The sequence below is a fragment of the uncultured Sulfitobacter sp. genome (assembly GCF_964021855.1).
Taxonomy (GTDB): Bacteria; Pseudomonadota; Alphaproteobacteria; order Rhodobacterales; family Rhodobacteraceae; genus Sulfitobacter.
Window position 1 is genome coordinate 1 of sequence record NZ_CAXHZD010000003.1, and the last position, 115,343, is coordinate 115,343.

General features: G+C 58.1%; 110 protein-coding genes and 4 tRNA genes (1 of these 114 running past the window's edge). 49 read left to right on the forward strand and 65 right to left on the reverse strand.

The features are described 5' to 3' along the window. Positions 1-253 precede the first annotated feature (253 nt). The 9 genes from AADJ11_RS10555 to AADJ11_RS10595 form a co-directional block, all read right to left on the reverse strand. A tRNA-Asp gene (locus AADJ11_RS10555) sits at positions 254-330 on the reverse strand. A 164-nt stretch (positions 331-494) separates the two neighbouring features. After that, entirely contained in the window at positions 495-857 is a 363-nt protein-coding gene (locus AADJ11_RS10560) for a Na+/H+ antiporter subunit G (RefSeq protein ID WP_341234493.1), read from the reverse strand. Continuing rightward, positions 850-1,119 (reverse strand): K+/H+ antiporter subunit F, encoded by a 270-nt coding sequence (locus AADJ11_RS10565; protein WP_219580533.1) that lies wholly within the window; start codon positions 1,117-1,119, stop codon positions 850-852. The genes AADJ11_RS10560 and AADJ11_RS10565 overlap by 8 nt, the downstream gene beginning before the upstream one ends. Next, on the reverse strand, positions 1,116-1,607 hold the full coding sequence (locus tag AADJ11_RS10570; protein WP_341234494.1) for a Na+/H+ antiporter subunit E: 492 nt from the start codon (positions 1,605-1,607) through the stop codon (positions 1,116-1,118). The genes AADJ11_RS10565 and AADJ11_RS10570 overlap by 4 nt, the downstream gene beginning before the upstream one ends. A 1-nt stretch (position 1,608) precedes the next feature. Continuing rightward, the gene (locus tag AADJ11_RS10575) at positions 1,609-3,252 is read right to left on the reverse strand and encodes a monovalent cation/H+ antiporter subunit D (protein ID WP_341234495.1); all 1,644 of its coding nucleotides are present in this window, start codon (positions 3,250-3,252) and stop codon (positions 1,609-1,611) included. Continuing rightward, positions 3,249-3,605 (reverse strand): Na+/H+ antiporter subunit C, encoded by a 357-nt coding sequence (locus AADJ11_RS10580; RefSeq protein ID WP_341234496.1) that lies wholly within the window; start codon positions 3,603-3,605, stop codon positions 3,249-3,251. Before AADJ11_RS10580 ends, AADJ11_RS10575 begins: the two co-directional genes overlap by 4 nt. A 1-nt stretch (position 3,606) precedes the next feature. Beyond that, entirely contained in the window at positions 3,607-6,468 is a 2,862-nt protein-coding gene (locus AADJ11_RS10585; protein ID WP_341234497.1) for a monovalent cation/H+ antiporter subunit A, read from the reverse strand. A 237-nt stretch (positions 6,469-6,705) separates the two neighbouring features. Beyond that, entirely contained in the window at positions 6,706-7,530 is an 825-nt protein-coding gene (locus tag AADJ11_RS10590; protein ID WP_341234498.1) for an RlmE family RNA methyltransferase, read from the reverse strand. After that, complete coding sequence (locus AADJ11_RS10595) at positions 7,530-8,645, reverse strand: Ppx/GppA phosphatase family protein (protein ID WP_341234499.1); 1,116 nt, start codon at positions 8,643-8,645, stop codon at positions 7,530-7,532. Before AADJ11_RS10595 ends, AADJ11_RS10590 begins: the two co-directional genes overlap by 1 nt. A 263-nt stretch (positions 8,646-8,908) precedes the next feature. On the opposite strand from AADJ11_RS10595, the gene AADJ11_RS10600 reads away from it, so the two are divergent. The 4 genes from AADJ11_RS10600 (at position 8,909) to AADJ11_RS10615 (ending at position 13,915) form a co-directional block, all read left to right on the forward strand. Continuing rightward, on the forward strand, positions 8,909-9,205 hold the full coding sequence (locus tag AADJ11_RS10600; protein ID WP_341234500.1) for a virulence factor: 297 nt from the start codon (positions 8,909-8,911) through the stop codon (positions 9,203-9,205). Between the two features lie 43 nt (positions 9,206-9,248). Next, complete coding sequence (locus tag AADJ11_RS10605; protein WP_341234501.1) at positions 9,249-10,178, forward strand: methylenetetrahydrofolate reductase; 930 nt, start codon at positions 9,249-9,251, stop codon at positions 10,176-10,178. A gap of 24 nt (positions 10,179-10,202) precedes the next feature. Beyond that, complete coding sequence (locus AADJ11_RS10610) at positions 10,203-11,282, forward strand: dihydropteroate synthase (protein ID WP_341234502.1); 1,080 nt, start codon at positions 10,203-10,205, stop codon at positions 11,280-11,282. 368 nt (positions 11,283-11,650) lie between these two features. Continuing rightward, positions 11,651-13,915 carry a response regulator gene (locus AADJ11_RS10615; RefSeq protein WP_341235007.1) on the forward strand — a complete coding sequence of 755 codons (2,265 nt, stop codon included), beginning with the start codon at positions 11,651-11,653 and terminating at the stop codon, positions 13,913-13,915. 11 nt (positions 13,916-13,926) lie between these two features. On the opposite strand, the gene AADJ11_RS10620 is transcribed toward AADJ11_RS10615, so the two are convergent. From AADJ11_RS10620 to AADJ11_RS10670, 11 genes are all read right to left on the reverse strand, one after another. Continuing rightward, positions 13,927-14,003 (reverse strand) — tRNA-Arg (locus tag AADJ11_RS10620). A gap of 88 nt (positions 14,004-14,091) precedes the next feature. Further along, the gene (locus AADJ11_RS10625; RefSeq protein WP_341234503.1) at positions 14,092-15,312 is read right to left on the reverse strand and encodes a cysteine desulfurase; all 1,221 of its coding nucleotides are present in this window, start codon (positions 15,310-15,312) and stop codon (positions 14,092-14,094) included. Positions 15,313-15,325: 13 nt separating this feature from the next. Beyond that, complete coding sequence (locus AADJ11_RS10630; RefSeq protein ID WP_341234504.1) at positions 15,326-15,904, reverse strand: Yip1 family protein; 579 nt, start codon at positions 15,902-15,904, stop codon at positions 15,326-15,328. Continuing rightward, entirely contained in the window at positions 15,901-16,386 is a 486-nt protein-coding gene (locus AADJ11_RS10635; RefSeq protein ID WP_341234505.1) for a YIP1 family protein, read from the reverse strand. The genes AADJ11_RS10630 and AADJ11_RS10635 overlap by 4 nt, the downstream gene beginning before the upstream one ends. After that, the gene (locus AADJ11_RS10640) at positions 16,386-17,669 is read right to left on the reverse strand and encodes a SufD family Fe-S cluster assembly protein (RefSeq protein ID WP_341234506.1); all 1,284 of its coding nucleotides are present in this window, start codon (positions 17,667-17,669) and stop codon (positions 16,386-16,388) included. The genes AADJ11_RS10635 and AADJ11_RS10640 overlap by 1 nt, the downstream gene beginning before the upstream one ends. Next, positions 17,669-18,424 (reverse strand): Fe-S cluster assembly ATPase SufC, encoded by a 756-nt coding sequence (gene sufC / locus AADJ11_RS10645; protein WP_341234507.1) that lies wholly within the window; start codon positions 18,422-18,424, stop codon positions 17,669-17,671. The genes AADJ11_RS10640 and sufC overlap by 1 nt, the downstream gene beginning before the upstream one ends. 91 nt (positions 18,425-18,515) lie before the next feature. Beyond that, positions 18,516-19,403, reverse strand: a complete 888-nt coding sequence (locus AADJ11_RS10650) for a polysaccharide pyruvyl transferase family protein (protein WP_341234508.1) — start codon at positions 19,401-19,403, stop codon at positions 18,516-18,518. Continuing rightward, positions 19,393-19,584, reverse strand: a complete 192-nt coding sequence (locus AADJ11_RS10655) for a hypothetical protein (protein WP_341234509.1) — start codon at positions 19,582-19,584, stop codon at positions 19,393-19,395. The genes AADJ11_RS10650 and AADJ11_RS10655 overlap by 11 nt, the downstream gene beginning before the upstream one ends. 5 nt (positions 19,585-19,589) lie before the next feature. Beyond that, a complete protein-coding gene (gene sufB, locus AADJ11_RS10660) occupies positions 19,590-21,110 on the reverse strand; it encodes a Fe-S cluster assembly protein SufB (protein WP_341234510.1) in 1,521 nt (506 codons plus the stop codon). A 19-nt stretch (positions 21,111-21,129) separates the two neighbouring features. Further along, a complete protein-coding gene (locus tag AADJ11_RS10665; protein ID WP_341234511.1) occupies positions 21,130-22,197 on the reverse strand; it encodes an aminotransferase class V-fold PLP-dependent enzyme in 1,068 nt (355 codons plus the stop codon). 96 nt (positions 22,198-22,293) lie between these two features. Then, positions 22,294-22,755, reverse strand: coding sequence for an Rrf2 family transcriptional regulator (locus AADJ11_RS10670; protein ID WP_341234512.1), 462 nt, complete (start codon positions 22,753-22,755; stop codon positions 22,294-22,296). Positions 22,756-22,932: 177 nt separating this feature from the next. On the opposite strand from AADJ11_RS10670, the gene AADJ11_RS10675 reads away from it, so the two are divergent. The 7 genes from AADJ11_RS10675 (at position 22,933) to typA (ending at position 28,870) form a co-directional block, all read left to right on the forward strand. Further along, complete coding sequence (locus tag AADJ11_RS10675) at positions 22,933-23,586, forward strand: alpha/beta hydrolase (protein WP_341234513.1); 654 nt, start codon at positions 22,933-22,935, stop codon at positions 23,584-23,586. Next, complete coding sequence (locus AADJ11_RS10680; protein ID WP_341234514.1) at positions 23,586-23,825, forward strand: hypothetical protein; 240 nt, start codon at positions 23,586-23,588, stop codon at positions 23,823-23,825. The genes AADJ11_RS10675 and AADJ11_RS10680 overlap by 1 nt, the downstream gene beginning before the upstream one ends. Then, positions 23,822-24,403 carry an HD domain-containing protein gene (locus AADJ11_RS10685; protein WP_341234515.1) on the forward strand — a complete coding sequence of 194 codons (582 nt, stop codon included), beginning with the start codon at positions 23,822-23,824 and terminating at the stop codon, positions 24,401-24,403. The genes AADJ11_RS10680 and AADJ11_RS10685 overlap by 4 nt, the downstream gene beginning before the upstream one ends. A gap of 91 nt (positions 24,404-24,494) precedes the next feature. Further along, positions 24,495-25,709 (forward strand): NADP-dependent isocitrate dehydrogenase, encoded by a 1,215-nt coding sequence (locus AADJ11_RS10690; RefSeq protein ID WP_341234516.1) that lies wholly within the window; start codon positions 24,495-24,497, stop codon positions 25,707-25,709. Between the two features lie 137 nt (positions 25,710-25,846). Then, complete coding sequence (locus AADJ11_RS10695) at positions 25,847-26,455, forward strand: YitT family protein (protein ID WP_341234517.1); 609 nt, start codon at positions 25,847-25,849, stop codon at positions 26,453-26,455. A 136-nt stretch (positions 26,456-26,591) separates the two neighbouring features. Further along, a complete protein-coding gene (locus AADJ11_RS10700) occupies positions 26,592-26,921 on the forward strand; it encodes an SMR family transporter (RefSeq protein WP_341234518.1) in 330 nt (109 codons plus the stop codon). A gap of 128 nt (positions 26,922-27,049) precedes the next feature. Then, the gene (typA, locus tag AADJ11_RS10705; protein WP_341234519.1) at positions 27,050-28,870 is read left to right on the forward strand and encodes a translational GTPase TypA; all 1,821 of its coding nucleotides are present in this window, start codon (positions 27,050-27,052) and stop codon (positions 28,868-28,870) included. A 194-nt stretch (positions 28,871-29,064) separates the two neighbouring features. On the opposite strand, the gene AADJ11_RS10710 is transcribed toward typA, so the two are convergent. From AADJ11_RS10710 to recA, 3 genes are all read right to left on the reverse strand, one after another. After that, on the reverse strand, positions 29,065-29,352 hold the full coding sequence (locus tag AADJ11_RS10710; RefSeq protein WP_341234520.1) for a DUF1330 domain-containing protein: 288 nt from the start codon (positions 29,350-29,352) through the stop codon (positions 29,065-29,067). A gap of 4 nt (positions 29,353-29,356) precedes the next feature. Next, positions 29,357-32,014: an alanine--tRNA ligase gene (gene alaS / locus AADJ11_RS10715; RefSeq protein WP_341234521.1), complete on the reverse strand. Its 2,658-nt coding sequence runs from the start codon at positions 32,012-32,014 to the stop codon at positions 29,357-29,359. A gap of 130 nt (positions 32,015-32,144) precedes the next feature. Further along, positions 32,145-33,215, reverse strand: coding sequence for a recombinase RecA (gene recA, locus AADJ11_RS10720; protein WP_341234522.1), 1,071 nt, complete (start codon positions 33,213-33,215; stop codon positions 32,145-32,147). 206 nt (positions 33,216-33,421) lie between these two features. On the opposite strand from recA, the gene AADJ11_RS10725 reads away from it, so the two are divergent. Next, positions 33,422-34,015, forward strand: coding sequence for a gamma-glutamyl kinase (locus AADJ11_RS10725; RefSeq protein WP_341234523.1), 594 nt, complete (start codon positions 33,422-33,424; stop codon positions 34,013-34,015). Here AADJ11_RS10725 and AADJ11_RS10730 read toward each other — a convergent pair whose 3' ends face one another. The 3 genes from AADJ11_RS10730 to AADJ11_RS10740 all read right to left on the reverse strand — a co-directional run bounded on the left by AADJ11_RS10730 (position 34,016) and on the right by AADJ11_RS10740 (position 38,363). Beyond that, a complete protein-coding gene (locus AADJ11_RS10730; RefSeq protein WP_341234524.1) occupies positions 34,016-36,256 on the reverse strand; it encodes an ATP-binding protein in 2,241 nt (746 codons plus the stop codon). It lies immediately after the preceding gene. A 157-nt stretch (positions 36,257-36,413) separates the two neighbouring features. Continuing rightward, a complete protein-coding gene (locus tag AADJ11_RS10735; protein ID WP_341234525.1) occupies positions 36,414-37,571 on the reverse strand; it encodes an RsmB/NOP family class I SAM-dependent RNA methyltransferase in 1,158 nt (385 codons plus the stop codon). A 387-nt stretch (positions 37,572-37,958) separates the two neighbouring features. Continuing rightward, positions 37,959-38,363 (reverse strand): nuclear transport factor 2 family protein, encoded by a 405-nt coding sequence (locus tag AADJ11_RS10740; protein WP_341234526.1) that lies wholly within the window; start codon positions 38,361-38,363, stop codon positions 37,959-37,961. A gap of 97 nt (positions 38,364-38,460) precedes the next feature. Between AADJ11_RS10740 and ftrA the strand changes: the two genes are divergently transcribed. Continuing rightward, a complete protein-coding gene (gene ftrA, locus AADJ11_RS10745) occupies positions 38,461-39,447 on the forward strand; it encodes a transcriptional regulator FtrA (protein ID WP_341234527.1) in 987 nt (328 codons plus the stop codon). Positions 39,448-39,528: 81 nt separating this feature from the next. Here the strand turns inward: ftrA and guaB are convergent, their stop codons facing one another. Continuing rightward, on the reverse strand, positions 39,529-40,977 hold the full coding sequence (guaB, locus tag AADJ11_RS10750; RefSeq protein WP_341234528.1) for an IMP dehydrogenase: 1,449 nt from the start codon (positions 40,975-40,977) through the stop codon (positions 39,529-39,531). Positions 40,978-41,126: 149 nt separating this feature from the next. Here guaB and speB point away from each other — a divergent pair, with 149 nt between their 5' ends. From speB to AADJ11_RS10765, 3 genes are all read left to right on the forward strand, one after another. Further along, the gene (gene speB / locus AADJ11_RS10755) at positions 41,127-42,083 is read left to right on the forward strand and encodes an agmatinase (protein ID WP_341234529.1); all 957 of its coding nucleotides are present in this window, start codon (positions 41,127-41,129) and stop codon (positions 42,081-42,083) included. 214 nt (positions 42,084-42,297) lie between these two features. Next, positions 42,298-44,337, forward strand: a complete 2,040-nt coding sequence (locus tag AADJ11_RS10760; RefSeq protein ID WP_341234530.1) for an ASKHA domain-containing protein — start codon at positions 42,298-42,300, stop codon at positions 44,335-44,337. A gap of 152 nt (positions 44,338-44,489) precedes the next feature. Further along, positions 44,490-44,563: transfer RNA gene (locus tag AADJ11_RS10765), tRNA-Gly, on the forward strand. Between the two features lie 121 nt (positions 44,564-44,684). Here the strand turns inward: AADJ11_RS10765 and AADJ11_RS10770 are convergent. The 9 genes from AADJ11_RS10770 to AADJ11_RS10810 form a co-directional block, all read right to left on the reverse strand. Beyond that, entirely contained in the window at positions 44,685-45,356 is a 672-nt protein-coding gene (locus AADJ11_RS10770) for a hypothetical protein (protein WP_341234531.1), read from the reverse strand. A 138-nt stretch (positions 45,357-45,494) separates the two neighbouring features. Continuing rightward, positions 45,495-45,626: a hypothetical protein gene (locus tag AADJ11_RS10775; RefSeq protein ID WP_341234532.1), complete on the reverse strand. Its 132-nt coding sequence runs from the start codon at positions 45,624-45,626 to the stop codon at positions 45,495-45,497. Between the two features lies 1 nt (position 45,627). Beyond that, positions 45,628-46,842 (reverse strand): formate dehydrogenase subunit gamma, encoded by a 1,215-nt coding sequence (locus AADJ11_RS10780; protein ID WP_341234533.1) that lies wholly within the window; start codon positions 46,840-46,842, stop codon positions 45,628-45,630. Between the two features lie 80 nt (positions 46,843-46,922). Further along, entirely contained in the window at positions 46,923-47,516 is a 594-nt protein-coding gene (fdh3B, locus tag AADJ11_RS10785; protein WP_093914846.1) for a formate dehydrogenase FDH3 subunit beta, read from the reverse strand. 12 nt (positions 47,517-47,528) lie between these two features. Next, a complete protein-coding gene (locus AADJ11_RS10790; RefSeq protein ID WP_341234534.1) occupies positions 47,529-50,531 on the reverse strand; it encodes a formate dehydrogenase subunit alpha in 3,003 nt (1,000 codons plus the stop codon). 99 nt (positions 50,532-50,630) lie between these two features. Then, complete coding sequence (locus AADJ11_RS10795) at positions 50,631-50,822, reverse strand: twin-arginine translocation pathway signal protein (protein WP_341234535.1); 192 nt, start codon at positions 50,820-50,822, stop codon at positions 50,631-50,633. 54 nt (positions 50,823-50,876) lie between these two features. After that, complete coding sequence (locus AADJ11_RS10800; protein WP_341234536.1) at positions 50,877-51,491, reverse strand: molecular chaperone TorD family protein; 615 nt, start codon at positions 51,489-51,491, stop codon at positions 50,877-50,879. Further along, the gene (locus AADJ11_RS10805) at positions 51,488-52,096 is read right to left on the reverse strand and encodes a DUF3306 domain-containing protein (RefSeq protein WP_341234537.1); all 609 of its coding nucleotides are present in this window, start codon (positions 52,094-52,096) and stop codon (positions 51,488-51,490) included. The genes AADJ11_RS10800 and AADJ11_RS10805 overlap by 4 nt, the downstream gene beginning before the upstream one ends. Then, entirely contained in the window at positions 52,093-52,659 is a 567-nt protein-coding gene (locus tag AADJ11_RS10810; RefSeq protein ID WP_341234538.1) for a DUF3305 domain-containing protein, read from the reverse strand. The genes AADJ11_RS10805 and AADJ11_RS10810 overlap by 4 nt, the downstream gene beginning before the upstream one ends. A gap of 287 nt (positions 52,660-52,946) precedes the next feature. Here AADJ11_RS10810 and AADJ11_RS10815 point away from each other — a divergent pair, with 287 nt between their 5' ends. The 5 genes from AADJ11_RS10815 to AADJ11_RS10835 all read left to right on the forward strand — a co-directional run bounded on the left by AADJ11_RS10815 (position 52,947) and on the right by AADJ11_RS10835 (position 57,520). Beyond that, positions 52,947-54,896 carry a 4Fe-4S binding protein gene (locus AADJ11_RS10815; protein ID WP_341234539.1) on the forward strand — a complete coding sequence of 650 codons (1,950 nt, stop codon included), beginning with the start codon at positions 52,947-52,949 and terminating at the stop codon, positions 54,894-54,896. 120 nt (positions 54,897-55,016) lie between these two features. Then, positions 55,017-55,211 (forward strand): DUF6494 family protein, encoded by a 195-nt coding sequence (locus AADJ11_RS10820; RefSeq protein WP_093914840.1) that lies wholly within the window; start codon positions 55,017-55,019, stop codon positions 55,209-55,211. A 1-nt stretch (position 55,212) separates the two neighbouring features. Then, positions 55,213-56,280 carry an Mrp/NBP35 family ATP-binding protein gene (locus AADJ11_RS10825; RefSeq protein WP_341234540.1) on the forward strand — a complete coding sequence of 356 codons (1,068 nt, stop codon included), beginning with the start codon at positions 55,213-55,215 and terminating at the stop codon, positions 56,278-56,280. Further along, on the forward strand, positions 56,277-56,981 hold the full coding sequence (locus AADJ11_RS10830; RefSeq protein ID WP_341234541.1) for a biotin/lipoate--protein ligase family protein: 705 nt from the start codon (positions 56,277-56,279) through the stop codon (positions 56,979-56,981). The genes AADJ11_RS10825 and AADJ11_RS10830 overlap by 4 nt, the downstream gene beginning before the upstream one ends. After that, complete coding sequence (locus tag AADJ11_RS10835) at positions 56,978-57,520, forward strand: DUF6505 family protein (protein ID WP_341234542.1); 543 nt, start codon at positions 56,978-56,980, stop codon at positions 57,518-57,520. The genes AADJ11_RS10830 and AADJ11_RS10835 overlap by 4 nt, the downstream gene beginning before the upstream one ends. Here AADJ11_RS10835 and AADJ11_RS10840 read toward each other — a convergent pair. From AADJ11_RS10840 to AADJ11_RS10850, 3 genes are read right to left on the reverse strand one after another with little or no spacing between them, the layout of a single operon-like run. After that, positions 57,517-58,317, reverse strand: coding sequence for a substrate-binding domain-containing protein (locus tag AADJ11_RS10840; protein ID WP_341234543.1), 801 nt, complete (start codon positions 58,315-58,317; stop codon positions 57,517-57,519). The genes AADJ11_RS10835 and AADJ11_RS10840 overlap by 4 nt on opposite strands. Continuing rightward, the gene (locus tag AADJ11_RS10845) at positions 58,314-59,021 is read right to left on the reverse strand and encodes an ATP-binding cassette domain-containing protein (protein ID WP_341234544.1); all 708 of its coding nucleotides are present in this window, start codon (positions 59,019-59,021) and stop codon (positions 58,314-58,316) included. The genes AADJ11_RS10840 and AADJ11_RS10845 overlap by 4 nt, the downstream gene beginning before the upstream one ends. After that, on the reverse strand, positions 59,015-59,719 hold the full coding sequence (locus AADJ11_RS10850) for an ABC transporter permease (RefSeq protein ID WP_341234545.1): 705 nt from the start codon (positions 59,717-59,719) through the stop codon (positions 59,015-59,017). Before AADJ11_RS10850 ends, AADJ11_RS10845 begins: the two co-directional genes overlap by 7 nt. 271 nt (positions 59,720-59,990) lie before the next feature. On the opposite strand from AADJ11_RS10850, the gene AADJ11_RS10855 reads away from it, so the two are divergent. After that, positions 59,991-60,066: transfer RNA gene (locus tag AADJ11_RS10855), tRNA-Val, on the forward strand. Between the two features lie 95 nt (positions 60,067-60,161). Here the strand turns inward: AADJ11_RS10855 and AADJ11_RS10860 are convergent. The 4 genes from AADJ11_RS10860 to tgt all read right to left on the reverse strand — a co-directional run bounded on the left by AADJ11_RS10860 (position 60,162) and on the right by tgt (position 65,773). Continuing rightward, positions 60,162-60,590: an HU family DNA-binding protein gene (locus AADJ11_RS10860; RefSeq protein ID WP_341234546.1), complete on the reverse strand. Its 429-nt coding sequence runs from the start codon at positions 60,588-60,590 to the stop codon at positions 60,162-60,164. A gap of 165 nt (positions 60,591-60,755) precedes the next feature. Continuing rightward, complete coding sequence (gene lon, locus AADJ11_RS10865; protein ID WP_341234547.1) at positions 60,756-63,164, reverse strand: endopeptidase La; 2,409 nt, start codon at positions 63,162-63,164, stop codon at positions 60,756-60,758. A 276-nt stretch (positions 63,165-63,440) separates the two neighbouring features. Next, a complete protein-coding gene (locus tag AADJ11_RS10870; RefSeq protein ID WP_341234548.1) occupies positions 63,441-64,538 on the reverse strand; it encodes an alkene reductase in 1,098 nt (365 codons plus the stop codon). Between the two features lie 107 nt (positions 64,539-64,645). After that, complete coding sequence (gene tgt, locus AADJ11_RS10875) at positions 64,646-65,773, reverse strand: tRNA guanosine(34) transglycosylase Tgt (RefSeq protein ID WP_341234549.1); 1,128 nt, start codon at positions 65,771-65,773, stop codon at positions 64,646-64,648. Positions 65,774-65,881: 108 nt separating this feature from the next. Between tgt and AADJ11_RS10880 the strand changes: the two genes are divergently transcribed. The 7 genes from AADJ11_RS10880 (at position 65,882) to tpiA (ending at position 71,666) form a co-directional block, all read left to right on the forward strand. Next, positions 65,882-66,775 (forward strand): SPFH domain-containing protein, encoded by an 894-nt coding sequence (locus AADJ11_RS10880; RefSeq protein WP_341234550.1) that lies wholly within the window; start codon positions 65,882-65,884, stop codon positions 66,773-66,775. After that, a complete protein-coding gene (locus AADJ11_RS10885; protein WP_341234551.1) occupies positions 66,775-67,053 on the forward strand; it encodes a hypothetical protein in 279 nt (92 codons plus the stop codon). Before AADJ11_RS10880 ends, AADJ11_RS10885 begins: the two co-directional genes overlap by 1 nt. A 139-nt stretch (positions 67,054-67,192) precedes the next feature. Further along, complete coding sequence (rimK, locus tag AADJ11_RS10890) at positions 67,193-68,575, forward strand: 30S ribosomal protein S6--L-glutamate ligase (RefSeq protein WP_341234552.1); 1,383 nt, start codon at positions 67,193-67,195, stop codon at positions 68,573-68,575. Between the two features lie 88 nt (positions 68,576-68,663). Further along, positions 68,664-69,026, forward strand: coding sequence for an SUF system Fe-S cluster assembly protein (locus tag AADJ11_RS10895; protein ID WP_341234553.1), 363 nt, complete (start codon positions 68,664-68,666; stop codon positions 69,024-69,026). A 99-nt stretch (positions 69,027-69,125) separates the two neighbouring features. Continuing rightward, complete coding sequence (locus tag AADJ11_RS10900) at positions 69,126-70,337, forward strand: glycerophosphodiester phosphodiesterase family protein (protein WP_341234554.1); 1,212 nt, start codon at positions 69,126-69,128, stop codon at positions 70,335-70,337. A 127-nt stretch (positions 70,338-70,464) separates the two neighbouring features. Beyond that, entirely contained in the window at positions 70,465-70,809 is a 345-nt protein-coding gene (locus AADJ11_RS10905) for an iron-sulfur cluster assembly accessory protein (protein ID WP_341235008.1), read from the forward strand. Positions 70,810-70,916: 107 nt separating this feature from the next. After that, on the forward strand, positions 70,917-71,666 hold the full coding sequence (gene tpiA, locus AADJ11_RS10910) for a triose-phosphate isomerase (RefSeq protein ID WP_341234555.1): 750 nt from the start codon (positions 70,917-70,919) through the stop codon (positions 71,664-71,666). 96 nt (positions 71,667-71,762) lie between these two features. On the opposite strand, the gene AADJ11_RS10915 is transcribed toward tpiA, so the two are convergent. From AADJ11_RS10915 to AADJ11_RS10935, 5 genes are all read right to left on the reverse strand, one after another. Continuing rightward, entirely contained in the window at positions 71,763-73,139 is a 1,377-nt protein-coding gene (locus AADJ11_RS10915; RefSeq protein ID WP_093914826.1) for a TRAP transporter large permease, read from the reverse strand. A gap of 4 nt (positions 73,140-73,143) precedes the next feature. Further along, positions 73,144-73,824, reverse strand: coding sequence for a TRAP transporter small permease (locus AADJ11_RS10920; RefSeq protein WP_341234556.1), 681 nt, complete (start codon positions 73,822-73,824; stop codon positions 73,144-73,146). Positions 73,825-73,936: 112 nt separating this feature from the next. Next, positions 73,937-74,938: a DctP family TRAP transporter solute-binding subunit gene (locus AADJ11_RS10925; protein WP_341234557.1), complete on the reverse strand. Its 1,002-nt coding sequence runs from the start codon at positions 74,936-74,938 to the stop codon at positions 73,937-73,939. 247 nt (positions 74,939-75,185) lie between these two features. Further along, entirely contained in the window at positions 75,186-76,415 is a 1,230-nt protein-coding gene (locus AADJ11_RS10930; RefSeq protein ID WP_341234558.1) for a sigma-54 dependent transcriptional regulator, read from the reverse strand. Beyond that, positions 76,412-78,172: an ATP-binding protein gene (locus AADJ11_RS10935; RefSeq protein ID WP_341234559.1), complete on the reverse strand. Its 1,761-nt coding sequence runs from the start codon at positions 78,170-78,172 to the stop codon at positions 76,412-76,414. The genes AADJ11_RS10930 and AADJ11_RS10935 overlap by 4 nt, the downstream gene beginning before the upstream one ends. A 60-nt stretch (positions 78,173-78,232) precedes the next feature. On the opposite strand from AADJ11_RS10935, the gene AADJ11_RS10940 reads away from it, so the two are divergent. Next, on the forward strand, positions 78,233-79,414 hold the full coding sequence (locus AADJ11_RS10940; RefSeq protein ID WP_341234560.1) for a cytochrome P450: 1,182 nt from the start codon (positions 78,233-78,235) through the stop codon (positions 79,412-79,414). 7 nt (positions 79,415-79,421) lie between these two features. On the opposite strand, the gene AADJ11_RS10945 is transcribed toward AADJ11_RS10940, so the two are convergent. Beyond that, on the reverse strand, positions 79,422-79,883 hold the full coding sequence (locus tag AADJ11_RS10945) for an Lrp/AsnC family transcriptional regulator (RefSeq protein ID WP_341234561.1): 462 nt from the start codon (positions 79,881-79,883) through the stop codon (positions 79,422-79,424). A gap of 139 nt (positions 79,884-80,022) precedes the next feature. On the opposite strand from AADJ11_RS10945, the gene cysG reads away from it, so the two are divergent. From cysG to AADJ11_RS10975, 6 genes are all read left to right on the forward strand, one after another. After that, positions 80,023-81,417: a siroheme synthase CysG gene (gene cysG, locus AADJ11_RS10950; RefSeq protein ID WP_341234562.1), complete on the forward strand. Its 1,395-nt coding sequence runs from the start codon at positions 80,023-80,025 to the stop codon at positions 81,415-81,417. Then, positions 81,417-81,710: a DUF2849 domain-containing protein gene (locus AADJ11_RS10955; protein ID WP_341234563.1), complete on the forward strand. Its 294-nt coding sequence runs from the start codon at positions 81,417-81,419 to the stop codon at positions 81,708-81,710. The genes cysG and AADJ11_RS10955 overlap by 1 nt, the downstream gene beginning before the upstream one ends. Next, positions 81,710-83,374 (forward strand): nitrite/sulfite reductase, encoded by a 1,665-nt coding sequence (locus tag AADJ11_RS10960; protein ID WP_341234564.1) that lies wholly within the window; start codon positions 81,710-81,712, stop codon positions 83,372-83,374. The genes AADJ11_RS10955 and AADJ11_RS10960 overlap by 1 nt, the downstream gene beginning before the upstream one ends. Then, positions 83,364-84,149 (forward strand): phosphoadenylyl-sulfate reductase, encoded by a 786-nt coding sequence (locus AADJ11_RS10965; protein ID WP_341234565.1) that lies wholly within the window; start codon positions 83,364-83,366, stop codon positions 84,147-84,149. The genes AADJ11_RS10960 and AADJ11_RS10965 overlap by 11 nt, the downstream gene beginning before the upstream one ends. After that, the gene (locus AADJ11_RS10970; protein ID WP_093914817.1) at positions 84,146-84,547 is read left to right on the forward strand and encodes a DUF934 domain-containing protein; all 402 of its coding nucleotides are present in this window, start codon (positions 84,146-84,148) and stop codon (positions 84,545-84,547) included. Before AADJ11_RS10965 ends, AADJ11_RS10970 begins: the two co-directional genes overlap by 4 nt. A 72-nt stretch (positions 84,548-84,619) precedes the next feature. Beyond that, entirely contained in the window at positions 84,620-85,468 is an 849-nt protein-coding gene (locus tag AADJ11_RS10975) for a ferredoxin--NADP reductase (RefSeq protein WP_341234566.1), read from the forward strand. Between the two features lie 81 nt (positions 85,469-85,549). Here the strand turns inward: AADJ11_RS10975 and AADJ11_RS10980 are convergent, their stop codons facing one another. Beyond that, positions 85,550-86,305 (reverse strand): hypothetical protein, encoded by a 756-nt coding sequence (locus AADJ11_RS10980; protein ID WP_341234567.1) that lies wholly within the window; start codon positions 86,303-86,305, stop codon positions 85,550-85,552. 292 nt (positions 86,306-86,597) lie between these two features. Here AADJ11_RS10980 and infC point away from each other — a divergent pair, with 292 nt between their 5' ends. Then, entirely contained in the window at positions 86,598-87,059 is a 462-nt protein-coding gene (gene infC / locus AADJ11_RS10985) for a translation initiation factor IF-3 (protein ID WP_341235009.1), read from the forward strand. A 91-nt stretch (positions 87,060-87,150) separates the two neighbouring features. Here the strand turns inward: infC and AADJ11_RS10990 are convergent, their stop codons facing one another. The 6 genes from AADJ11_RS10990 to AADJ11_RS11015 form a co-directional block, all read right to left on the reverse strand. After that, positions 87,151-88,932: an OmpA family protein gene (locus AADJ11_RS10990; RefSeq protein ID WP_341234568.1), complete on the reverse strand. Its 1,782-nt coding sequence runs from the start codon at positions 88,930-88,932 to the stop codon at positions 87,151-87,153. 156 nt (positions 88,933-89,088) lie between these two features. Then, complete coding sequence (locus AADJ11_RS10995; RefSeq protein WP_341234569.1) at positions 89,089-89,880, reverse strand: xanthine dehydrogenase family protein subunit M; 792 nt, start codon at positions 89,878-89,880, stop codon at positions 89,089-89,091. A gap of 104 nt (positions 89,881-89,984) precedes the next feature. Next, positions 89,985-92,348 carry a xanthine dehydrogenase family protein molybdopterin-binding subunit gene (locus tag AADJ11_RS11000; RefSeq protein ID WP_341234570.1) on the reverse strand — a complete coding sequence of 788 codons (2,364 nt, stop codon included), beginning with the start codon at positions 92,346-92,348 and terminating at the stop codon, positions 89,985-89,987. A 163-nt stretch (positions 92,349-92,511) separates the two neighbouring features. Then, entirely contained in the window at positions 92,512-92,997 is a 486-nt protein-coding gene (locus AADJ11_RS11005) for a (2Fe-2S)-binding protein (RefSeq protein WP_341234571.1), read from the reverse strand. A gap of 124 nt (positions 92,998-93,121) precedes the next feature. Beyond that, positions 93,122-94,105: a molybdopterin-binding protein gene (locus tag AADJ11_RS11010; RefSeq protein WP_341234572.1), complete on the reverse strand. Its 984-nt coding sequence runs from the start codon at positions 94,103-94,105 to the stop codon at positions 93,122-93,124. Then, positions 94,102-95,070, reverse strand: coding sequence for an XdhC family protein (locus AADJ11_RS11015; RefSeq protein ID WP_341234573.1), 969 nt, complete (start codon positions 95,068-95,070; stop codon positions 94,102-94,104). The genes AADJ11_RS11010 and AADJ11_RS11015 overlap by 4 nt, the downstream gene beginning before the upstream one ends. A 138-nt stretch (positions 95,071-95,208) precedes the next feature. Here AADJ11_RS11015 and AADJ11_RS11020 point away from each other — a divergent pair, with 138 nt between their 5' ends. The 4 genes from AADJ11_RS11020 (at position 95,209) to AADJ11_RS11035 (ending at position 97,189) form a co-directional block, all read left to right on the forward strand. After that, complete coding sequence (locus AADJ11_RS11020; protein ID WP_341234574.1) at positions 95,209-95,445, forward strand: BolA/IbaG family iron-sulfur metabolism protein; 237 nt, start codon at positions 95,209-95,211, stop codon at positions 95,443-95,445. 18 nt (positions 95,446-95,463) lie between these two features. After that, on the forward strand, positions 95,464-95,709 hold the full coding sequence (locus AADJ11_RS11025; protein ID WP_341234575.1) for a hypothetical protein: 246 nt from the start codon (positions 95,464-95,466) through the stop codon (positions 95,707-95,709). Then, entirely contained in the window at positions 95,706-96,068 is a 363-nt protein-coding gene (grxD, locus tag AADJ11_RS11030; protein ID WP_341234576.1) for a Grx4 family monothiol glutaredoxin, read from the forward strand. Before AADJ11_RS11025 ends, grxD begins: the two co-directional genes overlap by 4 nt. A 200-nt stretch (positions 96,069-96,268) precedes the next feature. Further along, positions 96,269-97,189 (forward strand): calcium/sodium antiporter, encoded by a 921-nt coding sequence (locus AADJ11_RS11035; protein ID WP_341234577.1) that lies wholly within the window; start codon positions 96,269-96,271, stop codon positions 97,187-97,189. Positions 97,190-97,228: 39 nt separating this feature from the next. Here the strand turns inward: AADJ11_RS11035 and AADJ11_RS11040 are convergent, their stop codons facing one another. Next, a complete protein-coding gene (locus AADJ11_RS11040; RefSeq protein WP_341234578.1) occupies positions 97,229-97,621 on the reverse strand; it encodes a cell division protein ZapA in 393 nt (130 codons plus the stop codon). Next, positions 97,621-98,142 (reverse strand): hypothetical protein, encoded by a 522-nt coding sequence (locus AADJ11_RS11045; protein ID WP_341234579.1) that lies wholly within the window; start codon positions 98,140-98,142, stop codon positions 97,621-97,623. Before AADJ11_RS11045 ends, AADJ11_RS11040 begins: the two co-directional genes overlap by 1 nt. A 234-nt stretch (positions 98,143-98,376) precedes the next feature. On the opposite strand from AADJ11_RS11045, the gene tkt reads away from it, so the two are divergent. After that, complete coding sequence (tkt, locus tag AADJ11_RS11050; RefSeq protein ID WP_341234580.1) at positions 98,377-100,392, forward strand: transketolase; 2,016 nt, start codon at positions 98,377-98,379, stop codon at positions 100,390-100,392. A gap of 72 nt (positions 100,393-100,464) precedes the next feature. On the opposite strand, the gene AADJ11_RS11055 is transcribed toward tkt, so the two are convergent. Continuing rightward, on the reverse strand, positions 100,465-101,457 hold the full coding sequence (locus AADJ11_RS11055) for a DUF808 domain-containing protein (RefSeq protein WP_341234581.1): 993 nt from the start codon (positions 101,455-101,457) through the stop codon (positions 100,465-100,467). 208 nt (positions 101,458-101,665) lie between these two features. On the opposite strand from AADJ11_RS11055, the gene gap (AADJ11_RS11060) reads away from it, so the two are divergent. The 3 genes from gap (AADJ11_RS11060) (at position 101,666) to gap (AADJ11_RS11070) (ending at position 104,033) form a co-directional block, all read left to right on the forward strand. Further along, entirely contained in the window at positions 101,666-102,667 is a 1,002-nt protein-coding gene (gap, locus tag AADJ11_RS11060; RefSeq protein WP_341234582.1) for a type I glyceraldehyde-3-phosphate dehydrogenase, read from the forward strand. A 96-nt stretch (positions 102,668-102,763) separates the two neighbouring features. Next, on the forward strand, positions 102,764-102,907 hold the full coding sequence (locus AADJ11_RS11065; protein WP_341234583.1) for a hypothetical protein: 144 nt from the start codon (positions 102,764-102,766) through the stop codon (positions 102,905-102,907). 124 nt (positions 102,908-103,031) lie between these two features. Continuing rightward, entirely contained in the window at positions 103,032-104,033 is a 1,002-nt protein-coding gene (gene gap / locus AADJ11_RS11070) for a type I glyceraldehyde-3-phosphate dehydrogenase (RefSeq protein WP_341234584.1), read from the forward strand. 3 nt (positions 104,034-104,036) lie between these two features. On the opposite strand, the gene coaD is transcribed toward gap (AADJ11_RS11070), so the two are convergent. The 3 genes from coaD to AADJ11_RS11085 form a co-directional block, all read right to left on the reverse strand. Continuing rightward, positions 104,037-104,534, reverse strand: coding sequence for a pantetheine-phosphate adenylyltransferase (gene coaD / locus AADJ11_RS11075; RefSeq protein WP_093914799.1), 498 nt, complete (start codon positions 104,532-104,534; stop codon positions 104,037-104,039). Between the two features lie 101 nt (positions 104,535-104,635). Beyond that, on the reverse strand, positions 104,636-105,070 hold the full coding sequence (locus AADJ11_RS11080) for a CBS domain-containing protein (RefSeq protein WP_341234585.1): 435 nt from the start codon (positions 105,068-105,070) through the stop codon (positions 104,636-104,638). A gap of 61 nt (positions 105,071-105,131) precedes the next feature. Beyond that, on the reverse strand, positions 105,132-106,028 hold the full coding sequence (locus tag AADJ11_RS11085) for a LysR family transcriptional regulator (protein ID WP_341234586.1): 897 nt from the start codon (positions 106,026-106,028) through the stop codon (positions 105,132-105,134). A 187-nt stretch (positions 106,029-106,215) separates the two neighbouring features. Between AADJ11_RS11085 and AADJ11_RS11090 the strand changes: the two genes are divergently transcribed. The 4 genes from AADJ11_RS11090 (at position 106,216) to mmsB (ending at position 110,880) form a co-directional block, all read left to right on the forward strand. Then, positions 106,216-107,715: a CoA-acylating methylmalonate-semialdehyde dehydrogenase gene (locus AADJ11_RS11090; RefSeq protein WP_341234587.1), complete on the forward strand. Its 1,500-nt coding sequence runs from the start codon at positions 106,216-106,218 to the stop codon at positions 107,713-107,715. Between the two features lie 107 nt (positions 107,716-107,822). Continuing rightward, a complete protein-coding gene (locus tag AADJ11_RS11095; RefSeq protein WP_341234588.1) occupies positions 107,823-108,965 on the forward strand; it encodes an acyl-CoA dehydrogenase family protein in 1,143 nt (380 codons plus the stop codon). Beyond that, positions 108,962-110,005 carry an enoyl-CoA hydratase/isomerase family protein gene (locus AADJ11_RS11100; RefSeq protein WP_341234589.1) on the forward strand — a complete coding sequence of 348 codons (1,044 nt, stop codon included), beginning with the start codon at positions 108,962-108,964 and terminating at the stop codon, positions 110,003-110,005. Before AADJ11_RS11095 ends, AADJ11_RS11100 begins: the two co-directional genes overlap by 4 nt. Before the next feature lie 2 nt (positions 110,006-110,007). Further along, positions 110,008-110,880, forward strand: coding sequence for a 3-hydroxyisobutyrate dehydrogenase (gene mmsB, locus AADJ11_RS11105; protein WP_341235010.1), 873 nt, complete (start codon positions 110,008-110,010; stop codon positions 110,878-110,880). 78 nt (positions 110,881-110,958) lie between these two features. On the opposite strand, the gene uvrA is transcribed toward mmsB, so the two are convergent. The 3 genes from uvrA to AADJ11_RS11120 all read right to left on the reverse strand — a co-directional run. Next, a complete protein-coding gene (uvrA, locus tag AADJ11_RS11110) occupies positions 110,959-113,841 on the reverse strand; it encodes an excinuclease ABC subunit UvrA (protein ID WP_341234590.1) in 2,883 nt (960 codons plus the stop codon). Between the two features lie 70 nt (positions 113,842-113,911). Then, positions 113,912-115,075, reverse strand: coding sequence for an MFS transporter (locus AADJ11_RS11115; RefSeq protein ID WP_341234591.1), 1,164 nt, complete (start codon positions 115,073-115,075; stop codon positions 113,912-113,914). A gap of 21 nt (positions 115,076-115,096) precedes the next feature. Continuing rightward, positions 115,097-115,343, reverse strand: partial view of a methyltransferase domain-containing protein gene (locus AADJ11_RS11120; protein WP_341234592.1) — the 3' end only. The gene runs 317 nt beyond the window's last position; the window shows 247 of its 564 coding nt (coding positions 318-564); its start codon lies beyond the right edge, outside the window; it ends in the stop codon at positions 115,097-115,099.

The window sequence follows — 115,343 nt, forward strand, 5'->3', positions numbered from 1 at the left end:
GGTTGACGGGGCTCGAACCCGCGACCCCCGGCGTGACAGGCCGGTACTCTAACCAGCTGAGCTACAACCGCGCGATGGGGGCGGAATAGGCCAAGGGCGCGCAGGGGTCAAGTGATTAACGCGTCGATATGTCAGGAATATATTTATGCCGCCGCGCGGGCCATTGCGGCGGACGGCAAAAGCATAAAACGCACGCGGTCAGCACCCCCGGTTGGGGATGAACTGACTGCGCATGTTTTGAAAAATGCAGCGGTGGCGCGGTTGACGGGACTCGAACCCGCGACCCCCGGCGTGACAGGCCGGTACTCTAACCAACTGAGCTACAACCGCCCACTGCACGCTTTGTCGTAAACTTCAAAGCGTTGGGTGGTCATAGGGTCTGGCCCTGCCCCCGTCAAGCGGGGTTTTAACCAGATATCGGGTTTTGGTGAAAATAATTTCATTGCCCCCGACAGCGCAGAAAAAAGCCCGCAGATTTCGCTGCGGGCCGTGGATTATTTTTCGGAGTATGTGCCCCAGACATGGTCTTTGGGCGGTGGCGGTAGCGCCTCTTTGTTGCTGCGCAGGCGGTGCATGTTCACCTTGGCGATAAAGTTGCCCGAAATGGGCGCTGTGGCGAACAGGAACGCCATCACCAGGATTTCATGTACCGACCCGTCGGAGGACTGAAAGGAATAGACCACCGAGGCCATCAGCAGCGCCCCTACCCCCAAGGTCGATGCCTTGGTCGGGCCGTGCAGCCGCGACATGCAATTGTCGAGCTTGATCAGCCCGATGGACCCCACCAGCGTAAAGAACGCGCCAATCACCAGCAATGCGGCGACGATTACTTCGGTTATTATGCCAAGATCATTCAATGATATCACCCCGCAAGACAAAGCGCGCGATGGCGACGGTGGACACAAAGCCCAACATCGCAATGATCATCGCGCTTTCAAAATATACCTGTGTGCCAAGGCGCATGCCCAGCAGGATGATCATCGCGATTGCGTTGATCACCATCGTATCCAGCGCCAGAATGCGGTCCCCGGTCGAGGGGCCTTTGACAAGGCGCAGCATCGCCAAAAGCTGTGACAGGGCCACCGCGACAAATGCAAAGTTCAAAGCCATCAGGATCATTCGAAAATCTCCTTTAGTCGGCGCTCGTAGCGCTGTTTGATGTCATCGCGCACCGCGTCCGGGTCTTCGGCATCCAACGCATGAACCAGCAGCGCTTTGCCATCTTCGGACAGGTCGGCGCTGACGGTGCCCGGTGTCAGCGTGATGGTGCCTGCCAGCATTGTAATCGCTTCGGGGGTGCGCAGGTCAAGCGGGATGACCACCCAGTGAGGACGCATGTTTTTGTTGCTTTTGAACAGCACGATCATCGCCACGACAACATTGGCGACAAGGATATCCCACATCACCAGCACCAGATAGGACAGCAGTTTGATGGGCCGCCCGACCGGCGGGCGGTCGGGCCAATAGGCGGCGGTGACAATGGGGATCAGCAGGCCAAGGATGATGCCGAACACCACGGTGCCCAGTTTGACCTCGTTGACCAAGACGCACCAGACGATGGCCAGCAATACGGTCAACAGGGGATGCGGAAACAGACGTGCGCGCATATCAGTTATCCTTTTTCGTGGCTGCGGGGGCTACGGTGTCAGACCCATGTGACCCGTCATCGCCATGGCTGTCGGCACCGTGATCTTCTTCACCGTGGTAGTCCTTGATCACTTTGCCCGGCGTGGTCAGCACCACCGCGATATAGCTTTCGGGATTGAACAGCTGCTCTGACGTGTCCGACAGCACGCGGGTGACCGGCCCTGCCCCGACCGTGATGGCCACCAGCAACGCCAACAATCCGCCGATGGATACCATGGGCAGTACCGATGTTGTCTGCGGCTCGGGCTCTGCCGTTTCTTCGGGTGGCGTATCGACGGGCTGATGCGCCTTCCAGAACACGATGCTGCCCGCGCGGGAAAATCCGACGATGGCGACCAGCGACCCGATCAGGATGGTGCCCCAAATCCACCACATCAGGTCAGAGGACCGCGCCGCATCCAAGATCAGCAGCTTGCCAACAAAACCCGACAGCGGTGGTAGGCCGGTCATGCCGATTGCAGCGACAAAGAACATGCCAGCCACCAACGCACCGCCCACAATCGGCGGGGCCACGTCAAAGCTGCTGCCAGCGTCGCCGCGGCGCGACCGGATCACATCAACCAACAAGAACAGCGCAGCGGCCGCAAAGGTGGAATGGATCGCGTAATACAGCGCCGCCGTCACACCCGTTGGCGTGAACACCGCAACGCCGGACAGCAACATCCCCATGGACCCGATAACGGAAAAGGCGACCAAACGGCCAACGCCCTTGGCCCCCAGTACACCCACCATACCCAATGCCACCGTCAGCAACGCCGCCGGGATCAACCACTGATCAAACAGGCCTTGGGTAATCTCAAGATCAGGGGGGAAGACCAGCGTGAACACACGGATGATGCAATAGGCACCGACCTTTGTCATGATCGCGAACAGCGCGGCAACAGGCGCCGGTGCCTCGGAATAGCTGGCAGGCAGCCAGAAATGCAGCGGCAGGATCGCCGCCTTGACCGCAAAGACCATCAGCAACAACACGGCAGCCACGCGGATACCGGCGCTATTGGCCGCATCCAGCGTTTCCACACGCACGGCCAGATCGGCCATATTCAGCGTGCCTGTCTCGGCGTACAGCAAGCCAAGCGCAAACAGGAACAGGGTCGACCCCAGCAGGTTGTAAAGCACATATTGCGTCCCTGCCCGCAGCCGCCGTGACCCGCCGCCGTGGATCATCAACCCGTAGGATGCGATCAACAGAACCTCGAAAAACACGAAAAGGTTAAACATATCGCCGGTCAGAAAAGCCCCGATGATACCCATAAGCTGAAACTGGAACAGCGGGTGAAAATGCTGCCCGCGTTGGTCCCAGCCCGACCCGATGGCATATAGCAACACCGGCAAGGCCAGCACACAGGTCAGCAGCACCATCAAGGTCGACAGACGGTCCGCGACCAACACGATGCCAAACGGTGCCGACCAATTGCCTAGCAAATACAAACTTACGGTGCCATCTGATGCCTGCCAGAACAGCCCAAGCGCCAGGGCGAGCAACACCAGTGATCCGGCAACCGAGAAGACCCGTTGGATCGTCAGGTGATACCGCGCCACCAGAACCAGCAGCGCCGCCAACATGGCTGGCACCAAGATAGGAAGAATCAGCCAATGGGTCATGCCGCGTCCTCCTTGGCTTGATCCGCGTGGGCATCGGGGTCGTTCACCATATCATCGTCCGAGCTTAGGTAAGACCCGACCGCGATCATCACGATCACCGCCGTCATGCCGAACGAAATCACAATCGCCGTCAGCACAAGCGCTTGGGGCAGCGGATCGGTATAGACCTCGACCCCGTCGCGCAAAACGGGCGGCGCGTTCAACGCCAACCGGCCCGAGGCGAACAGAAACACGTTCACCGCATAGCTTAGCAACGATGTGCCGATGATCACCGGGAAGGTACGCAAACGCAGGATCATATAGATACCCGCAGCGGTCAAAGCGCCGATGGCTGTGGCAACAAGAAGCTCCATATCAGCTCTCCCCTCCCGTTACTGTTTCGGTACGGGACGGGTCGATATCCATGGCATAATCGCTTTCTTCGATTCCGGCGCGACGTCCCAGCCGCGAGAAGCTTTCCAGCGACAGCATCACCGCACCGACAACGGCCAGGAACACCCCGAGGTCAAAGCCCATGGCGGTGGCCAGCTCGAACTCCTCCATCGGAGGGATGCGGAAGTAGCCAAAGGCCGAGGACAGGAATGGTGCGCCTGCGAACCATGCGCCGATGCCAGTCAGGCCTGCACATAGCACCCCTGCCCCGATGATCCCGTGATAGGGATAGCGCTGGCGGCGGTCCGCCCAGCTGAACCCGCTGGCCATGTACTGCATCAGCACCGCAATCGCGACGACCAGACCGGCGATAAAGCCGCCACCGGGTTCGTTATGACCGCGCAAAAAGATAAAGACGCCAACCATCAAAACCAGCGGCATCAACACGCGGGTCAGCACAACCATCATCAGCGGGTGTGCATCGCCCGCGCGGGCTTCTTCGTATCCACGGTTCAGCAGGCGCGCGCGCACAGGCCCCGCCAGCAAGGTTTCGGTCAGCGCATAGATCACCAGCGCGGCGATCCCCAGCACGATGATTTCACCAAAAGTATCAAAGCCACGGAAATCAACGAGGATCACGTTCACCACATTGGTACCGCCGCCGCCCTTATAGGAATTGGCCAAGTGGTATTCAGAGATCGACGTGATCGGGAAATCGGACATCAGCATCGCATAGGTCAGCCCCATGGCCGCGACGCCCCCCGCCAGCGCCAGTATGATATCGCGGGTGCGCTGCCCCGCAGTCGATTCCACCGGCGTCACGTTGGGCAAAAAGTTCAGCGCCAGCAGCAGCAACACAATCGTCACCACCTCGACCGAGATTTGCGTAAGCGCCAGATCGGGCGCCGAGAAATAGTTAAACCCGACCGACACCATCAACCCGATCACGCCCATCAAGATCAGCGTGGCCAGACGGTTATGGTGGACAGTGACCAAGAACGCTGTCGCAAGGATCAGCATCAACCAGCCCGCAAAGCCAACCGGCGTGATCGCCAGCATGTCACGCGTCGGGGCCGCATTCACCCCCGTGAACCACGCATGTGCGCCGATGGCAATCACCGTCGCAGTGAAAATCGCGGCATAGCGGGTAAAGGAATTGTTGTGCAAACGCTCCGCAACCACATAGGCAAGCGATACAGCTGCCGCGATGATCCGGTCAAAGATATCCTTGGCCTCGGGGCGCGGTGTGGCGGCCCAAAGTTTTGCCAACGGTGCAAATGCCGCCAGCAGGATCAGGCCACCGACGACGGCGATTACCGACATCCACAGCGCAGGCACCAACCCGTGCCAGATTTTGAAATGCGCATCAGGGACGACGGCGGCGTTTCCGATCACCGCTTGGGTCACGATTTTTACGAAAGGTTCGGCCAGAAACGGCGCGACACCGATCAGGATCACCGGAATGATCAGTAACGCAGGTGGCAGCAGCAGACCGACCTGCGGATCATGGGGCGTGTAAGGATAATCATCGCGCACCGGGCCCAAAAACGTATGGGCGACAAAGCGAAAACTATACCCCGCCGAGAACAACGCGCCCAACGTCGCCACCGCAGCCACCAGATAGGGCGAACCGAACAGCGTTGTGTGATACGCCTCTTCCAGCATCATTTCCTTGGATAGGAAGCCGTTGAGCAGCGGAATCCCCGCCATCGACAGTGCCGCAATCGTCGCTACGGCAAAAGTCAGCGGCATCAGGCGGCGCAAGCCCCCCAGCCGTTTCATGTCGCGGGTGTGCACCGCGTGATCGACAATGCCTGCCGTCATAAACAAGGCCGCCTTGAAGCTCGCGTGGTTCAGGATGTGGAACACCGCTGCCATCGCGCCAAAGGCGGTTCCCGTCCCCAAAAGGAACGTGATTAGCCCCAGATGTGACACGGTCGAAAACGCCAGCAGCGCCTTCAGGTCATCCTTGAACAAAGCAATCACCGCGCCCAACACCATTGTGATCAGACCGGCAGAGCAGACCAAAATCACCCAAAGATCCGTACCAGACAGAACCGGCCACAGCCGCGCCATCAGGAACAGGCCAGCCTTAACCATGGTGGCCGAATGCAGATAGGCCGACACTGGCGTCGGGGCCGCCATCGCGTGAGGCAACCAAAAGTGGAACGGGAACTGCGCGGATTTTGTGAAACACCCGACCAAGATCAGGATCAGCGCGGGCACATACAGAGGCGAGGCTTGGATCAGCTCGCGGTTTTCCAGAATAGTGGTCAGATCATAACTGCCCGCGATCTGCCCCAGCAAAAGCATGCCGCCGATCAACGCCAGACCACCCATGCCCGTGACAGTCAGCGCCATCCGCGCGCCTTGGCGCCCATCAGCCGTATGTTTCCAAAACCCGATCAACAGAAAGGACGACAGCGAGGTGAGCTCCCAGAAAACCAACAACATCAGTATATTGTCAGACAGAACGATGCCGACCATCGCGCCCTGGAACAGCAGCAGGTAGGTATAGAATTCGCCCATATTATCATCACGCGACAGATAGAACCGCGCGTAGGTGATGATCAGCAGACCAATCCCCAGGATCAGCCCCGCAAACATCAGCCCCAAGGGATCAAGGAACAGATTGACGTTCAGACCCAGCGACGGCAGCCAGTTCAGCTGCGCGGTCACCACCTCGCCGGCCAGAACGGCGGGGGCGTGGGTCGCAAGCCCGATCAAGGCCGAGGCCGTCACCAGAAATGTCATGATAAAGCAGCTTTGGCGACCAGCCTGAATCATCAGACCGGGCAGCAATGCGCCAAGAAACGGGAGGGCAATGATCAAAAATAAAGACATGGCCGCAATTATCAGCGAGGGGGGGCAAAACAACCAGCCCTAATTGACAGTTTTCCGACCAAATCGTCGTTTTTTCGACGATTTTTATGTAGCTTATACGCGACGTCCATCGTGCATCAAACAGCCGATAATCCGAGATAGGGTAACGGCTTGCGAATTAAAGGGGCAATGGGACTGCTTGGTGCAAAAATCAGGCGGCGGCGTGGATTTTACCACCCCACCGCGACCTTGGGCGCATCACCGTTGAGCATCGTCCTCATCCTCGGGCAACTGCCCCTTAAAGCCCGTGGCGACCACGAATTTCTCGGAACTGTCCTGACGGCTTGCGGGCGGCTTGATGTTCAGCACTTTGGTAAAGCGGCGTTTGAGCAACTTTTGCAGATCACCTTCGGCCCCACCGGCCAGAACCTTGGCCACAAAGGTGCCGCCCTCTTCCAGCACATCGAATGCGAAATAAGCCGCGGCCTCGCATAGGGCAATGATGCGGTTGTGGTCGGTTTGTTTATGCCCCGAACTGGACGCCGCCATGTCGGACATCACCACATCGGCCTTACCGCCCAACCAATCCTTAACGATTTGGTCGGCGTCGTCTTCCATGAAATCAAGGACGTGGAGTTCGCAGCCCGCAATCGGTTCCATCTCTTGCAGGTCGATGCCCAGAATGGTGCCGACGTTTTTGCCCTTTTTCTCGCCCAGCACATTGCAGCGTTTTACCGCGACCTGACACCAGCCACCGGGGGCAGCCCCCAAATCCACGATGCGCGCACCGGGCACCAGAAACCGGAATCTATCATCCAGCTCCATAATCTTATAGGCGGCGCGGCCACGATACCCTTCGGCATTGGCACGTTTCACGTATGGGTCATTCAACTGACGCTGCAACCACCGGGTCGAGCTCAGCTTGCGCCCGCGCGCCGACTTTACCTTGACCTTCAGGTCGCGCTGTCCGCGCCCTGATGTGTTCTTGCCGGTTGGGGTTTTGCCGCCCGAGGTATTGCCCGTTGGCGTTTTACCGGTTGGCGTCTTGCCTGTCGGGGTCTTGCCCGTTGGTGTTTTAACCATCAGCTTGGTCCTTCTTCCAAAACGCCATCCGCGCTCATCTGGGCGTATAGCAGCCCCTCGCGCAGACCACGGTCTGCAACACTTAATCTATTTGTCGGCCAGCACCGCATCAAGGCCTGCAAGATCGCAGCCCCTGACATGATTAACGCCTGTCGGTCTTGGCCAATACGCGGGTCGGCACGTCGCCCCCCCGGCCCCATCGCCAGATAGGAATGGATCACCTTGTCGATCTGGGCACTGCTCATCCGCAACCCGTCAACCTTGGTCCGGTCATAGCGCTTTAGCCCCAAATGGCTGGCAGCGACAGTGGTGACCGTGCCTGATGTGCCGACAATCTGAAAATGGTCTTGCGATTGCGTGGATTGATAGGGGGTAAAGTCGGTCAGGTTTTCCTCAAAGAACCAGCTCATCAGCGCGAAACGCGCGGCGTCGTCTTCGACGTCAGAAAACTGGTCACGCAAGGTGGCCACGCCCAAGGGGACACTGATCCAATCGACCACGCGGGCCTCGGGGACATTGGTCTTGGCCTGATGAAACCCGCCGTGCAACCGCATGATCGACCGCGCGCGATCGGCTTTGGGCACTTTCGAGATGTCAATCCAGACGAGTTCGGTCGACCCGCCGCCGATATCGACCACCAGCAGGTTATGGGTTTTCCGGTTCACCAAAGGCGCGCAAGAGATCACGGCCAATTGGGCTTCTTCCTCGGGTTTGATGATATCAAGCTTGAGGCCGGTTTCACGCTGGATACGCGCCATGAATTCCGCGCCGTTGCTGGCACGACGGCACGCCTCGGTCGCGACCAGACGCATCCGGCGCACCTTGTTACGGCGTAGTTTCTGCTGACAGATACGCAATGCCTGAATGGTGCGCGTCATCGATCCGCGCGACAATCGCCCGGTCTTCTCAAGCCCCGCCCCAAGCTGGACGGACTTCGAGAAACTGTCGACGACATGGAAACCGCTCCCCTTGGGTTGAGCGATCAACATGCGACAACTATTTGTGCCCAGATCAAGGGCCGCATAGAGTTCGGTCGATCTGGGCGGAACTGGCGCGGGGCTCAGAGCCGGCGGTGTATCGAGCGCGCCCGCACCTTTGGGACGCTGTGGCGCCATGGTTTGCGCCTTTCATTACGAGTTGCCCTGAAGGTAGTGTTTCTTGGGGCTAGGGGCAAGCGGGAAACGCCGACGTGAACGCCGCTTTATGCAATCTACCTCACAACCATCTTGAGAATTATGAGGGCGCACGCCCCTCGCCCCTTGGGGCTGCCCTGTGTACTGTAATGACGTCGCAGACGCCGTTTTGAGTGTCGAAAAACGGCGACGTGGACAGATCAACAACCGCTAGAAAAACGCTAGTGCAGTCAAAGGAATCGACCATGCCAGAAGTAACCATCGTCTATTGGCGTGATATTCCTGCCCAAGTGATTGTTGGCAAGGGCCGTCGCGGATCGAAACGGGCATTGCCCGAACGGTTTGAACAAGCGATTGACCGTGCCGCAATGAAGATCGGTGCCGACGGGTCAGATGACTATCTGGCCGAATGGCGCAAGGCAGCCCCCTATACTGTCGAGGGCGATCCCGATGCCGTCGCTGACGCCGAAGCCGCCCGCATTGACGCCGAATACGACCGCGACCGCATCAAGGCGCTGATTGCCAAAGACGGATGGGCCTAGCCCCGATGTCCCCCCGTTGATCCCTTTCATGAAAGACACGCTCATGGCCCTTCTCAACTTTCGACGCAAAGAAGCCCCTGCCCCCGACATGCCCAACCCGGCGGTCGAGGCGTTCTTGCAGGATTATTCCATCGAGGTGATGCCCCGCACCGCCGAGAAGGTAGAGAATTTCCGCGATCTGCTGCCCGCAGGCACCCGTGTCTATATCGCCCATATCGAAGGCACCCCCATAGAAGACATGGTCGCCACCGCTGCGCGCCTGAACGCTGATGGCTTCAAGGTCATGCCGCACATGCCCGCGCGGATCATCAAGGACAAGGCGACGCTGGAAAACTGGATCTCCATGTATCAAGGCGAGGCTGACGTGAAACAGGCGTTGCTGCTGGCCGGTGGCGTCACCACACCCCACGGTGATTTCAGCGATTCAATGCAGTTGATGGACACGGGCCTGTTTGACAAACACGGGTTTGAACGGCTGCATGTCGCAGGCCACCCCGAAGGTAACCGTGACATCGACACAGACGGCACCCGTCTGCGCGTCGATGATGCGCTGCGCTGGAAACAGGGGTTCTCTGAACGGACCGACGCAAAAATGGCCATCGCCACGCAATTCGCGTTCGAGGCCCAGCCGATCATCGAATGGGCGGACAGCCTGAAAGAGGCAGGTATCGATCTGCCGATCCATATCGGCATCGCAGGTCCGGCCAAGCTGCAAACCCTGATCAAATTCGCCATCGCCTGCGGTGTTGGCCCGTCCCTGAAAGTGCTGCAAAAGCGCGCGATGGACGTGACCAAACTGCTGCTTCCTTACGAGCCGACGGACGTGATCACCGAACTGGCCGCTCACAAGGCCGCCAACCCCGACTTTAACATCACCAATGTGCATTTCTTTCCGCTGGGCGGGATCAAGACGAATGCGAATTGGGCCATTGAAAACGGCGGGGCTTCTGCCCGACCTGCCAGCGCCGTCTGAACGCGTTTAACTGAAAGAAGAACCATGACCAGAACCGTCGTCGAATCCAAAACCAAAACAGCGATCATCGGCTTTGACGAGCCCTTCTGCGTTATTGGAGAGCGCATTAACCCCACCGGCCGCAAGATCCTGGCCGAAGAGCTGGAGCGCGACGATTTCAGCCGTGTCGAGGCGGACGCGATTGCGCAGGCCGCTGCCGGTGCGAATATCCTCGATGTGAACTCGGGCGCTGTGTTCTCGAATAAGATGGCCGAAGACCCCCGCTATGCGGATAACAACTTTGTCGAACCCACGTTGATGCGCCAGCTGATCGAAGTGGTGCAGCGCGTGGTCGACATTCCGCTGTGCATCGACAGCTCGGTTCCCGGTGCGCTGGAAAACGGTCTGGCCGCTGCCGAAGGGCGCCCGCTGTTGAACTCCGTCACCGGCGAGGAAGAGCGCCTTGAGCTGGTGCTGCCGCTGGTCAAGAAATACAACGTGCCGGTCGTCGCGATCTCGAACGATGACACCGGCATTTCCGAAGACCCCGATGTGCGGTTCAACGTCGCCAAAAAGATCGTGGAGCGCGCTGCTGATTTCGGCATTCCCGCCCATGACATCGTGGTTGACCCGCTGGTCATGCCCATCGGTGCCATGGCGACCGCAGGCCATCAAGTGTTCACCCTTGTGCGCCGCCTGCGCGAGGAACTGGGCGTCAACACCACCTGCGGCGCGTCCAACATCAGCTTTGGCCTGCCCAACCGTCACGGCATCAACAACGCGTTCCTGCCAATGGCCATGGGCGCGGGCATGACATCGGCGATCATGAACCCGATCGCCCTGCCCGTGAACCAGACCAAAATCGCGGAGCACAAAGCGTTGATCATGGCCGCTGGCATCATCCTGCCCGAAGATATCGACGACGAAACATTCGTGACGCTGTTCGGTCTGGGGTCCACCAAGGCGACCCCCGGCAAGGAAATGGAGGCCATCCGCGCCGCCAACTTCCTTTATGACCGCGATCCGAATGGCACCGCATGGATCAAGTTCAACAAAGTCGCCCCCAAAGCCGGCCAAGAAGGCCGCGGCCGCGCAGGTCGTGTCGGCGGGCGCCGTCGGGGGTAAGGTTCCGCTCGATGATTTGATTTAGAAAGCCCCTGATGGACGATAGTCTTTCAGGGGTTTTTCATTGAGGGTACCCGCATATTATGTCGGGCCGCGATGCGCGAATAATCCGTGGTTTAAAACACTTGAGCCAAAAGAAGCTTAACGAAAACTTAACCGTTACGGCATATCTCAAAAGCCAAATACCCTTGAAACACACCCTAAATCATCAAATGCTCTACCTATAGCTGATCGCACATAACTTGTGATAGAGTTGGTGGCCTAGTCAAACGATAGGAAGCAATTTGATTTTCCCATTTGCAATACACGTGTGCTTATTCTCTGGGTTTGCGTTGGTAATAACGTTCTTACCCAAGCCATATCGCGCAGTGTTCTTCTACGCCTATCTATCGATCATCTTGGTCATTGGTGGGTTTTTGGGGAACTTGTATTCCTTGCCTATCGCCGACGGAATTGTCGTCAGCGGCGGGAACCTCGCATATGGCGCCCTCATGATGACCTCGGTTTTATTCGTGCTGGTAGAGCGCGACATATTCGTATTGCGACGGATCGTTTTCCTCGTCGTTGCGGTGAATGTATTCAACATACTACTAATGTTTGTGGTCGCAGATACCCTGTCCTCTCCGGACACGCTCAACCCGCATGGTACATCTGCCGCGTTGTTTGCAACATCAATACCGTTCATCATTTTAGGTGGCACTTTGATCGTTCTGGCATTGGGCATCATGCTTTATGTCTTTGAGCTGATAAAGCGGGCCACACAGTCGCCAATTCTGGGATTGATCGCCTATCTCATCGTATTCATTGCAATTCTTTGCCTAGATGGCATTGCGTTTCCTCTTATCGCTTTCGGCACCTCGAAAGAGGTCATTGCAATGGTCGCGGGCGGCCTGACAGGCAAGCTGTTGACCGCGACCGCGTATAGTATGGCAATTTTGACCTTCTACGTGATCTCTCCAACGCGGTTTTCAGAATACTTGAAACAAAACGTTTTCAATTGGGGCACGCTGCTTAGGTCAAGCAGCGACATCATAAAAAGCATCGCACAAAAAGATGAACAGCTCAGCCGGACGAACTCGCAGATCGCCCATTCGGCTGAGCTTGCCGGGCTTGGCTACGGTGTTTCCAATAGAAAAACAGGTAAGATTGTGGACTGCGATGAAGCCTATGCAAAAATGCACGGGCTGAAGGTCGACGACCTTTTGTCGCTTGATATTGATGACGATATGATCGGAAAGATCGTTCACCCAGACGACCGCCAGAAAGCCATTGCAGATCGGGACACCGTTTACGGAATGCAATCTGCCATCAGCGAGCTGCGGTATGTGATGCCCGACGGGGAAATTCGCACCCTCCGAAAAATCTTCTCACCGATCAACGCATCAGATGAAGAGTGCGACCTTTACGAGGTCGTTGGCCAAGACATCACTGACACAAAACGCCTCCAAGAGCAGCTTTTCAAAAGTCAAAAAATGGACGCCATTGGAAATCTAACCGGCGGTGTTGCGCATGATTTTAACAATCTTCTCGCCGTGACCTTGGGAAATCTTGAGCTGCTTCAAGATGAGATTACCGATGCGGATCAAAAGGAGCTTTTGAACAACAGCATCACCTCGACGTTGCGGGGCGCTGAATTGACGCGAAACATGCTGAGCTTTGCAAGGAAGGCCCAGCTGGAACCCACAACGGTCGATCTCAATAGCCTTATCCGAAACATGAAAAACTGGATCGGGCGGACTATACCTTCAAACATTGACGTCAAAACCTCCCTTCTGGACGGGCTTTGGGAAACCGAGATCGATGCAAGCTCTGCTGAAGCTGGTATTCTGAACCTTGTTTTGAATGCCCGTGACGCGATGCCAGACGGCGGAAACCTGACGATTGAGACGACGAATGTCATCATTGATGATGACTATGTGGAATTGCGCGATGAAGAGGTCGAGCCCGGTCAATATGTGCTTGTCGCCATCAGTGATACTGGCGAAGGCATCTCAACCGAAAACCTGAAACACGTCTTCGAGCCCTTTTTCACAACCAAGCCTGTTGGTTCAGGATCTGGATTGGGGCTCTCGATGATTGAAGGGTTCATGACGCAATCCAAAGGCATGGTTCGCGTCTACTCTGAATTGGAGGTTGGAACCACGTTCAAGCTGTATTTCAGGGCCTCCGAGGTTGCAAAAGCCAACGTTTCGGCACCTCAAGACCCAGTCGTTCATATCGATGCAGAAAGCGGCCCGACCATCTTGTTGGTTGAGGATAATTCAGACGTCTTGACGGCCCTTCAGACGACACTGACGAAACTTGGCTATCGCGTTGTTCAAGCGACCTCGGGTGACGCTGCATTCAAGATTTTCACGTCTGAGCCAAAGATCGATTTGCTGCTGACAGATATCGTCATGCCCGGGGAGTTACAGGGAACAACTCTTGCAAAAGCACTGCGAAAATTACGTCCCGACCTCCCCGTCGTGTTCATGTCAGGCTACGCGAGCGAGGCGACAGTCCACGGCAATGGCCTCAGACCTGAAGATATCCGGCTTATGAAACCTGTTCGGCGAGACGACTTGGTGCGCGCGGTCAATAAGGGGCTGTCGATGCTTAGCAAACAAGGGCCCGAAAAGGCAGATCGCGCATAATATCGGGAAAATGGTGAACCCAGCTGGATTCGAACCAGCGACCTCTGCCTTCGGAGGGCAGCGCTCTATCCAGCTGAGCTATGGGTCCGTCTAGGGGCGGTATAGCTAGGCACGCCGCCCCCTGCAATTACAAAATCAAGCCGATTCAAACCCGTTGACCTGAAACCCTTGCGTCATCACGCGAACAAGTCGTGCGCCAGTTCTAGCGCCTCGATCAGCGTGTCGACCTCGGCTTCGGTATTATACATGCCAAAGGACGCGCGGCAGGTGGCGGTTTGGCCCAGATGTTGCATCAGCGGACCACAGCAATGCTGGCCAGCGCGCACGGCAACGCCCTTTTTATCCAGAATGGTCGATATGTCGTGGGCATGCCCTGCCCCGTCCAGCGTAAAGCTGAAAATCGCGGCCTTGTCGGGCGTTGTGCCCTGCACCTGAACCCAGTTCAAACCTGCCAGACGTTTCACCGTATAGTCGCGCAGGCTGGCCTCGTGGGCGGCAATGTTCTCCATCCCGACGCCCATCATGTAATCAAGCGCAACGCCAAGGCCGATGGTCTGGACGATGCCGGGGGTGCCCGCCTCGAACTTCATCGGAGCGTCGTTATAGATCACATCTTCTTTGGTGACTTCGCGGATCATATCGCCGCCGCCCATAAACGGGCGCATCTGCGCCATGCGGGATTTCTTGATATAGATAGCACCGGACCCGGACGGGCCATAAAGCTTGTGACCGGTGATCGCATAGAAATCACAGTCAAGATCCTGCACATCCACCGGCATATGCACGGCAGCTTGGGACCCGTCGACCAGAACCGGCACGCCCTTGGCATGGGCGCCCGCGGTGATGGCTTTGATGTCCACGACCGTGCCCAGCACGTTTGACACATGGGTCACTGCAATCAGCCTGGTCTTGGGTGTGATCGCGTCCAGCACGGCCTGCGGGTCCAGCGCGCCTGTGGCATCCACATCGACCCATTTGATCACCACGCCCTGACGTTCACGCAGGAAATGCCATGGCACGATATTGGCGTGATGTTCCATGACGCTTAGGATAATCTCATCACCCGGTTGGAAATTGGGCATGGCCCAGCCATACGCCACCAGATTGATGCCTTCGGTCGTGCCCGAATTGAACACGATTTCGTCCTCATCTGCCGCGTTCAGAAACTTGGCGATGGTGCCGCGCACGGATTCGTAATTGTCAGTCGCTAGATTAGAAAGATAGTGCAAGCCACGGTGAACATTGGAATATTCGTGGCTATAGGCATGGCTGATCGCGTCAATCACCACCTGCGGCTTTTGCGCGGATGCACCGTTGTCCAGATACACCAGCGGTTTGTCATTCACCGTGCGTGACAGGATCGGAAAGTCGCTGCGGATTTTGTTGACGTCATACATTTGGCGCTACTCCTTAGGCGAAGATGCCGATTATGGACAAAAGAAAGCTAAGCCCCAGCACGATCACGGCCATGGAAATCAGCAAGGTTCCCACTGCGCGGGCCAAACTATCAAACCTGTGGGCGGCGGCGATGAAATTTGCCAAAATCCAGATCCCCAGAATGCCTGTCACCACCGACAACAGGAACGACAGGCTTGGGGCCACAAACATCACCACGAAGATTATGATTTGCGCAAGTATTCTAAGAAATTGCAAAAACAGGATGACCGACAGAACGTCGCTTAGTCCGCCCGTGCCGCCAATGGCGCGCCCGGTCCAGTACAGCCCGTGAACGGTGATGACCAAGACACCTGCCAGCAACAGAAAAATCGCCAGGGGGCTGGCGAAAAACATCGGCATCGCTGCGGAGGGTTGCAGCAAAACACTCAGCGAAAAGACCAAGGTGTTGACCGCGGCCGCCAATGCGAGGCCCGTCCACAATATGTCGCGGCTCAGGTGCCAGCCCATAATCTGTTCTGCCGCCTTGCGCGGTTCGCGCACCGATAGAACAATCAGTTCGGCCAGATAAAAGCGCAGATCAGATAGATTCATTTTGATTGTCCATATGCGACCCGCAAACCACTGATCCAAAACCACAAAAATACGCAAAGCCAGATCAGGCCGACGAGCTGCAATTCTATGCCGGGTCCGATGAACCCCGCCGTCAGCCCATGCAGCAAGACCAAAGGGCTGGAGGCCAACAGCGCCCAAAACAACGCCAGTCGGGTGGAATAGCCGGTTGGATTGCCGCGCAGTAGCTTTAGCACCAGATAGGTCACCGCCGCCAAGCCATATAGCAAAAGCGGCGCGATAAAGAGCCACGCCATCAGCGCGGCCCCCAGCAGCATGTTCAGCTCTGTGCCGTCAATAAACGCCTCGCGGGCAAGGCGCGGTGTTTGCGCGACGAAAAAGATCAGGCAGGCCACCATCAGATAGATCAGGTTACGATCTTCTCGGGTGCCCTGCCCCAGCAGCCGCGAAATCACGGCCACTGGGTTGCGATAACTGACAACGATGTCGCGCGTTGCCGTCATCAGGCTGCGTGCCGCTCAAGCCACGATGCAAGGCGACCTGTGACCTCTTCACGCAGGGCTTCATCTTCGACTTCCAACACCGCTTCGGCCAGGAATGCCAAGGTCAGCAGATCGGTCGCCGTGCTATGCGGTACCCCACGCGAACGCAGGTAAAACAACGCGTCCTCGTCAATCGCACCCGAGGTCGAGCCGTGCGAACACGCCACATCATCGGCGTAAATCTCAAGCTCGGGCTTGGCGAGGAACTGGCTGTCTTCATCCAACAGCAACGACTGGCTGATCTGATAGCCATCGGTCTTTTGCGCACCAGCTTTGACCAAAATCTTGCCTTGGAACACGCCCGTGGCCCCGTTGCGCAGCACCTTTTTGAACACCTGACGGCTTTCGCAATTCACGGCGTCATGGGTGATAAAGATCGTGTCGTCATGGTGGAAATCACCGCCATCGCCGACGCAGGCACCGGCCACATGGGCCGCCGCATCATCGCCGGTCAGTTCAATCACGCAGTCATTGCGGGTCATCACGCCATTGGCGGTCAGGGTAAAGGACTTGAAAGTCGATTCCGTACCAAGACGCGCGAAGATATGCGTGGCGGCACGTTGTTCATGATCGCGACCTTGAGCGCGCACGTGGTGGAATGCGGCTTTGTCAGCGACTTCAACCTCAAGCACACCGTTGAAGCGCGCGGCGACCGGACCATTTTCCAGTAAGGTCATCTCGGCCCCGGCGTCCAGCTTGATGCAGTGGTGCAGCATCGCGTCGGCTGTGGTCGATGTGCGACGATAGATGATGTTCACCGGCTTGGACGGCTTGCCCGTCACATGGATCAACACACCATCAGCGGCAAAGGCCGTGTTCAGCGCGGCCAAGGGGCGCGGTACAGGGTTCTGACCGTTGTTTTCCAGCACGCCATAGAGGTCACGCGCCCAATGCAGATCAGATGTCGCTTCGGCAAGGCGTTCGATCGTGATCCCTTCGAGCGCCAGATCATCGGATGCTTCGGCGTCAAAAACACCATCCACGAACACGACTTTCAACCGATCCACATCACCAAACAACACTGTGTCGTCGCTGTCGCGCAGCGCAGCAGGAACCGCCTGCGCCTGAACAAGCGTATCTGGCCGCGTGTATTTCCAATATTCGTCGCGCCGCCCGGGCAGGCCCATGGCCTGTACCCGCGCCAGCGCATCACGACGTGCAGCGTCCGACCACCCGCCTTGGGGCATGTCGAGCGTCGCAATCATCGCGTCGGTCGGGGTTTGTTTTACAGCTGCTTCGGCCATTACGCCACCTCGGCAAGGATATCCGCATATCCGTTGTTTTCGACTTCCAGCGCCAGTTCAGGACCACCGGTTTTGATGATCCGGCCATCTGCCATGATGTGTACGACATCCGGTTTGATGTGGTCCAGTAGACGTTGGTAGTGGGTGATGACCAAGAAACCGCGCCCTTCGGTGCGCAGCGCGTTCACGCCTTCGGCGACCAGTTTCATCGCGTCGACGTCCAGACCGGAATCGGTTTCATCCAAGATGCACATCTTTGGCTCAAGCATGGCCATCTGCAGGATTTCATTGCGCTTTTTCTCGCCGCCCGAGAAGCCGACATTGACCGGACGTTTCAGCATATCTGCGTCGATCTTCAGTTCTTTCGCACGGGCACGCACGACTTTGAGGAACTCAGCCGCCGACATTTCTTCTTCGCCACGCGCCTTGCGCTGTGCGTTCACAGCGGTGCGCAAAAAGGTCATGTTGCCCACACCGGGGATTTCAACGGGGTATTGGAATGCCAAGAACAGGCCGGCAGCGGCGCGTTCTTCGGGGTCCATTTCCAGCAAATCAACACCTTCAAGGCTGGCAGAACCGCCTGTCACTTCGTAGCCGTCTTTGCCGGACAGCACATAGGACAGCGTCGATTTACCAGAGCCGTTAGGACCCATAATCGCGTGTACCTTACCGGCTTCGATCTCCAGATCGACACCTTTAAGGATTTGCTTGTCTTCGTCTTCGAGTTTGACCTTCAGGCCTTTGATGCTCAGCATGGGAGGCTCCTTTTCTTGCGCTTTTGCGCTGCAATGACAGTGAATAGGGTGAATGAAAAGCCCGCGATGGCGGTGCTTTCGTTTGGGTGGCTCATGCATCACCTCCGGCGCGTAACACCTTGGGAAAACTTGCATAAACGTCAAATTTGCAGGCATCAATGCCCGCTTGATAAGACAGTGCTGCATCCGGTTTTGGCAGATCAATCATCGGAATGTCTTTGATCATCACGGGGGCCGGCATGGCGCGCCCGACGGCGGCAGCATAATCTAGGTATTTCAGGCGCGACTGGCCCACAGGGGCAAGCCACGTGTTTGGGACGCCATAGGCATCGGCCACGATCAGCCCATGCAAAGACGACGCAAAGATATGATTGCAAGCCGCGATGGCAGCGCAGACGTCTTGCGCGTCGCCCCGCGGGTCGATCAGCTGGTATTTCGGATCACTGTCCAGCAACGCGGCCAACGCCGGATCATCGATCAGCGAATGATGCGGCACGATCCCGATCTTGCCATTGGGCGCGCGGTCGCGTGGCCAAACATCGCTGATCACCAGCCCCGGATCGCCAAAGCGTGACATTTCAATATTCAGCAAAGCGGCGGTGATCGGGCCGCGCAGCAGCGCGATATCTACATGTTTGGTAAACTCGGTGCCATTCACCGCATGCAAAAGGCCCGTGCCCCATACCACCGGGCGCGTGTCCTTTTTGGCGGTATAGGCCCGCTTGACCACCTGCAAAAGTGACCCAATGCCCCACAGTTCGGCCTTGTGGACACCTGCATGCACCACCTTGCGGCCCGACACATGGGCCACAACCACAGGGCTGATCGCGTCCCCGAAATTCGGGACCGCCTTCCACCACTGCAGGGACAAAGGGTTGGTATCGACCACAGCGTTCATCAGACCAGCCGCACCGCCGTGCCTAAGACCGTCATCATGCGCCCTTGGATGGTTTGCGTAGCAATCAGGATCATTCGTCATTCCCCTTGCGCCAAACCACCAAAGCGACACGGATCGCGGCATAGATCATCGCAAAGATCAGCACCGAAGGAAGCGTCGATTTAAACGCCTCGATCGAAATGCCACCCGCTCTGAACAACGTGATCAACACCCAAAACACCACAGCGGCGATTGCCACGTCCCATGTCAGTTTACGCATCATCTGGCTTACCCAACCGAACCTTCGAGGGAGATCGCCACAAGCGCTTGGGCTTCCATCGCGAATTCCATCGGCAGGGCTTGCAACACGTCCTTACAGAACCCGTTTACCACCAGCGCCACGGCTTCTTCCTCGTCCATCCCGCGCGAGCGGCAATAGAACAGCTGATCGTCGTCCACCTTGGATGTGGTCGCCTCGTGCTCGACCCGGCTGCTGTTATTCTTGACCTCGATATAAGGCACAGTGTGCGCCCCGCAATCGGACCCGATCAGCAAGCTGTCACATTGGGTATAGTTGCGCGATTCCTTGGCCTTAGGGTGCATGGATACCAGCCCGCGATAGGTGTTCTGTGCTTTACCGGCAGAAATCCCCTTGGACACAATGCGCGACTTGGTGCGCTTGCCCAGATGGATCATCTTGGTGCCGGTATCGGCCTGTTGCATGTTGTTGGCGATGGCGATTGAGTAAAACTCGCCCTGGCTATCGTCACCACGCAGGATGCACGACGGGTATTTCCACGTCACCGCAGACCCGGTTTCGACCTGCGTCCACATCACCTTGGCCCGATCACCACGGCAATCGGCGCGCTTGGTGACAAAGTTATAGATCCCGCCCTTGCCGTTTTCATCACCGGGATACCAGTTCTGAACGGTCGAATATTTCACTTCGGCATCTTCTTCGATGATGATCTCGACCACGGCAGCGTGCAGCTGGCTCTCGTCGCGTTGCGGCGCGGTGCAGCCCTCAAGATAGGACACATAAGACCCCTTGTCGGCGATGATCAGCGTGCGTTCAAACTGCCCGGTGTTTTCCGCGTTGATGCGGAAATAGGTGGACAGTTCCATCGGGCAGCGCACACCCGGTGGGACATAAACAAACGACCCGTCGGAAAACACGGCCGAGTTCAACGTTGCATAAAAGTTGTCATTCACCGGCACGACCGAGCCAAGGTATTTCTTCACCAGCTCAGGGTGATCGCGGATCGCCTCGGAAATCGAACAAAAGATAACGCCAGCGGCCTTCAGCTCTTTTTGAAAGGTCGTGCCAACGGAAACGGAATCAAACACCGCATCCACAGCCACTTTGCGCGGCGCATCTGTCAGCTCTTCCGCGCCTTCAACACCCGCCAAAAGCGCTTGCTCTTTCAACGGGATACCCAGCTTTTTATAGGTGGCCAGCAGCTTGGGGTCGACATCATCCAATGACTTCGGCTTAACCGCCATCGATTTGGGCCGCGCATAGTAATACTGGTTCTGGAAATCGATCTTGGGATAATCAACCATCGCCCAGTCAGGCTCTTCCTTGGTCAGCCAGACAGCGTAGGCGTCCAGACGCCACTGCGTCATCCATTCGGGCTCTTCGTTCTTCTCCGAGATCAGCTTGACGATATCGGTGTTCAAGCCCAGAGGCGCATAATCCATCTCGATATCAGTGGACCAGCCGTGCTTATAGGCACCGCCAACTTCGCGTACCGCATCAACTGTCTCTTGATCGACGCCTTCTTTTACAATTGTCGTGTCCAAGCTCATATTCCTCTCGCTTCGGGCATCACGCCGCCCGCATCTGATGTTTCTCGAATTTCATTGCCCAGGCTTCTGCAAAGCGCTGCACATCTTCTTGTGTTGTCTCCAGGCCCAATGACACACGGATCGCACTTGCGGCGTCGGTGTCATTATATCCCATGGCTTGCAAGACCTTGCTGGCTTTTACCTTACCGCTCGAACAGGCTGATCCTGCCGAAACTGCAAACCCCGCCAAATCCATCTGCATCACCTGCGTTTCGCCCTTCCAACCGGGGGTCAACATGCAGGTCGTGTTCGGCAAGCGCGGCAGGTCCTTGCCTACAAAAATAGTCTGCTCCGACGCCGCCGCAATAGCCTGCTCCAGATTATTTCTAAGGGCCGCGACCGCGTCCCAACGTCCAGTATCAACATCCCGGCCCGCAGCCTCTGCCGCCGCCCCGAAACCCGCGATCCCGATGATATTTTCTGTCCCCGACCGGCGGTTCATTTCTTGACCACCGCCCCGCAAAATCGGCTCGGGGTCATTGGCGGTAAAGTTGATCAAGGCACCGACACCCTTTGGCCCGCCCATCTTATGGGCCGATAAAATCGCATAGGATGGCGTCTCGTCCTGATAGCGCACAGGCATTTTGCCCGCCAATTGCGTAATGTCACACAGGGTCGAATACTGCGGCGTGCTGCCAATCACCCGGCCCGCATCGCCCAATATCCCCGTCTCGCTATTCGCCGCTGAAATCGCGACCAAACCGGCCCCCGCAACATCGCCAGACGCCAGATCAATGCCAACCTCGCTCCAGACGCCCAAACAATCATGCTCGGTCGCCAACGCGCCGAAAACACCGCCATGCCGCCCCTTCTGAGCAACCGCCAAAGCCGCCGCCTCGGTCGCACTGCTGGTAAAGATCACCTGCGTGGTTTTACAGCCAACCAATTGCGCCACCTGCGCGCGCGCGCGTTCCACCAGCATCTTGGCCGCGCGGCCTTCGGAATGCACACTGGACGGATTGCCGACGACATCCATCGCGGCAATCATCGCAGCCCGCGCTTCGGCCCGCAAAGGCGTGGTCGCGTTATGATCCAGATACACTCTCACAGCAGCTTCCAAATGGTCCTAAATCCCAGGGAGTTTGAGGGACAGCGTCCCTCATCTTCTATCAAAAAAGGAATCGCGCTTGCGCGGCCTTTAATTTCATTCCTCGTCCACGACGGCAAACAGGTTCGGCACCGCGGGGCATGGGGCCAGCTCGTTGGCCACCACGTCGGACAAACGTGTTTGGTGCAAGAAAACATAGACTTGCGCGCTTAGCCCCTCCCACAAACGGTTGGTCAGCGATTGCGCGCGGCTGCCCGACGATCCACCCGACGCGCCCGCGCCCACATGCATGGCGTCGACCTTTTCATCGACGGCTACCAGAATATCGGCCACCCGAATGTCGGATGCCGGCCGGCCAAGGCGGTATCCGCCCCCCGGACCCCGCACAGATGACACCAGCCCGGCCCGGCGCAGCTTTACAAAAAGCTGCTCAAGATAGGGCAGAGAGATCGACTGCCGCTCGGCGATATCGCCCAAGGACACCAATGCCCCACCGGGTTGCAACGCTATATCGGTCAGTGCCACCATGGCATACCGTCCTTTGGTTGACAGCTTCATCGCAATGATCCCTTTGTCAAAATCGCCTGTTTGATTGACGGCGACGCCTGAAATGCCTAAGTGCAATGCCTGACACCCAGAAACGCTGGGATCAAACAAGTTAGAACCGTTCTAAGGTAGCTTAGCGAATTCGTCAACTATACCGCTGCACCTTTAGGACCCAAAGCAGGGATGCCCATGCCCGAGGTTATTTTTCCCGGACCCGAAGGCCGCCTCGAAGGCCGCTACCACCCACAAAAAGAGCGCGACGCGCCGATTGCCATTCTATTGCACCCGCACCCACAGTTCGGCGGCAACATGAACCACAAGGTCGTGTATAATCTGCACTACGCATTTTATAACATGGGCTTTACCGTTCTTCGGTTCAATTTCCGCGGCGTTGGCCGCAGCCAGGGCGAATATGACCAGGGGATCGGCGAATTGTCCGATGCCGCGTCTGCGCTGGATTACCTGCAATCGATGAACAACAACTCCAAGCATTGCTGGGTTGCGGGTTTCTCGTTCGGCGCTTGGATTGGCATGCAGCTTTTGATGCGCCGCCCCGAAATCACCGGCTTCATCTCGGTCGCACCGCCTGCCAATATGTATGACTTCAGCTTTCTTGCACCCTGCCCGGCGTCGGGCTTGGTGATCAATGGCACGGCTGACCGCGTCGCACCGCCTGCGGATACGGTTAATCTGGTCAACAAGCTGCACGAGCAAAAAGGCATCACCATCACCCACCAAGAGATCGAGGGTGCCGGCCACTTCTTTGAAGAGCCGCATATGGATACGCTGATCACGTCGACGACAGATTACGTCAAGCGCCGTCTGACCGAGACAACACGATAATGGCAGAGCAGAACGTCACAGACATGGCCAATCAACTGGCCGAAGATTGTCTGTCCGTTCAGCGCGAGATCGGAAACGAGCGCCTGTTTATGGAGGTCGCTTCCGTTCTCGGGGCGTCCTCCCAGACCATGGAAGAGGCGTTTTTGACAGCCATTCGCACCCACATGGCGACAGAACAGGGCCGTGCCTTTCTGCAAAAGACACTGGCCGCCCACCAAGCAAGGACCCCCCGACCATGACAGAACGACTTGAGCAGCAAATCGCCTTTCTAAACGAGGCGGACAAGCTCAAGTCGGTCATGCGCGGAACATTGCTCTGTGATGCGTCACGATCTGAAAATTCCGCCGAACACAGCTGGCATTTGACGCTCTACGCCTTGGTGCTGGCCGATCAGGCCGGACCGGACGTGGACATCACCCGTGTGATCAAGATGCTGATCCTGCATGATCTTGTGGAGATCGACGCGGGCGACAACCCGATCTTTGGCTCCCACGACATCTCGAATATGGAAGCGCAGGAGCAAGCCGCGGCGGATCGTATATTCGGCCTTCTTCCCAACGACTTGGGCACCGATCTGCGCGCAACTTGGGAGGAGTTTGAAGCCAACCAAACCCCGACCGCGCGGTTTGCCAAATCCCTTGACCGCTTTCAGCCCCCCATTCAGAACCTAGCCGCTGGTGGCGGCAGCTGGATTGAATACAACGTGACCGAGGACCAGTTCATCGAAAAAGTCGGCACCAAGATCAAAGCAGGCGCGCCGGGGCTGTGGCGCTTTGTCCGTACCCGCGTTTCTGCGTGGTTTGCCGCACATACATAAATCTGATTTACTTTACTTTTACCCTGATGCTGCACACACCAATGTTGATAGACCAGCCATCGATAGCCAACCCCAAAGGAACCGAACACCCATGACCAAGATCAAGGTGGACAACCCGATTGTCGAACTCGACGGCGATGAAATGACCCGCATCATCTGGGATTTCATCAAGAAAAAGCTGATCCTGCCCTATCTCGACATCGATCTGAAATATTACGATCTGGGGATGGAGGTCCGCGACGAGACCAACGACCAGATCACCATTGATGCCGCCCATGCGATCAAGGAATATGGCGTCGGCGTCAAATGCGCGACCATCACTCCGGACGAGGCGCGCGTCGAAGAATTTGGCCTGAAAGAGATGTGGCGCTCCCCCAACGGGACAATCCGCAACATTCTGGGCGGCGTGATTTTCCGCCAGCCGATCATTTGCAAAAACGTGCCCCGCCTTGTGCCCGGTTGGACCAAGCCGATTGTCGTGGGCCGTCATGCCTTTGGCGATCAGTACAAAGCCACCGATTTCAAATTCCCCGGCAAAGGCAAGCTGACGTTGAAATTCGTCGGTGAAGACGGCACCGAGATCGAGCGTGAAGTATTTGACGCACCGGATTCGGGCGTCGTGATGGCGATGTATAACCTTGATAAGTCCATCATCGATTTCGCGCGCGCATCGATGAACTATGGCCTGAACCTGGGCTGGCCGGTGTACCTGAGCACGAAAAACACCATTCTCAAGCAGTATGACGGTCGTTTTCTTGAGCTGTTCCAGCACATCTACGAGACTGAATTCGCTGATAAATTCAAGGCGGCTGGCATCACATATGAACATCGTTTGATCGACGACATGGTGGCTTGCGCCATGAAATGGAACGGCGGCTATGTCTGGGCCTGCAAAAACTACGATGGCGATGTGCAGTCCGATACTGTCGCCCAAGGTTTCGGCTCGCTTGGCTTGATGACATCCGTTCTGATGACCCCAGATGGCAACACGGTAGAGGCCGAGGCCGCCCACGGCACCGTCACCCGCCACTATCGCCAGCACCAAAAGGGCGAGGAAACGTCGACCAACTCCATCGCGTCGATCTATGCGTGGACAGGCGGGCTCAAGCATCGCGGCAAGCTGGACGATAACGCGGCGCTTATCCGCTTTGCCGAGACGTTGGAAAAGACGGTCGTTGATACGGTCGAATCGGGCTTCATGACCAAGGATCTGGCATTGCTGGTCGGCCCCGATCAAGGCTGGCTGACCACAATGGGCTTCCTTGAAAAGGTAGACGAGAACCTGAATAACGCCCTCAAAGGCTGATCCAGTAAGGGCTGCACCAGCCGGTGTGGCCCTTTTTTTGTGCAGTTCTGCAGATTTACGCGACGTATCGCTGCAACGCGGCATAATCTTGGTGCGCGCCTCTAGACAGGTCAACATACCTGTCCTACTTCAAGAGGATGAAAAAGCCGCTAAGCCCCGACCATAATCTGACCGACGATATCCAAGGCCTTAGCCTTGGGGTGTTTCTATGTGGGCTGGGCATGCATGTTCTGACCTCGGTCGGGTTGATCACCGGACAGACCGCCGGTTTGGCCGTGATCATCGCCTATCTCAGCGGTTATTCCTTTGGTTTGGTGTTTTTTGCGATCAACCTGCCGTTCTACTTTATCGCCTACAAACGGCTTGGGCTGGAATTCACCATTAAATCCCTGATCTCCGTCACGCTTTTATCCGTCGTAACCACATTGTTGCCCTTGGGCTTTACGATAGAAAGACTTGATCCTGCCTTGGGCGCTGTGATTTTCGGATCGCTGGTCGGCCTCGGCCTGTTGGCAATGTTCCGGCACAACGGGTCCTTGGGCGGGCTGGGCGTCATCGCGCTGCTGGTACAGGACACCACGGGTTTTAAGGCGGGCTGGGTGCAACTGATCACCGATGCTGTGATCTTTGCCGTGGCCCTGTTCCTGTTCCCCGCCTCGGTCGTGATCTATTCGCTACTGGGGGCCGTGGTGCTGAACCTGATCATCACATTCAACCACCGCAGGGACCGCTATATCGCGGCCTAGATGCCCCTAAAATTGCGCGACCAAAGGGCTGGTCTTTCTCGTTAAAATTCTTCAGGACTAGGGACAAGACCCCGCGAACCTTCGGCAATTTCCGAACGCCGCCCGGCACCCCCTAAGCTAAAAGGATTTGAACACAATGCATTACCTTTGGTTGTTGATCGCGATTGTATCCGAGACAATGGGCACCACGGCGCTTCAGGCCTCGCAACAGTTCACGCGGCTGTGGCCGTCGGTCGGGGTGGTGATATTTTATCTGATCTCGTTCTACTTCATGGCGCTCGCGCTCAAGGTGATGCCGGTGGGCATTGTCTATGCGATCTGGTCGGGCCTTGGGATCGTATGCATCGCGGGAATCGGCTATGTCATCTTCGGGCAAAAACTGGATTTCCCTGCGGTGATCGGACTGCTCATGATCGTCGCGGGTATTTTGGTAATCCACCTGTTTTCGAACACCACAACGCACTAAATCCCGCCGAACCGACCGTTTGGATTGGTATTAGGGCTGGCTTTCTGGCGCGCACCACGGTATGCGCGGCGCAAATGCTGCGGTGCAACAGTGCGCGCGGCCCTCTTTCCTATCAAAGGCATACCCCAATGGACATGCGCAACATCGCAATTATCGCTCACGTTGACCACGGCAAAACGACGCTGGTAGACGAACTTTTGAAACAATCCGGCACCTACCGTGAAAACCAGGCGACCACTGAACGCGCCATGGACAGCAACGATCTGGAGCGCGAGCGCGGCATCACAATTTTCGCCAAACCGACATCGGTCGAGTGGAAAGGCCTGCGTATCAACATCGTTGACACCCCCGGCCACGCGGATTTCGGTGGCGAAGTTGAACGTATCCTGTCGATGGTTGACGGTGTTGTCTTGCTGGTTGACGCGGCCGAAGGCCCCATGCCCCAAACAAAATTTGTGACGTCCAAAGCACTGGCACTGGGCCTGAACCCCATCGTTGTCCTGAACAAGGTCGACAAGGGCGATGCCGAACCCGACCGCGCGCTGGACGAATGTTTCGACCTTTTTGCCAGCCTTGGTGCCAATGACGAACAGCTGGATTTCCCGCACATGTACGCGTCGGGCCGCAATGGCTGGGCCGATATGGAACTGGACGGCCCGCGCAAAGATCTGACGGCCCTGTTCGACCTAATCGTCAAGCACGTCCCTGCCCCCAAGCAGCTGAAAGACATCGACAAGCCGTTCACCATGCTGGCCACCACCTTGGGCGCTGACGCGTTCATCGGCCGGATGCTGACAGGCCGCGTTGAAACCGGCCAATTGAAAACAGGCGAGCAAGTCAAGGCGCTGTCGCGTGATGGCAAGCTGATCGAAAACTTCCGCGTGACCAAGATCATGGCGTTCCGTGGCCTGATGCAGCAACCCATCGACGTTGCCGAAGCCGGTGATATCGTATCGATCGCAGGCATGGCCAAAGCGACCGTGGCCGATTCCATCGTGGCCACCTCCGTCGACACCGCCCTGCCCGCGCAGCCGATTGATCCACCCACAATCACCATCACATTCGGCATCAACGACAGCCCGCTGGCAGGTCGTGACGGCAAGAAAGTTCAATCTCGCGTCATTCGTGACCGGTTGATGAAAGAAGCCGAATCCAACGTTGCGATCAAAGTCACTGACACCCCCGGTGGTGAAGCATTCGAGGTCGCCGGTCGTGGCGAACTTCAGATGGGTGTTCTGATCGAAAACATGCGCCGTGAAGGGTTCGAACTGTCGGTATCGCGCCCTCAGGTTCTGTTCCGCGAAGGCGAGAATGGCGAGCGTCTTGAGCCCATCGAAGAAGTCACCATCGACGTGGATGATGAGTATTCCGGTGCCGTGATCGAAAAACTGACCGGTCCCCGCAAGGGCGAGCTGTCCGAGATGAAACCTGCCGGTGCCGGTAAAACCCGCATCATCGCATTGGTGCCATCGCGTGGCCTGATCGGCTATCACGGTGAATTCCTGACCGACACGCGCGGTACAGGCGTTTTGAACCGCGTATTCCACGACTGGGCCCCGCACAAAGGTGCCATCCCCGGCCGTCGCGCTGGTGTTCTGATCTCGATGGAGAATGGCACGTCGGTATCTTACGCGCTGTGGAAACTGGAAGACCGTGGCAAATTCTTTATCGGTGCTCAGGAAGCCGTTTATCAGGGCATGATCATCGGTGAACACAGCCGTGAAAACGACCTGGAAGTGAACCCGTTGAAGGGTAAGCAGCTGACCAACGTACGTGCATCCGGTACGGATGAAGCCGTGCGTTTGACCACGCCAGTCACACTGACGCTGGAACAGGCGATTGCCTATATTGATGACGATGAGCTGGTGGAAGTGACGCCGAACGCCATTCGTCTGCGCAAACGCTATCTTGACCCGCATGAGCGTAAGCGGATGTCGAAGTCTGCATGATTTAAATGCCGGACCGGGGGCCAGCCCCCGGACCCCCGGAATTTTAGACCATTTGGAAAGGGGGCTTTGCGGCCCTCTTTTTTTGTTTGTGCTTTATCATGGCGATATGCGGTCGAGCGCGGGGGCTTAAAACGCCAAAAAGCCCGCCGAGGCGGGCCTATGTTGAATTTTAGGACTGGTGGTGGGGCGTTAGATCAGTCTTCGATCTCAACGACCATCAATTCGCGCTCGGACGCGTCTTTGGCGTGGCTTAGGGCCTCTTGATAGGCGGGCGAATTGTAGCAAGCGACCGCTTCTTCTAGCGAGGGGAAACGGGCGACGACATTGCGCGGGCGTTCTTTGCCTTCAAGCTGCACAAAACGGGCACCACGGGCCAGAAACTTGCCACCGTGATCGGCAATCGCGGGGCCGGCGAGTTTGGCGTATTGGCCGTAAGCGTCTTCGTCGGTGACGGTGACATGGGCGATCCAGAGAGCTGGCATGGGATTATCCTTTCAAGATGGCTTCGGCAGCCGCGATGGCCGCGTCAGCATTTGCAACGTCTTTTGCGCCGCCTTGGGCCATGTCAGGACGGCCACCGCCGCCCTTGCCGCCCAGTTCGGCGACCACGGCCTTGACGATATCAACGGCAGAAGCTTGCGCTGTCAGGTCAGAGGTAACACCGGCGGCAACAGCGGCTTTGCCATCAGCATCCGCGATCAGCAGCACGACGCCGCTGCCGAGCTTGGACTTATATTCATCCACCAGCGCCGGCAGATCCTTGCCCGTCACGCCAGACAGCACCTGCGAGATGAACTGAACGCCGCCGATATCGCGCGCCTCGGGGGCTGTGGCCCCGCCCCCGGACATGGCGAGTTCACGGCGCAATTGCGCGACCTCATTGGCCAGCTGTTTGCGTTCATCCATCAAGGCACGCACACGGTCGGGCACATCGGCGGTCGATGTTTTCAATTCCGATGCCACACGGGACAAGGTGCTTTCCTGAGCGCGCAACCAGCCGAGTGCCTCGTCGCCTGTCAAGGCTTCGATCCGGCGGATGCCAGAGCTGCTGGAGCTGTCGCCAAGGATCACAAACGCGCCGATGTCGCCGGTCTGGCGCACATGGGTGCCGCCGCAAAGTTCGAGCGAATAGGTTTCTTTATCCGCGCCCTTGCCCGATCCGACCTCGCGGCCCATCGATACGACGCGTACCTCGTCGCCGTATTTTTCGCTGAACAGCGCCTGCGCGCCCAAAGCGCGGGCGTCATCGGGCGTCATGATCCGGGTATCGACGGGCGCATTCTGGCGGATATAGGCGTTAACTTCCTGTTCGACCTGCGAAATTTCATCCGGCGTCATCGCGTGATTATGGCTGTAGTCAAAGCGCAACCGATCCGCCGCATTCAACGACCCACGCTGCGCCACCTTATCGCCAAGCGCGTTGCGCAGGGCCTCGTGCAGCAGATGGGTGGCGGAGTGGTTGGCACGAATGGCCGTGCGGCGGCTGTGATCCACATCAAGGACGGCGGCCTGACCGGGGGTCACTGTCCCCTCGACCACGTCGCCAAAATGGATGAAGACGCCAGCCGTTTTGCGCGTATCGGTGACCGAGACGCTGCCGGTATCGGTCTTGATGATCCCGGTATCGCCCACCTGCCCGCCGCTTTCGGCGTAAAACGGGGTTTGGTTCAGGGCAATCTGCACCTTGTCGCCAGCCTTGGCCGTCTGAACTTGGGAGCCGTCTTGGACCAATGCCACGATCTGGCCTTCGGCGGTCTCTGTGTCATAGCCCAGGAAATCAGTGGTGCCGCCAGCCTCAGCCACGTCGAACCAGACGGTCGCATCTGCCGCCTCGCCAGAGCCTGACCACGCTGCGCGCGCCTGTGCTTTTTGCTTGTCCATGGCTTCGTTAAAGCCGTCCAGATCAACGCCGCGGTCTTTTTCACGCAGGGCGTCTTGGGTCAGGTCGACGGGGAAACCATAGGTGTCATAAAGCTTGAACGCCGCCGCACCCGACAGGTTTTCACCGGCAGGCAGATCACGCAATTCGTCGTCCAGCAGCTTGAGGCCGCGGTCGAGGGTTTTCTTGAAACGGGTTTCTTCAAGCAAAAGCGTCTCGGTGATCAGCGACTGCGCCTGACCCAATTCAGGATAGGCCCCGCCCATTTGGCGCACCAGTTCTGGCACCAAGCGGTGCATCAGCGGGTCCTGGATACCTAGCAGATGCGCGTGACGCATGGCTCGACGCATGATCCGGCGCAAGACATAACCGCGCCCGTCATTTGCAGGCATCACACCATCGGCGATCAAGAACGAGGTCGACCGCAGGTGATCGGCGATCACGCGGTGATGGGTTTTGCCCGGCCCGTCGGGGTCGGTGTTTGACGCGTTGGCACTGGCAACAATCAGGTTGCGCATCAGGTCCGTGGCATAGTTGTCGTTGGTGCCCTGCAACAAGGCCGCGACACGTTCGATGCCCATGCCGGTGTCAATCGACTGGTTCGGCAACGGCTTGCGGGTGCCATCCTCGAACTGCTCGTATTGCATGAAAACGAGGTTCCAGATCTCAACAAACCGGTCGCCGTCTTCTTCAGGGGAGCCGGGAGGACCGCCCCAGATGTGATCGCCGTGGTCATAGAAAATCTCGGAGCATGGACCGCAAGGACCGGTCGGCCCCATCATCCAAAAGTTATCGTCAGTCGCGATGCGAATGATGCGGTCATCGGGCAGGCCTGCGACCTTTTTCCAAATGTCCGCAGCCTCGTCATCGGTATGGTAAACGGTGACATACAGCCGCTTCGGATCGATCCCCAATTCTTTGGTGATCAGCTCCCATGAAAATGCAATCGCCTCGGCCTTGAAATAATCGCCGAAGCTGAAATTACCCAACATTTCAAAGAACGTATGGTGACGCGCCGTATAGCCGACATTGTCCAGATCGTTATGCTTGCCGCCTGCCCGCACGCATTTTTGTGCCGTGGTAGCGCGTTTATAATCGCGAGTTTCCACGCCGGTGAACAGGTTTTTGAACTGCACCATGCCCGAGTTGGCAAACATCAATGTGGGGTCGTTGCGCGGCACCAGCGGGCTGGAGGGCTGAACGGAGTGCCCGTTCTTTTCAAAGTAGCCCAGAAAGGTGGATCGGATATCGTTTAGCGTCTTCATATGCGGGGCCTTTCGAGGGGCAAAAAAGTGTTGCCCTCAAATAGCCTTGCGGCGGGGCACTGTCCACCGTTCCGCCAAACGAAAAAGGGCGCGCCCGCTGGCACGCCCCTAAATTACTATTCAAACCGGCTCACGCCTCGAGAATATCGATATCGTCTTTTTCGGATCCGTCGAAATCAAGCCCGTGGGCAGCGCGGATTTTGTCTTCGATCTCCATCGCCATAGCTTCGTTTTCTTTCAGGAAGGTTTTGGCATTCTCACGCCCCTGCCCGATCCGTTCGTCACCATAGCTGAACCATGATCCCGATTTATCAACCACGCCGGCCTTGACGCCAAGGTCCAACAGCTCGCCCATTTTCGAGATGCCTTCGCCATACATGATGTCGAATTCAACCTGTTTGAACGGCGCTGCGACCTTGTTTTTCACGACCTTGACCCGTGTGGCGTTCCCGACCACCTCGTCACGATCCTTCAGCGCACCGATACGGCGAATATCAAGCCGCACGGAGGAGTAAAATTTCAGCGCGTTGCCGCCCGACGTCGTTTCGGGGGAGCCGAACATCACGCCAATCTTCATCCGGATTTGGTTAATAAAGATCACCATGCAGTTCGACCGAGAGATCGAGCCGGTCAGTTTCCGCATCGCTTGCGACATCAACCGCGCCTGAACCCCGACGGAGCTGTCGCCCATGTCGCCTTCAAGCTCGGATTTCGGCGTCAACGCCGCAACCGAATCGACAACAACCATGTTAACAGCGCCTGAACGCACTAAAGTATCAACGATTTCAAGCGCTTGCTCGCCGGTGTCGGGCTGAGAGATCAGCAATTCGTCAATGTCGACGCCCAGCTTTTTCGCGTATTGCGGATCAAGCGCGTGTTCCGCATCGACGAACGCACAGACGCCGCCCTGCTTTTGCTGCTCGGCAACGCAATGCAGCGTCAATGTGGTCTTGCCCGAGCTTTCAGGGCCATAAACCTCGATGATCCGGCCCATCGGCAGGCCGCCAATGCCAAGCGCGATATCAAGGCCAAGAGAGCCGGTCGAGCTGGATTTAATGTCCTGAATGGCACCTTCGGCACCCAGTTTCATGATCGACCCCTTGCCGAACTGGCGTTCAATTTGTGCCAGCGCGCTATCAAGGGCTTTTTGCTTTTCAGCTTGTTTCTTGTTGTCCATTGTCAAAAGATCTGCCGTTGCCATTTGAGGGTATCCCTTTACTGTCACAGTGGTGTCGAAGCCGCAATCGCTGCATGCGCCAATCGGGTTTTGTTCTTTATATGTTCCATATGAGACCAAAAGCAGAACATTTCAATCTATTTGTTTCATATTCCATCTTTTATCCGAAGTGATTAACATCAGATTTACAATGTTCGGGCCGTGGGAACTAAACGTGGGATATCGTCTATATGCTTGTTTTCTTTAAAGAACGGCTTGCTTTTTTATCGGTCCCCAAGACGGGGTCCACCGCTTATGAGACCGCTTTGGCCCCGCGGGCGGATATGGTTATTTCAGAGCCACCCATGCTGAAACATGCGCCCGTCTATCGGTACAACCGATTCATTCGGCCGATGTTTTTAAAGGTATGCGACGCCGAGATGGAACTAATGGCCGTCATGCGCGAGCCGATCAGCTGGCTGGGCAGTTGGTATCGCTACCGCCAGCGGCCTTTTATGCAGGGCAAACCAAACGCCACTTTCGACATCAGCTTTGACGAGTTTATTTTGGCCTATATGAAGGGCAAAAAACCCGGCTTCGCAGATGTGGGCAGCCAGCTAAATTTTATGGCAGCACAGCCCAACGGCACGCACATTACCCATTATTTCAGATATGAAGATCAAGCCAGGTTGCAGGCATTTCTATCTGACCGGTTGGGTGTCACCCTTGATCTAAAACGTGAAAATGTGTCGCCGCAGATGGAATTAACCTTGTCACCCGACGTGGAGCAACGGTTTCGCCGCAAATTTCACGAGGAGTTTGCGCTATACGATTCCATTCCCTGATCAGCGCATTTGGCTGTGGACGGTATTCGTCAGATCAGTCAGCGAGAACGGCTTTGGCAGGAAAACAGAATTTGGAATGGCGGTTTGTTCCGCGCCAAAACTATCCTCCGCATAGCCTGAAACGAACACGACAGGCACGCCTGGCCGGTCTTTCAGCGCCTCGCGCACCCAGCTCGGCCCGTCCATCCCCGGCATGATCACATCCGTGACGAACACATCGACGTTCAATGTCTCATCCTCAAGGGTTTTCAGCGCCATTTCCGCAGATTCGGCCTCGAGCACGGTATAGCCCCGCATCCGCAAGGCGCGGCTGGCAAAGGCTCGAACCGGCGCTTCGTCCTCGACCAGTAAAATAATACCATCGTCAAAATTCGTGGCCGTCGCTGCTGGGGCGACCGTTTTATCCGGGGTCTGTATCATGGTTCTTGTTAACACAGGAAAATAAAGCGTAAAGACCGTTCCGACGCCGACGGTGCTATCGATAAAGATAAAACCGCCTGATTGTTTGATGATCCCATAGGCCGTGGACAGCCCCAGCCCCGTCCCCTCGCCCGTGCGTTTCGTCGTGTAAAACGGCTCGAACACCTTTTGTAGTTTATCCTCGGGTATACCCACGCCTTCGTCGGCCACTTGCAAGGTTACATATTGGCCCGGCGGCACAGTCACGCGGTCGCGGGAAAGCGGCGCGTTCAGGTCCAAACATTCGGTCGTGATCTTGATCTCTCCGCCGTCTTGCATCGCGTCGCGGGCATTGACGACAAGGTTCATAAGAACCTGTTCCAGCTGCCTTTTATCGGCGCGTATGGGCTTTAGTACCGGATCGTGACTTAGGCTCAGGGTCACCTTTTCCCCCACAAGCCTGTTCAACAGATGCGTCAAATCGGCCAACGTATCGCGCAGATCCAGCGTTTCCGGCCGCAGCGTCTGCTTGCGGGAAAAGGCCAGCAATTGCCCCACCAACGCGGCCGCGCGGTTGGTATTTTGGTTAATTTGGATCAGATCGCTGTAATCCGGGTCGCCTTGGTCATGACGCAACAGCAAAAGGTCACAGTGACCAGAAATTGCGGTCAGAAGATTGTTGAAATCATGCGCAACGCCACCGGCCAATTGCCCGATTGCTTGCATTTTCTGGCTTTGCACGAACTGCGCCTCGAGCGTTTTTAACTGCGTGGCATCATTCAAAACGGCAATTAATGCAGGCACCCCCTGATCTGTCACAAGGCTTAACGTGACCTGAACGAATGCCTCTCGATCATCGCGTTTAAGGCGCAGAAATTCGGATTTTTGCAGCAATTTCCCGTCGAGCGTTTCGGTCAACCAGTCATTGATGGACCGCCCCAGCCCTTCCATCAGCGTCGCCAAAAGCGCGTCAGGCTGCAACCCCGGCCCAACCAGATTTGCGGCCATCTGGTTATACGACAACACCGCACCATTTGGCGCGATCTTGATCAAGGGGATGGGCAATTCGTGAAAGCCGCGCCATTCTGCATCCTGCGACCGCGGCGCATGGGCAGGCAATAAATACAAGGCCTTACGGCCCGCGCCTGCCTCAAGCTCGCCGATCAACATGGTCATTTCGCCATCTGCGGTCATGACCTCCGCCAGATCGCCATGGGCCACCGGCAATGTTTTGAACACACGGTCCAGCGTTTTGACCCGGCTGCCAATAAGCCCGCGAGACGCTTCATTCATGAACAAGACGGCACCGGACCGGCCGACCATCATCATCGGCAAGGATTGTTCATAATCACGCGACCGCGCGGGGCCTTTTTCCTGAATGGTTTCCACCCGCCACAAAAACCCATCCGCAACCCGGTGCAAAGAAAGACGCACATGACCGGACCGCGTCACGATATCCTCGCGCGCCGCACCGTTTTTCGCAGCGCGATCTTGCAGACGGAAAACAATGGCCGACGGGTTCGCGAATTGGCTAGACAGAAATGACGTCACGGTTTTGGCCGGTTTAACCTTGCAAAGCGCCGCAGCGGCCAAATTTTGCGCCGTGACCACCCCGTCGTCGGTGGCAAATACACTTGGGCTGGCGTCATTGGCGATAAAATCAACGATCGCCCGCTGATCCTTGCCGCGCCGGTTAACCGACACGACATCGGCAACAAAGCCAATGGCAGCGACACTTAAAAAAGCACCAGCCGCCGCCATAAAAACAACGCTCAGGGAATGGTTTTGCGACACCTGCGCCGCAATAGCCGCAGCAATCGCAGCGAAAACAACGATAAGCAACCGCTTGCGCCTAACTTGTGCCACGCTGTTCGGCTTTGACAAAAACGGCCCTCCCGCCACATAGAACTTGCAATCGATCTACGTGCAGTAAGGTTAAGGTAGTGTGAATGTGCTCATGACAACCCGAAAAACACGCATAGGTTGATAATACACAGTTCTAGTTTCGCCTCAAGTGCGCCGTAAAGAATCCGTCGCCATCGTCATTTACATCAAACCGTCTTTGAAATCCGACGGACCAATCGGGATGACGCTGTAAGAACGCGTTAATCCGATCTTCATTTTCACAGGTTAGCACCGAACATGTCGCATAAACCAAACATCCGTTCGGGGCGGTCAACGCCGTCGCATCGTCCAAAACACTGTCCTGTATGGCGTTCAGCTCTTGAAGCCGCGTGGCAGAGAGGGTCCATTTCCCCTCGGGCGAGCGCCGCCATGCCCCGCTGCCGGAACATGGCGCATCACATAGAACCACATCGAAAGGCGTTTCATTTTTCAAATCATCCGTTTCAATCTGGCGAATGGTACGGCCAGCGCGCTCAGCACGGGCTGGCAGATCCTGCATGCGCCGGGGGTCAATGTCATGGGCGGTGACTTCCGTTGCCGGATCAACAGCTAGCGCCAGTGATTTTCCACCACCCCCCGCGCAGTAATCCAGTACCCGGCCTCCATTCGGCATGGCAGCGACAACGGCTTGGCTAGATGCGTCCTGCAGCTCAACCGCCCCGCCTAAATAGCTGTCAGAGTTACGAATTTTACGCTCACCCGCCGTCACCGTCAGTGCGGTTTCAGCCAGCGGGTTGGCCCGCGTCTCTACCCCTTGATCCGCCAATGCTGCCGCTGCCGCGCTTGGCGTGGTTTTGGCCGTATTGACCCGCAGCGTGATCGGTGCGCGCGCCTGAAGCGCCAGGGCCACGGTCTTGGCGCGGTCCTCAAGCGACGCTTTGAACTGCGGAATGATCCAGTCTGGCAAGTTCCACAGCGTTGCCTCATCAGCCTCGGCCGAGGGTTCATGCTCTGCGTCGGTTAGCGGTTGAGGCGCATGCCCCACCCCGTTGAAAAGACTATCAAGATCAGCATCTTGCGCGCGCAAGATACCAATCATAATGGCGCGTCCCGTTTGCCCCCCGCCCAGATGGGCAGCGGTCCTGCGTTGACGCAGCACATCAAACACGTGATCGCGAATTGCCGCGCGGTCCTTGGACCCGGCAAAGCGATTGCCACGCCCCCAACGGGTCAGCGCCTGCTCGGCCGGAAGACCGTCAAACATCGTGTTCAAAATTTCAATCGCTGCTGCGACGCGTGCGCCGGGGGTCATGTAAGTGCCACGTTTAATTGCCTTTCAAAGCAGTACCTTATCAGGCAATGCTATTTTGTAACTTCGGCCGCTGCTGCGAGATCGGCGCGACCATCACGGTGATACCATGTGGTCGTTGCTATCCAATTTCACCGACCATAGTTGCGGCGCGCATCAGCTGACTTTGCAGGTCTGCGTACACATAGGGCTGTACCGACCGCCGCCATTCGTCGTCAAGGTCTTTTACCGCTTCCGGCATCCGCAATGGTTTCTGCGCGTACGGTGACAAAGCCGACCTGCCGTGGTGAGGCAAAAGGAGCATCAACGTAGATATCGAACCATCCGACTGCGTTCATTTTGCCATCTCATAGTCCTTTATGTTTATATTCAGTCTGTTACAGGATCAGTTTAGGCAGCCGTATCTTGCGTCACCTCATTTGGTTCAATGGTGCTTTCCAGATGCCAAATCTTGGACACGATCTGCCATCCGTCCGCGCCAAGAACAAAGCCAAGGTGATCGACAAAGACGCTTTGATGGGCGCGTATCCGGATTTTAACGGTGGCGCTGAGCGGCGACAAAAAGTCGATCAACAGAACCTCTGCCTCGCGCGCCTGCCCCTTACTTGCGGGCGATACACGCCCGGCAACGTCGCGGCTGAAACTGTCGATGGGTTCAACAAAAACGGTGCCGTTATCAGCGTCGAACAAGCTGGATTGAGGGTGAAATACCGCATTCAATTTGGCGGTGTCGCAGTCATGGATCGCGTCGAAGTAGGTTTCGATTGCGGCCAGAAGGTCTGTTTGGATGGTCATTGTCAGTCTCCGTTGCAATGTGATGAACAAGACTTGCCAGTTGCTGATAAATCCCGATACTGGCATTATTGACAATATACGGTCGGATTCCGCCAACATGACAAAATTTGCCACGTTTCCCGAAAAACACCCCTTGGTCTGCGCCGTTGCCTATGACGGGTTGTGCACCTTTGAATTCGGCATCGCGGTTGAACTCTTCGCCCTGCCCCGCCCTGAATTTGACAATTGGTACAGGTTTGCGACCGTCAAAGCCGAACCCGGCCCCATTCGCGCGGTCGGCGGCATTACAATAGACGCCCAAGACGATCTGAGCCTTTTGCAAGACGCCAGCCTGATTATCGTGCCCGGATGGCGCGGCGCAGACACCCCTGTGCCGGAGGAGCTGTGTTCAGCGTTGCGCGATGCCTACGCCCGCGGAGCACGTGTGGCGTCGATCTGTTCGGGGGTCTTTGTCTTGGCCGCGGCGGGCCTGCTGGACGGGAAAACGGCGACAACCCATTGGCGCTATACGGAAAAGCTGGCCGAGACATACCCCAACATCAGCGTCGATCCGGATGTTTTATTTGTCGAAGGTGAGCGTGTGTTTACCTCTGCCGGATCAGCGGCGGGGCTGGATCTGGGGCTGCATATTATCCGGCAGGATTTTGGCGCGCAGGTGGCCGCCTCTGTCGCGCGGCGGCTGGTTTTGCCTGCGCAACGGGATGGCGGTCAGCGGCAATTCGTCCCCCGTCCGGAACCAAAGGCCCGCGTTGGATCAGGTCTGTCGGCACTGCAAGATCGCATTCGCGCATCAATTAACGAAGAATGGCCGATTGAACGTATGGCCAGCGTCGCCGCCACCAGCGGGCGCACATTGGCGCGGCGCTTTCATGAAGAGGCTGGAACAACCCCGCTAAACTGGCTCAAGCTTGAACGTGTGACCCGCGCGGCAGAGTTGCTTGAGAACGGCTCTATTCCACTGTCCGATGTCTGGGAAAGCTGCGGGTTCGGCTCTGCCGAAACCTTCCGCCGTGAATTCCGCAAAACAATGGGCGTCCCCCCTATCCGATATAGAGAGCGTCTTGGAACGCCACTGGCGGGTTAGGCCGAATGGGGCCTGTCGCGCGCAAAAAACGAGCCGGGCGATTTCGCGCCACGGCCCTTTAGAACAACAAACAATAAGATGTTACCCGACGCGGTAGTTCGGAGACTCCCGCGTAATCTGTACGTCATGCACGTGGCTTTCTTTCAGACCTGCGCCAGTAATCTTAACGAACGAGCAGTTCTTGCGCATTTCGTCGACCGTGGCACATCCGGTATAGCCCATTGCCGCGCGCAAGCCGCCGACCATTTGATGGACCACAGCCGCGGCGGAGCCTTTATAGGCCACCTGGCCCTCGATCCCTTCGGGCACCAGTTTGTCGCTGGCGGCATCTTTCTGGAAATACCGATCGGCAGAGCCGCTGGCCATCGCGCCAAGCGAGCCCATGCCACGATAGCTTTTGAAGCTACGCCCTTGATAAAGAATGACATCGCCGGGGGATTCGTCGGTGCCCGCGATCATCGATCCGACCATGGCACAAGACGCGCCCGCCGCGATGGCCTTGGCAAAATCGCCCGAGAATTTGATGCCGCCATCGGCGATCACCGGAATATCACCCGCCGCTTTTGCGCAATCCATGATCGCAGTCAGCTGTGGTACACCGACGCCCGCCACCATCCGCGTGGTGCAGATCGACCCCGGGCCAATGCCCACCTTAACCGCATCCGCACCCGCACCGATCAAGGCACGTGTCGCTTCGCCAGTCGCCACGTTACCGGCCACAACCTGAACTTCGTTGCTGAGCTTTTTGGCGCGCTCGACCGCGATGGCCACCCCTTCGGAATGCCCATGCGCCGTGTCGATAACGATCATGTCCACGCCCGCATCGACAAGCGCTTGGGACCGTTCAAACCCGGCATCGCCCGTGGTGGTCGCGGCGGCGACGCGCAGGCGGCCCAGCTCATCCTTGCACGCGGTGGGGTTCAGAACGGCCTGTTCGGTGTCTTTGAGGGTCAGCAGACCCGTCAGCTTGCCTTGATCATCCGTCACCAGCAGTTTTTCGATCCGGCGGGCCTTCATCAGGCTGATCGCTTCTTCCCGGTCGGCGGGTTCGTGCAAAATGGCCAGATTGTCCACGGTCATCATCAGATGCACTGGCGTATCGTCGGCCCGGGCAAAGCGCATATCGCGGTTGGTCACGATACCCACGACCCGGCCCATTTCATCCACCACCGGAAAACCGGTGACGTTATAGCGTTGCTGTAATGCCTTGGCATCCGCGAGGGTTTGATTGGCGCGCAGGGTGATCGGGTTATAGACGATCCCGCTTTCAAAGCGTTTGACGCGGCGGACCTCTTCGGCCTGTTCGGCGATGGTCAGGTTGCGGTGAACCACCCCCATGCCGCCCGCTTGGGCCATAGCAATCGCCATGCGCCCTTCGGTCACCGTGTCCATCGCCGAGCTGAGCAGCGGGATGTTCAAAGCGATGGATTTGGTCACATGGGTGCGTGTGTCAGCCGTCGAAGGCAACACGCTTGATGCCGCTGGCACCAGTAGTACATCATCAAAGGTCAGAGCCTCACGAATCTCCATTTTGCACCTCGGCTTGCATGGGTTCATTTGGCGGTTTCCTATTTCATGGATTGCACCAATTGGAAAGGGCCATTTGCCACGCAGGGCCATTGCAAAAACGCAAAGCTCGGTCAAAGCTGTGCTGAGCGGGTATTTTGGGGAGCATTACGATGGCCAATCACGGATATGAGGGTGGCAGGCTGGACCTGCCCTTTGTGGGCATTTCGACCTTTGGCAAACGGCCCTATCAGCCCGATTGGGCAGCATTGGATGCCGATGTCGCCATTCTGGGGGCACCGTATGATGCGGGCACGCAATGGCGCGCAGGGGCGCGGTTTGGCCCGCGCGGCGTGCGCGAGGCATCGACCCTGTTCAGCTTTGGCCACGCGGGGGCCTATGACCACGAAGACGACGCGGTGTACCTGCCCGGCGATGTGAACATCGTCGATATTGGTGACGCCGACATCGTCCATACCGACACCGAACAAAGCCACGCCAATATTGAGACCGGCGTGCGGGCGATTTTGGATGCCGGTGCCCTGCCCGTCGTGATTGGCGGCGATCATTCGATCAATATCCCATGCATCCGCGCGTTTGATGGTCAGGGCGACATTCATATCTTGCAGATCGATGCGCATCTGGATTTCGTTGATGAACGCCACGGTGTCCGTCATGGCCACGGCAACCCCATGCGCCGCGCCGCTGAGCAGGAATATGTCACCGGGTTGACGCAGGTGGGCATCCGCAATGTCAGCTCGACCGCGCGCGAGGGCTATGATGATGCCCGCGCGATGGGGTCTGATATTATATCGGTCCGGCAGGCGCGCAAGATGGGGACAATGGGCGTGTTGGCCCATGTACCCGAAGGCGCGCGGCTGTATGTCACGATCGATATTGATGCGTTTTGCCCGTCGATTGCACCGGGCACCGGCACGCCGTCCCATGGTGGTTTTTTGTATTACGAGGTGTTGGAGCTGCTACAGGCCGCCGCCAAGCGCCACGAGATTGTGGGGATCGATTTGGTTGAGGTCGCGCCGGATTATGACCCCACGGGATCGACATCCATTCTGGCCGCGCAGCTGTTGTTGAATTTTCTGGGCTTCATCTTTCATGCGCGTGGGGCTTGAGATTTATGCGTTTCTATTTGGCTTTGCGTGGAACGGGGCTTTGCCCGTCGCGCCAAAGGCGCGCCACGAATATGGGGCGACCCTTTGGGTCGAACCCCAGGATATTTGAAAGCCAGAGAAGCGAGGGCGCGGATGCGGCATTTTGCGACGTATCTTGGCTTTCGTCTCGCGCTGCCTTCGCTATGTTGCGGCAAAGGTTTTGAGGACTGATTTGATGAGCAACGATCCACTGGTGGTATTCACGCCTTCGGGCAAGCGCGGGCATTTTCCGAAAGGCACCCCCATTCTGACGGCAGCGCGTCAATTGGGCGTTGATCTGGATTCGGTCTGTGGCGGGCGCGGCATTTGTTCGAAATGTCAGGTGACGCCAGGATTTGGCAAGTTTTCCAAGCATGGTGTGACCGTGCAAGATGACGCGCTGAGTGAATGGAACAGCGTCGAGCAACGCTATAAGGACAAGCGCGGCCTGATCGACGGGCGCCGCCTTGGCTGTCAGGCGCAGGTGATGGGCGATGTCGTCATTGACGTGCCCGCCGAAAGCCAGGTGCACAAGCAAGTGGTCCGCAAACGGGCCGAGGCGCGCGACATCGTGCTGAACCCGTCAACCAAACTGTTTTACGTCGAGGTGCAGGAACCCGACATGCACGACCCGTCAGGCGATCTGGAGCGGCTTTGCGCCGCGCTAAAGGACCAATGGGAGCTGGAGAACGTAAAGGCGGATTTGCAGATCCTGCAGGTGATGCAAAAGATTTTGCGCAAGGGCGATTGGAAAGTCACCGTGGCCGTGCATTTGGGCGATGATGAAAACCCGCCCCGTATCATGCATCTGTGGCCGGGGTTCTACGAGGGCACGGTTTATGGGCTTGCCGTCGATTTGGGCTCCACCACCATCGCCGCGCATCTGTGCGACTTGCAGACCGGCGAGGTAGTCGCGTCATCAGGTGTGATGAACCCGCAAATCCGCTTTGGTGAGGATTTGATGAGCCGGGTCAGCTATTCCATGATGAACGAAGGCGGCGCGGATGAAATGACCCGCGCGGTGCGCGCCGGCATGAACACCCTGTTTGACGAGATTTGCGCCGAGGGTGGCGTGGATAAGGGCCTGATCGTGGATGCGGTGTTCGTCTGCAACCCCGTCATGCACCACCTGTTCTTAGGCATTGATCCGTTCGAGCTGGGGCAAGCCCCCTTCGCCTTGGCCACATCCAACGCGCTGCGCATGCGCGCGGTTGAGCTGGACCTGACCATTCACCCCTCGGCACGGATATATTTCCTGCCCTGTATTGCGGGCCATGTGGGGGCCGATGCCGCCGCCGTCGCCCTGTCAGAGGCACCGGATAAATCCGACGATCTGGTGTTGGTCGTCGATGTGGGCACCAACGCTGAAATCCTACTGGGCAACCGCGAGAAAGTGCTCGCCTGTTCCTCGCCCACCGGCCCCGCGTTCGAGGGCGCGCAGATCAGCAGCGGGCAGCGTGCCGCCCCCGGCGCGATTGAGCGGGTCGAAATTGACCCCGTGACCAAGATCGCGCGCTTCAAGGTGATCGGCAGCGATCTGTGGTCCGATGATCCGGCGTTCGAGGCCGAGATCGGCGCAAGCGGTGTGACCGGCATCTGCGGGTCCGGCATTATCGAGATGGTCGCCGAGATGCGCATTCACGGTATCGTCGACGCGCCCGGCCTGATCGGCACAGCCGAGCAAACCGGATCGCCCATGGTTTTTGCCGACGGGCGCACCAATTCCTATCTGGTCTATGACGGCACGGCCCATGGTGGCCCCAAGATTACCGTAACCAACCGCGATATCCGCGAAATCCAGATGGCCAAGGCCGCACTGTATTCAGGCGCGCGTCTGCTGATGGATAAATTCGGCGTCGATAAGGTCGACCGTATCGTGCTGGCCGGGGCCTTTGGCGCGCATATCAGCACCAAGCACGCGATGGTGTTGGGCATGATCCCCGACGCCCCGCTGGACAAGGTCACATCGGCCGGGAACGCCGCAGGCACCGGCGCGCGGATTGCCCTGCTGAACAGCGCCAGCCGTGCCGAGATCGAAGAAACCGTGCGCAATATCCACAAGATTGAGACCGCGATCGAACCCCGCTTTCAGGAGCATTTCGTCAATGCCTCGGCCATCCCCAATGCCGTTGAACCCTTCCCGATCCTGAACAGCATCGTCACCCTGCCCACTGCGACATTTAACACAGGTGGCGGCGATGGTGCGGGCGGCGGGCGTCGCCGTCGGCGCGGTTAACCCGCGCACAGGAGCCCCACATTCTGGCCGTCATGACCGATGCCTTCGCGCAATTTGACGGCCACGCCATCCCCGCAGAGATTAACTTTTCACCGCCCGCAAGTCCTGACTTGACGCTCTGCGCGCCACGACCTAAATCAGGTCCACGGCGCGCGGGTATGGTGAAAAGGTATCACGGCAGCTTCCCAAGCTTTAGTTACGAGTTCGATTCTCGTTACCCGCTCCAAGCCGAAATCTAGTTTACAACGATTTCGTCACAGGCTTGAAAGATCGCATTTACGGTGCTCATTTATGAAGGAATGGGCACGCGGGTTGATGATCTCTAAATTAGATGTCGGTTCCAACTTCTAACCGTAGTTGCCAACCCAATCAGGCCTCGGACCTTCGGGAAACGTCCATTCGTAGCCCGTTTTTCTCTCTAAGCGACGGAGTATTTTCATAAGGCTTTCATGCATATGCGCATCAATGAACGTTATGAGTTCCTCCCACTCGTTTCGACCACCGAAAAAGAACCCAAGTCTCATCTGCATGCTTACCTTGAACCCATCATCATCAAAATGTAACTCAATACCACTATTTATCGTTTTATGAGTACCATTGTGAGCATATCTTTGGTGGCGAAGGTCCATAATGTCTTGGTGAACGGGTCTTAAATGCTCCGGAATATCTGTCTTGGACAGCTTAACCGCTCCATTTCCGCTTGCGAATAGACGCGCATAGGTCACAATAAATGCAGTTGTGAGAACTTCCTGCTCCATTAGTGCCTCTGCCGTCACTTCAATTTCGGCCGTTCTTAGACGGTGGTAGATATAACTAAGACTTGATGTTGTTGGTATTGCTTTCGCAAGCCTAATTAGACCTTTGATGTCGTTATCGGCGATCCGTAGGACCTTCTTACCTTGCTGCTTGCGTGCCTCAGCGGCCTCGCGATACTCCTTCGGTAGAAGATTGAAAAATTCTTCTGGTACATATACGAACTCTTCATCTTCCCGAAGATTGTATAGGTCTGATCGCGTCATATTGAGCACTCCTCAGGGACGTTAAAATCAGCTTTCTGGGCCTAGCAGATGAGTCGAACCGATATCTCTGAAATCAGATCGCTTTGCTGGTCAGAGTGACCACAGTCGGCATGTAGCTCCTTATACCGCAAATTCCCCCTACTCAGACCGACGCACGTTCTCGGACGACGTGCCCGCTTTGGCCGTGGACACGTTGATGACCTCTAAAATCTGATAGGCCCCCGCAGCGATGACAACCATGGCGACGACGGCGGTTAGAAACGCTTTCATGTTACGGCTCCTTGCGTGCTGCGGGTTTTGGTCCGGCGACTTCTTCGGCCCAGATGCTGTGATGTTCGCGGGCCCATTGCTCTTCGACTTCGCCCTTGCCCATGGCATCAAACGCGCCTTCCATGCCGATGGAGCCCAGATAGATATGCGCGAAAATAATCGCGGTCAGGATCAGGCTGATCAGCGCGTGCCACAGTTGGGCGTATTGCATTTCCTCTTGCGGAGCGAGCGGGTATGGCAAATCGGCAAATCCGAACCATCCCGGCGCGCCCAAGCCGTTCAGCCACGAAAACGTATGACCGAAGAGATTGAATTCAAACGGGAAAAGTAGGGATAGACCGGACAGAGAGATCGACCCGCCCAGCAGGATCACCGCCCAGAAAATTAGCTTTTGGCCAGCGTTGAACTTTTTCGCAGGCGGGTGCCCGCCCCCGATCAGCCCGCCACCTTTTGCCAGCCAGCGCAGGTCGGTGCGGTCGGGGATGTTGTGGACGACCCAAATGATGAACACGAATATCAGCGCGATCATAAAGGCCCATGACACGTTATTATGCACCCATTTGCAGACAATCGCGACGGATGAAAACGCCTCGTGACCGAAGGCGGGGATCAGCACGGTGCGGCCAAACAACGAGATCAGCCCTGTCACCCCAAGCAGAACAAAGGACGACGCCAGCATCCAGTGGCCAAAGCGTTCAAAGGCTTGAAACCGCAGCAGCGTCCGCCCGGTTTTTTCGCCCTCGATACGGATACGGCCCCGGATCAGATAGAACAGTGCCAGCGCCAGCAAGGTGCCGCCCAGCAGGTAAATCGCAATCTTTTGCAGGGGGCCACGACGAAAATCGAGCCACCACATACCGCCGTCCTGGATCAGGGTCGTGGCCGCAGGCACACGCGCTTGGGTGGTGATGTCAGCCTTGCCAAAGCGGAAGGCGCGCCACAGATCGGCGTCAGACGCCCCGCCAAGGGTGCCCAGCTGATCGGTGGTGGACATTGCGGCGTCAGGATCGCCAAGCTCGTTCGCGCGGATCACATCGTCTGCGGTTTTCAGCCCCTCTTGCCGCCGCAAGATGTCATCCAGCTTGGACACGGCCGGGTTGCTATCCACCGTGCTGGTCTGAGGCGGCACATTGGTTTGCGCATAACCCGCCGAAGGCACGGCGACCCCCATCAAAACAGGCAGGCAAATCAAGAAGGCGGCAATCAAACGCTGCATCGTTATATCCCTTTTGGCTGACCAAATAGGGGCGGTCCCGTAACAGGCCGCCCCTATGATTGTCATATCATAACGGGCAGTTAGCCGCCCTTTTGTTCGTACGCCGTGCCCCAGCCCCACGCGCCAGAGCCAAAGCCCCGTGCCACGACCCGTTCGCGGTAGATGCCCGAGACGACATCGCCGTCACCGGCAAGCAACGCCTTGGTTGAACACATCTCGGCGCAGATCGGCAGTTTGCCTTCTGCGATGCGGTTGCGGCCGTATTTCTGGAATTCGGCGGTGGAGTTGTTTTCTTCGGGGCCACCGGCACAGAAGGTACATTTGTCCATTTTCCCGCGAGAGCCGAAGTTGCCCGCTTGGGGGTACTGCGGCGCGCCAAAGGGGCATGCGTAAAAGCAGTAGCCGCAGCCGATGCACAGGTCTTTGGAGTGCAGCACCACACCGTCGTCTGTTTGATAGAAACAGTCGGTGGGACAAACGGCCATACAAGGCGCGTCCGAGCAGTGCATACAGGCGACCGAAATCGACCGTTCACCCGGTTTGCCGTCATTGATCGTGACAACCTTGCGGCGGTTGATGCCCCACGGCACTTCGTGTTCGTTTTTACAGGCGGTGACGCAGGCGTTGCATTCGATGCAGCGTTCAGCGTCGCAGAGGAATTTTGCTCTAGCCATCTTATCTCTCCCTTACGCTGTCCAGATTTTGCAAAGAGTAGCCTTGGTCTCTTGCATCTGGGTTACACTGTCATAGCCATAGGTTTGCGCGGTGTTGGCGCTTTCACCCAAGACATACGGATCGGCCCCTTCGGGATATTTATCCCTCAGATCAACACCTTCCAGATGCCCACCAAAGTGGAAAGGCATGAACGCCACGCCTTCGCCGACCCGCTCAGTCACCATGGCCATCACTTTGACCTTGCCGCCTTCGGGGCCTTCGACCCAGACCTGTTGCCCGTCACGGACGCCCAGATTGTTGGCATCGCGTGTGTTAATCTCGACGAACATGTCTTGCTGGAGTTCGGCCAGCCACGGGTTTGAACGTGTCTCGTCGCCCCCACCCTCGTATTCAACCAAGCGGCCCGAGGTCAGGATAATCGGATAATCCTCCGAGAAATCCTTTTCCTGGATCGAGGCATACATGGTGGGCACCCGCCAGAATTTCTTATCCTCGTAGGTTGGGTAATCGGCCACCAGATCGCGGCGGTTCGAATACAGCGGCTCGCGGTGGATTGGCACCGGATCAGGGAAGGTCCAGACCACGGCACGGGCTTTGGCATTCCCAAAGGGCGCGCACCCATGGGCGATTGCAACCCGCTGGATACCGCCAGAAAGGTCAGTCTTCCAGTTCACGCCACCGGTCTTTTGAACGTAATCCGATGGAATTTCACCGGTTTGCGAGGTTTCACCAACTTCTTCGTTGGCGGCACCACCATCATCGGACGCGTTGCCCATATTCGGATCACCGTCAGGGAAGCCCGCGACAAAGTTAATCGATGCGCGTTCTTCGTCGGTCAGGTCGCTATCCCAGCCAAGATCACGCAGCATTTGCATGGTGAACTCGGGATACCCGTCCTCGATCTCGGACCCGGCCGAGAATACGCCCTCGGCCAGCAGGTTCTCGCCGTTGCGCTCCACACCGAAACGGGCGCGGAAGGTCAGCCCCCCTTCGGCGACCGGCAGCGACATATCATATAGGTTCGCCGTGCCGGGGTGGTTCATCTCGGCGGTGCCCCAAGACGGCCATGGCATCCCGTAAAAATCGCCATCGGCCGGCCCGCCATTCGCCCGCAAGGTTGTGCGGTCGAACGTGTGTTGGTTGGCCATGTGCATCTTCATCCGCTCGGGGCTTTGGCCCGTATAGCCGATGGTCCACATACCCCGGTTAAACTCACGGGTGATGTCCTCGACGTTTGGCTCGCCACCTTCTTCAATGGCAATGTTGCGGAAGATTTTGTCGTGGAAACCGAATTTTTCGGCAAACATTGCAATGATCGTGTGATCGGGCAGCGATTCAAACAGCGGATCGACCACTTTGTCGCGCCATTGCAGCGACCGGTTGGACGCCGTGACAGAGCCGCGCGTTTCAAACTGCGTACAGGCCGGCAGCAGATACACCCCGTCGCTTCGGTCTTGCAGCACGGCGGACACTGTCGGATAGGGATCGACCACAACAAGCAGGTCGAGCTTTTCCATCGCCGTCTTCATTTCCTTTTGACGGGTTTGCGAGTTCGGCGCATGCCCCCACAAGACCATGGCCCGTGTGCTGTCGGGCTGGTCAAGGTCTTCGGCATCTTCCAAAACACCATCAATCCAACGACTTACGGGAATACCGGTCAGGTTCATCATCGGCGTATCGCCAACAGTTTCGCTGCTGAACCGGCCCTTGAGGTAATCAAGGTCTTCTTCCCATACCCTTGCCCAGTGCGCCCAAGCGCCTGCGGAAAGGCCGTAATACCCCGGCAGCGTATCTGCCAGAACACCAAGGTCCGTCGCACCCTGAACGTTGTCGTGGCCGCGGAAAATATTGGTGCCGCCGCCTGCAGTGCCCATGTTGCCAAGGGCCAGCTGCAAGATGCAGTAAGCGCGCGTGTTGTTGTTACCATTGGTGTGCTGGGTGCCGCCCATACACCAGATCACGGTGCCGGGACGGTTGTTGGCAAGGGTCCGCGCCACACGCTCAAGCTGGGTACCGGGGGTGCCGGTTACACGCTCGACCTCGTCCGGCGTCCATTTGGCCACTTCGGTCCTGATCTCGTCCATGCCCCAGACACGGGTGCGGATGAATTCTTTGTCTTCCCATCCGTTTTCAAAGATGTGCCACAGGATACCCCAGACCAAGGCCACATCCGATCCCGGCCGGAAGCGTACATATTCATCTGCGTGGGCCGCCGTGCGGGTAAAGCGCGGGTCGCATACGATCAGCGGCGCGTTATTTTGTTCTTTGGCTTTCAGCAGGTGCAGCAGCGACACGGGATGTGCCTCGGCCGGGTTGCCCCCGATGATAAAGATCGCCTTGCTGTTGTGGATGTCATTATAGCTGTTGGTCATGGCGCCGTAGCCCCATGTGTTTGCCACACCCGCAACCGTGGTCGAATGGCAAATACGCGCCTGATGGTCGACGTTGTTGGTGCCCCAATAGGCCGCGAATTTGCGGAACAGGTAGGCTTGTTCGTTGTTATGCTTGGCAGAACCCAGCCAATAAACCGAATCCGGCCCGCTTTCCTCGCGGATTTTCATCATGCCGTCGCCGATCTCGTTGATCGCCTGTTCCCAGCTAAGGCGAACCCACTGACCGCCTTCTTTTTTCATCGGATATTTCAGGCGACGTTCGCCATGGGCATGTTCGCGGACCGATGCCCCTTTGGCGCAATGTGCCCCCAGATTGAACGGACTGTCCCAGCCGGGCTCTTGCCCCGTCCAGACGCCATTATCGACCTCGGCGATGACGGTACAGCCGACGGAACAGTGGGTGCATACTGATTTAACCGTTTCAACCGCGCGGGTCGCGGCGGTTTGGGCAGTCGCTTTGGTGACCGAACCGCCTGTCGCGGCAATGGCCGTCAGCCCGCCAATAGCAAGGCCCGATCCGCGCAAAAATCCACGTCGGTCGATGGTGCTATTGCCATTGTTCACCACGATCGGCGCGCGGCCTGATCTGCGTGTATACCCGTTGGTCTTTTTCCTCAGCATGGTATTTCTCCCTTTTTCCAGCATCAGCCGGAGAATTCTACGTCGCTCACCGTGTTGGCATGTCAGGCCGTTTGCCGGTGTTCAGTTGGCTATTAGAAACTAGAAACGTGTGCTTTCCAGATAGGCGCGGGTGTGCGCGGTATCCTGCATGGTCTCGGATGACAGGTCTGCCGGTTGCGCTTCGGCCCCCGTTGCCCCACCCGCTGCAATCGCGGCGGCGGCCACGGGTGCCGCTGTGCCTGCAAATTTCAGAAAGTCGCGGCGGCTTGCGCCTTTTGTCTTGTCCGTCATTTGGTACCTTCCCTTCGAGTTATCCGGCGGGCGTCCCCACCGGAGTGTGACGCATTACCGTTCAGCTTTGGTCATGCGGAATGCTTCGCGTTCGATATCCATAAAGGCCGCGCCAACGGCCCCCACAGACGCGTATAAAACTGATGATTTGGCAGCTTGCAGATCGGCAAAATAATGCGCCGCCCAACTGCCGATATGAGCGTTAAAGAACTGTTGTTGTTCGCTGATTGTGGCCACGCGGCCAAACCGCCCCACGATCATGCCCGCCATCATCTCCATCAAGGATGCGATGTTGTCTTCGGGCTCGAACACATCCTGGGCGCGGGTCATACCAAGGCTGGCCATGGTTTTGCGCAAATTCGCCAACGGCTTTTCGTTCAAAAAGCCGGTCAGATAATAGCTGGCATAGGGCAACAATTCACCGCGCCCCAAGCCGATGAACAAGGCGTTGAATTCCGTGCGCACCGATTTTGGGCGCGATACCTTTGCCACGCGCGCCAGCCCTTGGATCGCTTGGCCCAATGGGGTCTCGTCGCCCTCCAGGTTTGCGGTTTGATCCAGCAACATCTGATCGGGCGGCCCGGACAGCATCACCCCAAGATAGTTGTACAGATCCGCGCGCAGGCGGTCCTCTTGGATCACTTCGGGCAATGTTGCGGCCACGTTCATGCGTTTTGCCCTTCGATATGAAATTGCATGCGACGGCGGGTCGGCGCGGTTTGTTCGATTTCTTCGGCCTCTTCGACGCGGGCGTACTCAACCGGTGCGTCGTCCGTGGCGGCGCTCACCTCGTCCACCACCACCAGCACATCTTCGTCGTCTTCGGCGTCGTCATCAACCACCACCAACGCGGCCTCAGCGGGTGCCGCCGCTTGGCGTTCCATCTCTAGCAGATGTGCCAACATGCCTTTGCCGACCTGATAGCCGGTCTTGATCGGCCCCTGCCCCGTGCTGCCGGTCAGGTAATCGTCGTCATAATCGTTCAAGCCATCGACACAGGCCAATACAGGATTGCTGCGCCACAGGGATCGCAACGCGCGTTTGCGTAGATGTTGCGGGACGGTCTTAACCATGAACGCCTTAACGTTATCGCCCAGAACCAGCGCATCAGGATCGGGCAGGCCCAATTCCTCTAAAATCTCGGCGTCGGTCTTTTCGGCCAGCTCCGCCTGCTGCTCTGCAACAATCGCGTCATCGGCTTCGCGTTTCAGCGCGGCCTCTTCTGCGGCGACGGCGGCACGTCTGCGTGACCATGATGAAAGTGCGGCGGTCAATTGATCACCTCGCGGCGGCGCGGGGCGCGGTACACATCGGTGGTCTGGCGAATACGGGAATCGCCCACGCCATCATCCGTCTGATCCACCCGCGCGTTCTTGCGCCGGCGTTTCACAAACGCTTCTTCCTCGTAGTGTTTTTCGACAAATTCGATAACCAAGGCCCGCAAACCATGGGGCATTGGCAGCTTTTCAACCAGTTCTTCGGCTGAATCGCAGTAATCCTGCGCCTCGTAGGGCGATGCCGTCACAAGGGCCACTGACCACGGCACGCCGCCGCTTTCAGCATTGGGGCGTAGCACCGTGTAGATCGACGGGCTTCGGGCCTGCAATTCATGTGCATAGGCCTCGGCATCCGGAACATATAAGGTAAGTGGCAGGGTGGCCGCGTGGTATTCGGTAACGTCGCCCTCGGTCCGCAGAACCTTCCAGTCGGCTTGCGCTGCACCGGGCAAAATATCCGTGACCGTCCAGGCATATTTAGCCCAGCGTGTAGCCCCCGGTGTGCGTCTGACAACGACACCAACAGGGATGGTCACTGAATTTGGGTGGCTACGCGGCAATTAAATCCCCTCGTGTGGCTGCCCGTATGGTGACGCAAAACTTTGAAAACGACAAAGGTTTTTTTGATATTTCCCTTCACGCGGTTGTTATGCTGCGATGCAGCATCCACAGACACCAATGATTACTGGTTAATGCGGTTAAGTGATTGCACATAAATATTATTCAGCCAGGGTGATGCTGCACCTGCATTCGGTCCAGACCAGCACAGAAACCAGATTTGCGGTTTACTGTGCGCCCATTTCCTGACTACCTGAAGCACGATCCACAATCGGCACAAGGGGATATCATGACGAAAACGTTGTTGGTTTGTGATTGTCTCGGCTCACAGCAGGTCGATTTCAAAGCCTTGGGCGACGCAACCGGAATGGGTTGTTCGGGATGCCACACAAGCCTGTGCACCACGCAGATCGAAACCGCCGCCAAGGCAATCTCGGCCGGTGATGTGGTCATTGCCTGCGCCCAAGAAGCCCCCCGTTTCGCCGCATTGGCCGAAGAACTGAACGCCGATGAACCCCTATGCGTCGATATTCGCGACCGCGCTGGCTGGACCGCCGATGGCGATGATACCACACCCAAAATGGCCGCGCTGATTGCCGACGCAATGCTGGCCCCGCCGCCGCCCAAATCAATCGATATCATCAGCGAAGGCACCTGCCTGATCCTTGGGGATGAAGACGCAGCCGTTGCGGCGGCTGAAAAACTGTCTGATGCGCTGGCGGTGACGGTATTGCTGGCACCGGGCAGTGCATTTCTGCCCACCCCCGCTTATGACATCGTGATCGGCACCCTGCGCGGCGCCAGCGGCACCTTGGGCCAGTTCGACATTCGCATTGATCATTTCCAACAAAGCCTTGCCGGGGGCCGTGGCACCCCTGCCCTGACCGATCCGCAAGACGGGGCCGTATCGCAATGCGACCTGATCCTTGATCTGACCGGGGGTCAGCCGCTGTTCCCCGCGCCCGAAAAACGCGACGGCTATCTGCGTGCAGACCCGGGCAGCCAGCCCGCCGTCGCAGATGCAATCCTGTCCGCCAGCCAAATGGTCGGCACCTTTGAAAAGCCGCTGTATATCAGCATGGAACCGACGCTTTGCGCCCATTCGCGTGCCGAACAGCCCGCCTGCTCAAACTGCCTGAACGTCTGTCCCACGGGGGCGATCCTGTCTGCGGGCGAAACCGTGAGCATTGATCCGATGATCTGCGCCGGTTGCGGGGCGTGCGCCGCCGTCTGCCCGTCCGGGGCCATCACCTATGACGTGCCAGGGCCGGATCACATGTTCCGCCGGATCAGCACGCTGGCGCGCAACTATCGCATGTCCGGTGGTGAGGATGCGGCACTTTTGGTCCATGATGATCACGGCGCTGAAATGATCCAGCTGGCCGCCCGTTTTGGTCGCGGCCTGCCCGCCCATGTGATCCCGATGGAGGTCAGCGCGCTGTCAGGCTTTGGCCATGCCGAGATGCTGGCCGCCCTTGCCAGCGGGTTCAGCCATGTTGATATCCTGTTGGGGCCAAAAACCGAACGCGACGCCCTTGATCCGCAGCTGGCGCTGGCCGATGCGATTGCGCCCGGTCAATCTGCATTGCTGGATTTCGCAGACCCCGACGCGCTGTCGGACCACCTGTTTGGCCGCGCGCCGATGGCCCCCACGGCCGACCCGATCCTGCCCATTGGCAGCCGTCGGCAGGTCGCGCGTCTGGCCGCCAAGGCGCTCAACCCCGATCAACAGGTTCTGACGCTGCCGCTTGATGCCCCTTATGGCGCGGTTTTGGTCGATACAGATGCCTGCACCCTGTGCCTGTCTTGCGTGTCTTTGTGCCCTTCCGGTGCGCTTGGTGATAATCCCGACCTGCCGCAATTGCGCTTTCAGGAAGACGCCTGCCTGCAATGCGGGCTCTGTGCCAATATCTGCCCCGAAAACGCGATCACGCTAGAGCCGCAGTTCAACCTGACCGAAACCGCCCTGCAACAGGTGATCTTGAACGAAGAAGAACCCTTTGCCTGTGTGGAATGCGGGACGCTGTTTGGGGTTAAATCCACCGTTGAAAAGATCGTCGAGAAACTGGCCGGAAAGCATTCGATGTTCGCCAATTCCGACACCGCGCGGATGATCCAGATGTGTGACGGCTGCCGTATCAACGCGCAGTATCACGCCCAGAACAACCCGTTTTCAGGTGCCGAACGCCCCCGTCCGCGCACCACCGATGATTATCTGTCAAAGCGCAAGGATCACTGATTTTGCAAGCCAGCGCCCCGATCCGCCAGTTACAAAAACAAATACCCCTTTCCCATTGCCGCAACCGCACCAACCCACAAGGTTGACCGCACAGCGGCCCCAGATATCGGAGACCCGAAAATGAGCGAAGATTTCAACATGTCGATGCGCAAGTTCCTGAAACAGGTTGGCGTGACATCCCAACAAGCCATCGAAGAGGCCCTGCGCAACGCCGGTGACACCACAGGCAAAAGCTTTGACGCCAAGATGGTGTTGACCATCGACGGGCTGGACATGGAACATGTCGTTACCGGCAAAATCGAGGGGCAATCCTAAGGTGACCGTCACCAGAGAATCCGTTCTTGCCATTCTGGCAGACCTGAAAGACCCGATTAGCGGCACATCGATCGTCGAGGCGGGTATCGTCAAGGCGCTGACCGTCGACGATGGCGTGGTGCGTTTCGTGATGGAGGTCAGCGGCGATCACGCGGCCGCCTATACCGCGCTCAAGGATACCGGCGAGGCGCAGATCAAGGCGCTGGACGGCATCACATCAGTCTCCATCGTGTTGACGGCCCATAGCGCGCCCAAACCGCCGCCCGACCTTAAGGGATCGCGCAGTTCGGCCCCCACTGGCCCGCAAAAAGTACCGGGTATTGACCGGATTATCGCCGTGGCATCCGGCAAGGGTGGCGTGGGTAAATCAACCGTCGCCGCCAATCTGGCCTGTGCGCTGGCCGCCGAAGGCCGCCGCGTCGGGCTGCTGGATGCGGATGTCTACGGGCCCTCGCAACCGCGGATGCTGGGCGTATCGGGGCGGCCCGCGTCGCCTGATGGCAAAACAATCCTGCCCATGCGCAACTATGGCGTGACCATGATGTCGCTGGGCCTGATGACGAACGAGGATCAAGCCGTTGTATGGCGTGGCCCGATGCTGATGGGCGCGTTGCAGCAGATGTTGTCGCAGGTGCAATGGGGCGCGCTGGATGTGCTGATCGTCGATCTGCCCCCCGGCACCGGCGATGTGCAGATGACCCTTGCGCAAAAGGCCGAACTTAACGGCGCGATCATTGTATCAACCCCGCAGGACATCGCCCTGCTGGATGCCCGCAAAGGGATCGACATGTTCAACCAACTGGGCACGCCCCTGATCGGCATGATCGAAAACATGTCCACGCATATCTGTTCGGCCTGCGGTCACGAGGAACATCTGTTCGGCCATGGCGGCGTCGCTGCGGAAGCCGAGAAGCTGAACGTGCCTTTGCTGGCTGAAATCCCGCTGCATATCGACATTCGTTTGGCCGCTGACGGCGGCGCACCGATTGTGGTGTCCAAGCCCGAAAGCACCCAAGCCTTGGTCTTCCGCAAGGTGGCAAAAGACCTGATATCCCAAGGGCATGCATGACGGCGCCTGAGTTTCCACCGCTATTTTCCGGCCAAGACGCCAAGGGGCAAGACCCCTTTGCGCTCGCCTGTGACGCGGCGGATAAGGGGTGTGATGCGGGATTGGTGTTTTACGATCTTGGGGCCAGCAGCTTGCGGGCGGCAATTGTCTTTGCCCCCGATGTGCCGCTTGCCGACGCGGCGGCAATGCTGCCGGTGTGCGGCGTTGGCTTTCAGAATGCGCTTGGCGCTTTGGCCCCGCCCGAGGTCGGCGTGCATCTGGGCTGGGACGGCGGCATTTACCTGAACGGCGGGCGTGCCGGGCAATTGGCCATGGCGGCATCGGGCACCGACCCTGAGGCTGAGCCCGATTGGTTGGTCGTCGCCCTGACCCTATCGCTGTGGCCCGACAGCGATGACACCGGCCTAACCCCCGATCAAACAGCGCTTTATGCCGAAGGCTGCGCCGACGTGGCCCCGCATCACCTGCTTGAGGCATGGGTGCGCCACACCCTTGTCGGTATCAACAGCTGGGCCGACGGCGGCATGGCCAAACTGCACGCCGAATGGTCCGGCCTTGCCCATGGGCTTGAGGGGCAGATCACGGTCGCAGGGCAGACCGGCAGCTATGTCGGGCTTGATGAAAACCTGGGGCTGCTGTTGAAGATCGACCAAGAAACCGTTTTGATACCGCTGACCGCAACCCTCACGAGGCCCGTATGAAACTAGCCCGCGCCATCCATTTTGACGAAAGCGACACCCGCGTTTTCCACAACCCCGCCCGCACCGGTGAATGGTGTATTTCCGGCGGGTTCGAGTTTTCAAACTGGAGCGAGGGTGATCTGGTCGGCAAGGCGCGGCAGGCCTTTGCCAATGGCTGGATGGGGATCGAGACCTTTGGCCGCGTCAGTTTTGTCGCGGTGACGCAGATTGAGCCCCATGAACATGACGTGTTCGCCAACCTGCTGGCCCAGCATTTCGTCGAGATTTACGGTGCACCAAACCTCGAGGCCGCGATGACCGTCGCCAAAGAGGAAATCGCCCAAATGGCAGAGCTATGCGAGGACCACGCGCCGAACACCTTGATCACAGTGTCGCGCGAATTGACCCCCGCGGGCGTCAGGGAAACCTACCGCGTGATCGAGGCGCAGGATGCCGACATCATGCAATTCGCCGTCCATGGATCACTGGACGAGGATGAGCCGCATGACCATGGACATGATCATGGGCACGATCACGGGCATCATCATCACGACCCTTAAGGCGTTGCGTTAAACACAAACAACGCTTCGCCATTGATCTTGTAACCATTGATCAGCTCGGCCGCCCGCGCACTGGTCAACCAACCCTCAAGTTTCATCGCCAAGTCATTGCGAATGTTAGCGTTTTTATCAGGGTTCACCGGCAGCAGCGCATATTGATTGAACAAGGCCGGATCGCCGGAATAGAGCAGCGCCAGATCGCCCTTGTTGCCAAAGTTCAACCAGCTTGCACGGTCTGCCACGATATAGGCGTTCATGCCAGCGGCAGTGTTCAGCGCGGCCCCCATCCCTGCCCCGACCGGACGATACCAATCGCCGAACCCGGCGCTGTCTAGACCCGCACTGGCCCAGATCTTTTTCTCGGCCTTATGGGTACCGCTGTCGTCGCCACGGCTGACAAAGGGGGCTTTGACACCCTCGATCCGCTGCATCGCATTCGCCGCGCTGGCTGCATCAGCAATCGCCGCTGGGTCAGCGTTGGGGCCAACAAAAACAAAATCATTATACATGATCTCGCGGCGGTGCGTCCCATGCCCCTCGGCCACGAATTTCTCTTCTGCCGCTTTGGAATGGACCAATACGGCATCGACATCCCCCGCCTCGCCCAGGCGCAACGCCTGCCCGGTGCCCACCACCAACAGCCTTACATCCAGATCAAGATCGGACTTGATCGCGGGCAGCAGCACATCGGCAAGCCCGGAATTATCGAACGATGTGGTCACAGCCATGCGCATCTCTTCTGCGCTGGCGGTTTGTGCCCACAACAGCATGGTTACTGCGGTTAAAATTCGTTTCATGTTACAATGTCTCCTCTTAAAAATGCGGCAAGCGCTTCGGTTTGTGGGGCTGCAAATTTGGTCGTTGCAGGCCCGGTTTCGTGAATTCTCCCATCCAGCATAAACACCAGATCATGGGCCAGCCGCCGCGCCTGCCCCATGTCGTGGGTTGCCATCACCAGATGCGTGCCAGCCGCTGCAATCTCTTGCAGCAGGGCTTCGATCTCTCGGGTGGCGTGGCCGTCTAGATTTGCGCAAGGTTCATCCAGAAACAGCACATCCGGCTTGCGGACCAAGGCGCGGGCAATGGCCAGTTTCTGCCGCTCGCCCCCTGACAAACGGGTGGCGGGGCTGTTTTGCACGCTTGCCAGCCCGATCCGGTCCAGCCAATAGCCGACCGTTTCCCTGATCTGCGCTGCAGGGGTTTTGACCAACCGCAAAGGATAGGCCAGATTTTCAGCGACAGACCGGCGCATAACGATGGGGGATTGAAAGACAAACGCCTGTTTCGACGTATCCTCGGTCGTCCAAGTCACAGACCCTCCATTGATGCGCTCGATCCCGTGCAGGACGCGCAGCAACGTGGTTTTGCCCGACCCGTTTGGCCCGATCACAATCGTCGGCCCCTGCGGATCAAGCACCAGATCAACCGGCCCGATGATCCGTTTGCCCTGCCTGCGGACGGTAACATCTTGCAAAGTCAGGGGAAATAGACGGCTCACCATTGCCCCTCCCGCTCCGTTCGCGACAGCGTGTGGATCGCCAAATTCACCACAATCGCCAAGCCGATCAGGACAAAGCCCAGCCCCAAAGCCAGTGCAAAATCGCCCTTTCCGGTCTCAAGCGCGATGGCGGTGGTCAGCACGCGGGTCACATGATCAATATTGCCGCCCACGATCATGATCGCCCCCACCTCGCCGATGGCCCGGCCAAAACCGGCCAAGGCAGCGGTCAGCAAATTGCGCCGCCCGTCGCGCACCAGGGTCGTGATGCGCTGCCATTTCGAGGTGTTCAGCGAGATCAGCAGATCATGATATTCGGCCCATAGCTCGCGCATGGATTGATGGGCAATCGACGCGATCACAGGGGTGATAATAATTACCTGCGCAATGATCATCGCGGTGGGGGTGAACAGCAGATTTAATACGCCAAACGGCCCGGACCGCGACAGCAAGATATAGACGACCAACCCTACGACAACCGGCGGCAGGCCCATCAGCGCGTTGATCAGCGATATCGCAAAACGGCGATAGCGAAACCGCTGCACGGCCAGATAGGTACCCAAGGGGATGGCGATCACCGACGCAATCACCAAGGCGGTCAGGGTTACACGCAACGATCTAAGGCTGATTTCCCAAAGCTCGGCATCGAAATGCACGATCAGCCAGAATGCCGCGTTCAATCCCTCCCAGATATCAACCATTTGCCGCGCGATCCCGTTTCACACCGTTGGGTTTAACGGTCGGGTTTTCCGGCCTGAATGACAAGCGGAAACTGCCTGAAATATTCCGCAGGCTGTTGCAGCCCCTTAAAATGATTGGCGTATTTCGCGTGCGGCTTTGGGTGCCTAGTTTGCTAAATCGCGGCGCATCCCCTCTGCACGGCGGTTGATTTCAAAACTTTTGCAGAAAATTTGAAGTCAGCGCATTAATGGGGTTGAAACACCCGTGGGGCTTGGATAGTAGAACGCTCACGGGTCGTTAGCTCAGTTGGTAGAGCGCTTCGTTTACACCGAAGATGTCGGGAGTTCGAGCCTCTCACGACCCACCATTCCCCCTCTCTTAAATCGCATAACGAACTGAGATGTTTGGATAATGTTTCGCGCCTGCGAGACCCATACAGGTGGCTTGAATGCCCCGATTTGATCAGTCGTCAGAACTGTCCGCATCAATCCCAAAGCCCGTGCGCGGCGCGGGTTTTGCATCGACCTGACGCACTTTCACGCGCATCATTTTACCGTTTCCAAGGTCTTTCTCGTTCAGCACCTTGAACTTGCCCATCGGCAAAAGGTTCAGCTCGCGGCTGTCGTTCAACGCCTCGCCCAACACGGCAAGCATGGCGTCGATGACCGGCTTCGCGTCCTTCTTTTTAATGCCTGAGCGTTCAACCACCAGATCAATCAGTTCTTTCTTGCGCATGACCGGGCCAACAATCACCGGGCGCGGCGCGTTGGGGTTCGGTGTATCGCTGGAGACAGCGGGGGCCTTGACCGATTGCATGGCCTGCCCTTTCGGGGCCCCACGCAATTTTATGCGGCTTAAGTCCGGCTTAACGGTTTTTGCGGCTTTGCTCATCAACCCTGCCTTTTTACGGATACACAGCAGCACCGTAGCGTGATGGCCGGCCCAAAGCCAGCGCTACGACTGCATGTGCACATTGGCGTGACGATGCAATAGCCTGCCACCAAATGAAAAAGCCGCCCCGTTTCCAGGGCGGCTTTGTTTTATATTTCAGTATGATCAGTGCGCGGTGGCGCTGTCCCCGCTTGGGGATTTTTTGGCCAGGGCAGCGGCTGCTGCATCTTCTGCCTCCTGATCCCATTCGATAGCTTCAGGCTGGCGCACAAGCGCGTGCTGCAACACTTCGGACACGTGCTTGACCGGGATGATTTTCAACCCTTCCTTCACGTTGTCTGGGATATCCGGCAAATCCTTTTCGTTCTCTTCGGGGATCAGAACCGTGGTAATCCCACCGCGCAAGGCGGCAAGCAGCTTTTCCTTGAGCCCGCCAATAGGCATCGCATTCCCGCGCAGCGACACTTCGCCCGTCATGGCGATGTCACGCCGAACAGGGATTTGCGTCAGCACCGAAACGATCGATGTCACCATGGCCAAACCGGCCGAGGGGCCGTCTTTGGGCGTGGCACCATCGGGCACGTGCACGTGGATGTCGACCGTGTCGAACTTGGTCGGCTTCACCCCGATAGACGGGCTGATCGACCGTACATAGCTGCTGGCGGCGTCGATGGATTCCTTCATCACATCGCCCAGCTTGCCTGTGGTCTTCATCCGACCCTTGCCCGGTAGGCGCAATGCCTCGATCTGGAGCAATTCACCCCCGACCGACGTATAGGCCAACCCAGTCACGACACCGATCTGATCTTCAAGCTCGGCCAGACCATAGCGATACTTTTTAACGCCAAGGAATTCCTCGATGTTGTCAGCATTTACTGTGATGCTCTCGGCCTCTTTCTTGACGATCTTGGTCAGCGACTTGCGGGTCACTTTTGCGATCTCACGCTCAAGGTTCCGCACGCCAGCCTCGCGGGTGTAATACCGGATCATGCTGGTCAAGGCACTGTCTTCAATGGCAAATTCCTTTGCCTTAAGACCGTGGTTCTTGATCTGCTTGGCGACAAGATGCTGTTTGGCAATCTCGCGCTTTTCATCCTCGGTATAACCCGACAGCGGGATAATCTCCATCCGGTCAAGAAGCGGACCCGGCATGTTATAGCTGTTCGATGTGGTCAGGAACATCACGTTCGAGAGGTCATATTCGACCTCCAAATAGTGATCCACAAATGTGGAGTTTTGCTCCGGATCAAGCACCTCGAGCATGGCCGACGCGGGATCGCCGCGGAAGTCCTGCCCCATCTTGTCGATTTCATCGAGCAAGATCAGCGGGTTGTTGGTCTTGGCCTTTTTGAGCGCCTGAATGATCTTACCGGGCATGGAGCCGATATACGTCCGACGGTGACCGCGGATTTCGGATTCGTCACGCACACCGCCAAGGCTGATGCGAATAAATTCGCGCCCTGTGGCCTTGGCCACGGATTTACCAAGCGACGTTTTACCCACACCAGGAGGGCCGACAAGGCACATGATCGGGCCTTTCAGCTTGGACGAGCGTTGCTGCACGGCAAGGTATTCCACGATGCGTTCTTTAACCTTTTCAAGGCCATAGTGATCATCGTCGAGCACTTGTTGTGCTTTGACCAAATCCTTTTTGGTGCGCGATTTCACATTCCACGGGATCGACAGGATCCAGTCAAGATAGTTGCGCACAACCGTGGCTTCGGCAGACATGGGCGACATGTTCTTGAGCTTTTTCAGCTCACCGTCGACCTTCTCTTTGGCCTCTTTGCTCAGCTTGGTTTCCGCGATGCGCGCTTCAAGTTCGGCCAATTCGCTTTTGCCGTCCTCGCCATCGCCCAGCTCGGTCTGAATGGCCTTCATTTGCTCATTCAGGTAATATTCGCGCTGCGTTTTCTCCATCTGGGTTTTAACGCGGGTCTTGATTTTTTTCTCGACCTGCAACACGGACATTTCGCCCTGCATCAGGCCGTAAACTTTCTCAAGACGCTCGGACACGGACAGCGTTTCAAGCAAATCTTGCTTTTGCTCGACTTCGATACCCAAGTGGCCCGCCACCAGATCAGCAAGACGCGCAGGTTCGGTCGCTTCCAGCACAGCTGTCAGCGCCTCTTCGGGCACGTTCTTTTTGACTTTGGAATAACGTTCGAACTCTTCGGCGACGGTTTTGATCAGCGCCCGTGTGGTGGTTTCATCACCGGGAATTTCGCTCAGATACTCGGCCGTGGCTTCGAAAAAGCTATCATTTTCAAGGTATTCAGTGATGCGCACACGCGACTGCCCTTCGACAAGCACCTTAACGGTGCCATCGGGCAATTTCAGCAGTTGCAAGACATTCGCCAGCACACCTGTCTGGAAAATACCGTCTGCGTCGGGGTCATCCATGCCGGGGTCGATCTGGCTCGACAGCAGAATCTGCTTGTCGTCGGCCATCACTTCTTCCAGCGCGCGCACGGATTTTTCACGACCCACAAAAAGCGGGACAATCATATGGGGGAACACCACGATGTCGCGCAAGGGCAACACGGGGTAGGATGCGTTCAGAGGCTCTAACATGCTCTTTTCCTTATACTGCAAGATGACACTGGCCCCTATTCTAGGCAGCCGATCGGTCATCTCCTGTTCTAGATAGGGTATTTGGGGACCCTACCCGCCTGTTTCAATCCCCGTCGTGCTACCGCCTTGCTAGGCTTGGCCAACTGATTTGGGGTTTTTGCCAGAATGAACCGCTATCAGCGGACAGACAAGCACGGATCGATTAATTTCCGGTCAAAAAGGGTTTGTAACGGGTGGTTCCGGCCCATCCAACGCGGCGGGCCGGAAAATTGCGGCTTAGTCAGCAGCGATTTCTTCCAAAAATGGATAGTCGGTAAAACCTTCCTTACCGCCCGCATAGAATGTGCTGGTGTCACCCTCGTTCAGTGGCGCATCGCGTTCCAGACGTTTGGCAAGGTCGGGGTTCGCGATATAGGGCCGGCCAAAGGCAACCAGATCAGCAGCGCCATCAGCAACCGCTTTGATCGCCATGTCGCGGTCGTAAAGGTTGTTGGCCATATACACGCCGTCAAACAGCTTGCGTAGCTTGGCCAGATCCTCGCCTTCCTTCAGATCGCGCGACTGTCCGGTCGATCCTTCGACCATGTGCAGATAGGCAAGGCCGAATTTGTTCAGTTCCCGGATCACATATTCAAAGGTTTCCTGCGGGTTTTCATCTGCGATGTCATTCGCAGGTGAAAATGGCGACAGACGCAGGCCGACATGGTCGCCGTCCCACGCATTTGTGACGCCCTCCAAGACCTCAAGCAGCAGACGCGCGCGGTTTTCAACGGAGCCGCCATAGGCGTCATCACGTTTATTGCTGGAGGTTTTCATGAACTGATCCAGCAAATAGCCGTTGGCACCGTGCACCTCGACCCCGTCAAATCCGGCTTTCTCGGCCATCTTGGTCGCGTGAACATAATCTTCGACGATGCGTGGCATTTCGTCCAGCTCAAGCGCGCGTGGCTCGGAGGTGGGGACCATGCCGTCACCGGTGAACGTCTTCATGTTCGCGGCAATCGCGGAAGGTGCGACAGGTTTTTGGCCGTTTGGCTGGATATCAACATGGCTGATCCGGCCCACATGCCAAAGCTGGATAACGATCTTGCCGCCCGCCTTGTGCACGGCATCCGTGACCTTCTTCCACGCGGCAACCTGCCCTTCGGTATAGATGCCGGGGGTTTTGATGTAGCCCTTGCCTTCGGCGCTGATTTGCGCGGCTTCGGTAATGATGATGCCGGCACCTGCGCGCTGCGCATAATATTCAACGTGCAGATCGTTGACTTCACCAGTGTCGTTGTCGGCGCGGCTGCGGGTCAGCGGGGCCATTACGATACGGTTCTTAGCCTCGATTGCGCCGACTTTCAGTGGCGTAAATAATTCTTGTGTCATGGGGTACGTCCCGTCCTTAAAATTTATTGTCTTCATCACCTAACCAAAAGACGCGCGACGACAAGGATGGGTTCACAAGTTTATTTTTCACGCCGCCGGTTGAAAAGCTACAGCGGCTCTATATCCCCCTGCGCCCTTTGCGCATGGAAATCGGCCTGCCACGCGTCAAACGTGCCTGCGGCAATCGCAGCGCGCATACCGGCCATGATTTCTTGGAAGTAATGCAGGTTATGCCAGGTCAGCAGCATGCCGCTGATCATTTCCTGACTGCGGAAGACATGGTGCAGATAGGCGCGGCTGTAGTTTGAACAGGCCGGGCATGTGCATTCTTCGTCCAACGGGCGCGGATCATCAGCGTGGCGGGCGTTTTTGATGTTCACAACGCCGTGACGCGTGAACACCTGCCCCGTCCGGCCAGAGCGTGACGGCAGAACGCAGTCCATCATGTCGATGCCGCGTGCGACGGCGCCGACGATATCATCGGGCTTGCCCACCCCCATCAAGTAACGCGGGCGGTCGACGGGCAGCATGTCGGTGGCGAAATCAAGACAACCGAACATCGCCTCTTGCCCCTCGCCCACGGCCAGACCGCCGACGGCATAACCGTCAAAGCCCACGTCGATCAGCGCCTTGGCGCTTTCCTCGCGAAAATCCTGCTCAAGCCCGCCTTGTTGGATACCAAACAACGCATGGCCGGGACGATCCCCAAAGGCATCACGGCTGCGCGCGGCCCACCGCATCGACAGGCGCATGGATTCCGCGATGCGGTCACGGTCGGCAGGCAATGCGGGGCATTCGTCGAAACACATCACAATGTCAGAGCCGAGCAGCTTTTGAATCTCCATCGAGCGCTCTGGCGTTAGCTCATGCTTGGACCCGTCGATGTGGCTTTTGAAGGTCACGCCTTTTTCCGTCAGCTTGCGCAGGTCGGCAAGGCTCATCACCTGAAAGCCGCCTGAATCGGTCAGGATCGGTTTGTCCCAATTCATGAACTTGTGCAGGCCACCCAACCGGTCGATCCGTTCGGCCGTGGGCCGCAGCATCAGATGATAGGTGTTGCCCAGCAAAATATCGGCACCTGTGGCCGCGACGCTTTCGGGCATCATCGCCTTGACGGTGGCGGCGGTGCCAACGGGCATAAACGCAGGCGTGCGAATGTCACCCCGAGGGGTCGAAATGACGCCGGTGCGGGCAGACCCGTCGCGCGCCTGAAGATCAAATGAGAATTTTTCCATGACAGCGCCTATAAGAGGTCGCGCAATCACGTGCAATCACGATGGCGCTTTGCTTTTGCGGCCAGATGGCCGAAACTGCCCCCACGCGCATCTTGAGGAGAGCCGCCAATGCCCATCGAAGCCATCTTGCTGGAAATCCTACAAAGCAATCTGCCACTTATCCTGCTGGCCCTTTTGCTGATCATTCTGGTGGTCAAAGGGGTCAAGATCGTCCCGCAGTCCGAGCAGCATGTGGTCGAACGCTTTGGCCGTCTGCGGTCTGTTATGGGGCCCGGCATCAATATGATCGTGCCTTTTATCGACAAGATCGCGCATAAAATCTCGATCCTGGAACGGCAATTGCCGACCGCCAGCCAAGACGCGATCACCCGCGACAACGTGTTGGTGCAGGTGGATACGTCGGTGTTTTACCGGATCATCGAGCCTGAAAAGACAGTTTACCGCATTCGTGACATCGATTCTGCCATCGCCACCACCGTCGCAGGCATTGTGCGCGCCGAGATCGGCAAGATGGATCTGGACGAGGTGCAATCGAACCGCACCGCCTTGATCACCACAATCAAGCTGCTGGTCGAAGATGCAGTGGACAATTGGGGGATCGAGGTGACCCGCGCCGAAATTCTGGACGTGAACCTAGATGCCGCCACCCGCGCCGCAATGATGCAGCAGTTGAATGCCGAACGCGCCCGCCGCGCCCAAGTGACCGAAGCCGAAGGGAAAAAGCGCGCCGTTGAGCTGGCCGCCGATGCGGAGCTTTATGCGTCCGAGCAAACCGCCAAAGCCCGCCGCGTGCTGGCCGACGCCGAAGCCTATGCCACGCAGGTCGTGGCCACCGCCATTGGCGAAAACGGGCTGGAGGCGGCGCAATACCAGATCGCCCTGAAACAGGTCGAGGCGCTGAACGCCCTTGGGGCCGGTGCGGGCAACCAGACAATCGTTGTCCCCGCCCAAGCCATCGAGGCCTTTGGCGATGCGTTTAAACTGTTGAAAGGGCGTGGCTGATGTTGATGGATTATCTGACGCTGTGGTGGGTCTGGGTGTCGATTGCCCTGATCTTGGGCCTGATCGAGATTCTGCTGCCGGGCAACATATTCCTAGGCTTCGCGCTTGGGGCCTTGGCCATGGTGCCGGTGGTGTTGCTGCTGCCGGGGGCAAGCACGTCGTTGCTGGCTGCGGTTTTTGCCGGATTATCATTGCTGTGCTGGATCATTCTGCGCGCGGTATTCCGCAGACAATCCAGCGGTGCGCGGATTGTGACACGCGATATTAACGAAAGTTAGGGTATCGCTGCGACCGTCTCGGGGCTCTGCCCCGAACCCCGGGATGATTTACCATTTGGAAGCACGCGTGACGCCTTGAGAGGCGCCATGCGACCTGTTAGTCGGCGGCATCAATGCATCGGTCTTGGAGCCCTGTGGTATGGAAGAATTGAATTTCGGTTGGGAAGAATGGATTGCCCTGCCAGACTTGGGCTTGCCCGCGATCAAGGCAAAGATCGACACGGGTGCAAAGACATCATCCTTGCATGCCCATGACATCGAAGTCTTTGGATCCGATGCCAAGCCGAAGGTGCGGTTCAACGTGCATCCGGTTGCCGGCAACGACGATATCGTCATCACCTGTTCCGCACCGATCATTGACCGCCGCGAGGTCACATCATCAAACGGCGAATCCGAGTTGCGCTATGTGATTGCGACCACCTTGGCCGTTGCCGGTCAAAGCTGGCCTATCGACATCACCCTGACCAACCGCGCAGGCATGGCCAGCCGGATGCTGTTGGGGCGGCAGGCCCTGACCGATCACATTACGATTTCGGCCACGGAAAAGCGCCTGCAGCCCGAGCTGAGCTATGATGTCTATCACTCTGCCGCCGTGCGCCACACCGCCCCGAAACGGGCGCTGCGCATTGCGGTGCTGAGCCGCGAGCCTGACAATTATTCCACCCAGCGGTTGGTCGATGTCGGCGAGACGCGCGGACACACGGTTGAGGTCATTGACACCACGCGCTGCTATATGGCGATCAATGCCATGGCCCCCGAAGTGCATTATGACGGCAAACGCCTGCCGCGCTATGACGCTGTGATCCCGCGCATCGGGGCCTCGGTCACGCCCTATGGCTGTGCGGTCATCCGGCAGTTCGAAACCATTGGCACCTATTGCGTGAACGGATCGGCAGGCATTCTGGCCAGCCGCGACAAGCTGCATGCGCATCAGGTGTTGGCGTCCAAGAAAATCGGCATGCCAACCACCGCATTTGCCGCATCGCCCAAGGACACATCGAACCTGATGGCGCTCGTGGGCACTGCGCCCTTGATCGTGAAACTGCTGGAATCGACCCAAGGCAAGGGGGTTGTTCTGGCCGAAACCAAAAAGGCCGCAGAATCGGTGATCGACGCCTTTCGCGGGCTTAAGGCAAATTTTCTGGTGCAGGATTTCGTCAAGGAAGCCGCCGGCGAAGACATTCGCTGCCTGGTGATTGATGGCAAGGTTGTGGCCGCCATGAAACGCACCGGCGCGGATGGCGATTTCAGGTCGAACCTGCACCGTGGCGGATCGGCCAAGGTGGTACGGATCACCAAGCAGGAGCGCGAGACAGCCCTACGCGCGGCGCGTGCCTTTGGCTTGGGCAAAGCCGGCGTTGACCTGCTGCGATCTGAAAGCGGGCCCAAGGTGCTGGAGGTCAATTCCTCCCCCGGTTTTGAGGGGATCGAAAAGGCAACCGGCAAGGATATCGTCGGCATGCTTTATGATATGGTTGAGGCGCGGGTAAAGCCGCAACCTGTGCGCAAACGCAGGGGCTGAACCCGACGGGTAAACACAGCTATGCCCCACTAGACGCTGGGCGCGGCGATCCCTATATAAAGGGTCAGAAAAAGAAGTGAGGCACCCGATGACCGACAGCACCCAACCCCTAGAAGGTACACCGCTGATTGCACCCTCGACCACCGACCATCCGCTATATGAGCAGATCGTTGAGGCATGCCGCACAGTCTATGACCCTGAAATTCCCGTCAATATTTACGAACTTGGGCTGATCTATACGATCGACATCAACCCCGAGAGCGAAGTGAACATCAAAATGTCGCTGACCGCACCCGGCTGCCCCGTGGCAGGCGAAATGCCCGGATGGGTCGCCGACGCGGTCGAACCCCTGCCCGGCGTCAAGACTGTCGATGTCGAGCTGGTCTGGGAGCCACCCTGGGGCATGGATATGATGTCGGACGAAGCCCGTCTTGAGTTGGGGTTCATGTAATCTGGCAGTCGCAATTCACGAGACCATCATGAAACCATCGTAGAAATGTAACATCTGGCAGCGACATACGCGCCAGATGTTTTTTTATCTGGAGAGATCATGCGTATCACAACTGCCCTAACCGCTTTGGCCCTGCTGCCGTCCGCCCTTTTGGCTGGCACCCACGCCATGCAAACCCCCGTCGAATACGGACCACGCCCGGCCTATCTGGTCGATAAGCTGCCTGCGGGGGCGCTGAAGGACAAGCTGGCGTCCTGTATGGGCCAAACACCGCAGCAGACCGCGTTTTCCATCGGTCACCGTGGCGCACCGTTGATGTTCCCCGAACATACCGTTGAATCGAACGTCGCTGCGGCGCGGATGGGTGCGGGCATCTTGGAATGCGACGTGACCTTTACCGCCGATCACGAACTGGTCTGCCGTCACGCCCAAAACGATCTGCACACCACCACCAATATCCTCGTGTCCGATCTGGCCGATAAATGTACTGCTGGGTTCACCGCCGCGTCGGGCGACAGCGCAGCAAGCGCCGAATGCCGCACATCCGACCTGACGTTGGCCGAATTCCAGACGTTGACGCCGAAAATGGACAGCGCCGATAAAACCGCCACCACAGCCCAAGAATACCAAGGTGGCGTGGCCCCCTTCCGTACCCAGCTTTATGTGGACGGTGCCCATCTGATGACCCATGCGGACTCCATCGCATTGTTCAAATCCTTGGGCGCAAAATTCACGCCCGAGCTGAAGTCCCCTTCGGTAGAGATGCCGCACAATGGCTTTAGCCAAGAAGACTATGCGCAAAAGATGATCGACGAGTACAAAGCCGCAGGCGTCCCTGCCTCTGACGTTTGGGCGCAATCGTTTAATCTGGACGACGTGTTGTACTGGATCAAGGCAGAACACGAATTCGGCAAACAAGCCGTCTATCTGGTGCAATGGTCTGACGGGTTTGACGAACAGGACCAGTCCACTTGGGTAGAGGATTTTGCCCAGCTCAAAGCGCAAGGCGTGCAATATCTTGCGCCATCCTTGAACATGCTGCTGACCAACGAAGGCGGCAAACTGGCCGCATCCGCCTATGCAAAAGCCGCCAAAGCGGCCGATCTCAAGCTGATCGCGTGGACGCTTGAACGCTCTGGCCCGCTGGCGTCGGGTGGCGGCTGGTATTTCCAGTCTGTGGGCGACATCATCAGCGATGACAGCGATTATCTGGTCGCACTTGATGTGCTGGCACAAGATGCCGGTGTCGAGGGGGTGTTCTCTGACTGGCCCGCGACCGTGACATACTACGCCAACTGCATGGGTCTCTGACCCCTTCTGCTTTTCGCGAAAACATCAGGGCCGTCCGGTATTTCCGGGCGGCTTTGTTCATTTTACACGCTACCGCTTGAGAATGCGCCCCGAACCCCTTATCTTTGCTGTAACAGGAGTATCAATGATGTTCGCAATCCCCGGCAAGCAAGCTGTCACAATCACCCCAAAAGCCGCGACGCAAATCAGCAAGCTGATGACGTCGGCAGGCCATGCAGGGCTGCGTATCGGCTTAAAAAAGGGTGGCTGCGCAGGCATGGAATACACCATGGAATACGTCAACGAACCCGACGCCAATGACGAGGTCGTCGAACAAGACGGCGCACGGGTGTTGATCGCCCCGATGGCGCAAATGTTCCTGTTCGGCACTGAAATTGACTATGAAACCTCGCTGTTGGAATCCGGGTTCAAGTTCCGCAATCCCAACGTGACCGAGGCCTGCGGCTGCGGTGAATCGATCAAGTTCGGCTAAGCCGCCGCGCAGGTGACGCGCAATATCGCGCTGTCGCCCGCCCCTAGTCGTTGCCCCGTTTCGCCCCCCCTGCTATCCCAGTGCAAAAGAACACAAGGGATACCGCTATGCGCCGCAAACTTGCCGCTGGAAACTGGAAGATGAACGGCACGGGCAACGCCCTGTCAGAGCTGGCTGAGCTGGCCAAACACGTCAGCCCCGGTGATGCTGAAACCCTGATCTGCCCCCCTGCCACGCTGCTGTTTCCCGCCTGTGAGACGCTGCGCGGCACCCCCATCGCCATCGGTGCCCAAGATTGCCACAGCGAAGACGCAGGTGCCTATACGGGCGATATTTCGGCTCCGATGATTGCAGATAGCGGGGCCAGCTATGTCATCGTCGGCCATTCTGAACGCCGCGAGGGCTATGGCGAAACCGACGCCACCGTGGCCGCCAAAACCCGCGCAGCGTGGCGGGCGGGACTGACGGCAATCATCTGCATCGGCGAAAGCGGCGACGACCGCGAGGCAGATAAAACCCTCGATATCATCGCTGATCAGTTGGCAGGCTCCGTGCCCGACGGTGCCACGGGCGAAAACACCGTCATCGCCTATGAACCCATTTGGGCGATCGGCACCGGCAAAACCCCGACGTTGGATCAAATCATCGAAGTCCACGATTTCATCCGCGCCCGGCTGATCGAACGGTTTGGCCAAGAAACCGCCAACGCAATCCGCCTGCTCTATGGCGGGTCGGTCAAACCCAGCAACGCCGCCGAAATCTTTACCGCTGAAAACGTCGACGGTGCTCTCGTCGGCGGTGCCAGCCTCAAGGCCGCTGATTTCGCGCCAATCATCAAGGCACTGTCACAAGCCTAATTTTCATTTTGCAAAATAAACTCACTGCGCCACAAACGCAAAAGGGCGGCACGTCGATCTGACATGCCGCCCTTTGCTTTTCATCGTCCTAGATCGCTACCGCACCAGAACCTCTGGCCCCATCATCAGGGTCGGCAACCAGGTTGAGATGATCGGGATGTAGGTGACCATGATCAGGAACACGAACAACACGGCGGTGAAGGGCAATGCGGCCTTTACCACTTTCATCATTGGCATGTTCGCTACGCCCGAGGTAACGAACAGGTTCAGACCCACGGGCGGTGTGATCATCCCGATCTCCATGTTTACCACCATGATGATGCCCAGATGGATCGGGTCAATTCCCAACTCCATCGCGATCGGGAACACCAGCGGTGCAACGATAATCAACAGGCCCGACGGCTCCATAAACTGGCCACCGATCAACAAGATCACGTTGACGATGATCAGGAACATGATCGGCCCAAAGCCCGCGCTCAGCATCGCGGCCGAGATTTGCTGCGGGATTTGCTCGTCGGTCAGAACATGTTTCAGGATCAGCGCGTTGGCGATGATGAACATCAACGTGACCGTCAGTTTGCCCGCCTCGAACAAGGTATCGCGCACGTCGCGGTGAAAGAACACCGATACCAGTGCGGCAGGCTTGCGCAGCAGCGAAAGGTTGCGCCCCTCGCCCTTAACATGCAGCGGCCCCATATCGCGATAGACGAAGCAGGCGATAAAGAAGGCATAGACAGCGGCCACAGCGGCGGCCTCGGTCGGGGTAAAGATACCGCCATAGATGCCGCCCAGAATGATCACGATCAGCATCAGGCCCCAGCCCGCTTCACGGCCAGAGGCAAAGACCTCGGCCCAGCCACGCCATTCGCCCCGCGGCAGGTTTTTAACCCGCGCCATGATATAGATTGTCAGCATCAGCATGAAACCTGCAAGCAGGCCCGGGATCACCCCTGCCAGAAACATCCGGCCCACGGATACGTCTGTGGCCGATGCATAGACCACCATCACGATGGACGGCGGGATCAGGATGCCCAAGGTGCCCGCGTTGGCGATGACGCCTGCGGCGAATTCCTTGGTATAGCCAGTTTCGCGCATCCCTGCGATCACAATGGATCCGATGGCAACCACGGTGGCAGGCGACGATCCTGACAGGGCCGCGAACATCATACAGGCGAAAACGCCCGCAATCGCCAGACCGCCCGGAAAATGCCCGACCAGCGCGATTGAGAAACGGATGATCCGTTTCGCCACACCGCCCGTCGACATGAACGAGGATGCCAAGACAAAGAACGGGATCGCCAGCAGGGTATAATGCCCCGCCATCGCCTGAAAGAACGTCTGCGCAATCGACGCCAGCGACGAATCCGACAGGACCAGCAGGAATACTATGGACGAAAAGCCAAGGCTGACCGCGATGGGCAGGCCCAACAGCATCAGCCCAACGATCATCAGAAATAGAATAAGGACTTCCATCCGCTTAGTCTCCCGCGTTCATATGTTTGACGGCCTCGATGTCGTCTTCGGCCTCGTGGCTGACGATCAGGCTGGTCGAAACACCTGTGAAAATCCGTACCGCTGCTTGGATAAAGCGGAACAAAAGCAATGCCATACCGATGGGCAGCATCACATAAGGAATAAAGCGCGGCAGCTTTTCATAGGCCTCGCCTTGGTTCATCGACGCCTCGATAAAACGCAGCCATTCCGGCATGGGGATATCCACGGTCGAATACCACGCTTGATCGCGGCTGTTTTCAAATCCGGTGGGGAACCAGCGGCCCGATGTGGCATCCAGCCCCGCGAAAGGTGCCCAGTAATCCCAAGCGCCTTTCAGCAACAGCATCGCGTAAAAGATGCAAATCGCCGATGCGACCAGCGCGATCATGCGGCGTACAGGGGGTGAAAAGAGGTTGATCACCGCGTCGACGCCCAGATGTGCCGTGACTTTGACGGCATAGCTCATCCCGAACAGGACCAGCCATGCGAACAGAAACGTCACCGCCTCAAGGCCCCAGATCAGGCCGGTGTTGAAACCATAGCGCAAGACGACGTTGATAAAGGTGATGATCGTCATCAGGCCCAAAATCACGGCAATCGCCGTTTCCTCGAACTCGTGCACGATCCGGCCCAAGGCCGATGTGGGTTGGTATCCTGATGACATAAGAAAACTCCGCTTGAATGCAGAAAGCTGGCACATACGACGCGGGATGCCCCCGGTTGCCAGATGCAAAAAATGCCCCGCCCAGATCGGGCGGGGCATTTATCAGTTTGACTTAGTGCTTGGCGTTGATCGCTTGCGCCGCGTCGATGTTTTCCTGGCCCACATCTGCTGTGAACTCGGCCCAGACGGGCATCATCGCATCAACCCAGATCTGGCGCGTGTCTGCGTCCAGCTCGATGATGTTCGAACCCGCGTCCAAGATCGCTTGGCGCGCTTCGGCATCCACTTCGCCAACGGCGGCGTTACGTGTGGTTGTGACCTCTTCAAGGATGGTCGCAAGCTGCGTGCGCACGTCGTCTGGCAGGCTGTTCCACCAGTCTGTGGAGGTCACGACCATATAGTCCAGAACACCGTGGTTGGTTTCGGTGATACCGTCCTGCACTTCGAAAAACTTTTGGCCATAGATGTTGGACCATGTGTTTTCTTGGCCGTCCACAACGCCGGTTTGCAGGGCGCCGTACACCTCAGAGAACGCCATTGGCTGTGGGGAAACGCCGATGGCTTCCATTTGGGCCTTGATCACGTCAGACGCCTGAACGCGGAATTTCAGACCGTCTGCGTCAGATGGCAGGTTCAGCGGCTTGTTTGCCGACATTTGTTTCATGCCATTGTGCCAGAACTGCAGACCGGACAGGCCGCGACGTTCCATCGATGCTTTCATCGCCTGACCTGTTTCCGAGCTTTGGAATTCGTCAACGGCGTTGATGTTTTTGAACATGAACGGCAGATCGAAGATGCGGAATTGCTTGGTGAACTGTTCGAATTTCGACAGCGAAGGGGCCGCCATTTGAACGTCGCCTTGCAGCATTGCTTCCAGAACCTGGTCATCGTTGTACAGGGTCGAGTTCGGGAACACTTCCATGCAGGCTTTGCCGTTCATCTCGGCGTTTACACGGTCGGCAAGCAGGGTCGCGGCGATGCCTTTCGGGTGCTTGTCGGTGTTTGTAACGTGGCTGAATTTGATCAGAATTTCACCGTCATCACATGCGGCAGATACGGCACCTGCGCTCACGGAAAGGGTCAGCGCGACTGCGGCTGTTGTCAGGAATTTCATGTGGTGTCTCCTCCCAGAGAACTGATTTTAATGTCTCGGCAATCGGGGGTCCGACTGCGGTGGCGAAATTAGATCGTTAAATTCACCACCTCACAAGCCTGTTACAAGGGAGGTCGAATTTCTGGATAAATTATAATAAATTCAGCTACCTATAGGATTTTGCGAGGCCTACGAAAACACCGCCCGCAATGCCCTGTGCGAAAACCCGCACGCGCGCATGGGCCGTTGTGCGGAAAACCGCACAGGTTCAACTGCGGTAGTCTTCGGCCCGAATCCCGTAGCGGGTCAGCTTGTCATAAAACGTCTTGCGCGGCAGTTTCAGCGCCGATGCAGCGGCACTGGCCTGCCCGCCTGCCCGCTTGAGTGCTGCGCGCAGCAGCGACTGTTCCACCTGCGCCATTTGTTCGGCCAGCCCCAGATCCGCATCCGGGGCCACATCATCCGCGACCCCCATCACGAACCGCATCGCGGCTGACATCAACGCGCGCGCATTCCCCGGCCAATCACGCGCCATCAACCCGGCAATCACCTGAGGCGAGATCGGCGGCACAGCAAGGCCCGATTGTTCCGCCGCCTGATCAACATAGCGCCGAAACAGGATCGGAATATCCTCGGGCCGCTCAGCGAGCGACGGAATGCGCACCGGCATCACCTCAAGCCGGTAATAGAGATCAGCGTGAAAACGCCCCTCGCCCACCATCGCAGACAGATCATGGGTGCTGCCCGCGATCAGGCGCACCTCGGCGGTGTTTTCCAAAGCCTCGATCAGGGTCAGCTGGGTTTGCGCAGGCAGATGGGTGACCTCGTCCAGAAACAGACTGCCCCCACCCGCCGTGGCCAACGCGTCGCTAAGATCGGATGGCGACAACCCCTCGCCCGCGCGTTTCACAAACGGCGCTTTCGAGCGGGGCGAGGACAAATGGATCACCTCTGCCACCTTGGAAATCCCCGATCCGTAGGGGCCAGTAACCAGAACCTCCGCATCGGTGGTTGCGGCGCGGCGGACCTTGCTGCGCAACGCTTCGGACAGCGCAGAGCTGCCAAAAATCAACCGTGCCGCAGGATCACCGCTTTCGACCATCTGCAACAAGCGGCGGTTTTCCAGCACCAGCGCACGGGTCTTCAATGCCCGCTCAACCACCGCCAACAAAGCCGCAGGCGCACAGGGTTTCTCAAGAAAATCAAAGGCCCCTGCCTCCATCGCGCGGACGGCCATGGGGATGTCGCCCTCGCCCGTCAGCAGGATCACCGGCAAATCGGGGTCTTGGTCATGGGCATATTGCAGCAGGTGAAACCCGTCGCGCCCCGGCATGCGCATATCAGACAGGATAATGCCGTCAAAATCCGCTGTAATCTGATCCTTTGACGCCACAAACGACCCCGCCGCGATCACATCGACATCAGCCAGCTCCAGCGTTTGGGCCAAGGCCTCGCGCACATGGGCGTCATCATCTACCAGCAAAACGGTTCTGCTCATGCGGCGGCCTCGGTCATCTGTACGCGTTCCAGCCGGACAGAGAACATCGCCCCGCCGCCGTCAAGGTTTTTGCCACGGATTTGCCCGCCCAAGCTTTGCACGATGCCATAGCTGATCGACAGGCCCAGCCCCATGCCGCTGCTGTCGCTGCCGCCCACGGATTTGGTGGTATAGAACGGATCAAAGACTTTGTCGGGCATCTCGATCCCCGGCCCGGTGTCCATAAACTGCACCAACACCGCATCGGACCAATCTATCTGGATCGTCAGCTTGCGCGTCTGCGCGTCGGCCATTGCATCTGCGGCGTTGGTGATCAGGTTCACGAACACCTGGCTTAACCGCACCTCGCCGCCGCGCACCCACACGGGCGCATCCGGTGGAGTATATTCCAGCGTCACGCCGGCCTTGGCCAGATAGCTTTGCGTCAGCTCGATCGCGCTTGAGACGACGCGCGTCACGTCAACTTGGGTCTGCGGCACGCTTTCCTGCCGCGCAAAGGCCCGCAGGTTTTGAATGATCCGCGCCATGCGGTCGGCCATCTGCGAAATCCTCGACAGGTTTTCGGTCACCCGTTCGGGCTTGTCGCGGGCCATGAATTGCCCTGCGTTTTCGGCAAAGGACCGGATGGCCATCAGCGGTTGGTTCAGCTCGTGACTGATGCCCGCCGACATCTGCCCCAACGCCGACAGTTTGCCCGCCTGCACCAGATCGGCCTGCGCGCGGCGCAAGGCGGCTTGGGCCTCTTCCCGCTCGGCGGCCTCGCGGCGTAACTCGGTGTTGCTGGCGTTCAGCGCGGCAGTGCGCTTGGCGACGCGGCGTTCCAATCGGGCATTGGCCTGTGACAAGGCGCGGCGGCGTTCGGTTGCCAGAAACAGCAACGCGCCAAAGGCCAGACACAAGGCCGCCACCGCCGCCGCTTGCGACAGCGCCAAGCGGCGTGCGGGTGCCACGTCGAGCAGCACCTCGCCAATGAAGCCCACAATGGGCAGCGGCGTGGTCAGATGCAGCGCCTCATCCGGCAGATACGGGCCCCAGCCCATCTTCCAAATCTCGTGCCCGTTGACCCATCCAGCCTCGAACGCCAAGGCCGCACCGTCGGGCGGGATCAGGCCAGAGGTGCCTTCGGGCCGCTGCCAGAACAGCATTTCCGACCGGTTGGAAATTTGCACCACCCCAGCGTCATCGGTGAAGAACGCCGCCGGATTGCTGCCGCGCCAGCCGTAATCAATGCCGTTCAGATCGGTCGTGACCACCACGGCCCCCTTGACCAACCCCGCGCCGTCGAACACCGGTGCGGCGTGAAAGTAAGCCCGATCCGTCAGCGGCAGGCTTGGCCCGTGGCCCCAGCCAAGCGCGCCCCGCAAGGCACGGCGCACGAACGGCAAGTCGATCAACACCTCACCCGGCGCGCTTTGCGGCGATGCCAGAACACGGCCCGCAGAATCCACCACGCGCACGTCCAAGGCCGCCGATTTATCCGCCACATCTTGCAAGAAATCCCGCGCGGTGCCCGGTGCCCTGCCCTGCAACACATCACTGATCTGCGGATGATCGGACAGAAACACCGCCAAATCACGATAGCGTTGCACCTGCGCCACCAAACGGTCGCTGGCCACGGATAAATCCGCCTTGCCGCGCGCGCTAAGCTGGTCCAGCCCTTGCCAATAGGCATAGCGCCAGACCCCTGCTGACAGGGCGGCGACAACCATCAAAAATATCAACCACGTCGCGATGCGACGACCAAGTGCAGCATTCATTTTCACAATTTGGCACAGACCGGCTTGCAAAGACCAGAGGGCGCGGTATTCCTGCGGCCTATGAAAACCTTTCTCCAATCCCCGCAAGACCCTGATTTCGTGCAAAACCCCTATGCGGCCTACGCCCGCGCGCGCGCCGATGCCCCAGTGCAGTATTGGGACGATTACGGAATGTTGGCCGCCTTTGATGCCGCCACCGTGCAGGCGTTGCTGCGCGACAGGCGTTTGGGCCGCGAAATTCCCGTTGATCAGCAACAGCCTGTTCCGGCGCATCTCGCGGATTTCCATGCGGTCGATCAACATTCGATGCTCGAGCTTGAGCCACCCACGCACACGCGCCTGCGCGGCCTTGTGTTGCGGGCGTTCACCTCGCGCCGGATTGCCGGCCTCGCGCCTGAGATCGAGGCGATTTCCGCTGAACTGCTGGCCGCATTGCCCCAAGGCCCGTTTGATCTGATACCGGCCTTTTGCACGCAATTGCCCGTGCGCATTATCGCGCGACTGCTGGGCGTGCCTGAGGAAATGTGGCCCGATCTTTTGCGCTGGTCCAATGCCATGGTCGCGATCTATCAAACCGGCAGTACCCGCGCAGTTGAGGATGCAGCCAACGCCGCCGCCGCTGATTTCACCGCGTTTTTGCGCGGCTATGTTGATCAGCGCCGCACGGACCCGCGCGATGATCTGATCACCCAGCTGATTGCAGCCGAACAAGACGGCGAACGCCTAAGCACTGATGCGCTGATCGGCACCTGTATTTTGCTGCTGAACGCCGGGCACGAGGCAACGGTGCATGCGCTTGGCAACGGTGTGGCCTGCGCGTTGACGAATGGTACCCCCTTGGCCGCGTTTCAGCCCGACACCATCGCCGCCACGACCGAGGAAATCCTGCGCTACGATCCGCCCCTGCATGTGTTCGAACGCTTTGCCTATGAGGATATCGATCTGGACGGCATCACGCTGGCCAAGGGCAAGAAAATCGCGCTGGTGCTGGGGGCTGCGGGGCGTGACCCTGCCGTCTATCCCGATCCGGATCGCTTTGACCCGACGCGGCCCGTGAAACCCCATGCGGCCTTTGGCGGTGGGTTGCATTTCTGCGTTGGTGCCCCGCTGGCCCGGCTTGAGATGCAGATCGGCCTGCGCGCGCTCTTTGACCACGCGCCTGGGCTGCGGCTGGCCGAACCGCCACGCTATGCAAACACCTATCATTTCCACAAACTTGAACGCCTGATGGTCGCGGTTTAGCTGCGGCTTAAAGCGGTAGCATCGTCGTCGATTTAATCTGCTCCATCGACAAAAGTGCTGTGACATTATGCACCCGCACCTCCGAGATCAGCGCCTGATAGAACGCGTCATAAGCGCGCGCGTTTTTGACTCGAACCTTAAGGATATAGTCGATATCGCCCGCCAAACGGTGCGCTTCCTGCACCTCGGGACGGTCTTGCAGCGCCTTAAGGAAAGCCGCCTGCCAGTCGGCCTCGTGCTCTGACGTGCGGATCAGCACAAAGAAGCACGCCTCAAACCCCAACGCCTCGGCATCCAGCACAACGGTGTGCTGCCCGATCACGCCCGCCTCGCGCAATTTGCGAATCCGGTTCCACACAGGTGTCTTCGAAGACCCGACTTCGCGGGCAATATCGTCCAAAGATTGGCTCGCATCCCGCTGAAGCTGCGACAAAATCTTCCGATCTACCTCGTCTATACGAACGTCCATTCTGCGTATCCTTTGGTTTGCGGTCTTCTGTTCCAACTACCCGGCGAATTAGAACACATGTTCTTATATGTCCAGACATCTAGCGCAGTATCGGAATTATTTCCTATATATACCCCAAGGCAAGCGCAAGGACAGCAACATGGATCATTTTCCGATTTTCCTTTCTACCAAAGGGCAACGCATTGTGTTGTCGGGCGGCGGCGATGCCGCATTGGCCAAGCTGCGCCTGTTGATGAAATCCCAAGCCAAGATCAGCGTTTACGCGCCCGACCCTGCCCCCGAGCTGGTGCAATGGGCCGATGCGGGTCGTCTGACCCTGCATACCCGCGCGCTGCAACTTGGTGATGTTCTATGCGCGAAACTGTTCTATGCGGCTGACGAAGACGCCGTTGAGGACGCCCGTACCGCCGCCATCGCGCGGGCCGAGGGCGCGTTGGTCAATATCGTCGACAACCTGCACGACAGCGCCTTTATCACGCCCGCCATTGTTGACCGCGATCCGGTGACCATCGCCATCGGCACCGAAGGGGCGGCCCCCGTGCTGGCCCGCGCGATCAAGGCCGATCTTGAGGAACGCTTGCCCACTACGCTGGGCACCCTCGCACGCATTGGCAAAGGGTTTCGCAAGATGGCAGATGCACTGCCTTTTGGCCGCCCCCGCCGCGATTTCTGGCGCGACTATTACTTCAACGCAGGTCCCCGCGCTGTGGCTAACGGCGAAGCGGCAGTCGGCGAAACGCTTGATACCCTGCTGGCCGATCACCTGACCCGTGCCGCCCGGCCCGGTCATGTCGCCTTTGTCGGCGGTGGCCCCGGCGATCCTGAATTGTTGACCCTCAAGGCCCGCCGCGCCTTGGACGAGGCGGACGTGGTGATTTACGACCGCCTGATCAGCCCCGAGATCCTCGAACTTGCCCGCCGCGAGGCGCTGATGATCGATGTTGGCAAGGAAGGCTTCGGCCCCTCCACCGCACAAGAGACGATCAACGATCTGCTGGTCGAACATGCCCAAAGCGGTGCCCAAGTCGTGCGCCTAAAATCCGGAGACGCGACGGTGTTTGGCCGGCTGGACGAAGAAATCGACGCGGTCGATGCCCATAACATCGGCTGGCATATCGTGCCGGGCATCACCTCTGCCTCTGCCGCCGTCGCGACAATCGGGCAAAGCCTGACCAAACGCGGGCGCAATGCCTCTGTCCGGTTCCTGACCGGTCACGATATGAAGGGGTTTGCCGATCACGACTGGGCCAACCTTGCGCGCCCCGGCGAAGTTGCCGCGATCTATATGGGCAAGAAATCCGCCCGTTTCATCCAAGGCCGCCTGATTATGCATGGTGCCGACCGCACCACCCCCGTGACCGTGATCGAAAACGCTTCGCGCCCCGATCAACGCATTCTGGAAACCACGCTGGACCGTCTGCCCGCCGATCTGGCAGGGGCCGAAATGAACGGCCCTGCGATGACATTCTATGGCCTGGCCCCGCGCGCGGCGGCACTGGCCTCAACAGAAATCCTGCAAGAGGAGATGGCATAATGGCCAAACCCTTCACCCCCAAAGTTGTCACCGCAAACGCCCTGCTTGAAGGCGACGTGATCTATCAGACCGCGACCGGCTGGACCCGTGATCTGGCCCAAGCCGAGGTGCTGACCGACGAGGCAGACGCCGATCTGCGCATGATTGATGCCAGCCAGCAGGTCGATCTGGTCGTTGGCGTCTATCTGGCCGATGTCGATCCCGATCCGGTGCCGCAGCCGGTCCATTTCCGCGAAGCGTTTCGCGCCAAAGGCCCATCAAACTATGCCCATGGCAAACAGGAGACCCTGTAATGTATAGCTATACCGAATTCGACGACGCCTTTCTGGCCGAGCGCAACGCGCAATTCCGCGCGCAGGTTGAACGCCGCATTGACGGCTCCCTGACCGAGGATGAATTCAAGCCGCTGCGCCTGATGAACGGTCTTTATCTGCAACTGCACGCCTATATGCTGCGCGTGGCAATTCCCTATGGCACGCTGAACAGCACGCAAATGCACAAGCTGGCCGATATCGCAGACAAGTGGGACAAGGGCTATGGCCACTTCACCACCCGCCAGAACATCCAATACAACTGGCCCCAGCTGCGTGATGTACCCGATATGTTGGATGCGCTGGCCGAAGTGAACATGCACGCGATCCAGACCTCTGGTAACACGATACGCAACGTGACCGCCGACCATTTCGCCGGTGCCGCCGCAGACGAGGTCGCAGACCCCCGCCCCGTGGCCGAGCTGATCCGCCAATGGTCCACCGATCATCCCGAATTCCAGTTCCTGCCGCGCAAGTTCAAGGTCGCCGTTTCCGGTGCCCCGCAAGACCGCGCCGTGATCAAGGCCCATGATATCGGGTTGCAAATCGTTGAACGCGATGGCGAACTTGGCTTTCAGGTGATTGTCGGCGGTGGCCTTGGTCGCACACCGATGATCGGCAAGGTTCTCTATGATTTCGTGGCCAGCGACGATCTGCTGCCAACGCTCGAGGCCATCGTGTCGGTCTATAACCTGCTGGGCCGCCGCGATAATAAATACAAGGCGCGCATCAAGATCACCGTCCACGAGAACGGCATCGATGATATCCGTGCCCGTGTGGATGCACGCTATGCCCTGATACGCCCGCAGTTCACCGGCGTAGACCAACAGATGCTGTCCCGGATCGAGGCGGATTTCGCCAAGCCGACATTCAAAACCGCGCCGCTGGACGCCTATACCGCAGCCTACGACAGCGATCCCGTCTTCCGCAGCTGGGCCGATACGAACCTCGCCGATCACCGCGCGCCGGGCTATGCGATCGTGTCCATCAGCCTCAAGGCCCATGGCGCGACGCCAGGCGATGCGACAGCGCATCAGATGCATGTGATGGCAGATCTTGCCGCGCAATACGGTCATGATGAACTCCGCATCAGCCACGAGCAAAACGTGATCCTGCCCCATGTGCACCGCGCCGATCTGCCTGCCCTGCACACAGCACTAAAAAGCGCGGGCCTCGCCACCGCAAACATCGGGTTGATCTCCGATATCATCGCCTGCCCCGGCATGGATTACTGCGCGCTGGCCACGGCCCGCTCGATCCCAATCGCGCAGGAAATCGCGACCCGCTTTGACGAGCTCAAGCTGGAACACGAAGTTGGCCCGCTCAAGATCAAAATCTCGGGCTGCATCAACGCTTGTGGTCACCACCACGTGGGCCATATCGGTATCCTTGGCCTTGATCGCGCTGGCGTCGAAAACTACCAGATCACCCTTGGCGGTGATGGCACGCAGGACGCGGCCATTGGCGAACGGGCTGGGCCCGGTTTCTCGGCCGATGAAATCATCCCCGCCATTGAACGTCTGGTGCGCGGCTATCTTGATTTGCGCAGCGAACCAACTGAGACCTTCCTGCAAACCTACCGCCGCCTTGGGTTGGCCCCGTTCAAGGCCGCCCTCTATCCAGAAGCCCGTGCCAATGCCGCGTGACACAATCGTTCCATATGGACAAAAAATCCTCCCCGAAGGGCCGGATCGCATAGCGCAGCTGACCGCTCAGACGGATGCGCTGAACGATCAGTTGCGCCATCACAGCGCGACGGACGTGCTGCGCGCGGCGATCAAGCACGTGCCGAACCTCGCGCTGGTGTCCAGCTTTGGCGCGGAATCGGTGGCCTTGCTGCATCTCGCGGCGATGGTGAAACGTGATCTGCCGGTGATCTTTATTGACACGGAAATGCTGTTCGCGGAAACGCTGGTCTATCAGCACGAGCTGGCAGAGCGCTTGGGCCTGCGCAACATCCAGACCATTCGGGCCGCTGACATCGCGGACAAAGACCCCGACGGCACCTTGCACCTGCGCGATACCGATGCCTGCTGTGCCCTGCGCAAAACCCTGCCTTTGCAAACCGCCCTGCAAGGGTTCGATGGCTGGGTCACGGGGCGCAAACGCTTTCAATCGGGCACCCGCGCGTCCCTCCCGTTTTTTGAGGTCGAGACCCCACCAGATGCGCCTGCGCGGATCAAGGTGAACCCGCTGGCCCATTGGCAGGCCTCGGACGTGTCTGATTATATTGATGAAAACCGCCTACCCCGGCATCCGCTGGTGGCCCAGGGGTACCCCAGCATCGGTTGCGCGCCCTGCACATCCCCGGTCAAACCGGGCGAAGACCCCCGCGCAGGGCGCTGGCGGAACAGTGAAAAAGAAGAATGCGGCATCCATTTTGTCGACGGTAAAATGGTGCGGATAGGAGCAGACACATGACACAATTGGTAACCGATCAGGGTTTTGTTGCAGATGACTGGGCAGCCGGGTTCACAGCCCTGGGATGCGCGAATGATGCGGCATCCCTTGATGTACCCTCGGACGCGCAGCCGGAGGATATCCAGCTCAGCTCAACCTTGCAGATGATCCGCATCGATTTCCCCAGCTCGGCCGACGGGCGCGGGTTCACCATCGCGCGTAATCTGCGCCTTCGTGGCTATACGGGACGGCTGCGGGCCCATGGTCATGTTCTGGCAGATCAATACGCCATGGCCCGCCGTTCCGGCTTTGACGAGGTCGAGATCCCCGATGATCTGGCCGCGCGACAACCGCAGGATCAATGGCTGGCCCGTGCCAACTGGCAGGACCATGACTATCAGTCGCGGCTGCGTGGCTAAGACCGGCCTTTTCCCTCCCCCCCACTTGCCCCTATACAAAGGACGGCGGGCCAATTGCCTGTCGATGAAATAATGACCGAGCAGACAATCGTGCCCCAAACCGACGCCAAACCCGTACCGACATTGCCCGACGCGCAAACCGTCACATCTGTAAAACACTGGACGGACCGGCTGTTTTCCTTCCGCGTCTCGCGCCCTGCATCGCTGCGGTTCCGGTCGGGTGAATTTGTAATGATCGGGTTGATGGGTGACCCTGACCCCAAGACAGGCAAGCAAAAGCCGCTGCTGCGCGCCTATTCCATTGCGTCGCCGTCATGGGACGAAGAGTTGGAATTCTATTCGATCAAAGTGCAAGACGGCCCTTTGACCTCGAAATTGCAGCATATCCAGCCCGGTGATCAGATCATCCTGCGCCCCAAGCCCGTTGGCACGCTTGTGCATGACGCGCTTTTGCCCGGCCAACGGTTGTGGCTGTTTGCCACCGGCACCGGTTTCGCGCCTTTCGCTTCGCTGCTGCGCGAGCCTGAAACCTATGAAAACTTTGATCAGGTCATCGTCACCCACACCGTGCGCGACGTGGCCGAGCTGGATTACAGCCGCAGCTTGATCGAAGACATCCAGAACGACGAAATGATGCACGAGCTGATCGGCAAGGAAAACCTGGCCAAGATCGTTTATTATCCAACCACCACCCGTGAACAAAGCCCCAAGATGGGCCGCATCACCACACTGCTGCAGGATGGCACTGTCTTTGCCGATCTGGGCATTAATGGGATCAACGCAGAAACCGACCGTGGCATGGTCTGCGGTAGCCTCGCCTTTAACAAGGACATCAAAGAAGTACTTGAAGGTTTCGGTCTGGAAGAAGGGGCAAATTCGGACCCCAAGCATTACGTGGTCGAAAAGGCGTTCGTCGGCTAAACGCCCCTACCCCGTAGACATGAAAAAACCGCGCCCTCTTGCGAAGGCGCGGTTTTCTTATTTTAGAATGATCGGATCAGATCACATATCCAAAGCTTTGCGGATACGACCAAGGATCGATTCCAACGCTTCGGGGTTGTCTTGTGCTGCGGTCAGGCCACGCTTGAACATGGTCTTTTGCAGCTCTGGCAAGGAAGACTGATCAACAAGCGCTTGAACCTCGTCCAGATCGAACCCTGCGACTGTTGCCGCGTCTGCCGCGACGGTGGCATCTGCTGCGGGTGTCTCAACCGTTGCTTCGGCAGCAGCGTCTGCTGTGGCTTCGGCTGCCGTGTCTGCTGCGGCGTCAACCGATGCAGTTGCGTCTGTAGCAGCGGTTTCAGCTGCTTCTACCGCATCAGATGCGGCCTCGGCTGCTTCGGATGCTGTTTCAGAAACGGCTGCTGCTGCGTTTTCAGCGGCCTCGGCGGCTGCGTCTGTCGCCTCGGATGCTGTCTCGGACACGGCTGCTGCGGCGTCAGACGCGGCTTCTGCTGCGGCTTCTGTAGCAGCGGTTGCGGCCTCAGTTGCGGCGGTGGCTGCCTCGGATGCGGCTTCTGCTGCTGCTTCTGCGGCTGCATCAGCGGCCTCGGCGGTTGCTTCAACTGCGTCGGCAACGGCACCTTCGGTTGCATCCACGGCATCGCCAACGGCGGCTGTGGCGCTTTCCAATGCTTCGGGTGCATTGACGGCATCGGCTGCCTCTGTCGCGATCTCTTGAACCGAGCGACCGGAATACAGCATGTATCCCCCAATTGCGATCACCGCTGCGACAACGATCCAGACTAGATTTTTCATGATATATGTGTCCCTTTAGACCAACTAGCTTCGTTCTTGCGCACGCGAAATACGTGCTTATCGGCTCAAATGAGGGTTAGAGTACGCAGTTGCAACCCGATTTGCCCATTTTGCTCAAGTATAGCCCATTTTGCGTCTTGAAGAAGGGCGGTGGCACGTTTACCTTCTGACTTCGAGAATTCGGAACAATCAAAGGACGTTCATCATCGCTCGCAGACCCCATAACGCGCCGCCACAAAGAGATACCGGCCCGCGCATTAACGAAAATATCCGCTCTAACGAAATTCGCCTTATTGGTGCCGACGGTGAAAACGTCGGGGTCGTGACACCGGGCCGCGCCATGGAAATGGCCGAAGAAGCAGGACTGGACTTGGTCGAGATTTCTCCCAATGCCAACCCGCCCGTGTGCAAGATCATGGATTTCGGTAAATTCAAATACGAGACGCAAAAGCGCGAAGCCGAAGCGCGCAAAAAGCAAAAGATCATCGAGATCAAAGAGGTCAAGTTCAGACCGAACACCGATACCAACGACTACGAAGTCAAAATGCGTAACGTGTTCAAGTTTCTGGACAATGGCGACAAGGTAAAGATCACACTGCGGTTCCGCGGTCGTGAAATGGCGCACCAAAATCTGGGCCGCGAGCTGCTGGAACGTGTTGCAGAAGACACCAAAGAAGTTGGCCGCGTCGAGAACTTTCCAAAGATGGAAGGCCGCCAGATGGTCATGCTGATCGGCCCGATGCCGAACAAGTAAGCCGTTTTAACGGCAGTTAAATACAAACGCCCCCGCGATATCCTCGCGGGGGCGTTTTTCGTTTTAGGGACCGGTGCTTTGGGCGCCGACGTTACTGACGCAGCAAGCTCGTAATGTTGCGCACCACGGCACGGCGGTTCGCGGGTTCAGCATCCAACGTGCGGATTTTCAGCGTGCTTTCCCCATAGCCTTGGGTGATCAGGTTGGCGGGTGGCACGTCAAAATACTCGGTCAACGCCAGCGCCACAGTTTCAGCCCGACGGTCAGACAGCGCAAGGTTATAGCCCGCATCGCCAACCGCATCGGTGTGCCCTTCGACCAAAATCACCGTGCGCGGATCGTTGCGAATGGCGTTGCTGATTGCTGTCCCGATTTTGGCCAGTGATTTCGCCTGCTCGGGCCGGATCGCAGCGGACCCGGTCGCGAAACGCACGGCATCCAGCTCGATCTCAGGGGCTAATGCACGGACCTGACTGATATCGCGCACCTGACGCAGTGAATAGCGCTGTGCCTGATCGCCACGCAGCTGGGTTTCCAAGGCAAGGCGCAACGCCTCTTCGTTCTGCTCGCTGGCCAACGTGTTGCGCTGTTCAATCTGCGGCAGTTCGTTCACAATAACGCGGCGTTCTTCGCGCGTATCGTCGAACAGCACATATTCATTGCCCTGCGCGTCGATGTTGATCCGGCGCAAAACCGTGCCATCGCGGCCCAGAATTGTCACAACCCGACTGCCATCGGGTTTGGTCACAGTTGTACGCGCGGACCCGTCGTTGAACGTTTCGCGGCGCACTTCGTCACCGGCCTGACGGACCAGCGCATCGTCATCCTTCAACACGCGCAAATCGCCATATTGGTCTTCGACAACCAGCCGATCACCCGAGTTGCTGACAACCTTTGACCCGTTTTTCAAAACCGCACCCACTGCAACAGCCCCTAGGCCCAACAGCAGCGCTTTTTCGAACTTGCTCATGCCGTCGTCTTCTTGCGGGGCCGATTGGACAGCGGCATTCGCGGATGCGTCACCAGACGCCTCGCCCGTCACTTGGGTGTCAAACTCTTCATCTGAACTGCGGGTTTGCTCGGCGGTGACCTCCTCGGTCTCGACCTGCGCTTCTACTTCACCACTATCCGCAGCGGCAGCGGCCTCAGCGGCGGCAGAGGCTTCGGCAGCGCGTTGTTCCCGACGCGTTTCCTCGGCAGCCTGTTGCTCGGCCAGTTCGGCTGCGATCTGATCTTCCGTTTGAGGTTCCTCAGCCGGTGCAGCTTCGGCTTGGGGCTCGGAGGCAGCTTCAGCTTGCGGCTCCGCTGTCACCTCAGCCTGTGCAGCGGGGGCAGTCTCTGCCTCGGCGCTCGGTACCGGCTCAGCTGCTGGAACGGATTCTTGTACCGCCTCTCGCGCTGCCGCCTGATCCGCAGCCTCTTGATCCGCCACAGCCTTCGCTTCTGCATCTGCCGCAATTTGCGCGGCAATGGCGTCTTCCTGCGCCGCAGCAGCATCCGCCGCCGCTTGCGCTTCAGCTTGGGCCGCGGCTTCAGCCTCTGCCGCTACAATTTCAGCCTCAGCAGCTGCTGCATCCGCCGTGGCTTGGGCCTCATCGGTAGCTGCCGTTTCTGCTTCTGCTTCAACATTGGCGTCAGCCTCGGTCTCAACAGCACCGGTCGCGTCCAAGATGCCAGTGACAGCACCCTGAAGCTGCTCGGTCAGTTGTTCTGCATTCTGCACCTCGGTGCCATCTGCCAAAACGCATGGAAATACGGCCTCGGAACCTTCCGGGGCACAGCCAACCGTTGCAGATTGCGCGAACCCGCCCGAGGGTAACGCCAACGCCAAACACATCGTCAAAGAAGTCGTCGATTTTAGAACTCTAAACATTTCATGTCCTTATGAAATTAAATCCAAACGCCGTTCGGGCAGCGCTTGGTGTTCAACACATGGCGGCATGTTAGGTTCCAGAACCCCTGCACCGGACAGCGGAAAGCCGCCTTTGATCGCTCAAAGACGGCTTTGCCAGATAGAGTGCCTGTTGGTTTAGCTCAGCGCGGCAACCGCCCGCTTGGTCATCACGCCCACCAAATGCGCGCGGTAATCGCCAGATCCATGCAGATCGCTGATCATGCCGCTGCCATCCACGGTCAGCCCGTCAACCGCGCTTGCGGCAAAATTCGACGACAGCGCGGCCTCGGCCTCACCCCAGCGGAACACGCCGTTTTCCGAGGCACCCGTGACGGCGACGCGCACGCCATCGCTGAACTTGGCGACATATACCGCGACCAATGGAAAGCGTGATGCAGGCTGGATAAATTTCTCGTAATGTGCCTTTTCAGGGATCGGGAACTTCACCTCGGTGATGATCTCGCCCTCTTCCAATGACGTCGCAAACATCCCCTCAAAGAAATCATCCGCTGCGATTTCACGCGCGTTCGTCACGACCGTCGCACCGCTGGCCAAGACCGCCGCCGGATAGCAGGCAGAGGGGTCATTATTCGCAACCGATCCACCGATTGTGCCCCGGTTGCGCACCGCAGGATCACCAATACGCGCGGCCAAGCCAGCAAGCGCCGGATAATCCGCAGCCGCCTCTTTCGCGACAACCGCGTGCAACGTGCCACCCCCGATACAAAGACGCCCCTGATCATCGGTGCAAATGCCCTGCATTTCGGCGATACCACGAAGCGATACCAAGACCGACGGCATCGCCAGCCGTGCCTTAAGCGTCGGGATCAAGGTCTGGCCGCCGCTCATTGGTTGCGCCTCTTCACGCCCCAGGGCCGCAACCGCATCCGCGATGCTGGTCGGCTTTTCTACGTCAAAATTATACATCTTCCGTCCTTCCAAAAACTTGGCGGGTTTCCCTGCCCTCGTCTTCATTTTGCCAAATAAACTCCGGGGGTGTGGGGGCTGGCCCCCGCTCCCGTCGTCTCAAATCATCCGTTCATCGCCGCCCACACGCGCGCGGGCGTCACGGGCATGTCGATATGACCCACATCCTTGCCACCTGATCGCATCGCGTCCAACACCGCGTTCACCACAGCCGGTGGCGATCCAATCGCACCCGCCTCGCCGCAGCCTTTGACGCCCAAGGGGTTGTGTGTGCACGGCGTCTGGCAGGAATGATCCACCGTATAGAATGGCAGATCGCTGGCACGTGGCATCGCGTAATCCATGTAGGATGCGCTCAGCAGCTGGCCATCGCTGTCATAGCTACAGTTTTCCATCAAGGCCTGACCGATGCCTTGCGCCAACCCACCATGCACCTGACCGGTCACAATCATCGGGTTCACGATATTGCCAAAGTCATCGGCAGCCGCAAAACGTTCGATTGTCACATGGCCGGTTTCCGGGTCGAGCTCGACCTCACAGGCATAGGCACCCGACGGGTAGGTAAAGTTTGACGGATCGTAAAACGCCGTCTCTTCCAGACCCGGTTCAATGTCTTCCAGTGGATAGTTGTGCGGCACATAGGCGGCCAGTGTAACATCGCCCCACGCCACAGATTTATCCGTGCCCGCAACGCTGAACGCGCCATCCTTAAGCTCGATATCGCCCTCGGACGCTTCGAGCAGGTGTGACGCAATCTTTTTCGCCTTGGCGATGATCTTTTCTGTCGCGCGCACCATGGCAGACCCGCCCACGGCAAGGGATCTGGACCCGTAAGTCCCCATACCCATTGGCGTATTGGCGGTATCGCCATGCACGATCTCGATCATATCCTCGGGGATGCCGATCATCTCGGCGATGACTTGCGGGAACGCGGTCTCATGGCCTTGGCCGTGGCTGTGCGATCCGGTCATTACAACCAGACCACCCGTGGCATTCACCCGCACGGTGGCGGATTCGTACAGACCGGCACGTGCGCCAAGCTGCCCGACAAGGTTCGACGGCGCGATGCCGCAGGCCTCAATATAGCAGTTCACACCGAAGCCACGCAGCTTGCCTTTGGCCTCTGACGCGGTGCGGCGGGCGGCGAAACCGGCCATGTCTGAAATTTCTTCCAGCTTGTCCATGGTCGCGACGTAATCGCCCGTGTCATATTCCACCGCCACAGGGGTGGCATAGGGGAATTCGGTGATAAAGTTTTGACGCCGCAGGGCAATCGGATCAACGCCCAGCTCATGCGCACATTTATCGACCAGACGTTCAAGCTGATAGGTCGCCTCGGGGCGGCCAGCGCCGCGATAGGCATCAACGGGAACGGTGTTGGTGAACACGGCCTTAACGTTCACATAGATCAGCGGCGTTTTATAATTCCCCGCCATCAATGTGCCGTGCAGCCATGTTGGAACCGACGGCGCAAAGGTCGACAGATACGCGCCCATGTTGGCGTAAGTATCTGTTCGCAAAGCGGTAAAGTTGTTGTCCGCATCCAGCGCCATTTGGATTTTGGTCACGTGGTCGCGGCCATGGGCGTCCGACATGAACGCCTCTGACCGGCTGGATGTCCATTTAACCGGACGGTTACAGGCCTTGGCGGCAAAGGTGCAGAACGCTTCTTCTTGGTAGTGGAAAATCTTGGTGCCAAATCCACCGCCCACATCCGGGGCCACGACACGCAGCTTATGTTCAGGAATGCCCAGAACGAATGCACCCATCAGCAACCGAATAACATGCGGGTTTTGCGAGGTGGTATAAAGCGTGTGATCGCCGGTGCCGCGGGCGTAATCGCCAACCGCGACCCGTGGTTCCATCGGGTTGGCCACCAAACGGTTGTTGACCAGCTCAAGCGTGGTGACATGGGCCGCATCTTTGAACGCCTGATCGACGGCACCTTTGTTCTCTTCAACAAAGCCCCAGTCGTAACACAGGTTCGACGTCAGATCGTCATGCACCTTGGGCGCGCCGTCTTTCACGGCTTCCTTCATATCGATGACGGCGGGCAGATCGGTGATGTCCAGCACGATGGCTTCGGCGGCATCGCGGGCTTCGGCCAATGATTCCGCCACAACGGCGGCAATCGGTTCACCCACATGGCGCACTTTGCCGTGGGCCAGAACGGGGTGGCGCGGTTCTTGCATGACTTCGCCATGCTTGTCCGTCACCTGCCAACCGCAAGGGATCGATCCGACGGCTTCAAAATCCGCACCGGTGAAAATCTTGACCACGCCGGGCATGCCCTCGGCGGCCGATGTATCAACTGAGTTCAACGTACCATGGGCGATGTCCGAGCGCAGAAAGAACACATAGGCCTGACCATGCAGGTTAATATCGTCGGTATAATTACCCTCGCCGGTCAAAAACCGAATATCTTCGCGCCGCTTGCTGCTGGCACCAATTCCGCCATCCTTTGGCATAGTATTCTCCTCCCTATGGGGTGCCGCATGTGATGGGCACCATCGCGTTTGCAGGTTTTATCTGTTGGTGTGGCGCCACCCAGAACCGCAGGGATACGCCTTATTTATTGCGGATTATTGCGTCTTTTCCGTGCCTCCCCGCACGGGTCAGACGCGCCGCTTTTTACTCAGCCGCCAGCGCGCTGACGTCCTGGCCGGATGCGGCCATGATTGCTTTGACGATGTTGTGGTAGCCGGTGCAGCGGCAGATGTTGCCGTCCAGATAGTGGCGCACTTCGTCCTCGGTCGGTGTGGGGTTGTCTTTCAGCAGCGCCGAGGCAGACATGACCATGCCAGGGGTACAGAACCCGCATTGCAAACCGTGGTGATCCTGAAACGCCTGTTGGATCACGTTCAGCGATCCATCGGCATTGGCCATGGATTCGATGGTTTTCACGTCCGCGCCTTCGGCCTCGACCGCCAGCATGGTGCAGGCTTTGACGGCTTCGCCATCCACATGCACGACACAGGCACCACATTGGCTGGTGTCACAACCGATATGTGTCCCCGTCAGGTGCAGGTTTTCACGCAGAAACGACGCCAGCAGTGTACGGCCCTCAACCTCGCCAGACGCGGGCTTGCCGTTCACGGTCATTTTGACCTGTGTCATAGATATCCTCCCTTAAGTGTTCTTGATCTCGTTAAGGCAAGTTAAGCATGCCACCCGCCAGTTGAGAACAAAAATATTTTGCAATGCATGATTTTATGGGAAATTTTCGTGCAAATAGCTGTGATTACCCGCGGCGCGGTTGGGGCCGGGTCGCAATTTCCTTGAGCAATCCACCAACACCCATGGCGGCAATGTCGCGGTCGGTCACGGCAATACCGCAGGCGATCCGCGCCAAAACCCAATCAGCGCCATTCAGCGCAGGCGACCGCGCGCAGCCGGGCAAGCCGATCACCTTTTGCGTTTCCAGCGCACCCAGAAACAGCAGATTGCCCGGATCAACAGGCATGCCGAAACGTTCAACCGTGCCACCAGCAGCGCGCAAGGCAGAGGGGGCGACATCGTCGATGTCCGAGGTGGCCGATCCGGTCAGGATCAACACCAGACCCGTGTCCGCAGACTTAATTGCAGCACTTAGGGCCGCCGTCTGATGTGGCACCATCACCACGTCCTTTAATGCGATGTTCAGCGCGGCAAGGCGGTTCGCAATGGCCTCGCGGCCCTTGTCCCCCGCCCCTTTTGCGATCTCGGTGATGATCAATGTCGCATCAGGCAACACAGGCGGCGCAAGGCGGATTGCCCCACGTCCGGCCGCGCAGGCCCGTGCCAGATCATCCTGATCGACGCCATATGAAATAATCTTGATCGTGGCGACCATGCCGCCATTCGCCATCTGCTGAAACGGCGGCACCGTGGCCAATGTGATCATCGGGTGGACCGAATTCACAGCCTCAAGTGCGGCGACATCCAGCACGGCCACCCCCGGCCCCTTGGCCAGCAGATTGACGCGGCCGGTAAAGGCGTTTGTCATCTCAAGATGCGGATGATCGGCCAGCAACGCCTGCGCCAATTGCGCCGCTGCGGTGTTTTCATCCACATCGGTCACAGCCAGTTGCGCCACGGTGACTTGGCTTACCCCCGCGGCCAGCAGATCAGCAATGTGGCTTTCATCCAACCGCAGGCCTTTGCGCAGCCGCCCGTTGGGCAAGGCGACGGAATGCGCCAAAAGCGCGCCTGCTGCATCCTGCGTGGCGACGGCCCCGAACTTCACGGTTTTCTCAGGCTTTGCACCATCTGCGCAAGGATCGCCACGGCAATCTCGGGCGGGCCAGCCGCCCCGATATCAAGGCCGATGGGCCCCGCGATCCGTCCAATATCATCGTCGCTAAACCCCGCTGCCGTCAGCCGATCCACCCGCGATGCATGGGTGCGTTTAGACCCAAGCGCGCCGATGTAGAACGCGGGCGAACGCAACGCGATATGAAGCGCCGGATCGTCCAGTTTCGGGTCATGGGTCAGCAACACGACAGCGCTGCGGGTATCGACGCCAACCTCTTCCAGCGCTGCATCGGGCCAGTCATTGATCACGCGCGCCTCGGGAAAGCGCGCTTGCGAACCAAAAGCCTCGCGCGGGTCGATCACCACCACGTCAAACCCAGCAATCTGCGCCATCGGGGCCAAGGCTTGGGCAATATGCACCGCGCCCACAATGATCAGGCGCAAAGGCGGGTTGTGGATCGCAACAAAGGTATCGCCATCTTCCTCAACGCCGGACCGGTCCATCCGAAAACGGTTCTCGTACCCCTCGCCCACCAGACGCGCATTGCCGCCCGACAGCGACACCGCATAGCCGACAGGCTTGCGTGCGGCACGGGCCTTGACCAGATCGGCCAGAATATCAAAGGGCATGCCCGCATCGCCAATCGGTTCGACCAGCACGCGGATTTTACCGCCACAGGCCAGCCCGACTGCAAAGGCGTCGCCATCGCTGACACCGTATTCCAACAGGCGCGAAGTACCTTCTTCGATGGCCTCTAGCGCCTCGATCACCACGGCCCCTTCGACGCAGCCGCCTGACACAGACCCCTGCATTTCGCCGTCGCCGGAAATCGCCAGCTGCGCGCCCACCCGGCGCGGGGCCGATCCCCAGGTTTCGACAACTGTGGCCAATGCGGCACCACGGCCCGCTTCGGCCCATGCATAAGCGCGTTCTGGTGCGTCTTCAAAGATGTCCATCGGGGGTGTCTCCGGTTTTGCGGGGCGGTGCGGCTTGATATATGTAGTGCGTCATCGGCAATCGCTCAATGAGATAACTTGCACGCCGCCGCGCGCACTACTACATCTTGGCTAACACAACCGAACGGAGCCGCCCCCATGCCGATGCAAGCCAGCGATATCGAAGACCTTTTGCGCGAAACATTCCCCAACGCCAAGATCGAGGTCCAAGGCGATGATGGTGTCCACATGGCCGCGATGGTCATCGACGAAAGTTTTCGCGGAAAAAACCGCGTGCAGCAACAACGCGCCGTCTATGCCGCCCTCAAGGGCAAGATGGACGGCCCCAGCGGGGCTTTGCACGCGCTGGCCCTGACCACCAAGGCCCCCGATTAACCCCAAGGAGCACGCCCCATGGACCTGACACTTGTCGTTATACTGGCAGTTCTGGTGCTGATCGTGGCGGTGCTGCGCGGCCTGCAATCCCTGCGCCACACCCGTGATACCGACCGCGGGTCGCTTCCCGGCAAGGGCTATCACGAGATCGAAACAACCTATCACTCTGGCGGCGGCGGGGGCGGACATCAAACCACGTACCGCATTCCCAAGGACCCGCAAGAATACGCCAAACGCTTTATACCAAAGGACAAATCGAAATGACCGATACGGCAACACAAATCAAAGAGACCATCACAGCAAACGACGTAGTGCTGTTCATGAAGGGCACAAAATCCATGCCACAATGCGGGTTTTCGTCCCGTGTGGCCGGTGTGCTGAACTATATGGAAGTCGAATATGCCGACGTGAACGTGTTGGCCGACGAAGCATTGCGCCAAGGCATCAAGGACTTTTCCGACTGGCCCACCGTGCCGCAGCTGTATGTCAAAGGTGAATTCGTCGGCGGCTGTGACATCATCACCGAAATGATGCTGTCGGGCGAGCTGGACACATTGCTGGCTGAAAACGACGTCAAATTCGACCAAGACGCCGCCGACAAAATCCGCGAAGCGAACGGCTGATATTATAATGGGGGCTGGCGCGTTTGGCGTGCCAGCCCCTTTTTTTGTTTGATGGCGTGAATGCCCCTGAAACAGCGCGAAACACCACAGTTTCGCACCGGCTGAAATTATTTTCGCCAACCCCTATTCCCCCCTTGTAGACATGCCCAGCTGATCCCCATTTGTGATCGCGGCAGGCTGATTGCCCGAGGATTTTCATTTTGGATTACATCTATGTTGCGGCCGGGCTTTTGGGCCTTTTTTTAGGCGGCGAGGCATTGGTACGCGGAAGCGTCGGCATCGCGCAACGGCTGGCGATTTCGCCGCTGTTGATCGGCCTAACGGTCGTGGGGTTCGGCACCTCCATGCCCGAACTGCTGGTATCGATCGAAGCGGCGTGGCGCGGCGTGCCTGACATTGCTGTTGGTAATATCGTGGGGTCCAACATCGCAAATATCGCCTTGATTATGGGGATTACCGCGCTTGTTTGGCCCATCCGCGTGTCCGGTGCCACCCTGCGGCGCGACACGGGCGTTATGATCTTGGCCGCCGTGGCTTTGGTGCCTGTTTTTATGACCGGGCAAATCGGCAGACCAGCGGGCGCGATGCTGTTGGCGGGGCTGATCGGCTATCTGGTATGGGCCTATTTGCAGCCCGGTGACATGGCCCAAGACGATACCCTTAGCGCGGAAAAGCCCAAAGCGATCATAGCGGTCCTATGGGTGATTGCCGGTTTTGTCGCCTTGCTGTTCGGCGCGCGGTTTTTGGTCGATGGCGCGGTGTCCATCGCCCGCGATGCGGGCCTGTCCGAAGCGTTCATCGGGCTGACAATCGTCGCGGTTGGCACGTCCCTGCCTGAACTGGCCACATCGGTGGTGGCCGCGTTCCGGCGACAGTCAGAGATCGCCATTGGCAACGTGATCGGGTCCAACATCTTTAACGTATTGGGCATCTTGGGCGTCACCGCCGTGATCCAGCCCATTCCGGTTGCAAGCCGGTTCATCAGCTTCGATCTGCCGGTCATGATCGCGCTGTCGCTGGTGATCACCGCGCTTTTGCTGACGCGCCCCGTGATCGGGCGCGTTACAGGGATCGTGTTTTTAATCGGGTACGCGGCCTATGTGGTGCTGGCGCAGGGGTAACACCCCCTCGCCCGCCCTTCATCAAGCAGACCCGAGCGGTCAGCTCGCGACCTTATCTTCGACCTCTTGGGCCAAGGATTCGGCGCGGGCGGCCATTTCGGCCAAACCATCCGTGACCGCTTGTGGTACAACAGGCACTTCGATGCGTTCGGGTTCCACCACGGTGTCGCGCAGCTTCGCCAGCTCGGCCTCGCGTTCGGCCAGCTGTGCGCGCACTTCACCAACCTGATCTTCGACGCTGGCGGTTTTATCGGCCAGCAACAGGCCCGCCATCAACAGCATCCGCGCCTCTGGCATCCGGCCCACTTGATCCGATAGCACCTGCGCCTCGTCATCCAGCATCTTGGCTGCGGCGTGCAGATAGCTTTCTTCGCCTTCTTGGCAGGCAACCTCGAACTGGCGACCGCCGATGGAAATGGTAACTTCGGGCATCAAGCATACTCCTGCGCGGCTTCAACGAGGGGCGAAAGGGCAGACAAGATCGCCTCTGCCTCGGCGATTTGGGCTGTGCGGGCGGCGCGTAAGGCGTCCAGCTCGGCTTGCATTGCCTGATTGATCAGATCCGCGTCCCCGACACCTTCTTCGTTGGCGGCGCGCAAGGCGGCGCAGGCCTCTGACAGTTTGGTGTTGGCACCGCGCACCTGCTGCAATTCAACGTCCAACTGCTCAACCCGCGATTGTGCCTCCCCCTCTTGGGCCAGCTTGGCTTCCAATTCAGCGACTTTCGCATCAGCCGCGTCCAGTTTGGCCTGCGCATCCGCCGTTGCGGCCTCAAGCTGGTCATTCAGGGTTTTAACCCGCTCGGTCAATTGCGCATTGGCCAGACGTTCTTCTTCCAGGTCCTGCGACAGGTCAGGCACGTCCTCTTTGGCAGGTGCCAGCTTTTCCAGACCGCGCGCCGCGCGTTCCATGGCGGCCATAATACGGCCTTGCAATTGTTCTATGTCGCTCATGCCCTAATGCCCCTCGCAAGTTGCTTGGCCCAGTTTGCCAACCATCGAATCGATGGTCAACGTTGTTGCTATCGATCCTAACTAAACCATACGCGGATTACTGCCCCTTTAAGAACAACATCTTGGCGCCCCCTTTTCACACATCACCTGCCCGTGGGTGGTTGTGCTTGATCTTTGCGGGGTGGCTGGTATTCATCCGCCAAATGTTAATCCCCCTTATAAGGAAGCAACACCGTGGACTTGAACGCACTTGCGAAAGCAAATCCTGAGCATTGGTCCAAAGCGACCGCCATTCGCGCCCTGACGCTGGACGCCGTCGCCGCCGCCAATTCCGGCCACTCCGGGATGCCCATGGGCATGGCCGATGTTGCAACCGTGCTGTTCGAAAAGCACCTAAAATTTGATGCATCTAACCCGCTCTGGCCTGACCGCGACCGTTTCATTCTGTCAGCGGGTCACGGGTCGATGCTGATCTATTCGCTGCTGCATCTTGTGGGCGACGCACAATTCCCCATCGAAGAGTTGAAGAACTTCCGCCAAATGGGCGCACGCACTGCCGGGCACCCGGAAAACTTCCTTGCCGATGCGATTGAAACAACCACCGGCCCCTTGGGTCAGGGGATTGCGAATTCGGTTGGCTTTGCCATGGCCGAAGAAATCCAGCGCGCACAATACGGCAAGAAAATCGTCGATCACTTTACCTATGTGATTGCCGGCGACGGTTGCCTGATGGAAGGCGTCAGCCAAGAGGCGATTGCCCTTGCCGGCCGTCACAAGCTGAGCAAGCTGATCGTGATGTGGGACAATAACAACATCACCATCGATGGTCCCGTGACCCTGTCCGACACCGTTGATCAAGTGGCGCGCTTTAAGGCCGCCGGTTGGCATGTCGTAGAAATCGACGGTCACAACCCCGATCAGATCGACGCCGCCCTGACCGAGGCACGCAATTCCGATCTGCCGACGATGATCGCCTGCAAGACCCACATCGCCTTGGGCCACGCGGCACAAGACACGTCCAAGGGTCACGGCGCTCTGACCGATGCCGACCAGATGGCCGCTGCCAAAGCCGCCTATGGCTGGACAACCGGTCCGTTTGAAGTACCCGCCGATGTGAAATCCGCATGGGAATCCATTGGATCGCGCGGCGCAGACACCCGCAAAGAATGGGAAGAGCGTTTCGACGCGATGTCCCGCACCAAGCGCGAGGAGTTCAACCGCGCGCTGGCAGGCGATGCGCCCAAGAAACTGTCGGCCACCGTCAAGGCGTTCAAAAAGCAGATCTCTGAAACTGCACCGAAACTGGCCACCCGCGCCAGCAGCGAAAAGACGCTTGAGGTCTTGAACCCGCTGTATTCGGAAACCGTCGGCGGCTCGGCTGACCTGACCGGTTCCAACAACACCAAGACCGCCGATCTGGGCGTGTTTGACATCGATAACCGTGGTGGGCGCTATGTCTATTGGGGCATTCGTGAACATGGCATGGCGTCTGCAATGAACGGCATGGCCCTGCACGGCGGCATGCGCCCTTACGGCGGCACGTTTATGTGTTTCACCGATTATGCGCGCCCCGCCATGCGTCTGGCCGCGTTGATGAAAGTGCCAACCGTGTTCGTCATGACCCATGACAGCATCGGTCTGGGCGAAGATGGTCCGACCCACCAGCCTGTTGAACATCTGGCGATCAGCCGCGCGACACCCAACACCTATGTGTTCCGTCCCGCCGACACGATTGAAACAGCTGAGGCGTGGGAAATCGCGCTGACGTCCAAAGACACACCATCGGTGCTGTCGCTGACCCGTCAGGGCCTGCCGACCGTGCGTCTTGAGCATAAGAACAAGAACCTTACCGAACAGGGTGCTTACGTTCTGGCCGATGCCGAGGGCAAACGTCAGGTGATCCTGATCGCCACCGGTTCCGAGGTCGAGATCGCGTTGAAAGCGCGCGATATCCTGCAAGAGCAAGGCATCGGCACCCGCGTTGTCTCCATGCCCTGTATGGAGCTGTTCGCCGAACAAGACGAAGCATACCGCCGCCGGGTTCTGCCCGCAGGCCCCGTGCGCGTCGGTGTCGAAGCTGCCGTGCGTCAGGGTTGGGATCGCTGGCTGACCGGCGAGCGTGGCAAATGGAACAAAGCCGATTTCGTCGGCATGGACCGTTTCGGTGCCTCTGCCCCGGCAGACGAGCTGTTCGAGAAGTTCGGCATCACGCCGCAGAACGTGGCCGACAAAGCCAAGGCGCTGCTATAAACCAGCCTAACTTTCAGACATTAAAAAAGGGGGCCGCGTTGGCCCCCTTTTGCGTTTTAGATCAATACGATATCAGACCGCTTGCGGGCCCTTCTTTTTACGGCTGAACACAGCGCGCCACAGGGGCGTGACGATCTTTTCGCCAATAGGGATCAGGATCAAGCCAAGCGCCAAGCCAAACACGCCGTCCATCGCGGCCTTTGCGATCCATTCAACAGTCGCGGTATAGGCGGCGGGCACCATGTGGCCCATATAGGCGGCTGCGTCGTGGATCAGGTGGCCCAAAGTGCCAAAGCCCAGCTCTTCCATCCCGTGAATGATGATTGACCCGCCGACCCACAGCATCGCCGCAGTGCCGATAATGGTCAGCGTCGTCAGAAACTTCGGCATGCCGCGCACAACCGCGCGGCCGATGGTGCGGGTGACGCCAAGATTGCCGTTCTTCGCCATATACAGCCCCACGTCATCCGCCTTAACGATCAGCGCCACCGATCCATAGACCGCAACCGTGATCATGACCGCCGCCGCCGCCAGTGCCGCCGCTTCCATCCAGAAATTCGACACCGCAAGGTTGGACAGGATGATCGTCATGATTTCAGCAGACAGAATGAAATCGGTCTTGATCGCCCCTTGGGCCTTTTGCTCTTCCAGATGGGCGGGGTCTTCGATGATCTCGGCCTTTTCGGGATAGTCGTCATGCCCTGCGCCGCCCAACCCCAAGGCATGGGCAACTTTTTCCGCCCCTTCGAAACACAGATACGCGCCCCCCAACATCAGCAAGGGCGATATCGCCCAAGGCGCGAAATTGGAAAGCACCAAACCGGCAGGCAGCAAAAACACCAACTTGTTGCGAAGCGACCCTTTGGTGATCCGCCAGATGATCGGCAGCTCGCGCTTGGCCTCGAATCCATGCACATACTTCGGCGTCACGGCGGCGTCATCAATGACGGCCCCCGCTGCTTTTGCACTGGCTTTTGCGGCTTGCCCGAACACATCATCCACACTTGCTGCTGCCACTTTGGCAATTGCGGCCACGTCATCCAACAGCGCCAGTAAACCACTCATCATGTCTCTCCAAATTTGTCAGAAATGAACCTAGCCCAGTGCCAGACGAAGGCAAAGACCCAGCAGCATTTTGATAACCATGTCAGGTTATCGCTAACATGCCAAGTTATCGCTAACATACGGAATTTACGTCATTTTCCGCTTTCCGTCCCGCGCATGCTGCCATTATAGAGCGCCTAACGTCACCGCATTTTTCAAAGGACGCCCCATGACGATCAAAGTTGGTATTAACGGATTTGGCCGAATTGGCCGCTGCACCCTGTCACATATCGCCGCTTCTGGCCGCGATGACATCGAAGTGGTCCGCATCAATGCCACCGGCCCGCTTGAGACAGCGGCCCATCTGATCAAATACGATTCCGTCCACGGGCGTTTCCCGAACGAGGTGAAAGTCGGCAATGGCACGCTGGATCTGGGCCAAGGCCCGATCGAGGTCATGTCGACCTATGACATGAACGAGTTGAACTGGGACGGCTGCGATGTCGTTCTGGAATGCACCGGCAAATTCAACGACGGCACCAAGGCAAACGTTCACCTTGAGCGTGGCGCAAAGCGCGTGTTGCTGTCAGCACCGGGTAAAAACGTTGACCGTACAATCGTTTACGGTGTGAACGACCACGAATTGCAAGCGTCTGACACGATGATTTCGAACGGGTCCTGCACCACCAACTGTCTGGCCCCGCTGGCCAAGGTTCTGCAAGAATCCTTTGGCATCGAATACGGCATCATGACCACGATCCACAGCTATACCGGTGACCAGCCCACATTGGACCGCCGCCATGATGATCTGTACCGCGCCCGCGCTGCGGCCATGGCGTTGATCCCGACCTCGACCGGTGCAGCCGCCGCCTTGGGCGAAGTGTTGCCCGCGCTTAAGGGCAAGCTGGACGGTACCGCCATGCGCGTGCCCACCCCTAATGTCAGTGCCGTTGATCTGACATTCCGTGCCTCGCGCGATGTCACCGTCGAAGAGGTTAACGCCGCCATGCGCGCCGCCGCCGAAGGCCCGATGAAGCGCGTGCTGGGCTATGACCCGGAAAAGAAGGTCTCCATCGACTTTAACCACACCGAGGAAAGTTCAATCTTTGCACCGGATCAAACCATGGTTGTCTCGGACCGCATGGTGCGCGTGCTGGCGTGGTATGACAACGAATGGGGTTTCTCTGTGCGTATGGCCGATGTTGCCGTTGCCATGGGCAAGCTTGGCTAAGCCTTGCGGCACCGGCCCTGCCCTGTCATATCTGGGGTCCTGTTATCAACGGGGCCGCATGTATCTGGGCCGGGCACCGCGCAAGGAAGTTACGGAATGAACACCCCTATCGCCCTCGCTTTGGCAATTGTTCTGATTGGTGCGCTGGTTGTGGATGTGGCCTATTTCGGCACCGAAAACCTCATATTTTTAACTAAAAAGTTTATGGACCTGCTTGAGTGGGTCGCTTTCTGGCGCTGATCGGAAACACGCCGCCCTCATTTTCGGTGGTTTTCGCCAATCCTGTCCCTAATTGATGCCCCATCGGTTGACTTTTCGCCTTGGATCATCATGTTAGCGCTATCACATTCAGGAGGACGCCCCGATGGCAACCAAAATCGCAATCAATGGCTTTGGCCGCATTGGCCGCAACGTACTGCGCGCTTTGATGGAACAGGGTGGCGATGACCTTCAGGTGGTCGCGATCAATGATCTGGCCCCGCTTGAGACCAACGCCCATCTGTTCGAATTCGATTCCGTGCATGGCCGCTATGGCCGTCCGGTGACGCTGGGCGATGGTACAATGGACGTGGGCCAAGGGCCAATTCGCGTCACCGCCGAACGCGACCCCGCAGCATTGCCATGGGGCGATGTCGATATCGCGCTGGAATGCACTGGCATCTTTGTGACCCGCGACGGTGCTGCCAAGCATCTTGCGAATGGCTCCAAACGTGTGCTGATCTCGGCCCCCGGCAAAGACACCATGAAAACAATCGTCTACGGCGTGAACGAAGATATTATTACCGCCGATGACACGGTGATGAGCAACGCCTCCTGCACCACCAACTGCATGGCACCGCTGACCAAAACGCTGCACGACGCTTTCGGCATTGTGCATGGTCACATGACGACGATCCACGCCTTTACCGGCGATCAGCCGACCCATGACACCGCGCATAGCGATCTGTACCGCGCCCGCGCTGCATCCCTGTCGATGATCCCCACGACAACCGGTGCGGCCAAAACATTGGGCAAGGTTCTGCCAGAGCTTGACGGCATCATCGCCGGCACCGCGATCCGCGTGCCCACCCCCAACGTATCTTGCGTTGATCTGGTGGTCGAGCTTTCCCGCAAGGTGACGGCAGAGGACGTGAACAACGTGCTACGCGCCGCGTCCGAAGGGCCGCTCAAAGGCATCATGGGCATGGTCGACAAACCACTTGTGTCGATTGACCTGAACCACGACAGCCATTCCTGCGTCGTCGCCACCGATCAAACATCGGTTCAAAACGGCACACAACTGCGCGTGTTGGCGTGGTATGACAACGAATGGGGCTTTTCCAACCGGATGCTGGACACATCCCGCGTGATCGCCAAATTCCTTTAGGGATTATGCGCCGGAAAAGCGTTTCTTAAGCTCGGCATTGACGGCGGGCGTCACAAATTTGCTGACGTCCCCGCCAAGCCGGGCAATTTCCTTGACCAGCTTGCTTGCAATCGCCTGATGTTCGGCCTCTGCCATCAGGAACACCGTTTCAATGCTGTCATCCAGCTTACGGTTCATGCCAACCATTTGATATTCATATTCAAAATCGGCAACAGCACGCAATCCACGAATGATCATCTGCGCACCCACATCACGGGCGCAATCAATCAGCAGATTTTCAAAGGGATGCACAACGATATTGGTGCCGGTTTCTTCTGACAGCGCCGCGCATTCCGAATTGATCAGCGCCACACGTTCTTCCAGCTCGAACAGCGGCCCCTTGTCACGGTTGATGGCCACGCCGATCACCAGTTTGTCGACCAATGTCGCAGCACGGCGGATGATATCAAGGTGGCCCAACGTGATCGGGTCAAAGGTGCCGGGATACAGGCCAACGCGCATAGGATAATCCAGTTTTTTGGTGTCTTAAAATTTGCGGCAGGCAAGCATTTACTTGCCTGAAACGCAACGGCCTATTTTGGCATTAGCGCGCGACGTTGGGGCTAATGCCCCATGATCATCCCCTCAAGGGCATCTTTCTCCATCGAAAGCTCCATCAGGCGGGCCTTGACCACGTCGCCAAGCGAAATCAATCCGATCAATGCACCGTCTTCCAGCACTGGCATGTGGCGGAACCGTCCCTCGGTCATTTTGTTCAGGATCGCGTCTGATGTCTCGTTCTTGGTGCAGGTCACCAGCTTGCGGGTCATCAGGCTCTCGACGGTCATGTTCAGACACGCGCCGCCCTGACGGCCCAGCTCGCGCACGATATCACGCTCTGACAGGATACCATCGGGGTTCTTGCCGTCGCTCGATATCACCAAGGTCCCGATCCGCTTTTCCGCCAACATCTGCGCCGCATCGGCGATCAACATGCCTGGCTTGACCGTGGTCACACTGTCGTCAGCCTTGGTTTTCAGGATTTGAGATACAAGCATTCAGGAGCCCTCCGCAATAATATTGCTCTGAACCCTAGGTTCCCTTTAATGCTATTACCTGTCAAGTATTTGCCTCAAGTTTTAACACTTCTGTTCGAATACCTTGGGCGAGTTCATCTGCAAAGCGGCTCAACCTTTGATTGCGGCGATCATCCTCGTGCCGGATCAGGTAAAATGCCCGGCTCAGCGCCACCTGCGATGTCAAAACCCGCGTCACGCCGGGGGTGGCGGGCAGACAGAAATCATGGACAATGCCAACGCCCCCACCCTGCCGGATCATATTCACCTGCACGGAAACCGAATTCGATGCCAAGGGGACGCGGGTCATGCCCAATTCGGTTAGATAATCCAGCTCGCGGTCGAAAATCATATCGGGGATATAGCCCACCAAGCGATGCCCTTGCAGATCGTCAGTGCTGCGAATGGGCGCGCTGCTGTTCAGATATGCCTCGGACGCCGCCAGATGCAGCTTATACTCGGTGACTTTTTGCACCACTAGCCGCCCCGCTGTGGGCGCGCTCACGCCAATCGCCATATCTGCTTCGCGCCGCGACAGGTTGAACACCCGCGGCAGGGCGACGATCTGAATGTCCAGCTCCGGGTTTGCCTCGATCAGCCGGGCACAGACCTGCGGCAACAGATAGTTCGCACAGCCATCCGGCGCACCAATCCTGATTTGCCCCCGCAACCGATCCGACGGCTCCGCCACTTGAGCCGTGGCTACGCGCATCGCCTGCTCGGCCGCCTCAGCCCGTTCCAACAACTGCGCGCCCGCCTCGGTCAGCGCATAGCCCGTTGGCGATTTCACGAACAAAACCGCCCCCAACCCTTTCTCGACCCGCGCCATCCGCCGCCCCAAGGTCGCCGGATCAAGCCGCAAAATCTTACCCGCCCCCGACAGGCTCTGCTCGCGCGCAACCGCCAGAAACAGCCGTAGATCATCCCAATTCCCTAACACGCGCCACACCTCTCTTCATTTTGCCCAAAAAACTCCGGGGGAGTCCGCAGGACGGGGGCTGGCCCCCTACCCGCTGTGCAAACTGCACATACGTCTTGCAAAAATGCAAAACAGTTTTGACTTCATGCCCCTTTCACAATCATTTTTGCAAGCCTATCCTTCGCGCAAACTTAACCGGAGGATTCCCATGCAAGAGCTCACCCATTATTTGAACGGCGAACATGTCAAAGGCACGTCGGGCCGTTTTGCCGATGTTTTCAACCCCGCCACCGGCGAAGTGCAGGCCAAATGCCCCCTCGCCAACGAGGCCGAGATGGACCAGGCCGTGAAATACGCCATGGCCGCACAGCCAGCTTGGGCCGCCGTAAACCCACAGCGCCGCGCGCGGGTGATGATGAAATTCGTCGACCTGCTGAACCGCGACATGGACAAACTGGCCGAGGCGCTGTCGCGCGAGCACGGTAAAACCCTCCCCGATGCCGCAGGCGACGTGCAGCGCGGGCTTGAGGTTGTTGAATACTGCATCGGCGCGCCTGAATTGCTGAAAGGCGACTACACCGACAGCGCGGGCCCCGGCATCGACATGTATTCCATGCGCCAACCCTTGGGCGTGTCCGCAGGCATCACGCCGTTCAACTTCCCCGCCATGATCCCCATGTGGATGTTCGCCCCCGCCATCGTTTGCGGCAACGCCTTCATCCTAAAACCGTCCGAGCGTGATCCCTCTGTTCCGCTGATGCTGGCCGAACTGCTGGAAGAAGCAGGCCTGCCCAAAGGCATCATCCAAGTCGTCAACGGCGACAAAGAAGCGGTCGATGCGATCCTGCACCACCCTGTCATTCAATCCGTGGGCTTTGTCGGCTCCACCCCGATTGCCGAATATATCTATGGCACGGGTTGTGCGAATGGTAAGCGCGTTCAATGCTTTGGCGGTGCCAAGAACCACATGATCATCATGCCCGATGCCGATCTGGACCAAGCAGCCGATGCGCTGATCGGTGCGGGCTACGGCGCGGCTGGCGAACGCTGCATGGCGATTTCCGTGGCCGTCCCAGTCGGTGACGAAACCGCCGACCGTTTGATCGAGAAACTGATCCCGCGCATCGAAAAGCTGAAGGTCGGCCCATACACATCCGGCAAAGACGTCGATTACGGCCCCGTTGTTACCGGTGCAGCCAAGGCCAACATCGAACGTCTGGTGCAAACCGGTATCGACCAGGGCGCGACCTTGGTTGTCGATGGCCGTGACTTCAAACTGCAAGGCTATGAAGACGGCTTTTTCGTCGGCCCGCACCTGTTTGATAACGTCACCAAGGATATGGACATCTACAAGCACGAGATTTTCGGCCCCGTGCTGTCCACCGTGCGTGCCAAAACCTATGAAGAGGCGCTTGGCCTTGCCATGGATCACGAGATGGGCAACGGCACCGCGATCTTTACCCGCGACGGTGACGCCGCGCGTGATTTCGCGAACCGGGTGAACGTAGGCATGATCGGTATCAACGTGCCGATCCCTGTGCCGCTCGCCTATCACACCTTTGGCGGCTGGAAAAAATCGGTCTTTGGCGATCTTAACCAGCACGGGCCAGATGCGTTCAAATTCTACACACGCACCAAAACCGTGACCTCGCGCTGGCCGTCAGGCATCAAAGAAGGCGGCGAGTTCAACTTTAAACCGATGGAGTGATCCATGCGCTGCGGGGGGAATCCCCCGCAGACCGCTTGCGCCTTCGGCGCATCTCTATACAATTAAACGAACGTTCAATTCGACCGATCTTGGGAGGGATCATCGCTATGGATTTCGCACTTTCCGAAGAACAATCTGCCATCTTCGACATGGCCTACGGCTTTGGCCAAGAACATATTGCCCCCTTTGCGCGGCAATGGGAAAAAGACGAAACCATCCCCAAGGAAATCTGGCCCAAAATCGCCGAGCTTGGCTTTGGCGGGTTGTATGTGTCTGAAGACGCTGGCGGATCTGGCCTGACGCGGCTTGATGCCACGTTGGTGTTCGAGGCGCTGAGCATGGCCTGCCCCTCCGTTGCGGCCTTCCTGTCGATCCACAACATGTGCGCCAAGATGCTCGACAGCTTTGCCAGCGACGAATTGAAATCGCGGATCATGGACGATGTCTTGTCGATGAACACCGTGCTTAGCTATTGCCTGACTGAACCAGGATCAGGCTCCGACGCGGCGGCTCTCAAGACAAAATGCGACCGGACCAACGACGGCTACACCCTGAACGGGACCAAGGCGTTCATCTCGGGTGGCGGGTATTCCGACGCCTATGTGGCCATGGTGCGCACCTCTGACGATGGGGCCGCGGGCGTGTCCACCGTCTATGTCGAAGACGGCACCAAGGGGCTGTCGTTTGGCGGGCTTGAAGACAAAATGGGCTGGCGCAGCCAACCGACGTCACAGGTGCAATTCGATGATTGCACCATCCCCGCCGGCAATCTGGTGGGCGAAGAAGGCAAAGGCTTCAAATACGCGATGATGGGGCTGGATGGCGGGCGTTTGAACATCGCCGCCTGTTCGCTGGGGGCCGCGCAAACCGCGCTGACCTCGACCCTGAACTACATGGGCGACCGCAAGGCATTCGGTAAATCCATCGACCAGTTCCAAGGCCTGCAATGGCGTCTCGCGGATATGGAGATCGAGCTGCAAGCCGCCCGCACCTTCCTGCGCCACGCCGCATGGAAGCTGGACAACGGCGCGCCTGATGCCACCAAGTTCTGCGCCATGGCCAAGAAATTCGTGACCGAAACGGGCAGCAAGGTCGTCGATCAATGCCTGCAATTGCATGGCGGTTATGGCTATCTGGCCGATTACGGCATCGAAAAACTGGTGCGTGATCTGCGTGTGCACCAGATCCTTGAAGGCACAAACGAAATTATGCGCGTGATTGTCGCCCGTGACATGCTGAAAAACAGATGAGCGATATTTGCATCCGCATTACGGGCCGTGCCGGTCGGATCACCCTGACCCGCCCCCAAGCGCTGAACGCGTTAACCTATGAGATGTGTCTGGCCATCGAAGACGCATTCGATGCGTGGCGCGACAATGACGCCGTTGACCTGATCGTGCTGGATGCGGAGGGCGAACGCGCCTTTTGCTCCGGCGGGGATATTGCCGAGTTGTATGCCACCGGCACCAAGGGGGATTACGCCTATGGCCGCAAATTCTGGGCGGATGAATACCGGTTGAACGCCAAGATTTTCGCCTATCCCAAGCCGGTTGTCTCCTTCCTGCAAGGCTTCACAATGGGCGGCGGCGTTGGCCTTGGCTGTCACGGATCGCACCGCATTGTGGGCGAAAACAGCCAGATCGCGATGCCCGAATGCGGGATCGGTCTGCTGCCTGATGTGGGCGGCACTTTGATGCTGGCGCTGGCACCGGGGCGCATGGGGGAATATCTGGGCACCACCGCCACCCGCATGGCCGCCGAAGACGCTATTTATGCAGGTTTTGCAGATAGCTACATTCCGCAGCTAAAGTGGAATGACATAATTCGCGCGCTCGAAACTTCGGGCGATGTGGCCGTCATTGACGCCGCAAAAATCGCGCCGCCTGACTCGACTTTAGCCACGCTACAAGACCAGATAGACGAGCTGTTCGATGGTGAATCACTGAGCGATGTGCTGAACAATCTGCGCACCAAAGACAGCGATTTCGCTGCCGAGACCTACAAGAAAATGTCCCGGATGAGCCCCCTTGCCATGGCCAGCACGATTGAGGCGATCCACCGTCTGCGCGGGCCTTCGTTGACCATCGAGAAGGCGCTGGACCTTGAATACCGGTTCACCTTCCGCGCGATGGAGCATGGCGATTTTCTGGAAGGCATTCGCGCGGCGATCATCGACAAAGACCGCGACCCCAGCTGGAAATACGCCGATATGAATGTCCCTTTGGCGGCGGTGGCCACGATGTTGAAACCCTTGGGCCAAGACGCCCTGACACTGGAGAAAACGACATGAGCATGAAGATTGGTTTCATTGGGCTTGGCAATATGGGTGCGCCGATGGCGTCCAATCTGGCCAAGGCCGGGCATCAGGTTACGGGCTTTGACGTCGCAGGTACCACTGCTGAAGGCGTCGCTGCCGCCGTCGATCTTGAGGGTGCCGTCAAAGGCATGGACGTCGTGATCACCATGCTGCCAAACGGATCGATCCTGCGCCAAGTCGCAGCACAAGCCATTCCCCACATGAGCAAGGGCACGCTGTTTATTGACTGCTCTACCGTGGATGTAGAAAGCGCTAAGAACACCTCGGAAGCTGCTGAAGATACGGGGATTTTGGCCGTTGATGCCCCGGTATCGGGTGGTATCGGCGGGGCGGCTGGCGGGACGCTTACATTCATGGCCGGAGGGTCCGACGCGGCATTTGCCAAGGCAAAGCCGCTGTTCGACATCATGGGCCAAAAGGCAGTGCATTGCGGTGATGCAGGTGCGGGTCAAGCGGCGAAAATCTGCAACAACATGATCCTTGGCGTCACGATGGTCGCCACCTGCGAAGCCTTTGCGCTGGCCGATAAACTAGGTCTCGACCGTCAGAAAATGTTCGACGTGGTCAGCACGTCTTCGGGCTATAGCTGGTCGATGAACGCCTATTGCCCTGCCCCCGGTGTCGGCCCCACCTCGCCCGCCGACAATGGCTATGCGCCCGGGTTTGCGGCTGAATTAATGCTCAAGGATTTGGGGCTGTCGCAACAAGCCGCCGAGATGGCCAATGCCGACACGCCGATGGGCGAATTGGCCCGTACGCTTTATGCCCAATTTGTCGAGGATGAAGACGGCATGGGTAAAGACTTCTCGGCCATGCTGCCCCGTTTTGAACAACGCAATCGGGGATGAGCTTCTTGGGGCGAAGGCCGGGGGTTTCACACCCCCGGACCCCCGTGGAGTTTACTTGGCAAAATGAACGACGCAGAGCTATTCAGCGGCGACCTTGCGCGGTGACAGCATCGGCTTGAGGTAATGACCCGTGTGGCTTTCCGCGATCTCGGCGACCTGTTCGGGTGTGCCGGTGGCCACCACACGTCCGCCGCCATCGCCGCCCTCGGGGCCGATATCAATGATGTGATCTGCGGTTTTGACCACGTCGAGGTTATGTTCAATCACGATAACGGAATTTCCCTGATCTACCAATTCATGCAACACTTCCAACAGCTTGCGCACGTCTTCGAAATGCAGGCCGGTGGTCGGCTCGTCCAGAATATAAAGCGTGCGGCCCGTGGAGCGTTTGCTGAGTTCCTTGGACAGCTTGACGCGCTGCGCCTCGCCGCCAGAGAGCGTGGTGGCCTGCTGGCCGACCTTGATATAACCAAGGCCGACGCGCATCAGGGCGTCCATTTTCTCGCGAATGCTGGGCACGGCGGCAAAGAACGTTTGCGCGTCTTCGACGGTCATATCCAGTACATCTGCGATGGATTTGCCTTTGAACTTTACCTCAAGGGTTTCGCGGTTGTACCGCTTGCCCTTACAGGTTTCGCATTCGACATAGACGTCGGGCAGAAAGTGCATTTCGATCTTGATCACGCCGTCGCCCTGGCAGGCCTCGCAACGACCGCCCTTGACGTTAAAGCTGAACCGCCCGGGCTTGTATCCGCGCGCTTTGGCCTCGGGCAAGCCCGCGAACCAGTCACGGATCGGGGTAAAGGCACCAGTGTAGGTTGCGGGGTTCGACCGGGGCGTGCGCCCGATGGGCCGCTGGTCGATATCGATCACCTTGTCCAGATGTTCGAGGCCCTTGATCGTTTCGCAGGGGGCCGGGGTTTGCCGCGCACCGTTCAGGTTCATCGACGCGGTTTTGAACAGGGTTTCAATGGTCAAGGTCGATTTGCCGCCGCCGGACACGCCGGTCACGCAAACGAACTGCCCCAAGGGGAAATCAACGGTGACGTTTTGCAGGTTGTTGCCCGTCGCTTTGACCACTTTGATCTTTTTCTTGTTCCCTTTGCGCCGCTTGGCCGGCACCGAAATCTCGCGCTTGCCGGTCAGGTATTGGCCGGTCAGCGAATTGGGGTCGTTGGCGACATGTTCGGGCGTGCCGTGGCTGACCACCTGCCCGCCATGCACACCGGCCCCCGGACCGATGTCGAAGACATAGTCCGCCTCGCGGATCGCTTCTTCGTCATGCTCGACGACGATGACGGTGTTGCCCTGGTCGCGCAGGTTTTTCAGGGTCTGCAACAGGCGGTCATTGTCACGCTGATGCAACCCGATCGAAGGTTCATCGAGAACGTACAGAACCCCCGTCAGCCCCGACCCGATTTGTGAGGCCAGACGGATGCGTTGGCTTTCGCCACCACTTAATGTACCACTTGAACGTGCGAGCGTAAGATACTCTAATCCAACGTTATTTAGGAATCCAAGCCGCTCGCGAATTTCCTTGAGAATGGCGCGGGCGATCTCGTTCTTTTGCTTGGTCAGTTGGTCAGGTACGGCATTACACCAATCGAACGCCTCGCGGATCGACATCTGCACAACCTCGCCTGCGTGCAGGCGCTCTTCGGGTTTGCCATCGACCGGACCGATTTTTACAGCCAAGGCTTCGGGGCGCAGGCGGTAGCCGCCGCAGGTGCCGCACGGGCGGTTGTTCTGGTAGCGTTCAAATTCTTCGCGGATCCAGTTGCTGTCAGTCTCGCGATAGCGGCGTTCCATATTGGGGATGACGCCCTCGAACACGCGGCTAACCTCGTAGACGCGGCCACCCTCGTCATAGCGGAACTTGATCTCTTCCTTGCCGGAGCCGCGCAAAAACACCTGCTGCACATTTTCGGGCAGGTCTTTCCACTTGGTGCTTTTGTTAAAATTGTAATGCTTGGCGATGGCTTCGATGGTCTGCAAGAAATAGGGCGACTTGCCCTTGCGCCACGGGGCCAAAGCGCCGTCGTAAATCTTGAGGTTTTGATCGGGCACGACAAGGCGTTCGTCAAAGAACAGCTCTTTGCCCAGACCGTCGCAGGACGGGCAGGCACCGAACGGGGCGTTGAACGAGAACAGGCGCGGCTCGATCTCGGGGATGGTAAAGCCGCTAACGGGACAGGCGAATTTCTCGCTAAAGGTAAAGCGTTCGGGCTCCCCCTCGGCGGGGGCGGTTTCGATGATGGCGATGCCATCGGCCAGATCAAGCGCAGTGCGCAAGCTGTCGGCCAGCCGCGTCTCAAGCCCCTCGCGGACCACGATCCGGTCAACGACGACGTCAATGTCATGGCGGAACTTCTTATCCAGCGTTGGTGGCTCGTCCAACTCGTAAAACTCGCCGTTAACCTTAACGCGCTGGAAACCCTGTTTGCGCAGCTCAAGGAATTCTTTGCGATATTCGCCTTTGCGGTCGCGCACGATCGGGGCCAGCAGGAAGGCGCGGGTCCCCTCCTCCATCGTCATGATCCGGTCGACCATGTCCTGGACTTGCTGCGCCTCGATGGGTTTGCCGGTGGCGGGGCTGTAGGGCGTGCCGACGCGGGCGAACAGCAAGCGCATATAGTCGTAAATTTCGGTCACGGTGCCCACGGTCGAACGGGGGTTTTTCGACGTGGTTTTTTGTTCAATCGAGATTGCAGGGGACAGGCCGCTGATGTGATCCACATCAGGTTTCTGCATCATATCAAGGAATTGCCGGGCATAGGCGCTTAGGCTTTCGACATAGCGGCGCTGCCCTTCGGCATAGATCGTGTCAAAGGCGAGCGAGGATTTACCCGAGCCAGACAGGCCCGTGATCACCACCAACTGATCGCGCGGAATATCCACGTCGATGTTTTTCAGATTGTGTTCGCGCGCGCCGCGGACTTCGATGTTTTTCAGCTCAGCCATATCAGACCCCCATTACCAATTGGTACATAGGCGGACAGTACCGGTTTTCCAATAGAAAAATGAGAACATATCAGGAACGTGACCCGCGATAGCGCAGTTGCCCCAAAATCAGATGCACGCCAAGCCCCATAAGGCAGGCAACCCCGGCGACAACCGGCATTCCCGCATAGCCAAAGCCCAACAGAACGGCGGCAACAACTGGCGTGCCAAGCGTGTTGCCAAGGTTGCCCATCTGCGCCATCGCCCCGTTCGATTTCGCTTGGGTCGCGGCGTCTTCGTTCAGTTGCGGCACGGCGGCAAAACTGGCCCCTTGGATCAATCCCAAACCGGCGGCAAGGGCCAGGCAGGCCAACGGCGCACCGGGGACAGCCCAGAGCCACAGCAGGCATAGCGCAGACCCGGCAAAGCCCAGCTCAACAACTTGCACCGCTTGCAGATGGCGCATCAACCACACGCCCACCGTCATGGACACGGCGATGCTCACCAGCGGCATCGCGGCAAGGATCATGTTGCGCAGATCGGGATCCAGATAGGGTGGCAAAACGGTCAGGATCGAGACAAAGCAAAAGGTGTAAAACAGCCAGCCCGCCGCAGGGGCGCTGATGCGGGGCGAGCGGTAGATCGCGCCGTGATCACGTATGATTTGGCGCAGGTTTAGCACGGGCTGCGGCCCCTCAGGCGGTAGCCGCTTGAGCCGCGCGGATAAAAACACCGCGAAACCAGCCATATACACTGCATGCGCCACGAACAGCGCCGAAATCCCCCAACTGTCGACCAAGGGACGGCCCAGCAGCGACAAAATCGCAAAGGCCACACCAAAGAACGTGCCCCATAGCGACAGGGTCAGCCCGCGGTCCTTGGGTGCGCTAAGCTGCGCGATCAATGTCGGGGCAGCAACGACGATGGCCAGATGCGACGCCCCTTCGATCACGCGACTGGCCAGAAACAGCGGCAAGCTGGGCAAAAGCGCCTGAAACGCCGACATGGCCGCCCCGACCCAAAGCGCGCCGATCAATGCCCGCCGGTACCGCACCCGCGCCACGACCAGCCCGGCCACCACGCCAAAGATAATGCCGACCAGCCCGACCAAGGACACGGCAAAGCCCAGCATGGCCCCTGCCCCCGGATAGACCGCAGGCAGGGCATCGAACACGACGCTGACCTTGCCATATTGCGCAGCAGAGCCGAGACCCGCGCCCCAAAGCGCGAAGATCAAAGGAAAGGGGGTTTTCATAGCAGGAATACTCGTGTGATTTTAAGTTTTTCGGGCCAAGGCCCACGCGCAGATTGGCATGTCTGGATCGTTGCTGATGTCGTCGGTCGCCTCGTTATATTCGGGGGGCCATTTTTCTTCCATGTTGCGCAAGGCGACGTGGCGGTTGCCCCATTGGCTCGATTGCACTTCGTCCTCGTCAAACCCGCATTCGACCAGCAGGTTTTTCAGCCCGCGTGCCGACCAACGTGAGTTGTCCATCGGGGCCGCGTGAAACGGGACGAAAAAC

Coding starts and splice junctions, on each gene's coding strand:
- AADJ11_RS10955 (WP_341234563.1), top strand. CDS start 81,417: ATGGCCAAACCCTTCACCCCCAAAGTTGTCACCGCAAACGCCCTGCTT.
- AADJ11_RS11040 (WP_341234578.1), bottom strand. CDS start 97,621: ATGCCCGAAGTTACCATTTCCATCGGCGGTCGCCAGTTCGAGGTTGCC.
- AADJ11_RS10925 (WP_341234557.1), bottom strand. CDS start 74,938: ATGAAATTCCTGACAACAGCCGCAGTCGCGCTGACCCTTTCCGTGAGC.
- AADJ11_RS10780 (WP_341234533.1), bottom strand. CDS start 46,842: ATGCAGCGTTTGATTGCCGCCTTCTTGATTTGCCTGCCTGTTTTGATG.
- AADJ11_RS10990 (WP_341234568.1), bottom strand. CDS start 88,932: ATGTTTAGAGTTCTAAAATCGACGACTTCTTTGACGATGTGTTTGGCG.
- AADJ11_RS11000 (WP_341234570.1), bottom strand. CDS start 92,348: ATGCCAAAGGATGGCGGAATTGGTGCCAGCAGCAAGCGGCGCGAAGAT.
- AADJ11_RS10900 (WP_341234554.1), top strand. CDS start 69,126: ATGCGTATCACAACTGCCCTAACCGCTTTGGCCCTGCTGCCGTCCGCC.
- AADJ11_RS10575 (WP_341234495.1), bottom strand. CDS start 3,252: ATGACCCATTGGCTGATTCTTCCTATCTTGGTGCCAGCCATGTTGGCG.
- AADJ11_RS10880 (WP_341234550.1), top strand. CDS start 65,882: ATGCCCATCGAAGCCATCTTGCTGGAAATCCTACAAAGCAATCTGCCA.
- AADJ11_RS10835 (WP_341234542.1), top strand. CDS start 56,978: ATGAAACTAGCCCGCGCCATCCATTTTGACGAAAGCGACACCCGCGTT.
- gap (WP_341234584.1), top strand. CDS start 103,032: ATGGCAACCAAAATCGCAATCAATGGCTTTGGCCGCATTGGCCGCAAC.
- AADJ11_RS10735 (WP_341234525.1), bottom strand. CDS start 37,571: ATGACCCCCGGCGCACGCGTCGCAGCAGCGATTGAAATTTTGAACACG.
- AADJ11_RS11100 (WP_341234589.1), top strand. CDS start 108,962: ATGAGCGATATTTGCATCCGCATTACGGGCCGTGCCGGTCGGATCACC.
- fdh3B (WP_093914846.1), bottom strand. CDS start 47,516: ATGGCTAGAGCAAAATTCCTCTGCGACGCTGAACGCTGCATCGAATGC.
- alaS (WP_341234521.1), bottom strand. CDS start 32,014: ATGAAGACGCTAAACGATATCCGATCCACCTTTCTGGGCTACTTTGAA.
- AADJ11_RS11090 (WP_341234587.1), top strand. CDS start 106,216: ATGCAAGAGCTCACCCATTATTTGAACGGCGAACATGTCAAAGGCACG.
- coaD (WP_093914799.1), bottom strand. CDS start 104,534: ATGCGCGTTGGCCTGTATCCCGGCACCTTTGACCCGATCACGTTGGGC.
- tpiA (WP_341234555.1), top strand. CDS start 70,917: ATGCGCCGCAAACTTGCCGCTGGAAACTGGAAGATGAACGGCACGGGC.
- AADJ11_RS10795 (WP_341234535.1), bottom strand. CDS start 50,822: ATGACGGACAAGACAAAAGGCGCAAGCCGCCGCGACTTTCTGAAATTT.
- AADJ11_RS11065 (WP_341234583.1), top strand. CDS start 102,764: ATGAACACCCCTATCGCCCTCGCTTTGGCAATTGTTCTGATTGGTGCG.
- AADJ11_RS10650 (WP_341234508.1), bottom strand. CDS start 19,403: ATGACGAATGATCCTGATTGCTACGCAAACCATCCAAGGGCGCATGAT.
- mmsB (WP_341235010.1), top strand. CDS start 110,008: ATGAAGATTGGTTTCATTGGGCTTGGCAATATGGGTGCGCCGATGGCG.
- AADJ11_RS10935 (WP_341234559.1), bottom strand. CDS start 78,172: ATGAATGCTGCACTTGGTCGTCGCATCGCGACGTGGTTGATATTTTTG.
- AADJ11_RS10975 (WP_341234566.1), top strand. CDS start 84,620: ATGACCGAGCAGACAATCGTGCCCCAAACCGACGCCAAACCCGTACCG.
- AADJ11_RS10860 (WP_341234546.1), bottom strand. CDS start 60,590: ATGAGCAAAGCCGCAAAAACCGTTAAGCCGGACTTAAGCCGCATAAAA.
- recA (WP_341234522.1), bottom strand. CDS start 33,215: ATGGCAACGGCAGATCTTTTGACAATGGACAACAAGAAACAAGCTGAA.
- AADJ11_RS10580 (WP_341234496.1), bottom strand. CDS start 3,605: ATGGAGCTTCTTGTTGCCACAGCCATCGGCGCTTTGACCGCTGCGGGT.
- sufB (WP_341234510.1), bottom strand. CDS start 21,110: ATGAGCTTGGACACGACAATTGTAAAAGAAGGCGTCGATCAAGAGACA.
- AADJ11_RS10710 (WP_341234520.1), bottom strand. CDS start 29,352: ATGCCAGCTCTCTGGATCGCCCATGTCACCGTCACCGACGAAGACGCT.
- AADJ11_RS10760 (WP_341234530.1), top strand. CDS start 42,298: ATGAGCAACGATCCACTGGTGGTATTCACGCCTTCGGGCAAGCGCGGG.
- AADJ11_RS10635 (WP_341234505.1), bottom strand. CDS start 16,386: ATGACGGCAACGCGCGACATCGTTGTCAGTTATCGCAACCCAGTGGCC.
- uvrA (WP_341234590.1), bottom strand. CDS start 113,841: ATGGCTGAGCTGAAAAACATCGAAGTCCGCGGCGCGCGCGAACACAAT.
- speB (WP_341234529.1), top strand. CDS start 41,127: ATGGCCAATCACGGATATGAGGGTGGCAGGCTGGACCTGCCCTTTGTG.
- AADJ11_RS10800 (WP_341234536.1), bottom strand. CDS start 51,491: ATGAACGTGGCCGCAACATTGCCCGAAGTGATCCAAGAGGACCGCCTG.
- AADJ11_RS10850 (WP_341234545.1), bottom strand. CDS start 59,719: ATGGTTGATATCTGGGAGGGATTGAACGCGGCATTCTGGCTGATCGTG.
- AADJ11_RS10965 (WP_341234565.1), top strand. CDS start 83,364: ATGCCGCGTGACACAATCGTTCCATATGGACAAAAAATCCTCCCCGAA.
- AADJ11_RS11025 (WP_341234575.1), top strand. CDS start 95,464: ATGGACCTGACACTTGTCGTTATACTGGCAGTTCTGGTGCTGATCGTG.
- AADJ11_RS10995 (WP_341234569.1), bottom strand. CDS start 89,880: ATGTATAATTTTGACGTAGAAAAGCCGACCAGCATCGCGGATGCGGTT.
- AADJ11_RS10775 (WP_341234532.1), bottom strand. CDS start 45,626: ATGAAAGCGTTTCTAACCGCCGTCGTCGCCATGGTTGTCATCGCTGCG.
- AADJ11_RS10690 (WP_341234516.1), top strand. CDS start 24,495: ATGACCAAGATCAAGGTGGACAACCCGATTGTCGAACTCGACGGCGAT.
- AADJ11_RS10605 (WP_341234501.1), top strand. CDS start 9,249: ATGGCCCTTCTCAACTTTCGACGCAAAGAAGCCCCTGCCCCCGACATG.
- AADJ11_RS10915 (WP_093914826.1), bottom strand. CDS start 73,139: ATGGAAGTCCTTATTCTATTTCTGATGATCGTTGGGCTGATGCTGTTG.
- AADJ11_RS10980 (WP_341234567.1), bottom strand. CDS start 86,305: ATGAAAAATCTAGTCTGGATCGTTGTCGCAGCGGTGATCGCAATTGGG.
- AADJ11_RS10700 (WP_341234518.1), top strand. CDS start 26,592: ATGCATTACCTTTGGTTGTTGATCGCGATTGTATCCGAGACAATGGGC.
- AADJ11_RS10815 (WP_341234539.1), top strand. CDS start 52,947: ATGACGAAAACGTTGTTGGTTTGTGATTGTCTCGGCTCACAGCAGGTC.
- AADJ11_RS10640 (WP_341234506.1), bottom strand. CDS start 17,669: ATGGCCGAAGCAGCTGTAAAACAAACCCCGACCGACGCGATGATTGCG.
- rimK (WP_341234552.1), top strand. CDS start 67,193: ATGGAAGAATTGAATTTCGGTTGGGAAGAATGGATTGCCCTGCCAGAC.
- ftrA (WP_341234527.1), top strand. CDS start 38,461: ATGACAAAATTTGCCACGTTTCCCGAAAAACACCCCTTGGTCTGCGCC.
- tgt (WP_341234549.1), bottom strand. CDS start 65,773: ATGGAAAAATTCTCATTTGATCTTCAGGCGCGCGACGGGTCTGCCCGC.
- AADJ11_RS10840 (WP_341234543.1), bottom strand. CDS start 58,317: ATGAAACGAATTTTAACCGCAGTAACCATGCTGTTGTGGGCACAAACC.
- AADJ11_RS11080 (WP_341234585.1), bottom strand. CDS start 105,070: ATGCTTGTATCTCAAATCCTGAAAACCAAGGCTGACGACAGTGTGACC.
- AADJ11_RS10570 (WP_341234494.1), bottom strand. CDS start 1,607: ATGCGCGCACGTCTGTTTCCGCATCCCCTGTTGACCGTATTGCTGGCC.
- AADJ11_RS11015 (WP_341234573.1), bottom strand. CDS start 95,070: ATGGACATCTTTGAAGACGCACCAGAACGCGCTTATGCATGGGCCGAA.
- AADJ11_RS11095 (WP_341234588.1), top strand. CDS start 107,823: ATGGATTTCGCACTTTCCGAAGAACAATCTGCCATCTTCGACATGGCC.
- AADJ11_RS10590 (WP_341234498.1), bottom strand. CDS start 7,530: ATGGTTAAAACACCAACGGGCAAGACCCCGACAGGCAAGACGCCAACC.
- AADJ11_RS11115 (WP_341234591.1), bottom strand. CDS start 115,075: ATGAAAACCCCCTTTCCTTTGATCTTCGCGCTTTGGGGCGCGGGTCTC.
- AADJ11_RS10940 (WP_341234560.1), top strand. CDS start 78,233: ATGAAAACCTTTCTCCAATCCCCGCAAGACCCTGATTTCGTGCAAAAC.
- AADJ11_RS10830 (WP_341234541.1), top strand. CDS start 56,277: ATGACGGCGCCTGAGTTTCCACCGCTATTTTCCGGCCAAGACGCCAAG.
- AADJ11_RS10630 (WP_341234504.1), bottom strand. CDS start 15,904: ATGAATCTATCTGATCTGCGCTTTTATCTGGCCGAACTGATTGTTCTA.
- AADJ11_RS10585 (WP_341234497.1), bottom strand. CDS start 6,468: ATGTCTTTATTTTTGATCATTGCCCTCCCGTTTCTTGGCGCATTGCTG.
- AADJ11_RS10870 (WP_341234548.1), bottom strand. CDS start 64,538: ATGACACAAGAATTATTTACGCCACTGAAAGTCGGCGCAATCGAGGCT.
- cysG (WP_341234562.1), top strand. CDS start 80,023: ATGGATCATTTTCCGATTTTCCTTTCTACCAAAGGGCAACGCATTGTG.
- AADJ11_RS11055 (WP_341234581.1), bottom strand. CDS start 101,457: ATGAGTGGTTTACTGGCGCTGTTGGATGACGTGGCCGCAATTGCCAAA.
- AADJ11_RS10790 (WP_341234534.1), bottom strand. CDS start 50,531: ATGCTGAGGAAAAAGACCAACGGGTATACACGCAGATCAGGCCGCGCG.
- AADJ11_RS10675 (WP_341234513.1), top strand. CDS start 22,933: ATGCCCGAGGTTATTTTTCCCGGACCCGAAGGCCGCCTCGAAGGCCGC.
- AADJ11_RS10930 (WP_341234558.1), bottom strand. CDS start 76,415: ATGAGCAGAACCGTTTTGCTGGTAGATGATGACGCCCATGTGCGCGAG.
- AADJ11_RS11005 (WP_341234571.1), bottom strand. CDS start 92,997: ATGACACAGGTCAAAATGACCGTGAACGGCAAGCCCGCGTCTGGCGAG.
- AADJ11_RS10655 (WP_341234509.1), bottom strand. CDS start 19,584: ATGATGCGTAAACTGACATGGGACGTGGCAATCGCCGCTGTGGTGTTT.
- AADJ11_RS10740 (WP_341234526.1), bottom strand. CDS start 38,363: ATGACCATCCAAACAGACCTTCTGGCCGCAATCGAAACCTACTTCGAC.
- AADJ11_RS10920 (WP_341234556.1), bottom strand. CDS start 73,824: ATGTCATCAGGATACCAACCCACATCGGCCTTGGGCCGGATCGTGCAC.
- AADJ11_RS10685 (WP_341234515.1), top strand. CDS start 23,822: ATGACAGAACGACTTGAGCAGCAAATCGCCTTTCTAAACGAGGCGGAC.
- typA (WP_341234519.1), top strand. CDS start 27,050: ATGGACATGCGCAACATCGCAATTATCGCTCACGTTGACCACGGCAAA.
- sufC (WP_341234507.1), bottom strand. CDS start 18,424: ATGCTGAGCATCAAAGGCCTGAAGGTCAAACTCGAAGACGAAGACAAG.
- AADJ11_RS10680 (WP_341234514.1), top strand. CDS start 23,586: ATGGCAGAGCAGAACGTCACAGACATGGCCAATCAACTGGCCGAAGAT.
- AADJ11_RS10945 (WP_341234561.1), bottom strand. CDS start 79,883: ATGGACGTTCGTATAGACGAGGTAGATCGGAAGATTTTGTCGCAGCTT.
- AADJ11_RS10820 (WP_093914840.1), top strand. CDS start 55,017: ATGAGCGAAGATTTCAACATGTCGATGCGCAAGTTCCTGAAACAGGTT.
- AADJ11_RS11020 (WP_341234574.1), top strand. CDS start 95,209: ATGCCGATGCAAGCCAGCGATATCGAAGACCTTTTGCGCGAAACATTC.
- AADJ11_RS10895 (WP_341234553.1), top strand. CDS start 68,664: ATGACCGACAGCACCCAACCCCTAGAAGGTACACCGCTGATTGCACCC.
- AADJ11_RS10770 (WP_341234531.1), bottom strand. CDS start 45,356: ATGACGCGATCAGACCTATACAATCTTCGGGAAGATGAAGAGTTCGTA.
- AADJ11_RS10970 (WP_093914817.1), top strand. CDS start 84,146: ATGACACAATTGGTAACCGATCAGGGTTTTGTTGCAGATGACTGGGCA.
- AADJ11_RS10610 (WP_341234502.1), top strand. CDS start 10,203: ATGACCAGAACCGTCGTCGAATCCAAAACCAAAACAGCGATCATCGGC.
- gap (WP_341234582.1), top strand. CDS start 101,666: ATGACGATCAAAGTTGGTATTAACGGATTTGGCCGAATTGGCCGCTGC.
- AADJ11_RS10625 (WP_341234503.1), bottom strand. CDS start 15,312: ATGTATGACGTCAACAAAATCCGCAGCGACTTTCCGATCCTGTCACGC.
- AADJ11_RS10600 (WP_341234500.1), top strand. CDS start 8,909: ATGCCAGAAGTAACCATCGTCTATTGGCGTGATATTCCTGCCCAAGTG.
- AADJ11_RS10845 (WP_341234544.1), bottom strand. CDS start 59,021: ATGGTGAGCCGTCTATTTCCCCTGACTTTGCAAGATGTTACCGTCCGC.
- AADJ11_RS10695 (WP_341234517.1), top strand. CDS start 25,847: ATGAAAAAGCCGCTAAGCCCCGACCATAATCTGACCGACGATATCCAA.
- AADJ11_RS10725 (WP_341234523.1), top strand. CDS start 33,422: ATGCTTGTTTTCTTTAAAGAACGGCTTGCTTTTTTATCGGTCCCCAAG.
- AADJ11_RS10595 (WP_341234499.1), bottom strand. CDS start 8,645: ATGGCGCCACAGCGTCCCAAAGGTGCGGGCGCGCTCGATACACCGCCG.
- guaB (WP_341234528.1), bottom strand. CDS start 40,977: ATGGAGATTCGTGAGGCTCTGACCTTTGATGATGTACTACTGGTGCCA.
- AADJ11_RS10885 (WP_341234551.1), top strand. CDS start 66,775: ATGTTGATGGATTATCTGACGCTGTGGTGGGTCTGGGTGTCGATTGCC.
- AADJ11_RS10670 (WP_341234512.1), bottom strand. CDS start 22,755: ATGAAGCTGTCAACCAAAGGACGGTATGCCATGGTGGCACTGACCGAT.
- grxD (WP_341234576.1), top strand. CDS start 95,706: ATGACCGATACGGCAACACAAATCAAAGAGACCATCACAGCAAACGAC.
- AADJ11_RS10905 (WP_341235008.1), top strand. CDS start 70,465: ATGTTCGCAATCCCCGGCAAGCAAGCTGTCACAATCACCCCAAAAGCC.
- lon (WP_341234547.1), bottom strand. CDS start 63,164: ATGTTAGAGCCTCTGAACGCATCCTACCCCGTGTTGCCCTTGCGCGAC.
- AADJ11_RS10565 (WP_219580533.1), bottom strand. CDS start 1,119: ATGATCCTGATGGCTTTGAACTTTGCATTTGTCGCGGTGGCCCTGTCA.
- AADJ11_RS10960 (WP_341234564.1), top strand. CDS start 81,710: ATGTATAGCTATACCGAATTCGACGACGCCTTTCTGGCCGAGCGCAAC.
- AADJ11_RS11045 (WP_341234579.1), bottom strand. CDS start 98,142: ATGAGCGACATAGAACAATTGCAAGGCCGTATTATGGCCGCCATGGAA.